Here is a 113,008-nt window from a genome sequence, read left to right on the forward strand (position 1 = left end):
CTGCGCATCGACGTCCTGGAACCGCTCCGCAGGCTCCGGCTGACCTGCGACGACGAGTTCCTCTCGTACGACCTGGAATGGGAGGCCGCGTTCCCTGCCGTCGAGGAGCCGCACCACGCCCAGTACCGGGGCGGCCGGCTCTTCCTGGAGGCCAGCCGCTTCGTCCAGGCCGGCACCTGCCACGGCGTGGTCCGCACCGGCGACGGCGAGGAGATCCGCGTGGAACGCGACCGCTGGACGGCCACCCGGGACCGCAGCTGGGGTGTGCGCCCGGTGCCCGGCGAGGCCCCGGGACGGGCCGAGGAGGAGCACCGCCCGCAAGGTTTCCACTGGCTGTGGATACCGATCCGGTTCGACGACCGCTTCGTCATGGTGATCGCCCAGGAGGACGCCGACGGCTACCGCTCCCTGGACGAGGCCCTGCAGATCACCGAGCACGGCCCGGACCGGCAACTGGGCCGGGCCCAGGTCGGCATCACCTACCGGGAGGGCACCCGCACCCCGGTCTCCGCCGTCGTCCACCTCGACGGCGGGAAGATCGAGGCCAAGGTGCTGGTCTCCAGCCCGCTCGCCGTCGGGGCCGGCTACCCGCCCGCCCGCGACTGGCAGCACGGCGAGTGGAAGGGCCGCGGATGGCTCGACCGCCGTGCGTACGACCTGACGGATCCGGCGGTCATGGCGCCGGCCGCGTACGGAGTCACCGACCACGCCGCGCGTTTCGCCTGGGACGGCCGGGTCGGCTACGGCATCTTTGAGCACGGCAGCTTCGGCCGCCACACCCCGAGCGGCTTCACCGGTCAGGAGGCCATGTGACAACGGTGCGCACCACCACCCGCGATCCCCGACTGCTGCGCAGCCGCCTCGACGAGTGGCTGGCCGCGAAGCATCCCGGCGCCCACAGCCGCGCGGTGCACGCCCCCTCCGCGAACGGCCTGTCCAGCGAGACCGTCCTGTTCGACCTGGCCGTCCCCCATCCGGAGGGCATCGCGCGCCAGCGCATCCGCCCCTGCGTGCTGCGGCTGGCCGGCGACCCCGACGCCTACACCGTCTTCCCGACGTACGACATGGCCGCGCAGTACCGCGTCATCCGGACGGTCGCCACGCGCACCCGCGTCCCCGTGCCCGAACTGCTGTGGCTGGAGCCCGACCCGGGGCCGCTCGGCGCGCCCTTCTTCGTCATGGAGCGCGTCCCGGGGCGCGTCCCGCCGGACGTCATGCCCTACACCTACGGCGGCAACTGGCTCTTCGACGCCTCCGAACAGGACCGGGCGCGGCTGGAGCGTTCGACGGTGCGCGTCCTCGCCGAACTCCACACCGTCCCCGGCGAGGGGACGCTGCGCGCGCACGTCGACGCCCAACGCGCCTACTACGAGTGGGTCGTGGACGGGCTGGCGCCCTCCCCCGTCATCGAGCGGGCCTTCGCGTGGCTGGAGAAGCACTGGCCCGCCGACCCCGGCCCGTCCGTGCTCAGCTGGGGCGACGCCAGGATCGGCAACATCGTCTACGACGCCGACTTCGCCCCCGTCGCCGTCCTCGACTGGGAGATGGCCTCCGCCGGCCCCCGGGAACTGGATCTCGCCTGGCTGGTGTACCTGCACCGCTTCTTCCAGGACCTCACCGTCTCCGCCGGCTTCCCCGGCATGCCGGACTTCCTCGACCGCGACCGCGTCGCGGCGACCTACGCGGAGCTCACCGGGCACACCCCGCGCCACCTGGACTTCCACCTCCTGTACGCCGCGCTGCGGCACGCGATCGCGATGCTGCGGATCGGTCACCGCCAGGTGCACTTCGGGGAGCGCGAGATGCCGGCCGACCCGGACGCGCTGATCCTGCACCGGGACACGCTGGAGGCGATGGTGGAGGGCCGCCACCGCTGATCCCGGGACCCGGCCCGGAACCTCACACAGAACCTCACGCTCCGTGACGGCGGGGCCGCCCGGGGCGCCCGCAGCGGCGCCCCGGGCGGCCCCGCGGCCCGTTGTCGGGCCGCCGCCACCCGGGTGGGCCTCAGGACCTGCGGCCGGACGTCATCCGTGCCACCCTGGCGGGGGAACGAGATGACGATATTCACCCGTTTGTCATGCCGTGCACTGCCGTGTCCGGGTACGGGCTGCGACCCTCGGTCGGGGAGGGGACCCGCGCCGTCGTGAGGAGTACGCATGCACCAGCACCTCGCCCGTACCGCCACGGCCGTCGCCCTGCTGGGAGCCTCCGCGTTCGTCACCATGCCGGCCCACGCCGCCCCCGCGGACCCCTCCTCCCCCACGGTCTTCGCCCACCGGGGCGCGTCCACCGAGGCCCCCGAGAACACCCTGGCGGCCGTGCGCAAGGCCAACGAGCAGCACATCAAGTGGATCGAGAACGACGTCCAGCGCACCAAGGACGGGGCCCTGGTGGTGATCCACGACGCGACGCTGAACCGCACCACCGACGTCGAGCAGGTCTTCCCGGACCGCTCCCCCTGGCGCGTCGCCGACTTCACGCTCGCCGAGATCCGCCGGCTCGACGCCGGCAGCTGGTTCGCCCCCCGCTTCCGCGGCGAACGCGTCCCCACCCTCCAGGAGTACCTGACCCTCCTCGACCGCGACCAGCAGGGCCTGCTGCTGGAGCTCAAGCAGCCCGAGCTCTACCCCGGCATCGAGAAGCAGACCGTCGACACCCTCGAGAAGGCCGGCTGGCTCGACCGGGCCCACCTCTCCGGCCGCCTGGTCATCCAGAGCTTCAGCGCCGACGCCCTGCGCCGCACCCACGCACTGCGCCCTGCCGTCGAGACCGGCTTCCTGGGCAGCCCGCCGGTCTCGCAGCTGAAGGAGTACGCGGCCTTCGCCGACCAGATCAACCCGGACGAGAAGGACGTCACCTACGCCTACGTGCAGGCGGTCCACGGCACGAAGGGCCCCGACGGGAAGCCGCTGCGCGTGAACGCGTGGACGGTCGACGACCTCACCACCGCCGTCCGCATGGCGGCCCTCGGCGCCGACGGCATCATCACCAACCGCCCGGACGTCATCCGCAACGGCGTGCAGTGACCCGGACGAGGGCGTGCGTCGCTCGTTGAACCGCTCGGCCGAACGCGACGTACCAGTCACCGTGGGTGGCACCGGGTCGCCGACGTGGAAGGAAAGGGCCGAACGATCCCCTTGGACGCGAGCCGCCCCGTCAGCAGTGCCGGCACGGCGCACGGCCGGCAGGAAGTGCCGGGCCTCGAAGGCCTGCGCGGCCTGGCCGCACTGTACGTACTCCTGTTCCACTGCTGGCTGTACACGTTCCCGGGGTATCCCGACAGTTCCGCCCCCCGGTGGCTGGACGGGCTGATGTACGGCCGTCTCGCCGTCGTCTTCTTCCTGGTGCTGTCGGGGTTCTCCCTGGCCATCTCCCCGGCGCGCGACGGCTGGCGGCTGGGCGGTGCCGCCCGTTTCCTGCGGCGCCGGGCCTGGCGCATCCTGCCCCCGTACTGGGCGGCGCTCGCGCTGAGCCTGCTCGTCGCCTTCTTCGTGGTGCCGGCCTCGCACTTCGGGCCGCCCACCGGCGCGACGGTCCTGGTGTACGGGCTGGTCGCCCAGGACGTGTTCACCGCGCCGACGCCGAACGGCACGTTCTGGTCGATCGGCGTGGAGGCGGAGCTCTACCTCCTCTTCCCGCTCCTGCTGTTCGTCCGGCGGCGGCTGGGGGCCGTGGTCCTGGTCGCGGGCGTGACGCTCCTGGTCGTCGCCCGGGGCCTGATGGCCGCGCACGCGACCCCGGTGGAGGGGGACAACTGGCTCACCCCGCATCTCGCCCCGGTGTTCGTCGCCGGCCTGGCGGGCGCGGGGATCGTCGTCGCGTCGGCCCGGGTCCGGCGCCTGCCGTGGCACTGGTTCGCCGTCCTGGCCGCCGTGCCGGTCGTGGCGCTCGCCGCCGTCAAGGGCCGGGTCTGGACAGTGGACCACTACTTCTGGGTGGATCTCGCCGTCGCGCCCGCCATGACGATGCTGATCGCCGCGGTCGCCACCGGAAGGCCCGCCTTCCTGCTCAGGCTCCTGACCGCACGCCCCGTCCGTGTCCTGGGCGACTTCTCGTACAGCCTCTACCTCGTGCACCTGCCCGTCGTCATGACCGTCATCAGGCGCGTCGCCCCCAGGTTCGTCTCCCCCGGGCTGCCCACGTTCTGGTTCACCCTCGTAGTGGCGTTGCCCGTCTCGCTGCTGGTGGCGTGGCTGTTCGCCCGGGTCTTCGAGCTGCCCTTCAAGCGGCACCGCTCCTGGAAGTCCCTGCTCGCGCCGGTCCGTTCGCGGTCCACCGGCCCGGGGCCGGCCGAGGCCGCGCCGGCAGGTCCGTGACGTCCGGCCCGCGACGTCCGGCCCGCGGGGACGGCGAAGGCCCGCGGCGTCCGAACCGGTCGGACGCCGCGGGCCTTCGCCTCACCTGTCGGTCAGTACACCGGCTTGTCGGGCTCGATCGTGTTGACCCAGCCGATGACGCCGCCGCCGACGTGGACCGCGTCGGAGAAGCCCGCGGACTTCAGGACGGCGAGGACCTCGGCGGAGCGGACGCCGGTCTTGCAGTGCAGGACGATCTTCTTGTCCTGGGGGAGGTCCTGGAGGGCGCTGCCCATGAGGAACTCGTTCTTGGGGATCAGACGCGCGCCCGGGATGGAGACGATCTCGTACTCGTTGGGCTCGCGGACGTCGATGATGTCGATGTTCTCACCGTCGTCGATCCACTCCTTGAGCTGCTTGGGAGTGATCGTCGACCCCATCGCCGCCTCCTGCGCCTCCTCGGAGACGACGCCGCAGAAGGCCTCGTAGTCGATGAGCTCGGTGACGGTCGGGTTCTCGCCGCAGACCGCGCAGTCCGGGTCCTTGCGGACCTTGACCTGGCGGTACTGCATCTCCAGGGCGTCGTAGATCATCAGGCGGCCGACGAGCGGCTCGCCGGTGCCGGTGAGGACCTTGATGGCCTCGGTGACCTGGATGGAGCCGATGGACGCGCACAGCACGCCCAGGACACCGCCCTCGGCGCAGGAGGGCACCATGCCCGGCGGCGGGGGCTCGGGGTACAGGCAGCGGTAGCAGGGGCCGTGCTCGGACCAGAAGACCGACGCCTGGCCGTCGAAGCGGTAGATGGAGCCCCAGACGTACGGCTTGTTCAGCAGCACGCACGCGTCGTTGACCAGGTAGCGGGTCGCGAAGTTGTCCGTGCCGTCGACGATCAGGTCGTACTGGCTGAAGATGTCCATCACGTTGTCGGCCTCGAGCCGCTCCTCGTGGAGGACCACGTTGACGTAGGGGTTGATGCCCTTGACGCTGTCGCGGGCGGACTCCGCCTTGGAGCGGCCGATGTCCGCCTGGCTGTGGATGATCTGGCGCTGCAGGTTGGACTCGTCGACCTCGTCGAACTCCACGATGCCGAGCGTGCCCACCCCGGCGGCGGCCAGGTACATCAGGGCGGGCGAACCGAGACCGCCGGCGCCCACACAGAGCACCTTGGCGTTCTTCAGCCGCTTCTGCCCGTCCATCCCCACGTCGGGGATGATCAGGTGGCGGGAGTACCTGCGGACCTCGTCGACGGTGAGCTCGGCGGCCGGCTCGACCAGGGGTGGCAGCGACACGGGGACTCCGTTTGTCGATCGATCACTACGGTGGTTATTCCCGTAACACTGCCACGCCCTTCTTCATTCCGAGACCGCCGTCCCGAGGGGCGAGACTGATGTGGGTCACATGCTGGGCGGCGGCTGGCGGCGGAGCATGCGCGAGGCCTCGTCCCAGTAGCCCGGCAGGCCGTCCCAGGCCGCGTGATCGGTGCGGTCGGTGAAGTAGACCGTCGCCGCGCCCTGCCAGCGGGCGATCCGCATGGCGTTCTCCAGGTGCGGGGCCGGGACGCCGTGCACCAGGTGGCAGAAGCGCTCCGGCGGGTACGCGGCCGTCCACTCCGGGGCCTCCGACCAGCGGTACTGCATCCACGGCCCGGCGAAGGTCACCAGTTGGTCGGCGGCTTCGGCGTAGCCCTCGTACGGATGGCAGCCGTGACCGAGCACCACGTGCCCGGTGCTGCCGCCCTCCACCGTCAGCAGCGCGCGCAGGGTGGTGATCACCCGGCGGCAGTCGGACAGCTCCGAACTCGTGGTCGGGGCACGGTCGAGGTAGAAGCCGTCGACCCGGTACCAGTCGAGGAAGCGGTGCGCGTCGGCGACCAGTTGGCCGAAGGGACGCGCCCCGTGCCGGGTGTCCAGGTACCCGAGCACCGGCACGGCCGCGTCGCGCAGCCGGGCGCACGCCTGCGTGTAGAGCGGGTCGATCCGGGCGCCGGGGCCCCGCGCCACGTTGAGCACCACCCAGTGCATCGGCGCCTCGGGGCGGGCCAGTTCGGCCCATTCGCCCGGGGCGACCAGCGGGTGCGCGTACGCGGGGACCCCGAAGCCCAGTCCGTCGCAGCGGTCGATCGGCCTGCGCAGGCCGCTCGGTGTCACACGCGGCATGCCGCCTCCATCCAGACGTCGGCGAGGGATTCCTCGAGGGCGATGCGCGGGCGCCAGCCGAGGCGGTCGCGGGCGGTGCGGATGTCGGCCTGCTGCCAGGCGCCGCAGCCGTCCGGGTAGTGGGGGTGGCCGGTGCCGTGCGCCATCAGGTGCGGGTCCTCGACCTCGTGGAGGGCGCCCGCGTAGCCCGCGGCGTTGGCCAGGGCCGCGGCCACCTCGCGCAGCGGTACGGCGCGGCCCGTGCCGATGTTGACCAGGCCCTGGGCGGCGGAGAGCGAGGCCGCGTGCACGGCGCGGGCCACGTCGCGCACGTCCACGAAGTCCCGCTGCACGCCGAGTCCGGTCAGCTTCAGCTCGCCGTCGCCGGTCTGCATGGCCCGGCGCATCGCCTCCGCGAGCCGCCCGATCGGCGAGGCGGTGGGCGTCCCCGGCCCGACCGGGGTGAAGACCCGCAGCACGACGGCGTCGAGCCCGGAGCCGAGCACCAGTTCCGTCGCGGCGAGCTTGCTGACCCCGTACGGACCGCCCGGCCGGGGCACGGCGTCCTCGGCCGTCGAGGAACCGGTGGGCGAGGGCCCGTACTCCGCGGCACAGCCCACCTGGACCAGCCGGGCGGAGGTGGCGCTGCGGCGCATCGCCTCGCACACGGAGGCGACCGCGATCGTGTTGTGCCGTGTGAGTTCGCGCGCCCCGCCGCGGGTGGCGCCCGCGCAGTTGACGACGACCCCGGGGTGGACGGCGTCCATGAAGCGCGCCAGCGCGCCGGGACTGCCGGACGACAGGTCGAAGCGCACGTCCGCGTCGTCGCTGCGGCCGAGGGCGGTCAACTGCACGGCGGGGTCGGCCAGCAGCCGTTCGGCCACGTGACGGCCGACGAATCCGTTGGCGCCCAGGAGGAGGACTCTCATAGCGAGCGCCTCCGCTGCGCTCGCCGTGGTCGGGGGTGCGGGTGGGTCATCGTGAATGGCTCCTTGGCTTCTTCTACGGAACTGCGGGGTGTGCCGGGCCGCCCCGGCCGCCGGCCGCTCATCGCGGCGCCGCCGCGGCCGTGTGCGCCGACGCACGCGAGAGCGTGGTCAGGGCGTGGGCCGCCAGCGCCAGGGCGGCGGCCGCGCAGGCCAGCGCGGGGACGGCGGCCGGCGGGAGGGGGAACCGGTTCAGCAGGGCCGCGGCCAGGGCCACGGCCTCGGTGGCGCAGGCGAGCCCGGTGCCGATGGCCGCCGGGTCGGGGTGGCCGTGCACCGCGAGCAGACGGGCGGTGAACAGCAGCAGGGCGAGCGCCGCGGGCCCGGCGAGCGCGGCGGGGGTGAGCGGGGCGCCCGCCACGGCCCGGGCGGCGCACAGCAGCGCGAGCACCAAGGCGAGGAAGAGCGCGAGCGTGCCCGCCAGCAGCGGCCGCACGGCACCGCCGAACTCCTCCAGGCTGCGGCTGCGCAGCAGGTGCCCGCGGGAGCGCACCGCGAAGCGGTGGGCGCACCAGGCGGCCGGCGCGAGGGAGAGCGCGAGCGCGGTCAGCTCGGCGGCGTCCGCGGCGGGCAGCACGCCCCCGGCGAAGCCGTCGACGGCGCGCGGCCCGTACAGCCCGAACCCCACCAGCCAGCAGCTCCACACCGCACCGGCCGGGCCCGTGCCGTACGGCGCCCTCAGCGGTCCGCGGCGCAGGGCGGCGAGGAGCACGAGCAGGAGCAGCGGCACGGCCACCGCGACCACGGTGACCGGCGGCAGCCAGCGCAGCGCCGCGCCGGCGGCGGCACAGACGGCGCCCGGGGCGAGGGTGAGCAGAAGGGCGGGGCGGTCCGCCGGCCGGCCCGCGGCGGGCGGGGCGGTGGCGCGGGGCACCCGGGCGTAGAGCTCCTCGGCGAGGGAGAAGACGTCGCGGTGCCGGAAGCCCGCCGCGACGCGGTCGGTTACGCCCTGCGCCTCCAGTCCGGCCACGATCTCCAGCGGGTCCACCGCCTCGGCGCACAGCTGCCGGTGACGGTGCATCAGGGCGCGGACGGGGTCGGCGGGGCCGCGTTTGCGGGGGCCGCCCCTGCGGGCGCCGGCTTCGGTCTCCTGCACGTGGCTCATGCGCGTTCCCGCCTCTCGGCTCCGGCGTACGCGGGCTCACGGGCGGCGAGCGCCCAGGCCGGTGTGGCCGTCCAGTGGCCGGGGACACGGGATTCGGCGGGCCTGCCGAAGGGGACGGGGGTGCCGTCCGGGTCGCGCAGCGGGGCCTGACGGCCGGGCGCGTGGGCGACCAGGTCGAGGTAGATCTCCCGGAACGCGGCCAGGTTCCGCTCGACGGTGAAGAGCTCCAGGGCGCGTTCGCGTGCGGCGGCGCCCAGCCGCTGCCGGCGCTCGGGGTCGCGCAGCAGGGCGACGCAGGCCTCGGCGAGCGCCTTCGGGTTGCGCGGGGGCACGACCAGGCCGGTCCCGCCGATGACCTCCCGTACGGCGCCGACGTCCGTGGAGACGGTGGCCCGGCCGCAGAACATGGCCTCGACCAGGGTGACCGGGAAGCCCTCGACGACGCTGGAGAGGACGACCACGTCCCCGGCCGCGTAGGCGTCGGGGAGCGCCGGGGCGCCCGGCGAGCCGAGCTCCTCGAAGGAGACCGGGTTCTCGCCCGCGGTGACGGCGTCGGCCGCCTCGTCGGGGAAGAGCTGCGCCGCCAGGGAGCGGCACTGCTCCAGGTACGCGGGGTCGCCCTCGCCGGCGCGGACGACGCGCAGCCGCGCTCCGGGTTCCTCCTTGCGCACCTCCCCGAAGGCGTGCAGCAGCCCGACCAGGTCCTTGCCGGGGTCGACCCGGCCGACCCACACCAGCGCCGGCTCGCCGCCCTCGGCGTCGGCCGGGGGCTCGGGTACGGGCCCGTGGTAGCCGGGGTAGACCGTACGCACGCGGTCCCGCTCGGCGCCGCAGTGCTCCTGCCAGCGGCGCGCGTGGGCGTTGCCGGGGGTGACCAGGGCGGCCCGGCGGTACGCCTCGCCCGCGAGGTGGCGGTGGAAGGCGGCGAGCAGGGCGCGTACGGGGGCGGACAGTCCCGCGGCGCGGTGCAGCAGCAGGGTCTCGCGCAGCCGCACGCCGTACTCGGTCACCAGCAGCGGCGTGCCGAAGAACCGTTTGGCCAGGAGAGCGGGCAGCAGGGCGGTGCCGCCGGTCACGGCGTGGCAGAGGTCGGCGGTGGCCAGCGCGTCGCCGAACTCGTCGTACCAGGGCGCGGCCAGCGGCCGCAGCGCGCGCTCCAACTGGTCGGCCGCGAGCAGGAGATCGCCCACTCCCGCCTCCCCGACGAGGGGTCGCGCGCCGGGCGCCCTGCAGACCTCCTCCAGCACGCGCACCGCGTGCTCGGAGCGCAGCAGCGCCGGGACGCCGCCGTCCTCGCGGGCGAGTTCGGCGAGGCCGTAGAGCGCGGAGGCGAAACGGTCCGCCACGCCATTGGCCCCGGCGTCGCCCGCCAGCACGCCGACGAGGTCGCGGTACTGCTCCAGCGCCTGCGCCCGCCGCCGGCGCGCCTTGCCCGGCACGCCCCCGGGCCCCGGCGCCGGCCCCCACAGCGGCAGCACGCGCACGTCCCGCACCTGCGGCGGCAGCGCCGGCAGCCCCGCCGTCCCGGCCCGTTCGTTCCTGCCGAGCGCGTACACCGCGAACTCGTGCCCGGGGAGCCCGCGCACGAGCCGGTCGACCCAGGCGCCCCCCTCACCCCGGGCGTACGGATAACCACCCTCCGCGAGTAATGCGATACGCACGTCTGCCCCCTCTCCGCACCGGTCCGTTCGGGCGCGATGACCGTATTCCGGCGAAGTGGGGGCACGACGGACGGTTGTCCGCCGTGCCACCGAAAGGGGTGAAGAGACGTAACTTTCCCCAGCGTTGTGCGTTGTGACCGGGTAGACGTTCACCGGGTGGTCCCCGGGCGGGCGGGGCGCGGTGCGAATCCCGCGCGGGCGCCGGCGGTGGCTGTTATCGTCACCGGTATGAAGCGCGCTGCCATCACGACGACGCCGGAGAGTGTCCCGGCGCGCTGACCCCTGTCATGAGGAAGCCCCGGGCGAGTGCCCGGGGCTTCCGCTTGCGGTCATTCGCCCGCCGTCCGCGAGGAGACCGCCGTGCACGACCACCGCAGACTCGGCCGCGAGCTCGGCCTGTTCGACACCGACCCGCTGATCGGCGCGGGACTGCCCTACTGGCTGCCGGACGGCGCCGCCGTCCGGCACGCCCTGGAGGAGTACGTCCGCGAGGCCGAACGCCGGGCGGGCTACCGCCACGTGTACTCACCCGTGCTCGGCAAACGCGAGCTGTACGAGATCTCCGGGCACTGGGCGCACTACAGCGACGACATGTTCCCGCCGATGGACCTCGGCGGCGAGCAGGTCGTGCTGCGGCCGAGCCTGTGTCCCCACCACGCGCTGATCTACCGCTCGCGCCCGCGCAGCCACCGCGAACTGCCGCTGCGCATGGCCGAGCTGGGCGGCATGTACCGCTCCGAGCTGTCCGGCGTGCTCGGCGGGCTCACCCGCGTACGGGCCATCCAGCTCAACGACGCGCACATCTTCTGCACCCTCGACCAGGTCGCCGACGAGGCCGCCGCCGCCCTGGGGATGATCGGCCGGGCGTACCGCGCCCTGGGCATCACCCCTGCCCGTCACCGGCTCTCCCTCCCCGGGCCCGGTGGCAAGTACGTCGCCGAGCCCGAGCTGTGGGAACGCTCCACCGCCCTGCTGACCGAGGTCCTGGACCGCTCGGGGCTGCCCTACGAGGCGGCGGAGGGCGAGGCCGCGTTCTACGGCCCCAAGATCGACGTCCAGGTCGCCGACGGCGCGGGCCGCGAGGCCACCTTGTCCACCGTGCAGATCGACTTCCACCAGCCCCGGCAGTTCGGGCTGCACTACATCGGCGCGGACGGCGCGAAGCACCGTCCGGTCATGGTGCACCGCAGCGTCGTCGGCAGCGTGGAGCGGGCCGTGGCGCACCTGGTCGAGCAGCACGGCGGAGCGTTCCCCCCGTGGCTCGCGCCCACCCAGGTGGTCGTCCTGCCGGTGTCGGAGGCGGAGCTGCCCGAGGCCGAGGCGCTGGTAGGACGGTGCCTCGGCCTGGGCCTGCGCGCGGACCTGCGCGCACCGGACCGCGGCACCCTCGGGGCGCGCATCCGGGAGGCCCGCCTCGTCCCCTACCAGGCCGTCATCGGCCCGAAGGAGGCCGCGGACGCGCACGTCGCCCTGCGGCTCCGCGACGGCCGCCGCCTTCCGCCGCTGCCCGCGCACGTGGTGCTGGAGCGCGTCCGTGCGGCCGTGGCCGCCCATGACGTGGAGCTGTGGCCCGGGCGCGAGGACCCCGCCTGACCCCCGCGCGGCACGGCGGGGCGGGGCGCGCCCGTCCGACCGGGCCGGGCGCGCCCCGGCGCGTCAGGCGGTGGCCGCCAGTGCGTGGCGCCGGGCGGCGCGCCGCGCGGCGGACTCCTGCGGGTCGAGCACCGGGACCGCCGCCAGCAGCCCCTTGGTGTACTCGTGCTCCGGCGCCTCGTAGACCTGCCCGGCGGGCCCGTACTCCACGACCCGGCCCGCCCGCATGACCGCGACGTTGTCGCTGACCTGGCGCACCACGGCCAGGTCGTGGGCGATGAAGACCAGTGCGAGTCCCAGCTCGCGCTGCAACTCGCCCAGCAGCCGGATGACCTGCGCCTGCGTCGTGACGTCGAGCGCCGACACCGGCTCGTCGCAGACGATCAGCCGGGGCTCGGGCGCCAGCGCCCGGGCGATGCCGACGCGCTGCCGCTGACCGCCGCTGAACTCGTGCGGATAGCGGTGGTACCAGTCGGGGTCGAGCCCAACCCGTTCCAGCAGTTCCCGCACGCGGGCGACGACCGCGGCGTCGTCGAGCACGCCGGCCGTCCGCAGCGGGTCCGCGATGGACTCGCCGATGCTGCGCCGCGGGTTGAGCGAGGACACCGGGTCCTGGAACACCATCTGCAGTCCCGGCGTGCCCGGGCCGGGACGCACACCCGGGCGCCGCAGCTCGCCGCCCGTGGGCTCCAGGAGCCCCACGAGCATCCGCCCGAGCGTGGTCTTGCCGCTGCCGCTCTCCCCGACGACGCCGAGCGTCTCGCCCGCGCGCACGGTCAGCGAGACACCGTCGACCGCCGCGACCCGGGAGCCGCGCCTGCCGAACTCCCGCCGCACGCCGACGGCTTCGAGGAGGACCTCGCCCACGGCCGCGCCGCGCGGCTTCGCCGTCTCCACCCGCGGGACCGCGGCCACCAGGTCCCGCGTGTACGGCTGCTGCGGTGCGCCCAGCACGGTGCCGACCGGCCCGCGCTCCACGGCACGGCCGTCCTTCATCACCAGGACCTCGTCGACGCTCCCGGCCACCACGCCCAGGTCGTGGGTGACCAGCAGCAGCCCCATGCCGGTCTCCTGCCGCAGTTCACCGAGCAGGTCGAGGATCTGCGCCTGCACGGTGACGTCGAGGGCCGTCGTCGGTTCGTCCGCGACGAGCAGCCGCGGCTCGCACGCGAGCGCCATGGCGATGAGCGCCCGCTGGCGCATGCCGCCGCTGAACTCGTGCGGCCGGAAGCGGGCCCGCCTCGGTGCGTCGGCGATGCCGACCCGGTCGAGCACCTCGACCGCCCGCGCGCGGGCCGCCCGCCGGGAGGCCTTGGGGTGGTGGACCCGGTACACCTCGGCGATCTGGTCGCCGATCGCGAAGTACGGGTCGAGCGAGGACAGCGGGTCCTGGAAGACCATCGCCGCGAGCCCGCCGCGCAGCCCGCGCAGTTCCTTCTCCCCCGCGGTCAGGACATCGACGCCGGCCACCCGCACCGAGCCGCCGATCCGCGCACCGCTGCCGCGGTGCAGTCCCAGCAGGGTGAAGGCGGTGGCGCTCTTGCCGCTGCCGGACTCGCCGACGACGCCGAGGGCGCCGCCCTGCTCCAGGGAGAAGGAGAGCCCGTCCACGGCCCGGACGGTGCCCGTGCCGGTGGGGAAGTCGACCGTGAGGTCCTCGACCTCGATCAGCCGTGACGTCATGCCAGCACCACCCGTCGGTCGGCCACCGCGTACAGGACGTCCGCGAGGGCGTTGGCGAGGACCACGAAGAAGCCGGTGACCAGTACCAGTCCGACCACGACCGGCAGGTCCTCGGTCTTCACCGAGTCCACCAGGCTCTTGCCGAGCCCGGGGATGCCGAAGAGCGACTCGGTGAGCACCGCGCCGCCGAACATCGTCCCCAGGTCCAGCGCGGTCAGTGCGATGACCGGCGGCAGGGCGCCGCGCAGGGCGTGCCGTCCGATGACGGAACGCTCGCGGACGCCGTAGGCGCGGAAGGTGCGCACATGGTCCTCGGCGAGCGTGTCCAGCATGGAACTGCGGGTCAGCCGGGCGTACTTGGCGCTCTCCAGGATGGCCAGGGAGAGCCAGGGCAGCACCAGGTTCCACGCCCACTGCTCGGGGTCCTCGGTCAGCGGGACGTAGGACGGGAAGGGCAGCCAGCCCAGCACCGAGACGAACAGGAGCATCAGCAGGATGCCGATGATGAAGACGGGCACGGCGTTGCCGGCGAGGGTGAGGCCGGTCAGCAGCCGTTCGGTGAGCCCGCCGTGGCGCAGCGCCGAGAGCACCCCGGTGCCGACGCCGATGACCAGCCACAGCACCATCGCGCCCAGCGAGAGCGAGGCGGTGGCCGGCAGCCGCTGGGCGAGCAGGGAGGTCACCTGCTCGCCGCTCTGGTACGAGAAGCCCAGGCACGGTGCGCCGCAGTGCTCGGTGCCGACACCGGTGCTGATGTCGGTGCCGGCGAACAGGCCGTGCAGGAAGTGGGCGTACTGCGCGTAGGCAGGGTCGTCCAGGCCCAGCTGGGTGCGGACCTGGGCGACCTGGTCGGCGGAGCACTTCGGCCCGCAGGCCAGCCGTGCCGGGTCGCCGGGCAGGACGTAGAAGAGGGCGTAGACCGCGATGCTCAGCACGAGCAGGACCAGCAGGGCCGCCAGCAGCCGGCGCAGCGCGAAACGGGTGAGGAGGATCATGACCGCGCCTCCTTGCGCCTGCGGGCCAGGGACCGCAGGCGGCTGCCGGCGCGCGGGTCCAGGGCGGTGCGCACGCCGTCGCCGAGGGCGGTGAAGGCGAGGACGGTGACGAAGATCAGGCCGGCGGGCAGCAGCACGTACGTCGGATCGGCCTGGTACCAGGTGGTCGCGGAGGAGAGCATCTGTCCCCAGGAGGGCGTGGGCGGCTTGACGCCGATGCCGAGGAAGGACAGTCCCGCCTCCGACGCGATGTTGGAGGGCACCAGCAGCGCGCTGTAGGTCACCACGGGCGCGGCCAGCGACGGCAGCAGTTCGCGGCGTGCGATCCGCCACCGGCCGGCGCCGCCGAGCCGGGCGGCGGCCACGTAGTCGAGGGACTTCAGGCTCAGGGTCTGGGCCCGGACGATGCGGGAGGTGCCGCCCCAGCCGAGCAGGCCGAGGACGAGGACCAGCAGCACCGGACGCGGGAAGCCGGCGGGGACGATCGCCAGCAGGGCGATGGAGAAGACCAGGGTGGGCAGCGCCAGCATGACGTCGGTGGTCCGGCTGAGCAGGTTGTCCAGGAAGCGGTTGCCGAGGCCGGCGGCGAGGCCGACCGCGACCCCGAGGACGACCTGCACGACGGTGGCGGCGAGGCCGATGCCGAGCGAGATCCGCGCGCCGTACACGAGCCGGGCGAACAGGTCGCGTCCGGTGCCGGGTTCGACGCCGAGCCAGTGGTCGGCGCTCACGCCGCCGAAGGAGCCGGTCGGCACGCCGCCGAGGGCGGAGTCGACGGCGGATGCGTGGTACGCGTCCGGGTCCTGCCCTTCCAGGGCGGCGAGCAGCGGGGCGGCGAGGGCCACCAGGACGAGCAGGGCGATCACGGCGACCCCGGCGAGGGCGGCGCGCTGGGCGCGCAGCCGCCGCCAGAGCTGCCGGGCGCCCGGCGCGGCCTCGGGGGTGTCCGAGGCCGCGCCGGGCGCGGCGAGCACGTCGGTCGTGGTCACTTGACCGCGACCTGCGAGACGTCGAGGACGCCGGTCCAGTCGCTGATGACGACGTTCTTGACGTCCTTGCCGTACAGGCGCTTGTAGACCGGGTGGACCAGCGGCACGGTCAGCGCCTGCTCGCCGATCTTCTTGTCGAGGGCGCCCCAGCGCACGGCGGCGGCCTTGAGGTCGGTGAGCTTGTTGATCTCGTCGATCTCCTGGTTCACGGCAGGGTCGTCGAGCTGGGCGTTGTTGAAGTTGTAGCCGTCCTTGACGATCTGCCGGCCGTCGAAGATCGGGGCCAGGAAGGGGCCGCCGGACGGCCAGTCTGCGCCCCAGCCGGCGAGGAAGAAGCCCGGCTCGGTCTTGAGGCCGTGGATCTTCTCGCTGTAGGCGCTGGACTCCAGGCCCTCCAGCTTGACGGTGATGCCGGCCTTCTTCAGGGCGTCCTGCAGCGCGGTGGCGACCTCCGGGCCCTGCTCGTCGCCGCCGCTGCTGTCGTGGGTCAGCGTGACGGTCAGGCCGTTCGGGTAACCGGCCTCCTTCAGCAGCTCCTTGGCCTTGGCGGCGTCACCGCTCTTGCCGGCCGGGAACGCGTCGTACGGGGTGTAGCCGAAGGACTCCTGCGCGGGCAGGAAGGTGGTGGCCGGCTCGGCGAGCGAGGAGCCGCCGAGGGCGTTGACGACGGTGCTGCGGTCGACCGCGTAGGAGATCGCCTGGCGCACCTTGGGGTTGTCGAACGGCTTCACCTTCGGGTTGAAGGAGACGTAGTCGGTGTAGCCGAAGTGCCCGGTGCCGACGCGGCCCGCGAGCTCCTTGTCGCCGGTGATCTTGGCGAGTTCGGCGGCGGTGAGGTTGGTGTCGGTGGTGACGGCGGCGGCGTCCTTGCCCGAGCCGGAGGACAGCCGCTGGTTGATCACGGCGGCGTCGAGGCCGGAGCGGACGTCGATGCGGTCCGGGTAGGCCTTGCGCTCCTCGTCGGTCTTCGGGTCCCAGTGGGTGTTGCGCTCCAGGACGAGGTGCTCGCCGTCGTTCTCGTTGCCGACGACCCTGTACGGGCCGGAGGAGAACGGGTGGTTCTCGTACTTGGTGCCGGTGTCCTTGGCCTTCGGCACGGGGGCGAAGGAGGTCTGGGTGGCCAGGAACGGGAAGTCGCCCTCGGGCTTGTTCAGGTGGAAGACGATGGTCTTCGCGTCCGGGGTCTCGATGGAGGCCAGGCCGCCCTTGTCCTTGTACGGGCCCTGGTACTCCTTGCCGCCGACCAGCCAGTCGCGCAGGTAGGGGGCGCCGCCGGACAGCTCGGCGGCGAAGGAGCGCTCGATGCCGTACTTGATGTCGGCGGTGGTGATCGCGCTGCCGTCCTCGTACTTCAGGCCGTCCTTGAGGTGGTACGTCCAGACGGTGGCGTCCTGGTTGGGCGTGCCGGTGTCGGTGGCCAGGTCGGGGACGACCTTCGCGCCGTCCGCGCCGTTCTCGCGGTTGCGGGTGGTCAGCGTGCGGAAGACCAGGCCGGGGACGTTGCCGCCGCCGGAGGTGTAGAGCCGCGCCGGGTCGAAGTCCTCCTGCGGGGACTGGTTGAGGACGTAGAGCGTGCCGCCCTTGGCCGGCTTGCCGTCGGCCGCCTTGGCCCCGCTGTCCTCCGGGCCGCAGGCGGCGGCGCCGCCGGTGATCGCCAGGACGACGGCTGCCGCTGCGAGGCGGCGAGGTGTGACGGACAGGTGAGACATCGAAGATCCCTTTCGCGGCTGCGAGGTGGAGAGGGCGGGGCTGGGGAAGGCCCGCAGGCAGCGGCGACGGCCTCATGATGAGGCCGTGAAGGATCGATCGAATGTCGAGCACTGCGCCCACGGGCGGGAAGGTCCGGGGCGGGAGGGAAGAACGTGCCCTTTACGCGCCCGGCACCGTGGAGCGCCGACACAGGATGTCGGCCACGCTGTGCCCGGCCACGCCGATGAGCGCCAGCTCGATGCTGGCGTCGGCGTCTGTGGCGGGGCTGTGCGGCATGCCGAAAACATTGAACGATTAATCGCCCGATGTCAAAAAGCTACCCCGGGGGTAGGGCCAGGCGTTGGGCTTGCAGGTCAGGCCCCCGTAGGAGAGGAACTTCGTCTGCTGCATCATGACCGGGGCCAGGGCACCCTGCTTGGGGCAGAGCACATGGCCGTAGCCGAGCCGGTGCCCGACCTCGTGGTTGATCAGCATCTCGCGGTAGGCGGGCATGCGGTCCGGGCCGTAGGTCTCCGACCCCTGCGCCCAGCGGTACGCGTTGATCATCGTCCGGGGAGTCGACGCCGCGTCACATGACACGTTGTCAACCGTCGTGTCCAGGCCGGACTTCGCGCACCAGGTGGCCGTGGTGCCGGGACTGGCCAGGGTGATCACGATGTCGGCCGGACCGGTTGAGACCCGCTCGAAGGTGCGGGACCCGGCGTGCGCCCAACTCCGCTTGTCGTTCAGCGTCTTGTAGACCGCGTCGGCGAAGAGCCGGCCGTCCAGCGGCAGGCCCTTCTCGACGTCCACCCGCACGCGCAGCAGATTGCCCTTGCCGGGGGCCTTCTCGTGGCCGGCCACGGTCTGGAACTTCCCCGCCAGGCTCAGGTCCTGGTCGAGCGGGTAGCGCCGGACCATCGCCTGGTCGTAGGTGAGCGGGGCGGTGACCGCGGAGGGTGAGGTCGAGGGGGTCGCCCGGCCCTGGGAGCGGGACGCGGAGTCGTCGGTGCCCCGGCTGCCGCCCGGTGCCGCGGCGGCGGACGAGTGACGCTTCTCACCTCCGGCGGCCATCTGGCCCGCGACGACGACGGCCAGCACGGTCACGACCGCCGCGGCGCCGGCGCCGCTGAGCGCGCGAGTCCTGACGCCCTTCTTGGGCCGTTCGGGTTGTCCGTCGCTCTCCCCGGCCTCCGCGGCACCCTCCACGGGTGCCCCGGGTCCCGTGGTGGCGGAGGGTGCGTCGAAGGCCGCGACGAAGTCCCGCCGTGGACCGGGGCCGCCACGGGCTCCCGTGCCGGGCGCCCGGCGCTGGCGCGGGAAGCCCGGTATTCGGGGCGCGGTGAAGAGGTCCGCGTCGAGGGGGTCGTCGTCCTCCGGGTACTCCGTGCCGAGCGCGGTGTCCGCCAGCTCCGCGGGCCGGGTCCCGCGCGGCGTGCGCGGCGGGGCCCAGGAACCGGCCCGGCCCCAGGCCGAGTGCTCGCGGTGCTCGGGGTGGGAGTGGCCCGGGACGTCGTCGTGACCGTGCCCGGCGTCCCCGGGCCGGAAGCCGTCCCGCCCGCCCGGCACGGAACCACCGGGCACCTGGCCCGGTCCGCCCGGCCGCTGCGGGGTCGTCGTCCCCGGGCCGGAACGCCGGCGGCGGCCGGTGCCCGAGTTGCCGCCGGCTATGCCCGGTACGTCGTCGCGGCGGCCGTCGCGGCCGCCCGGTGCGCTGTGCCTGCCCATGAAGTCAGTGATCCGTCCGCGCGTCCGTGGCGTCCAGCAGTTCGCGGAAGGCCCGCTCCACCGCATCGGGGTGCTCCATCATCGCGACGTGCCCGCTGTCGGGGAGCGTCAGCAGCCGCGAGTCACGGAACGTCCGGGCCGCACGGTACGCCATCCGGGGGGCCACCAGCTTGTCCTTGCCCCCGTACACCAGCAGTGTCGGCGCGAGCACCCGCTCGGCCTGCCGCCACAGGTTGTGCTGACCGCCCAGCGTGTAGGCGTCCACGATGCCGCGCGCCGAGCGGGTCAGCGCGTCCCAGAAGTACGGCAGCGCCAGCCGGCGCTCGTACTCCGTGGCGTGCTCGGCGAAGGACTCCTCGCTGACCTGCGACGGGTCGCCGTAGCAGAGCCACAGCAGCTGCCGGGTGCGCCGTTCCACGGACCAGTCGCGGGTGGCGCGGGCCACCAGCGCGGTCGCACCCGGCAGCCCCAGGAACGCGGTCGGCCAGGCGCCGTACTGGGGCGGCACCTCCGGCAGCGCGGGCGAGATCAGCGTCAGGGTGCGGACCAGGTCGGGCCGGGCCGCGGCGACCTTGGTGACGACGGCTCCCCCCAGCGAGTTGCCGAAGAGGTGCACGGGCCCGCGCCCGGAAGCCTCCAGCAGGCGCACGACGGCGCGCGCGTGCCCCCCGATCGAGTAGTTGCCGTCGTCCGGCGGCGGGGAGTGCCCGAAACCGGGCAGGTCCAGGGCCTCGCAGGACACCCGGTCCGCCAGCAGCCGCATCAGCGCCGACCAGTTGGAGGACGACCCGCCCAGGCCGTGCACGAAGAGCGCGGGCGGCAGCCCCTCGGCCTGCTCCGCCCGCGATCGTACGGTCAGCGTCCGGCCCCGCAAGGCCACGGTCCGCACCGTCTCCCCGTCCCCGGCTCTGGCTCCCGAAGGCGGTACGGGCACGGCGGCGAACGCGGCTTCGGGCGACTCCGTCGAGGACATGGGGCAATGTTACGAGGTGATCACGCGTGCGCTCGTGTGTTCGCCCTCACACGCGTCGTGGGGATTTTCCGCCCCATCCGTCACTCTGCACACCCCGTCCCTGTCTCCTACGCTCGCAGAAGGGGAAAGAGGGGGACAGTGGGTAGCAGCGGGGGACGGCAGCGCACGACCAGACGGGAGGTGCCCGTGTCCGACGACATCGAGACCTTCGACGACGACGTCATCGACGACCTGGAGGATGCCGAGACCGACATCGAGGCGCCCGAGGCGGACATCGCCGAACAGCACCTCGAACTGCTGCAGCACCGCGATGTCCCGATCACCGAACGCCCCGACGACGCCGATCCGGCGGACGTGGCCGAGCAGCGCAGGGTGGTGGAACTCGACGAGGACGACTATCGCTGAGTTCCACTTGGTGAGAATGTGCGTTCGCACAGCGCATGCCCCCGCTACCGAAAAGTACGATGGCACCCGCAGCGCAGAACGACATCACATGGGAGGCGGCGTGACAGCCATCGAGCAGACTGAGGCGCGCCCTCGCGGCACACGCCTGCCGCGCCGGGCCCGGAGAAACCAGCTGCTGGGCGCAGCCCAGGAGGTGTTCGTCGCCCAGGGCTACCACGCCGCCGCGATGGACGACATCGCGGAGCGCGCGGGCGTCAGCAAGCCCGTGCTCTACCAGCACTTCCCCGGCAAGCTCGAGCTCTACCTGGCCCTGCTGGACCAGCACTGCGAGGCCCTGCTGGACGCGGTGCGCACCGCCCTGGCCTCCACCAGCGACAACAAGCAGCGCGTGGCGGCCACCATGGACGCCTACTTCGCGTACGTGGAGGACGAGGGCGGTGCCTTCCGCCTGGTCTTCGAGTCCGACCTCACCAACGAGCCGGCTGTCCGCGAGCGCGTCGACAAGGTCGCGCTGCAGTGCGCCGAGGCGATCAGCGAGGTCATCGCCGAGGACACGGGGCTGACCACCGAGCAGTCCATGCTGCTCGCCGTCGGCCTCGGCGGCGTCTCGCAGGTCGTGGCCCGTTACTGGCTCTCCAGCGGCAGCTCCATGCCCCGCGAGACCGCGGTGCAGTTGCTGACGTCGCTGGCCTGGCGCGGCATCGCGGGCTTCCCGCTGCACGGCGCCGAGCACTGACGCCTCCGCACGGCGGCTGTTCGCTCTGGGCGTGCCCGTCGGCCGGTGCCCTGGTGCCGGGCGCGGCTAATGTGTCCTGCGTACGGCGCGATTTCCAACCGCGCACACCGCAGACCGTTCGGAGGGACAAAAGCCGTGGAGGTCAAGATCGGCGTGCAGCACGCGCCGCGCGAGATCATCATCGAGAGCGCGCAGACGGCCGAGGAGGTCGAGAAGGCCGTCGCCGAGGCGCTCACGGGCACCGCCAAGCTGCTCAGCCTCACCGACGAGCACGGAAAGCGCGTGCTCGTGCCGGCCGAACGGCTGGCCTACGTGGAGATCGGTGAGCAGGCGGCGCGCCGGGTGGGCTTCGGCGCCCAGCTCTAGGGCAGGGCAGAGCAGGTCAGAGCCTCGCCGCTCCCGCACCGGGACGACGCACGGCGGGTCACCCCCGAATGGGGTGACCCGCCGTTTCGCTGTGCGGGCCCGCGGGGTAGGACCCGTGCGACCGAAGTCTCCGGGAGGGGCCGCACGATGATGTGGGAAGCGCTCGCGTTCGCCGCCGTCGGACTGTCCGTCGCGTACGCCGCGACCCGGATGCTCCCCCGGCGCCTTCTTCCCGCGGCGACGCTGGTGCTCGCCACGGGAACGGTCGCCGCCGTCCTCGGCGGTCTCGTCACCCGCACCGTCCTCGGCTCGGACCGGTTCCTGATCAGCCTCGCCGTGTCGGTGGGGGTGGCGGCCGCCCTGCTCTCGCTGCTGGTGCGCCCGCCGCGGAGCGCCCGCCGGTCGGCGCCGCGCACGGCCTGAGCCGCACGGCCTCCGTACGGCTGCTCCCCACGGCTCCCCCACGGCTACGGCCCGGACCGCTCAGGCGGCCAGGCCCAGCGCCGCCATCCGCTTGGTGTGGGCCTCGGTGATCCGGGTGAACATCCGGCCGACCTCCGCGAGGTCGAAGCCGTCCGCGACCCCGCCGACCAGCATCGTGCTGAGCGCGTCGCGGTCCGCCACGACCCGCTGCGCCTGCGACAGCGCCTCGCCCATCAGCCGGCGCGCCCACAGCGCCAGCCGCCCGCCGACCCGCGGGTCGGCCTCGATGGCGGAGCGCACCTTCTCCACCGCGAAGGAGGCGTGGCCGGTGTCGTCCAGCACGGCCAGCACCAGCTCGCGGGTGTCGGCGTCGAGGCGGGCGGCGACCTCGCGGTAGAAGTCGGACGCGATGGAGTCGCCGACGTACGCCTTGACCAGGCCCTCCAGCCAGTCCGACGGCGCGGTCAGGCGGTGGAACTCGTCCAGTGCGGCGGCGAAGGGCTCCATCGCCGCGGTCGGGTCCGCCTCGACGGTGGTGAGCCGCGCGCGGAGCTGCTCGAAGTGGTGGAACTCGGCGGACGCCATCGCCGCGAGCTCCGCCTTGTCCTCCAGGGACGGCGCGAGCTTGGCGTCCTCCGCGAGCCGCTCGAAGGCGGCCAGCTCGCCGTACGCGAGTGCCCCGAGCAGGTCCACGACCGCCGCGCGGTACTGCGGGTCCGCGGACGCGGCGGCCCAGTCCTTGGCGGCGATGGTCGTCTCGGCGGGGGTGTCGGCGGGGGTGTCAGGCGTCTCCATGCTGCGCACAATAGCCAACCCCACCAGCGCGGCAACCATCCCGTGCGGGCCCGGCGCGCGGAAGCCTCGGCGTGACCTGTCCCACGTACCCCGAAATCCATCCGCCGCAGGTGTGTGATTCCGGGGTACAGTGATATGGACCCGCCAGGTGACCCGGCGGGTCACGCATGAATGGATGCCCGGTCGGTGGCCCGATCGGCTCCTACCGACCGCCCTCCCCACGTGGGGAGGGGCCCGTATCGCGGCGCGCGCGAGGGCAGCGGTCCCGCGCACTTCGGCCACCCAGGGCCGTACGACACCTCGCGCGGTCAGCGCAGTTCCCTGCGCTCGACCCTCCCCCGTTCACACGCTCAGCGCCGCGTCCCAAACAGAAGAGGCAGAGCATCCTGACCACCATCACGACTTTCCGTGACCTGGGGATCCTCCCCGAGACCGCCGAGGCCCTCGAGGCCGTCGGCATCACCACCCCCTTCCCGATCCAGGAGATGACGCTCCCGGTCGCCCTCGCGGGCAACGACGTCATCGGCCAGGCCAAGACGGGCACCGGCAAGACCCTGGGCTTCGGCCTCCCGATCCTGGAGCGGGTCGTCGTCCCGGTCGACGTCGAGGCCGGGCGCGCCAAGCCCGAGGACGTCGCCGACGGTCCCCAGGCCCTGGTGATCGTCCCCACCCGCGAGCTGTGCACGCAGGTCACCAACGACCTGCTCACCGCCGGCAAGGTGCGCAATGTGCGCGTGCTGGCGATCTACGGCGGCCGCGCGTACGAGCCGCAGGTCGAGGCCCTGAAGAAGGGCGTCGAGGTGGTCGTCGGCACCCCGGGGCGTCTGCTGGACCTCGCGGGCCAGAAGAAGCTCAACCTGCGCAACGTCCGCGCCCTCGTCCTCGACGAGGCCGACGAGATGCTCGACCTGGGCTTCCTCCCCGACGTCGAGAAGATCATCGAGATGCTGCCGGTCAAGCGGCAGACCATGCTCTTCTCCGCGACGATGCCCGGCGCCGTCATCGGCCTGGCGCGCCGCTACATGTCGCAGCCCACGCACATCCGCGCCACCTCGCCGGACGACGAGGGCGCCACCGTCGCCAACATCACCCAGCACGTCTTCCGCGCCCACTCGCTGGACAAGCCGGAGCTCGTCTCCCGCGTCCTGCAGGCCGAGGGCCGCGGTCTGGCGATGATCTTCTGCCGTACCAAGCGCACCGCGGCCGACCTCGCGGAGCAGCTGGAGCAGCGCGGCTTCGCCTCGGGCGCCGTCCACGGCGACCTCGGCCAGGGCGCCCGCGAGCAGGCGCTGCGCGCCTTCCGCAACGGCAAGGTCGACGTCCTGGTCTGCACCGACGTCGCCGCCCGCGGCATCGACGTCGAGGGCGTCACCCACGTGATCAACTACCAGACGCCGGAGGACGAGAAGACCTACCTCCACCGCATCGGCCGCACCGGCCGCGCGGGCGCGTCGGGCACGGCGATCACGCTGGTCGACTGGGACGACATCCCGCGCTGGCAGCTGATCAACAAGGCGCTGGACCTGCCGTTCAACGCCCCGGAGGAGACGTACTCCACCTCCACCCACCTCTACGAGCTGCTCGGCATCCCCGAGGGCACCAAGGGCGTCCTGCCGCGGGCGGAGCGCACCCGGGCCGGCCTCGACGCGGAGGAGATCGAGGACCTCGGCGAGACCGGCGGCCGCGGCCGCGGCCGTGGTGGCCGCAAGTCCGGCCCGGCCGCCTCGGCCGAGGCGGAGGAACGTCCGGCCCGCACCCGTACGCCGCGTCAGCGCCGCCGCACCCGCGGCGGACAGGCGCTCGACGGGGCGTCCGCCGAGGCGGAGGCGGTCGTCGAGACCGTCGAGGCCCCGGCCGCCGAGGCCCCGGCTCCGCGCCGCCGTCGCCGCACCCGTACGGGCTCGGGCACGTCGGGCACGCCGGGCACCGAGACCGTCGCGGCCGCCGCCCCGGTGGCCGAGGAGGTCCCGGCCCCCCGCCGTCGCCGTACGCGGTCCGGCGCCGCCACCGGTGCCGAGACTCCGGCCGCCGCCGAGGCGGCGACCCCGGAAGCGGCTCCCGCAGAGGGCGAGGGCGCAGCCAAGACCGTCCGCCGCCGTCGCCGCACACGGACGGCCAAGCCGGCCGACGAGGCCACCGGCTGACGCGACACCCGTACCCGGACGGCCGGGCGCCCCTCGTGGGGCGCCCGGCCGTCGGCGTTCGCCCGCGCGGCGCCGGAGGTCGGGGCCCGCGTCGTGTGGGGGCAACCCGGCCCGGCTAGCCTCGGCGCATGAGCCGACCGCCGTTCCTGACGCTGCCCGAGAACGCCACCGCGTACCCCCTGGAGACGGCCCGCGGCCCCTTCGCCGTGCTGGACGCCGTCCCACCGGCCGGCACGCCGCGGCGCGGCACGGCCCTGCTGGTGCCCGGGTTCACGGGCAGCAAGGAGGACTTCGTCGCGCTGCTCGAACCTCTCGCGGCCGCCGGCTACCGCACGGTCGCCGTGGACGGCCGGGGCCAGCACGAGTCCCCGGGCCCGCGGGACGAGGCGGCGTACGCACAGGCCGAACTGGCCGCCGACGTCGTCGCGCAGACCGCCGCACTGGGCACCGCTCCCGGCGAGCCGGTGCACCTGCTGGGGCACTCGATGGGCGGCCTGGTCGTCCGCGCCGCCGTCCTGGCCGAGCACGGCGACGGCGCCGCCCTGCCCTGGGCGTCGCTCACCCTCATGAGCTCCGGCCCGGCCGCCATCGAACCCGCCCAGCAGGCCCGTACGAAGCTGCTGCTCGAGGCGCTGTCCGCGATGGACATGGAGGGCGTGTGGCGCGCGATGCGCGAGCTGGACGCCGAGGACCTCGAAGGCACGGCGAACGCCGAGGGCGCGGTCGAGGAGTTCCTGCACCGCCGCTGGCTGGCGACGGCGCCCGAGCAGCTGACGGCCACGGGCCGGCAGCTGCTCGACGAGCCGGACCGGGTGGCGGAACTCGCGGCCGTACCGCTGCCGAAGCTGGTGCTCTCCGGCGCGGTGGACTACGCCTGGCCCGTCCCGTGGCTGGACGCGATGGCCGAGCGCCTCGGCGCCCGCCGCGTGGTGATCGAGGGGGCCGAGCACTCCCCCAACGCCGAGCAGCCGGCCCGCACCGCCGGCGCACTGACCGGCTTCTGGGGTTAGAGCCGCGCCTGCAGGTGCTCCCAGAACCCGTCGCGCAGCACGCGCCGCAGGTCGGCGTGGCCGCGCAGCGAGATGTTGAGCATGCCCTCGGCCTCGACGAGCAGTTCCTGGTCGTAGGCGGGCGGCAGGTACGGGTGGCCGGGCAGCAGCTCGGCCAGGGAGTCCCGGCCGCGCGTCGCCAGCCACTGCGAGGCGACCCGGGCCCCGACGAAGTGCACGTCCTCACGGGTCGGGATGGGCCCGGTGGGGATCGGCGCGTCGCCGTAGACGGGGGCCGTGCGCCGGGTGATGTACGGCTTGCAGAAGTCGAGGTCGAGGGTGCGCAGGCTGTCGACCTCCCACAGCAGGGGGTCGGCCTGGTTGCGGCCGTCGGCGGCCTCGATGCCCCACAGGTGGACACGGGCGCCGTAGCCCTGGGCGGCCTCGACCGCGGAGACCAGGTCCTCGTCGCCGCCGATCAGGACGGCGTCGCTGATGGCGCGGTGCCGGGCCAGTGACTCCAGGTCGCTGCGGATCAGCGAGTCGACGCCCTTCTGCTGGCGGCTGGCGTTGAGGTTGCCGAGCCGCACCTTGACGTCGGGGAGCTCGGCGATGCGTTCCTGCTCGGCGGTGTGGATGCGGCGGCGGGCGCCGTCGTACCAGTAGACGCGCAGCAGGCGGCTGTCGGCGAAGAGGGTGCGGGCCCGGTCGATGAAGGCCTCGATGATGCCCTCGGCGTCGAGTTCGAAGGCCCTCCGGTCCTCGGTGCCCGCGACGAGGCGACCGGCCGCGGCGTACACGTACCCGGCGTCGACGAACACGGCGTGGGTCGCCGGGGTCGTGGCGACCTCGGCGAGCACCCGCTGCAGGAGCTCGTTCGTGCGCTCGATGCCGGCGGCGATGGCGGAAAGGGCGTCGTCGTTCATAGAGATCACATTGTCCGGCGGTTCCGTCCGCACACACAACCGGAACCAGGACCGCCGGTACCGGTGGCTACCCACCGGTAGATGCGTGGGAAAAATTTTCTTTAGGACAGGGAAGGTTTTCGCGGGGGCAACTGTTGTTGATACATGAATGACCCAGGCAGGTAACGGCTGCGAAGCAGCCCCGTACTCCAATGGAGGAGTGCCCGGACGAAGGGAGAAGCCGTGAACACCATGCGCTTCGAGATCATGCGCCTCAACGACCAGGACGGTCGTGCCGTCGACTGCACGGTCGTGGACGCCGCCTCCGTCGACCAGATCGTCCAGCAGGCCGCCGCGATCGGCCAGCGCATCTACATCCGCCCGGCCCAGTAAGGCCCCGTCACCCCGGCGTGGCCGCACGGCCGGACGCCATGAACGCGAAGGGCCCCGTGCACCACGGTACGGGGCCCTCGTCGCGTCCGGATTCCGCCGACGGTCCGTCAGCCCTCGCCGCGGATGAAGCCGAAGACCCCGTTGGCGATCTGCTGCACCGCGATCGCGGAGAGCAGCATGCCGGAGAGCCGGGTGACCAGCACCACACCGCCGTCCTTGATCAGACGGATGATCACCAGCGAGTAACGCATCGTCAGCCAGAGCACCACGTGCATCGCGACGATGGCGACCCACACCGACAGCTGCTGCCCGAACCCGTGCGCGCGCTGCACCGCGAGGATCACCGTCACGATCGCGCCCGGCCCGGCGAGCAGCGGCATGCCGAGCGGCACCAGCGCGACGTTGACGTCCTTGGTCTGGGTGGGCTCGTCCGCCTTGCCGGTGAGCAGGTCGAGGGCGATGAGCAGCAGGAGCAGACCGCCGGCGATCATCAGGGCCGGCACCGAGACGTGCAGGTAGTCCAGGATCTGCTGGCCGCAGATGCCGAAGACGGTGATGACGCCCAGCGCGACGGTGGCGGCCTGCCAGGCCATGCGGCGCTGGACCTTGGCCGCGCGGCCGGAGGTGAGGGCGAGGAAGATCGGGGTGATCCCGGGCGGGTCCATGATCACGAAGAGCGTGACGAAGACCGACCCGAACAGGGTGAGGGAGAACAGATCCATGGGCCTTGCGAGGGGTTGCGGGGGTGGGTGGGGGGTTCAGGGACGGGTGAGGGGCGCCGCGCCGGTGGCCCGGCGGACGAGCTCCCGGTAGACCTCGGGGTCGGTGGTGTACTCACCGAGCCGGACGGTCTTGCGGGTGCCGTGGTAGTCGCTGGACCCGGTGGGGAGCAGTCCCAGCTCCGCGGCGAGGGCGCGCAGGTGGGCACGGGCCGGCTCGTCGTGGTCCATGTGGTCCACCTCGATGCCGTCGAGCCCGGCCGCGGCCAGGTCGTGGATGACGCCCTCGGGCACGCAGGTGCCGCGCTTGACGGCGGCGGGATGGGCGAAGACCGTCACCCCGCCCGCGTTCTTGACGAGCCGGATCGCCTCGAAGGGGTCGAGTTCGTGCTTCTCGACGTAGGCGCGCCCGCCCGGCCCTATCCACTCGGGCGTGAACGCCTCGGCGATGCTGTCCACCAGTCCCGCCTCGATCAGCGCCTGGGCGATGTGCGGCCGGCCCACGGCACCATCGCCGGCGATCTCGGCGACGCGGTCCCAGGTCATCGGCACCCCGTGCTCGCGGAGCCGGGCGACCATGGCCATGGCGCGGGGCACCCGGTCGTCGCGCACGAGCTCGCGCTCCCGGTGGAGCTCCGGTTCCTGCGGGTCGAAGAGGTAGGCGAGCATGTGCAGGCCCACCCCGTCGATGCGGCAGGAGAGTTCGGCGCCGGTGACCAGGACCGGCGCCGCTGCGCCCGCGGCGTGCAGTTCGCCCAGCGCCTTCTCGGCCTCGGCGTAGCCGCCGACCGTGTCGTGGTCGGTGAGGGCGACGACGTCCAGTCCGGCCGCGGCCGCGGCCCGGACCAGCTGAGCGGGGGTGTCCGTGCCGTCGGAGGCCGTGGAGTGGGTGTGCAGATCGATTCGCACGCAGGTCACTCCAGGCGCTCGGTGCTCGGACGGATTCAGGGGTTGTGATTACCAGGATAACTGCCCGGACAACCTGTGAATCTCAGGAGAGCAGGCGAGGGGAGAGCGCCCCGCACGGTACGAGATCGACTTCGGCGCCGGCCTCGCGCAGATCGGTCAGTATCAGCTCGTCGTACATGAGCAGGCCCGACTCCTCCGGCCACACGACCGCCCAGAGCCAGAGCCCGAACGACTCGCCCGCGAAGACCGCGCGGTCCGGTGGCGTGCCGTTCACGTGCCACAGGCCGGTCGGCCTCCCGGCCGCGATCACCTTGGCGGCCGGTGGCTTGCCGATGCACATCGCCGGACCGGGGTCCGGCCCCGGGATCCCGGCGAACCTCGCCCCGAGCCCGACCCCGAGCTCCTCCGCCACCAGCACCATCTCGCCCTGCCCGCCGAGCGGCCCCGGACCCGAGCACGCCACCGCCGTGGCCCGTCCGCCGCTGCGGTCGTCCCCCGCGGACGCGACGCCGGTGAACAGCCAGCCCACCGGCAGCGGCCAGGGCATCCACACCGGGACGCGCGACCGGCTCACGACCACGCCGAGGGCTTCCACGCTCGGTGGCACGACAGGCTGCAACGGATACACGGCGCCGTGCTCGTCGCACTGCCAGGAGTCGGCGAAGAGCCCGGGCGCTCGGACCCGGCCACCGCACTTCGGGCAACTGGGTTCGCCCCTCATAACGCCCCACGGTCCTCCGGCGGCGTGCCCGCGTCAAGGACGATCACCCGTCCGAGTTCGACGCGTGGCGTCGCCGCACGGCACACCTCACCCGCCGGTCACACCTGTCGCCCGGCGGCGGTCCCGCGGGGACCGCTGAGGGGGCGTCACCGACCGCCGGGGCTCAGTCCGTCAGCGGGACCGCCGCGCGCTGCGGGTCGCGCAGGTCGGTGCCCGCCTGCAGCCAGCGCTCCTGGAGCGCCCCGGCGCCGCGCACCCGCTTCCAGGCGGCCTCGTTCGCCGTCATCGGCAGGAGCGGGAAGAAGCGGACCGGGTCCATCGGGGCGTCGAGTTCCAGGTCCTCCACCAGACCACCGGGCTCGGCGACCAGGACGGCCGAGAACGCCGCCCCGGGCCACAGCGGTTCGCTCACGTCCAGCGAGTTCCCCGGCGCGACGACGACGCCCTCGACCTGGGGGCTGGCGGCCAGTACGGCGAGCGGCCGCAGGACCTTGTCCGTGTCGGCGCCGCGCCCGCCGCGCAGGGTCAGCACGAGCTCCGCGCGCGGGCCGCGCACCGGGTCCGCGACGACGGTGACGGGGTCGTTCATCGGTGCGCGCGACATGCCCAGGGTGACGTACCGCAGCAGCTCACCCTCGCGGAAGCGCAGCACCTCGATCCGTTCGGTGCCCAGGAAGGTGACCGCGGCGCGGGCGTCCGGCTCACCGAAGGCCATGTGCAGCCGCGCCTCAACGAGCCCCAGTACGTCGACCATGAAGTGAGCATAGAGCGCGTATGGAACGTGCAAAGCCGCGGCTTCGCGCAGGAGGCGCCTGATAAGGTGGGCCGTCGGCTACGCCGGTAGAGGCGTGCCACTTTCCCCCAGCGGGGATCGGCCGGAGGAGGTGGGGCTGCAATGGATCCTAGTCGACCGTGCAGTACCGGCAGCTCTTCCGCCCGGCAACCCTCCTGATCCCCCGCGTTCCGTACCCGGTCACCCGGGCGTGAAACCAAAGAACCACGGAACCGACGGGGATTCTCGAATTCTCCACGAGCACGAGCACGAGCGCGTGACGGCGCCGCGTGTCCGCTCGAACGGCCTGCCCGGGTCCGCCCTGCCGCCTCCGGAAGAGCTCCCTGAACTGCGCAGTGATCAACGGTGATCACCCTGCCCTGATCCGCATTTCAGCCCGGCCAGTCCGTGAAGGAGCTTGCCATGTCGATGATCCGCGACCTGCGCGCAGTCGTCCGCCCCGCCCTGCGCAAGAGCAGCACGTCATACGACTACGGCCCGGACCGCTCCCGCACCTCGTCCGCCGTGCCCAGCTCGGTCGTGGACTGCGCCGTCTACCGGGGCGGCCGCCGCGGCAGCGACCACATCTCGCCGCGCGAGGCCCTGGAGAAGGTGCGCGGCGGCAACGAGGGCTTCGTCTGGATCGGCCTGCACGAGCCGTCGGAGCGGGAGTTCGCGGAGATCGCCGAGGTGTTCGGACTGCACCCGCTGGCCGTGGAGGACGCCGTCCACGCCCACCAGCGTCCGAAGCTGGAGCGCTACGACGACACGCTCTTCATGGTCTTCAAGACCATCCGCTACGTCGAGCACGCCGAACTCACCGCCACCAGCGAGGTGGTGGAGAGCGGCGAGGTGATGGTCTTCACCGGCCGGCACTTCGTCATCACCGTCCGGCACGGCGGCCACGGCTCGCTGCGCGCCCTGCGGCACCGCCTGGAGGACGACCCCGAGCTGCTCGCCAAGGGCCCCTCCGCCGTGCTGCACGCCATCGCCGACCAGGTCGTGGACGACTACCTGGCGGTCAGCGAGGCCGTGCAGGACGACATCGACGAGGTCGAGATCGACGTCTTCTCCGCCCAGGGCAAGTCCCCGCGGGCCACCGACGCGGGGCGCATCTACCAGCTCAAGCGCGAGGTGCTGGAGTTCAAGCGGGCGGTGTCCCCGCTGCTGCGCCCGATGCAGATGCTCAGCGAGCGGCCGATGCGCGTGGTGGACCCGGAGATCCAGAAGTACTTCCGGGACGTCGCCGACCACGTCGCCCGCGTCCACGAGATGGTGGTCGGCTTCGACGACCTGCTCAACTCCATCCTGCAGGCCAACCTCGCCCAGGCGGCCGTCGCGCAGAACGAGGACATGCGCAAGATCACCTCATGGGCGGCGATCATCGCCGTCCCGACCATGATCTGCGGCGTGTACGGCATGAACTTCGAGCACATGCCGGAACTCCACTGGCGGTACGGCTACCCGATGGTGCTGGTCGCGATCGGCGGGATCTGCCTCGCCATCCACCGCATCCTGCGCCGCAACGGCTGGCTGTAGGCCCGAGCCCGCTAGGCCTTCCTGCGGTCCGCCAGGATCACCAGGGCCAGCCCGGCGAGGATCACCGCGAGCGCCGGGTAGGCCGCCACGGGCGGGGTCTGGCCCAGCCAGACCGCCGCCACCAGGGCGGCGCCCGGCGTCTCCAGCAGGATCGCCGTGGACGTGGTCGACGCCCCGAGCCCGCGCACCACGCGGTTGAGCAGGCTGTGGCCGAGCAGTTGCGCGGCCACGGTCAGGGCGACGAGCTTCGCCCAGGTGCCGCCGTCGTAACCGCCGAGCGCCGAGCCCGAGGCCAGGCAGACGGCCAGCAGGGCCACGGCCGTGGTGGAGTAGCAGACGTAGGTGTACGCGGTCGTGCTGACGGTCCGTCGCACCTCCGCGCCGAGCAGGACGTACCCCGCCGCCGCGATGCCGCCGCCCAGCGCCAGGGCGTCCCCGACCAGGGCGCGCGGTGACAGCGACAGGTCGACGCCGGTCAGCAGGACCACGCCGGCGACCGCCAGCGCGGAGCCCAGCCACACCATCCGCGGCGGCCGGTGGCCGCGCATGAACAGGATCAGGGTGGTCCACACCGGCGTCGTCGTGCCCAGCGCCGTCGAGGACGCGACCGAGGTCATGGTCAGGCTCGGCAGCCACAGCCCGAAGTGCAGCGCCAGCACCAGGCCGGACGCGATCGACAGCCAGAACGCCCGGCGGCCCATTCCCCGCAGTTCCCGCCGGTGCCGCAGCCAGGCGAACGGGCTCAGCACGCCCACGGCCATGGCGTTCCGCCAGAAGGCGATGGCCAGCGCGGGCGCGGCGGTGGCGGCGATCAGCGGCGCGGACAGGGAGACGCCGGCGATGGCGACGGCCAGGAGCGCGAAGTCCAGTGGCGGCTTCCCGTGCGGGGCTGCGCCGGAGTCGGTGTCCGCCTTCGGTACGGCGGGCGTGGTGCTGGCGGACGGCGCGGCGGACACGCGGTGGCTCCTCGGGGCACGGTGGGACGGTGGCCTCCTTAGCGTAAGGCCCGTCCGGGCCCCGAGCTCCTGTCGTCTCACCATGCGTGCGGCACCACGGCGGCGGCCCGCACGGCCCACGCCATAGGCTGGGCCCATGACGGACACCGTGACGCAGCCGCAGCTGGACCAGGCCCTGATCGAGGAGGCCGTGAAGAAGTCCGGTCTGCTGTGGGCCGACGGTCAGGCCCTGTGGCACGCCTGGGTCGACGGTGCCGTGGTGGTCGTCGGCGGCGGCCCCGGCGAGCAGCCGCTGCCCGGGCCCGGACTCACCGACGGCGGCACCGCCACGGTCACCGTCCGCAGCAAGGACAAGGGCGGCCGGCTGGTCGTCTTCCCGGTCCGGGTCACCGAGCTGCGCCCGGACGGCGAGGCGTGGACGGCCGCGGTGGAGGAGCTCAAGGGCAAGCGGCTGAACGCGCCGGACGCGGAGACGATGACCGGACGCTGGGCCCGCGAGTGCCGCGTGCTGCGCCTGGAGCCCACCGGCGACCCCCTGGAGCGCCCCGGCGCGATGACGGACGCCAGTGGCGCGGCCGCCCCGGTGCCGACGCCCGCGACCACCCGCCACCCGGTCCCGGCCGGTCTGCCGAAGCTGCTGCTGCGGCGCCGCAAGAGGGCCTGAGCCCCGGGCCTACTGCGTCACGGCCTTGCCGTAGTCCACGACGTCGTCCTCGTCCGGCGCGCGCAGCGTGAAGTCCTTGCCCCAGTCGGCCATGGTCAGCGTGCCGGCACCGCCCGCGCGTTCGTAGCGCAGCGGGTACGGCTTGCCCTCCAGGGACACGTCGATCGTGCCGCCGTCGCCGCCGTCCGCGGTGACCGCGATGGTGCGGACGCCGCCGACCGAGCGGTGGTCCCCGACGGCGAGCTCGCCGTGCAGGACGAACAGGCCCTCCAGCAGCACCTCCTTGTCGGTGAAGCCGCTGAACTGGTCGTACGTGGGGTCCCCGGCGGGCACCTTGACGTACTTGTTCTTGAGCTTGGCGCCGACCTGGTCGCCGTAGAAGCCGGCGCCCGCCTTGAGGTAGAGGTCGTCGCCCACCCGCAGCAGTTCGAAGGTGCTGCCGTCGGAGGTGACCTCGCCGAGGCCTCCGTTGCCGCGCAGCCGCATGTCGAGCGTGTAGGTACGCCCCTTGCTGATGACGGTGCCGGACAACCGCACCGTGTCGGCCGCGCCGGCGGCGGTGCGGGCGCGCTTCTCGATGGTCCCGGGCGGCAGCTTGCCGACACCGTTGGTCCCCGCGTCCGGATCGCCCGCGCACCCTGTCGCTCCGGCGAACACCAGGACCGCGCCCAGAAGGCTCACGAGGACGGCTGACCTGCGGCCGGGGATCACGTGTTCTCTTCCTCCTGCAGTTGTACGCGCCCGTCACACGAGGGCGGCGGCGAAGCGGAGCCGAAGCTACCGCAGCGTACCGCTGGCCGGGTGAACGGCTGTGAACGCCGTGCGAAGCCCCCGTGGAGCATTACCGCGCGCCCGGGGGGCGGGGGCGGCGTTAGCCTGGCGGCATGCCAGCGGGAACCTCCCGGGTCTTCGTCTCGCACCTCTCCGGGGTGCGGGTCTTCGATCCCAACGGCGACCAGGTCGGCCGGGTCCGGGACGTGGTCGTGATGCTGCGGGTCGGGGGCCGGCCGCCGCGTGTGCTGGGCCTGGTGGTGGAGGTCGTCAGCCGGCGCCGGATCTTCCTGCCGATCACGCGGGTGACGGGCGTGGAGTCCGGTCAGGTGATCACCACGGGTGTCGTCAACATGCAGCGCTTCGAACAGCGCCCGACCGAGACCCTGGTCCTCGGCGAGCTGCTTGACCAGCGGGTGACGCTGGTCGAGACCGGCGAGGACGTGACCGTGCTGGACGTGTCCATGGTGCGCCTCGCGGCGCGCCGCGACTGGGAGATCGACAAGGCCTTCGTGCGCCGCGGCAAGGGCGGCCCGCTGCGACGCAGCGGAGAGACGCTGACCGTGGTGTGGTCCGCGGTCACCGGCTTCTCGCTGGACGAGCACGCGCAGGGCGCGGAGGCGCTGCTCGCCACCTTCGACCAGCTGCGCGCGGCCGACCTGGCGAACGTCCTGCACCACCTGTCGCCCAAGCGCCGCGCCGAGGTCGCCGCGGCCCTCGACGACGACCGCCTCGCCGACGTCCTGGAGGAGCTGCCGGACGACGACCAGGTGGAGATCCTCGGCAAGCTCGAGGAGGAGCGGGCCGCCGACGTGCTGGAGGCGATGGACCCGGACGACGCCGCCGACCTGCTGGCCGAACTGCCGAAGGAGGAGCAGGAGCGGCTGCTGGGACTGATGGAGCCGCACGAGGCGGCCGACATGCGCCGGCTGATGTCGTACGAGGAGCGCACCGCCGGCGGTCTGATGACCACGGAGCCGATCGTGCTGCGCCCCGACGCCACCGTCGCCGACGCCCTGGCGCGGGTCCGCAACCCGGACCTGTCCCCCGCGCTCGCCGCCCAGGTGTACGTCTGCCGGCCGCCGGACGAGACCCCGACCGGCAAGTACCTGGGCACGGTGCACTTCCAGCGGCTGCTGCGCGACCCGCCGTTCACCCTGGTCAGCGCGCTCCTCGACAGCGACCTGCAACCACTGTCGCCGGACACCCCGCTGCCGGCGGTCACCAGCTTCCTCGCGACGTACAACATGGTGTCCGTGCCGGTCGTCGACGACAGCGGATCGCTGCTGGGCGCCGTGACCGTCGACGACGTCCTGGACCACCTGCTGCCGGAGGACTGGCGCGAGACGGAGCTGCACGAGGCGGCGCAGTGAGCGACGAGCGCCCGCGCGTCCGCCTCGACCAGCCGCGGGTACCGCGGATCAGCTTCCTGCCCTCCTACGACCCGGAGGCGTTCGGGCGGCTGTCGGAGAAGATCGCCCGCTTCCTGGGGACCGGGCGGTTCATCGTCTGGATGACGGTGGTGATCATCGCGTGGGTGGCGTGGAACGCGCTGGCGCCCCGCCACCTGCGCTGGGACCCGTACCCGTTCATCTTCCTCACCCTGATGCTGTCGCTGCAGGCCTCCTACGCCGCCCCGCTGATCCTGCTGGCGCAGAACCGGCAGGACGACCGCGACCGGGTCAACCTGGAGCAGGACCGCAAGGCGAACGACCGCAGCATCGCCGACACCGAGTACCTGACCCGCGAGGTGGCCGCGCTGCGGCTGGGCCTGGGAGAGGTCGCCACACGCGACTGGATCCGCTCCGAACTGCAGGAGCTGCTGAAGGACATCGACCAGCGGCAGCGTGCCGAGGCGGAGTGACCGCCGGGGTCGTCCCGCCGCCGTGTGAACCCGCCCACCGGGGGTCCTGCGGGCACGGTGCGGGACGTACCATCGACGCATGGCTACCGAAGCGTACGGCTCCTCCCCCTCGCCCGACGCGGTGCGCGCCGCGCTCGCGACGGTGAACGACCCCGAGATCCACAAGCCGATCACCGACCTCGGCATGGTCAAGTCGGTCGACATCGCGGACGACGGCGCGGTGCGGGTCGGCGTGTACCTGACGGTGTCGGGCTGCCCGCTGCGGGACACCATCACCAACCTGGTGACCACCGCCGTGTCGAAGGTCGCCGGGGTCACCGCGGTGACCGTCGAGCTGGACGTGATGAGCGACGAGCAGCGCCGCGAGCTGGCCACCTCGCTGCGCGGCGGGCAGGCGGAGCGGGAGATCCCGTTCGCCCAGCCCGGCTCGCTGACCCGGGTGTACGCGGTCGCCTCCGGCAAGGGCGGCGTCGGCAAGTCCTCGGTGACGGTGAACCTGGCCGCCGCGATGGCCGCCGACGGCCTCAAGGTCGGCGTGGTCGACGCCGACATCTACGGCCACAGCGTGCCGCGGATGCTGGGCGCGGACGGCCGTCCGACCCAGGTCGAGAACATGATCATGCCGCCCTCGGCCAACGGTGTGAAGGTCATCTCCATCGGCATGTTCACCCCGGGCAACGCCCCGGTCGTGTGGCGCGGCCCGATGCTCCACCGGGCGCTGCAGCAGTTCCTGGCCGACGTGTACTGGGGCGACCTGGACGTGCTGCTGCTCGACCTGCCGCCCGGCACGGGCGACATCGCGATCTCCGTCGCGCAGCTGGTCCCGAACGCCGAGATCCTCGTGGTCACCACGCCCCAGCAGGCGGCGGCCGAGGTCGCCGAGCGGGCGGGCACCATCGCCGTGCAGACCCACCAGAAGATCGTCGGCGTCATCGAGAACATGTCCGGGCTGCCCTGCCCGCACTGCGGCGAGATGGTCGACGTCTTCGGCAGCGGCGGCGGCGAGCGGGTCGCCGAGGGCCTGACCCGCACCACCGGCGCGACCGTGCCGGTGCTCGGCCAGATCCCCATCGACGTGCGGCTGCGCGAGGGCGGCGACGACGGCCGCCCGGTCGTCCTGACCGACCCGCAGTCCCCGGCCGGCTCGGCGCTGCGGGCCATCGCGGGCAAGCTGGGCGGGCGTCAGCGCGGACTGGCCGGCATGTCGCTGGGCATCACGCCGCGCAACAAGTTCTGAACCGGCGGGCCGGCCGCGACCGGCCCGCCGAAGACCTCAGGGGCGCCTCCCGGTCCGGGAGGCGCCCCTGAGCCGTTGCTCACGGCCTCACGGCCGGTACGTGGTGATGTCCTTCACCTGGGCCAGGCCGAGGCCGTAGGCGCTCATCCCGCGCCCGAAGGCACCCAGGTGCACCCCGCGCGCCGATCCGGCCATCACCCAGCCGTACTCCGACTCCCGGTAGTGGAACGGCGTGGGGACGCCGTCCACCGGCAGGCTGAGCGCCGACCAGTCGGGACCCTCGAGGTTGTCCGCGAGGTCCCAGGCGATGGCGGTCTGCTGGTCGAGCCAGTTCTGCCGCAGGTGCCGCTCCATCTGGGTGGGCCAGGTGCAGGTCAGCAGTCCGGAACCCGCCAGCCAGGCCGCCGAGGCGACCGAGGTGGCGTCCAGCACGCCGGTGCCGTCCGAGCTGCGCCGGACCGGGCGGTCGGCGACCGTGACGACCACCACGAAGCGGCGGTGGTCGGGGGTGGGCTCGACCTTGACCGACGGTTCGTCGCCGTGGCCGGTGGAGCCGTGCTCGACCGTGCCGTCGGCGCTCATGCCGACCGGGGCGAGCCAGCGGTCGCCGGTGAACGCCTCGTCCAGTCCGTACCAGGTGAAGTCGGCCTTGAGATAGCCGCCGGTCGTACGATCCGCCGGATCAGCTGTGGTCTCCATACGCGCGGCGCCTCCTCCATAAGGGCAAACAAAGGGAGAATAGCCACTCGCGCTACGTGATCGGGGCAGGCCCCTGCATCAGGTGGCGTCGGAGTCGAACGGCGGGGCCTCGCCGGGCGTCAGGCCGTCGCGCTTGCGCAGCCGGTCCGGGGTGCCCGAGGAGCCCGCGGCGGAACCCGAGCCGCCGCTGTCGCGGCCGTGCACGGCGTCGGTGACCGCCGACATCTCCTCCTTGAAGTCGAATCCGTTGCGGATCTCCTTCAGGCCCAGCTCGTCGTTGTCCAGCAGCTGCTTCCGGACGAAGTTCTTCGGGTGCAGGTCCTCGAATTCGAAGTCCTTGAACTCCGGGCCCAGCTCGCTGCGGATGTCCGCCTTCGCGCTGTCGGAGAACTCCCGCACCTTGCGGACGAACTGCATCACGTCCTTGATGACCTTGGGAAGCTTGTCCGGCCCGAACACGAGCACGGCAAGGATCACGAGCGCGACGACCTCCAGCGCGCCTATGTCTGAAAACACCGTGCAGCTCCTCGTGGTCCTCGGCCGGCGGACGGAATCCGGCGGATCTCACCGTACCTGCCCCAACCGTCCGCACGGGAGTGGGCAGGGTCAACAGTAGGTCGCGCCCCGGTAAATCCCGAATGCGCCGTGCTCAGTTCCCGCTGGCCGAGCCCAGGGTCAGCTCCATGGCGCGCTGCTTGCCGTCCCGCTTCACGGTGAGCTGCAGCGTGTCGCCGGGCCGGTGGGCGCGGATCCGCACGATCAGCTCCTCGCCGTTGTGCACCCGCTTGCCGTCGATGGCGGTGATCACGTCACCGGGTTCGATGCCCGCCTTGGCGCCGGGGCCGTTCGGGGTCACCGAGTCCCCCTCGCCCTGGCCCTCGGGGCTGACCTGGGCGCCGTCGCCGGAGTACTGCAGGTTGATGCTGACGCCGATCACCGGGTGGGTGGCCTTGCCGTCGTTGATCAGCTGCTCGGCCACCCGCTTGGCCTGGTTGACCGGGATGGCGAAGCCGAGGCCGATGCTCCCGCCCTGGCTGCTGTTGCCGAAGGGGTCGGAGCCGCTGTCCGCCGAGCGGATGGCGCTGTTGATCCCGATGACCAGGCCCTTGGCGTCCACCAGCGGACCGCCGGAGTTGCCGGGGTTGATCGGGGCGTCGGTCTGGATGGCGTCGACGTAGCTGACGTCGCTGCTGTTGGTCTCCCCGCCCGCGGTGATCGGGCGCTGGGTGGCGCTGATGATGCCGGAGGTGACGGTGCCCTCGAGACCGTACGGGGCGCCGATGGCGACGACCGGGTCGCCGACCTGGGCGGCGTCGGAGTCGCCGAGGGTCAGCGGGTGGAGCCCCTTCACCCCGCTGACCTTGATGACCGCCAGGTCGTAGCCGGTGTCCCGGCCCACGATCGTGGCGGGCTTCACCTGGCCGCCGTTGAAGGTCACCGAGATGGTGCCGCTCTTGGCGACGCTCTCCACCACGTGGTTGTTGGTGAGGATGTGGCCCTCGCCGTCCAGCACGAACCCGGTGCCGGTGCCCTCACCGGCGTCGCCCTTGACGTGGATGTAGACGACGCCGGGCAGGACCTGGGCCGCGATGCCCGCGATGCTGTCCGGGGCGCGGGTGCCGGCCTCCGCGGTGGCCTGCGGCAGGGTGACCTCCGGCGTGCCGCCGCTGTCGTGCACGTAGGCGCCCAGCGCCCCGCCGACGCCTCCGGCGATCAGGGTGACGGCGATCAGGGCGGCCGCCAGCGGGGCGCGCCGGCTCCCCGTGCGCCGGGCGGTCGGCTGCTGCCCCGTGGAGCCGCCCGGGGGCGCCCAGGGGTCGTAGCGGTGCCACTGGCCGACGGACAGCGGTGCCGGGGGTCCGGGCGGGCCGCTCGGCGGCGGGGGCGGGGGCGCGGGCTGGTGCGGCGGTGGCGCCGCGCCGGCGGGAGGTTGTACGGGCGGCGCGGGCGCCCAGGGGCCGGGTTCGCCGTACGGCGGGGTGTCGTACGGGTCCGGGGTGTGCCGGGGGGCCGCTCCGGCGGGGGGCCCTGCGGGAGCCACGGGGACCGTGTCCGGGGCGGGCCGGTCCCGCGGCTCAGGGGGAACCGGCGCGACCGTCTCCGGCCGGCTCCACCACTTCGGCCCTTCGGCCTTCCCCTCGTCCACGGTGCTCCCCTACGACGACCAGTCCTCCCTGGATTGAACCAGGAGTCGGCGCCGCCCGCAGCCGACCGCTCAGCGGGTCACGGGGAAGTGGCCGACCAGGGGGACGACCGAGTCGAACGGAACGGGCACGGCCGGCGAGGCCGTCGCGCCGCTCGACGAGGCGGGCGAAGCGGAGGGACTCGCGGTCGCCGTCGGGGCCAGGGCGGGTGCCGGGGTGACCCCCGGGACCGCGGACGCGGCCGAGCCGGTGACCGACCGGTCGTCGCCGGACAGACCCAGCGGCCGGGTGACGGTGCCGGCGGGCACCCGGCCGTCCGTGCCGACGCCGAACGGATGCATGCCGCGGGAGTCGGGGTGCAGCAGGTCGCTGGTGGCCGTGCTCCACACGTCGGCCGCCGCGCGGGCGGTCGCGCCGCTGAACGGCGTCGCGGGGGCGCCCGGGCCGCTGCGGGAGAGCGGGGTGCCGCCGGCTCCGTCGACCGCGGCGTCCAGCGGCAGCGCGCCGCCGAGCGCGATGGCCGCCATGGAGACCGCGCCCGCCGCGGCGAAGGCGAACCGGCGCCGGCCGCGGGCCGCTGCCGCGGACGAAGCGGGGCCGACGGGCGCGACCGCCGCGCCGGAGCGGCCGCTCTCGTGGATCCGGAAGCCGCGCGACGCGGACGCGGACAGGGGCAGCGAGAACTCCTCGCGCGCCTTCCCGAACAGACCGCCGCCGAGGCGCTCACCGCCGAGGCTGGCCGTCTCCATCAGTCCGCCGTCCCCGAAGGGCCCTCTTCCGCCGTCCCCGTCACCCCCGGGCAGCTCCTGGAGGCGGGCGAGCAGGCCTGCGGAGAGGGCGGGCGGCGCCGAGGCGGCGACCACGTCCTTCATCCGGCGCTGCTCGTCGGCAGCGGCCTTGCAGTCGGGGCAGGTCGCCAGGTGCGCGAGCACCCGGTCGCGGGCGTCGTCGTGCAGTTCGCCGTCGACGAAGGCGGCGAGGTGGTCGCCCAAGTGCTGGTCGGCACACGTGAGATGCCGGCTGACACCGCTGCTCACGTGCTCCCGCCCTCCAGGGCCGGCCGGCCGGTGGCCAGGACGGGCGCGCGGCCCGGACGGGCGGCCGGCGCACGGTGCTCCAGCGCCTTGCGCAGGTGCGAACGACCGCGGTGGATACGGCTGCGCACGGTGCCCAGCTTCACGCCGAGCGTCGCGGCGATCTCCTCGTAGGACAGTCCCTCGATGTCACAGAGCACGACGGCCGCGCGGAACTCCGGGGCGAGGGTGTCCAGCGCCTGCTGGATGTCCGCGTCGAAGTGGGTGTCGGCGAAGTGCTGCGCCGGGGACGGCTCGCGGCTCGGCAGCCGCTCCGCGGCGTCGTCGCCCAGGGCGTCGAAGCGGATGCGCTGACGGCGGCGGACCATGTCGAGGAAGAGGTTGGTGGTGATGCGGTGCAGCCAGCCCTCGAAGGTGCCGGGGGTGTACGTCGACAGCGAGCGGAAGACGCGGACGAAGACCTCCTGGGTGAGGTCCTCGGCGTCGTGCTGGTTGCCGGTGAGACGGTACGCCAGGCGGTAGACCCGGGCACTGTGCGTACTGACGATCTCCTCCCACGAAGGGGGGGTCCACGCCTGGTTGTCCCCGTCGGTGGCGAAGGTCGCGTTGGCGGCCACAGTCACGGACTCGTCGTTGCGCGGACGGTCGTCAGCTGTATCGGTCACGGATTTCGGCTCGCCGGCCGACCTGCGGAAGCGCGACAGCACTCCCCGGTGACCCGCCGCAGCCGCACCTCCCCTGTCGGCTCTGGTGGTGTCCAGTAGAGCCCCTACCATATCCACCTCGCCCGTTAGCTCCGGATAAGTGCCGGGCGCATCGCTCCCGGCCCTGACGTTCAGGTCCGTCGCAGGTACCAACGAGCGGTCCCATCTGCGGGTTCCCGACCGCAACGGATACAGTCGCCAGGCGGGCTGCAACCGTCAGGCGGACAGGAGAGGGCAATTACCGGCAACCGGCAGGCGAGCTGGGCGTTCGCGGACGCTTTCGTCGCCGAGGACGACGCGCTGATACGAGCCCGCGGGCGAGCTCGTGAGGCAGGCGTGCGCCCCGTCTCCCCCGGCACCGGCGCGGCACTGCGACTGCTGGCCGCCGCCACGGACGCCAAGGCGGTGGTGGAGATCGGCACCGGCACCGGGGTCTCCGGCATCCACCTGCTGCAGGGCATGCGCCCCGACGGCGTGCTGACCACCGTCGACACCGAACCGGACCGCCAGCAGCACGCCCGCACCGCCTACCGCGAGGCGGGGTTCGCGGGGAACCGCGCCCGCTTCATCCCCGGCCGGGCGCTGGACGTCCTCCCCCGGCTCGCCGACGGCGGCTACGACCTGGTGTTCTGCGACGGGGACCGGCTGGAGTACCCGGACTACCTGGGGGAATCGTTGCGCCTGCTGCGCCCCGGGGGGCTGGTCTGCTTCGAGGGGGCCTTCGCGCAGGGCCGGTCCATGGACGCCGCGCACTCCGAACCGGAGGTCATCCGGCTGCGCGAACTGATGCGGACGGTACGGGACAACGCGGCCCTCGCCCCCGTCCTGCTGCCGACCGACGACGGCCTGCTCTGCGCGGTACGGCGCGGCTGACAATTTCCCCGCCCGGAATGCACCTGTTTCCGGAGCGGCGCGCAAACGGACAAACAAGTGGGCCCCCGGCGCATGCCGCCAGGGGCCCAAGGCTTGGATTGGCCGGTTGTCAGGCGATGGCCTTCTTCAAAGCCTCGCCGAGTGCATCCGCCTCGTCCGGAGTCAGCTCGACGACAAGCCGTCCGCCGCCCTCGAGCGGAACGCGCATGATGATGCTCCGCCCCTCCTTGGTCACCTCGAGCGGGCCATCACCCGTCCGCGGCTTCATGGCCGCCATGCTCGTTCCCCTTCCTGAAACCAGCTCTTCGCACACGGTGGCCCAGGCGCCACCGGACTCGAACACATTGGTTCTCGGCCATTATCCCGCATCGGGTGACCTGATGACCAACATCGGTTCCCATCCGTTCGAGAACCCGGTCCCGCAAAACCGTCCATTTCGGTGATCGCACTCTCGGCCGCGTTTGATGGGGGTCACATGTCCGTGCCCGGCGATCTCCGGCATGCTGGCCCCGAACGTGAGCCGCGACGAAGGGGACCACATGGCCGACACCGTGCTGTACGAGGTGAGTGACGGGCTCGCCACCATCACCCTGAACCGCCCCGAGGCGATGAACTCGCTGAACGTGGAGACCAAGGTCGCCCTGCGGGACGCCCTGGAGGCGGCGGGCGCCGACCCCGCGGTGCGGGCCGTGCTGCTGACCGCGAACGGCAAGGCCTTCTGCGTCGGCCAGGACCTCAAGGAGCACGTCGCGTTCCTCCAGCAGGAGGGCGGCGGGCCTGCCATGTCCACGGTGCGCGAGCACTACAACCCGATCGTCACCGCGATCGCCACCATGCCCAAGCCCGTCGTCGCCGGGGTCAACGGGGTCGCCGCGGGCGCGGGCGCCGGCTTCGCCTTCGCCTGCGACTACCGCGTGGTCGCCGACACCGCCGCCTTCAACACCTCCTTCGTCGGCGTCGCCCTGACCGCCGACTCCGGGGCCTCCTGGACGCTGCCCCGGCTGGTGGGCCGCAGCCGCGCCGCCGACCTGCTGCTCTTCCCGCGCACGATCAGCGCGCAGGAGGCCTTCGAGCTGGGCGTCGCCAACCGCCTGGTCCCGGCGGGCGAGCTGGCCGCCGAGGCCGCCTCGGTCGCCCGCACGCTCGCCGAGGGCCCGACGGTCGCCTACGCGGCGGTGAAGGCCTCCCTGGCGTACGGCGAGGGGCACTCGCTGGTCGACACCCTGGCCAAGGAGGACGAGCTGCAGACGGCCGCCGGCGCCTCCGAGGACCACCGGATCGCCGTCGACGCGTTCCTGAAGAAGGACAAGCCCCGCTTCCTCGGCCGCTGAGCCGGGGCAGGCGGGGCGGCCGGGACGCTCAGCGGCGGGCGCAGCAGTCGGCCAGGTGGTCGTCCACCAGGCCGCAGGCCTGCATCAGCGCGTAGGCCGTGGTGGGGCCGACAAAGCGGAAGCCGCGCTTCTTGAGGTCCTTGGCCAGCGCGGTGGACTCCGCCGTGACGGCCGGCACGTCCGCGACCGTGCGGGGTGCCGGGCGTCCGGCGGCGTCCGGCGCGTACGACCAGACCAGGGCGTCCAGACCGCCCTCGTGGGCCTCGCGCAGCGCCAGGGTGGCCTGCGCGTTGCCGATGGAGGCGTCGATCTTGGCGCGGTTGCGGATGATGCCGGTGTCGGCGAGGAGCCGCTCCCGGTCGTCGTCGGTGAAGGCGGCGACCGCCTCCGGGGAGAAGCCGGCGAAGGCCTTCCGGAAGCCCTCGCGGCGGCGCAGGATCGTGATCCAGGACAGGCCCGACTGGAAGGCCTCCAGGCACAGCCGCTCGAAGAGGGCCGCCTCGCCGTGCACCGGGCGCCCCCACTCGGTGTCGTGGTATTCGACGTAGTCGTCGGTGGACAGCCCCCACGGGCAGCGGGCCAGGCCGTCCGGCCCGGTCACCACGCCGCCGTCGCTCACAGCCCGCTCCCGGGGGCGCGCGGGTCCTCGGGGGCCCGCGGGGCCTCGTCGGCGTCCTTGAGCAGCGAGTGGCCGCCGAGCCGGGTGGCGTGGGCGCCGGCCAGCGCGGCCTCGAGGTCGGCGATGTGGGCGTCGCGCTGGGCCAGTTCCGCGCCGAGGCGCTCCAGCACGTCGTCGACGTCCACCATGCGGTAACCGCGCACGGTCACCGGCAGGCGCAGCCGCTCGACGTCCGCGCGGCCCACCGGCCGCTGCGGCGGCAGCCGGTCCTCCACCCGGTCCGGCTCCACGTCACGGAGCACCCCGCCGTCGCCGAGCACCGCGAGGGCGACCGCGGCGACCACCGCGACCAACGCGATGAGCATGAACCAGAACAAGACCTCTCCCGGGGTCGGCCCGACGTGTACGCCACGATCGTGCCACGTCGCGCCGTGCGCGCGGTGTGCGGTCGGCGACTATCTTCGATCGGCGTACGACATTTCGAGGGAGGCAGGCGCGACATGCTGCGGCTGGGCACACGGGAATTCGGCGAGCACGAGCCCGTGATCATGGCGATCGTGAACCGGACGCCGGACTCGTTCTACGACCAGGGCGCCACGTTCACCGACGCACCGGCCCTCGAACGCGTCGGGCGCGCGGTCGCGGAGGGCGCCTCGATCATCGACGTCGGCGGGGTGAAGGCGGGCCCCGGCGAGGAGGTCTCGGCGCAGGAGGAGATCCGCAGGACCGCCGGTTTCGTCGCCGAGGTGCGCCGGCGCCACCCCGACGTGGTGATCAGCGTCGACACCTGGCGCCACGAGGTCGGCGAGGCGGTCTGCGAGGCCGGGGCGGACCTGCTCAACGACGCCTGGGGCGGCGTCGACCCCCGGCTCGCCGAGGTCGCCGCGAAGCACGGCGTCGGCCTGGTCTGCACCCACGCGGGCGGCGCGCTGCCGCGCACCCGGCCGCACCGGGTCGGCTACGAGGACGTGATGGCCGACATCCTGAAGGTGACGGTGGGCCTCGCGGAGCGGGCGGCCGCGCTCGGGGTGCGGCGGGACGCCATCCTCATCGACCCCGGCCACGACTTCGGGAAGAACACCCGGCACTCGCTGGAGGCGACCCGGCGGCTGCCGGAGATGACGGCCACCGGCTGGCCGGTGCTGGTCTCGCTGTCCAACAAGGACTTCGTGGGCGAGACCCTGGACCGCCCCGTCAAGGAGCGGCTGATCGGCACCCTGGCGACGACCGCCGTCTCGGCGTGGCTCGGCGCCCGGGTGTACCGGGTGCACGAGGTCGCCGAGACCCGTCAGGTGCTGGACATGGTGGCCTCGATCGCGGGACACCGGCCCCCGGCGGTCGCCCGGCGGGGGCTGGCGTAGGGCCCGCGGTTCAGTCGCCGGTCTCCTTGGTCACCAGGGCGACCGCCTCGTCGACGTCGTCCGTGACGTGGAGGAGTTCCAGGTCGACCGGGGACGCCTTGCCGCCGTCCACGACGGTGTCGCGGACCCAGTCGACCAGGCCGCGCCAGTAGGCGGAGCCGAACAGGACGATGGGGAACTGCGTGACCTTGCGGGTCTGGACCAGCGTGAGGGCCTCGAAGAGCTCGTCGAGGGTGCCGAAGCCGCCCGGCAGGACGATGAACCCGGAGGCGTACTTCACGAACATCGTCTTGCGGACGAAGAAGTAGCGGAAGTTCACGCCGATGTCGACGTAGGGGTTGAGCCCCTGCTCGAAGGGGAGCTCGATGCCCAGGCCCACCGAGACCCCGCCGGCCTCGCAGGCACCCCGGTTGGCCGCCTCCATGGCCCCGGGGCCGCCGCCGGTGATGACGGCGAAGCCCGCCTCGGCCAGGGCGCGGCCGATGCGGACGCCGGTCTCGTAGTCGGCCGAGCCCTCCGCCATACGGGCGGACCCGAAGACGCTGACCGCCCTGCCGAGTTCGGCGAGCGCACCGAAGCCCTCGACGAACTCCGACTGGATGCGCATCACGCGCCACGGGTCGCCGTGCACCCAGTCCGAGGGTCCACGGGTGTCCAGCAACCGCTGGTCGGTCGTGGACTTCTGCACCTGGCCCCGGCGCCGTACGACGGGACCGGTGTGGCGCTCGGGCCAGCCGCGCCCCGTGGGGCTGCCCTCCGCTGCGGCTGTCTCGGCGGCGGACGCCTCCTCCGCGTCACTGTCCATGTCGCGCTCCTTTCGCTGCCGTCCGGTCAGGGTACGACCGCGTCCGCCGGGCGGATCAAGAACGCGCCGCTGAATTGCTCGTTACGACAGCCAGGCGCGCAGCTTCTCCTCCGCCTCCAGGACGGCGGCGACGGCGACGTGCTCCTCGCGGGTGTGGGCGAGCCGGGGGTCGCCGGGGCCGTAGTTCACGGCCGGGACGCCCAGCGCGGAGAAGCGGGCCACGTCGGTCCAGGCCTCCTTGGGCGCGGGCTCGGTGCCGATGGCCTCGACGAAGGCGGCCGCCGCCGGGTGGGACAGGCCCGGCAGGGCGCCGGGGGCGCTGTCGGTCAGCCGCACCTCGTAGCCCTCGAAGACCTCGCGGACGTGGGCGAACGCCTCGGCCTCGGAACGGTCGGGGGCGAAGCGGAAGTTGACGATGACCGCGCAGGAGTCGGGGATCACGTTCCCGGCGTGACCGCCCTCGATCATGACGGCGTTGAGGCCCTCGCGGTAGGTGAGGCCGTCGACGACCGCCCGCCGCGGCTCGTAGGCGGCGAGCCGGGCCAGCACGGGCGCGGCCTTGTGGATGGCGTTCTCGCCCAGCCAGCTGCGCGCGGAGTGGGCGCGGCGGCCGGTGGTCTCCACCCGGAACCTCAAGGTGCCCTGGCAGCCGCCCTCGACCTTTGCGTCGGTGGGCTCCAGCAGGACGGCGAAGTCGCCGGCGAGCCACTGCGGGTGGTTCTCGGCGAGCCGCTTGAGGCCGTTGTGCTCCGCCGCGATCTCCTCGGCGTCGTAGAAGACGAAGGTCAGGTCGCGGTTGGGCTCGGTGAGGGTCGCGGCGAGCCGCAGCTGGACGGCGACCCCGGACTTCATGTCGGAGGTGCCGCAGCCCCACAGGACGCCGTCCTCGTCGAGGCGGGAGGGCACGTTCGCGGCGATCGGCACGGTGTCCAGGTGACCGGCGAGTACGACGCGCTCGGCCCGGCCGAGCCGTGTGCGGGCGACGACGGCGTCCCCGTCCCGATCCACCGTGAGGTGGGGCAGGGCGCGCAGGGCGCTCTCCACGGCGTCCGCCAGCGGCTTCTCGGCGAGGCTGACGGAGGGGATGTCGACGAGCTGCGCCGTCACGGCGGCGGCGTCCTGACTGAGATCGAGCACGGGCCGTTCCATGCCGCCGACCCTACCGGGGGCCTGACGAGGCCACCGGCACAGCGGGCTTCGGTACGGTGTGCGCGTGCCGAAGCCACCGTCGACCTCGACACCCGCCGCAAGCGCCCCCCGCAGGCGGGGGCGCGCAGCCCGTCTGATCACCGCAGGACTGGTCCTGCTGGGGGTCGCGGGCTACTCCGCGTACCACCTGGCCGGCGTCGGCGGCGGTCCGCGCCATCCGGCCTGCACGGTCACCACGGAGGCCGGCAGCCTGACCCTGGAGCCCCAGCAGGCGGCGAACGCCTCCACGATCGCCGCGGTGGCGACCTCGCGCGGGCTGCCGGAGCGGGCGGTGACGATAGCGCTGGCCACGTCCATGCAGGAGTCGGCGCTGCGCAATCTCGACCACGGGGACCGCGACTCGGTGGGCCTGTTCCAGCAGCGCCCTTCGCAGGGCTGGGGCACGGCCGCGCAGATCATGGACCCGGTCTACGCCTCCAACGAATTCTTCGACGGCCTGGTGAAGATCCACGGCTATTCCCGGCTGCCCCTCACGGTGGCCGCGCAGAAAGTACAGAAGAGCGGCTTCCCGCAGGCGTACGCCAAGCACGAGGCGGACGCCGCGCTGCTGGCCGGCGCGCTGACCGGCCGGCACGCCGGGGCGCTCACCTGCGTCACCCCCCTGGCCGCGGGGACGGTCTCCGGGGGCGACCCGGCGAAGGTGCGGGAGCGGCTGGTGCGGGAGTTCGGGGCCGACGTGGCGCCGCGCACCACCGAGACCCCCGCGGACCCGGGCGGCGAGGCCGCGCGGGACGCCAAGAACGGTGCGCGGGGCGGGGGTCCGGCGCGGCGCACGGTGGCCGTGCCGTCGGCCCCGGCGGGGAACGAGGCGCGCGGCGACGAGGGCCGCCGGGGCTGGGAGCTGGCCCAGTGGGCGGTGGCGCACGCCCATGAACTGAAGGTGGAGAAGGTGTCCTTCGGGAACCGCGAGTGGTCGGCGGAGGCCTCCGACCGGGGCTGGACGGCATCGAATTCCGACGCCGCGCACGGGGCCGGCGGCGACGTCAGGATCACCGTCGCGCAATAGTGCGGGCATTCACCCCCAGGCGGGTGATTGATACGCCAAAACCATCAGATGCGAATCCCCTCGTTCGGGGGTGCGAAAAAAGCTCCTGATCAAGGGCTGTGACGTTTCCGCGGCACTTCCGTCCCCGTCCGAATTGCTCCGCTTTACCGCCCCGGGAATCCTTTCGCATTACCAATTCTTTACTCTTGGGGGCCGCAACCTTCGGCCCCCTTCACGCGGTAGTCACGACGTCCGCCCCGCGGACATGTCACGTCGAAACCGTCGTCTCTCCGTAAAAGGAGCACCATGTCTCTCCCCCTCGCGCGTCGGATCGCCCGGGCTGCCCTGCTGGTCGGCGCGGCCGCGGCTCCTCTCATCGGTGCCGGTGCCGCGTCCGCCGCAGCGCTGCCGCAGGTCGGCGACCTGGGTGGGCTGACCAACGTGGACAAGACCCCCGAGCTCACCGGCACCGTGAACGGCGTGGCCAAGCAGTCCGGCGCCGTGAAGACCGTGCAGGAGGCGCTGCCCGCGACGACCGACACCGTCAGCGACCTGGCCAAGGACGCCCAGCCCGCCGTCAAGGGCGCGGCGACGCAGACCGCCAAGACCGTCGGCGGCACCGCCCAGGAGCTCGGGAAGACCGCAAAGGGCTCCGGGCTGCCGGGCGGCCTCCCCTCCACCGGGCAGCTGCCCCTCCAGGGGCTCCCCATCGGCGGCTGACCCCCCACAGCCGCACCGAAAGGGCCCGGGGAGCGGTGCTCCCCGGGCCCTTTGCGCCGCGTCGTGGCCGCCCGCGGCTCAGGAGGCCAGCCGGCGCACCGCCGCCGCCACCCGCTCGTCGGTGGCCGTGAAGGCGATCCGCACGTACCGCTCCCCCGCCGCGCCGTAGAAGTCGCCGGGCGCCACGAGGATGCCGTGCTTGGACAGGTCCGCGACGGTGTCCCAGCAGGACTCGTCACGCGTCGCCCACAGGTACAGGCTCGCCTCGCTGTGCTCGATGCGGAAGCCGGCCGCCTCGAAGGCCTCGCGCAGGGACGCCCGCCGCCGCGCGTAGCGCTCGCGCTGCCGGGCCACGTGGGCGTCGTCCCCGAGCGCGGCGACCGTGGCGGCCTGCACCGGCGCGGGCGTCATCATGCCGCCGTGCTTGCGGATCTGCAGCAGCTCGCCGAGCACGGCCGGGTCGCCCAGGAGGAACGCTGAGCGGTAGCCGGCCAGGTTGGAGCGCTTGGACAGCGAGTGGACGGCCACGATGCCCTCGTAGGAGCCGCCGCAGACGTCCGGGTGCAGGACCGACACCGGGTCGGCGTCCCAGCCCAGCTCCAGGTAGCACTCGTCGCTGAACACCAGCACGCCGTGCTCGCGCGCCCAGGCGACGGCACGGGTCAGCTCGTCCTTGGACAGCACGCGACCGGTGGGGTTGGAGGGGCTGTTGAGCCACAGCAGCCGCAGCCCGGCCGGGTCGGGCTCGGTCGGTTCGTCGTAGACGACCGCCTCGGCGCCCGCCAGCCGCGCGCCGACCTCGTAGGTCGGGTAGGCCAGCCGCGGGTACGCCACCTTGTCGCCCGCGCCGAGACCCAGTTGGGTCGGCAGCCAGGCGACCAGTTCCTTGGAGCCGACGACCGGCAGCACGTGCGCGTCGGTCAGGCCGGTGGCGCCCAGCCGGCGGCCGGCCCAGCCGGTGATGGCGGCGCGCAGCTCGGGCGTCCCCCACACGGTCGGGTACCCGGGGCTGTCCGCGGCCCCGGCCAGGGCCCGCTGCACGATGTGCGGGACCGGGTCGACCGGGGTGCCGACCGACAGGTCGACGATGCCGCCGGGATGGGCGGCGGCCGTGGCCTTGTACGGTTCGAGCCGGTCCCAGGGGAAGACGGGGAGTCTGGACGAGACTGGCTGCGCCACGGTGGTGCTCACTTTCCGTTCCTCGCAGGCACACGGCCTGCCACTACCTGAAACACGGCGGTCCCGTACGGCGGTGTGCCGTACGGGACCGCCCGCAACGGTCGGGTCACTCGCCCTGCGGCGGCAGGGCGGCGATGAAGGGGTGGTCGCGCTCGATCAGCCCGAGCTTGGAGGCACCACCGGGCGAGCCGAGCTCGTCGAAGAACTCGACGTTCGCCTTGTAGTAGTCCTTCCACTCCTCCGGGGTGTCGTCCTCGTAGAAGATGGCCTCCACCGGGCAGACCGGCTCACAGGCTCCGCAGTCGACGCATTCGTCCGGGTGGATGTACAAGGACCTCTGGCCCTCGTAGATGCAGTCGACGGGGCACTCCTCGATGCACGCCTTGTCCTTGACGTCGACACAAGGCTGCGCGATGACGTAGGTCACGCTGTCGTTCCTCCTCGGTAGGGCTGTCTCGCGCGGGAGCGCGGCGTCGTCGATGCCCGCCCCTAGTATCTCCGTTCTTGGGCAGCAGACGAACAGGAGGGGCGGTCATGAGCATGGATTTCACCGCCGGAGGCCGGCTCGAGGTACGCATAACCCCTTCTGACGTGGGCAAACGCGTGTCGGTCCGAAGGATCGTGGAGATCGTCGAGGGGCGGCCGGTGTTCGCCGACGCCGTCGGGATTCTCACATCGTGGAACGAAGGGGTGCTTGTTGTCACCCGTCGGGACGGGGAGACCGTCCGCATCGCGGAATCGTCCCTGGTCGCGGGCAAGATCGTGCCCGACGCACCGGCGCGCCGCGGCGCCCGTGCGCCCCGCGCGACGGCCAGGGAACTGCAGGAATCGGCCTCCCGCTGCTGGCCCGCGCAGGAGGCGGCCCGGCTGGGCGCGTGGACGCTGCGGGCGGCCGGCGGCTTCACCCGGCGCGCCAACTCCGTGCTGCCCCTGGGCGATCCGGGTGTCCCGCTGACGGAGGCCGCCGCGCGGATCGCCCGCTGGTACGGCGACCGCGGACTGCCGGCGTACGTGCAGGTCACGACCGGCAGCGAGGACTCCGACGAGACGCTGGCGCAGGCGCTGGGCGGCCTCGGCTGGACGGCGGAGGGCCACGCCCTGCTGCGCACGGCCGCCCTGGCGCCGATCGCGGACCTGCCCGGCGCCGAGGCCGTACGCCTGTCCCGCGAGGCCGACGCGGCGTGGCTCGCCCGCTACCACCGCACGGGTGACCTCGGCGACGCGGCCCTGAAGGTGCTCACCGGCGGCCCCTCGGTGTGGTTCGCCACGGTGCCGGGGGACGGCGACCCCGCCGACACCGGGCCCGCGGCGATTGGGCGCTGCGTCGTCGACGGCCGCTTCGCCTCCTTCGGCGCCGTCGAGGTGGCCCCCTCCCACCGGCGGCGCGGACTGGCCCTGGCCGTGATGGCCGCGCTCGCCCGCAAGGCCCTGGACGAGGGCGCCTCCGGCGCGTACCTGCAGGTCGAGACCGACAACGAGGGCGCGCGCGCCCTCTACGACCGGATGGGCTTCACCACCCACCACGCGTACCACTACCGGCGCGGCCCGCTGTCCGCGGAAGGGTGAGAACCCCGGTATGGACGACTCCACCAGGCAGCGCTTCGCCGAGGCCGCCCGCGAGGTGCGCCCCGACCTCGCGGACCTGTGCCTGCTCATCGGGGCCGAGGCCGACCCGTCCCTCGACGAGGCCGGGACGGACGCGGCGCAGATGGAACTCGACCGTCTCGCCGGGCTCCTGCCCTACGGCCTCACCGGCCCCGCCGAGTGGGCCGACGCCACCGCCGAACTGCTCGCCGGCCGCTGCGGGTTCGGCGGCTCCCCGGCCGACTACCAGCGGCTGGAGTCCTCGCTGCTGCACGAGGTGCTGCAACGACGGCGCGGGCTGCCGATCCTGCTGTCGGTGGTCTGGATGGAGGTCGTCCGGCGCGCCGGCGGACCGGTCCACGGCGTCGCCCTCCCCGGGCACTTCGTCGTGGGCTTCGGCGACCCCGCCGGCGTCTTCGTGCTGGCCGACCCCTTCAACGGCGGCCGGCGGCTCGGGGAGGAGGACGTGCGCCTGCTGGTGGCGGGCGCGACGGGGGCCGCGCCCTCCCCGGCGATGCTGGAACCCGCGGATCCGCTGGACATCGTGCTGCGGGTGCTCAACAACATCCGCGCGTGGGCCTCGGCACGGCCGGAGCACCTGACGACGCAACTGTGGGCGGTCGAACTGGCGCTGCTGCTGCCCCACCATCCGGCACGGCTGCGCCTCGAACACGCCCAGCTCCTGGTGCGGAAGGGGGACTTCGCGCGGGGCGCCGCGGAGATGGAGGCGTACGCGGACGTGCTCGCCGAGGCGGAGCCCTCCGCCGCGACCGCGATGCGGCGGCAGGCGCGGGCCGCCCGGGCGCTCCTCAACTGACCGGGGGGTGCCGGCACGCAGGCGGGTTGTGGCAGGCGGTCCGCCGCGAGGCGGAACGGGTGGGCACGGGCGGCGGACGGCTAGAGCCAGCCGCGTTCGAGGGCGATGCGGACCGCTTCTGCGCGGTTGCGCGCGGCGGTCTTCTGGATCGCGGTGGAGAGGTAGTTGCGGACGGTCCCCTCGGAGAGGTGGAGGCGCCGGGCGATGTCCGCGTTGAGGGAACCGTCGGCCGCCGCGCGCAGGACGTCGCGCTCGCGCGGGGTGAGGGGGTCGGCCCCCTCCGAGAGCGCGGCGGCGGCGAGCACCGGGTCGATCACCTTCTCCCCCCGCAGCACCCTGCGCACCGCCTCCGCGAGTTCCCCCGCGGGCGCGTCCTTGACCAGGAAAGCGTCGGCGCCCGCCTCCATGGCCCGGCGCAGGTACCCGGGCCGGCCGAAGGTGGTGACGATGACGACGCGGACCCCGGGCAGTTCCGCCCGCACCACGGCGGCCGCGTCGAGGCCGGTCATCGCGCCGGGCATCTCGATGTCGAGGAGGGCGACCTGCGCCCCGGCGTCGCGGGCCGCTCCGACGACGTCCTCGCCGCGCGCGACCTGCGCGACCACCTCGATGTCCTCCTCAAGCCCCAGCAGCGCGGCCAGGGCCTCGCGCACCATCGACTGGTCCTCCGCCAGCAGCACCCGGATCATGGCCGTGAGCGTAGTCGGCAGGGACGACGGCGTGGAGGGTGAAGCCGCCGTCCGCGGCGGTCTCCAGACGGCCACCGGCGAGCATCAGGCGCTCCTCCAGGCCGGTCAGCCCGTTGCCGCGCCGTGTGCCGCCGGGGCCCGGGCCGCGCCCGTCGTCGGCGACGGTGAGCCGTACCGTGCCGTCGTCCTCGGCGACGGTCACCACGCAGCGGGCGGCGCCGCTGTGCCGTACGACGTTGGTGACGGCCTCGCGCAGGGCCCAGGCCAGCGCGCCCTCGGCCTCCGAGGTGAGCGGGGCGGCCACGGTGGCGGGCAGCTCGGCGCGGACCCCGGCGGCCTGCAGGGCGCCACGGGCGCCGGCGAGCTCGGCGGCGAGGGTGGGCCTGCGGTAGCCGCTGACGGCCTCCCGGACGTCCACGAGGGCCTGCCGGCTGACCCGCTCGATGTCGGCGACCTGCGCGGCGGCGTCCTCGGGACGGCCGGGCAGCATGCGCCCGGCCAGTTCGCTCTTGAGGGTGATCAGCGACAGCGAGTGGCCGAGCAGGTCGTGCAGGTCGCGGGCGAGCCGCAGGCGTTCCTCCGTGGCGGCCAGCTGGGCCACCGCCGCCCGGGCCTCGCGCAGTTCGCGGGTGGTGCGCACCAGCTGGCGCACCCCGGTCATGGCGTAGCCGCCGAGCAGGCACGGCACGAGCAGCGAGACCACCGTGGCCTGGTTCGCCCCGGTGAGCCCGGCGACGGCCGCGAGCACCGCGGTCACCAGCGGGATCGCCCAGCGCGCCTGCCGACCGGGCAGCACCGCCCCGCAGCCGACCGCCAGGTAGACGAACAGCACGAGGAAGGCGTCGCCCAGGGTGAACGTCATCAGCAGGCCCAGCGCGCCGAGCAGCAGGAGCTGCCCGTACACCCACCGCGGCTGGTGTTCCGCGTTGGTCCGCAGGAAGACGATGCCCAGGTAGGCGGCGACGAAGGCGGTGAGCCCGAGCCAGCCGAGCACGGTCGCGGTGAGGCCGTGCCCGCCCTCGGCGAGGTCGCTGACCGGGGCGCCCAGGTAGAGCATCCACATGGCCACCCAGACCAGCTTGACCACGGCCTGGCGGCGGTTCTCCGGGGCCCGGCCGATGGCCGGGGCGTCCCGGGGCTCGGCGGCCTCCCGCTGCTGTGTCGTTCCGGCGGCCACGATCGTTCTCCTCTCAGGCCTTCGCGGTGTCCTTGCGGTACATCCAAGCGGCCGTCCCGGCGAAGACCAGCCCGTAGACCACCAGTACGGCGATGTCCCGGGCGTGCGGGGCCTGGCCGAGTTCGACGGCCTGGCCGAGCGCCGCGTACGGCCGGGCCGGCAGCAGGTTCGCGATGTCGCGCAGCCAGCCGGGGAAGGAGCTGAAGGGCATCCACAGGCCGCCGAGCAGCGCGAGCCCGAAGTAGGCGATCATCGCGATGGGGCGGGCGGTCTCCGCCGAGGCGACGTAGCCGATGGCCACGCCGAGCGCGGCGAAGACGAAGCTCCCCGCCCAGCTGGTGAGCAGCACCCCGGCCCACTGCCAGGCGGCCATCCGCACGCCCTTCACGGCGCCGCCGGCGAGCAGCACGAGCACGATCGAGGGCAGGCTGACCGTGGCGGCCGCGGCGATCTTCGCCAGGACGTAGCCGCGCCCGGGGAGGGCGGTGAGCCGCAGCTGGCGCACCCAGCCCTTGTCGCGCTCCCGGGCGATCCGCTCGGAGTTGCCCATGAGCACGGCGGTCATGGCGCCGAAGGCGCACATCGCGACCATGTAGTACGGCACCATCGCGGCCTTCTGCCCCGCCGTGAGGATCATGAAGAGCAGCACCGGGTACAGCACCGAGAAGAACATGAACCTGCGGTTGCGCAGGACGCGCAGGATCTCCAGCCGGGCCAGCGTCCTCATCGCGCCGCCACCTCCTCCGTGGACTCCTTGGACGACTCCGTGATGGCCAGGAAGGCCTGTTCCAGGCCGAGCCCGGCGACCTCCAGGTGACGGGGGTAGAGCCCGGCCGCGTAGACCGCGTGCACCGTCGCGTCGGCGTCCGTGGAGCGGATGCGCACCGTGCGCCCGGTGACCTCCACGTCCGTGACCCGCGGCAGGGCCCGCAGGGCGCGCTCGTCCGGCGGAGTGTCCAGGTCGAAGACGATACGCCGGACCCCGGCCCGCGCCTTGATCTCGGCGGCGGTGCCGTCGGCCACCAGCCGGCCGCCCTGCAGGACGAGCACCCGGTCGGCGACGGCGTCCGCCTCCTCCAGGTAGTGGGTCGCGAAGAGCACCGCACGGCCCTGCTTCACCTGGCCGCGCATGGCCTCCCAGAAGGCCTGCCGGGCGGAGACGTCCATGCCGGTGGTCGGCTCGTCGAGGACCAGCAGGTCGCTCGCGCCCGCCGTGGCCAGGGCGAAGCGCACGCGCTGCTCCTGGCCGCCGGAGAGCTTGTCGACCTTGCGGTCGGCGATGGACTCCAGCCCGGCGGCCGCCATCACCTCGGCGACGGGGTGGGCCCGCGGGTGCAGGTCGCAGGCGAGCCGTACCAGCTCGCGCACGGTGACCTCCTCCATGAGGCCGCCGCTCTGCAGCACGGCCCCGACCCGGCCATCGGTGATCGCCCGGCGCGGGGTGGTCCCGAAGACCTCGACGGTGCCGGAGTCGGGCGTGCGCAGTCCCAGCAGCAGGTCCAGGGTGGTCGACTTGCCGGCGCCGTTGGGGCCCAGCAGGGCGACGGTCTCACCCGGGTGGAGGGTCAGGCTCAGGTCGTCGACGGCCCGGACCTGACCGAAGCTCTTGCTCACGTGCGTGAACACTGTTGCGGTCATGGCAGCAGCGTCGCCGACGGCACGGTCCGGGCGGCAGTGCCGGGCGTCCTGTCCCGCGGATGACAGATGTCATGGGTGTGGCCCCGGTACGGGTACCGGGGCCACACCCTTCACGCGCGGATCGGGCGACCGGGGGTCAGGACGTGCCCTCGATGGTCACCGTCTTCTTGGCGGTGTCGGTGGTCTGCAGCGCGGGCAGCATCGCGGAGGCGACGTCCTCCGGGGTGACGGCGGTCTTGCTGCCGTCCCCACGCTCGACCAGGACACCGTCGAAGGCGCCGCCGTACAGGCCCTTGAGCACCTTGCGGTCGATGTACGGCGTCAGGTTGCCGTCCTGGTCGGGCACCATCGTGAGGATCTTCGACAGCGAGTTCTGCGGGCTGAACGGGACGGGTTCCGCGGCGCCCGCACGGACCATGACGTATCCGGACATGGCCGTCTTCCCGAAGCCGCTGACGGCCTTGTCGAGCGCCTCCTGGGTCACCTTGGGCTGGACGGTGGTGACCTTCAAGCTGACCGCGCCGGCCTTGCCGGTGGCGACCTGCGTGGCGTAGGCGGCGGTGACGGTGTCGATCGAGGCGGCCACGTCCACGCCCTCGTGGGGCTTGCCGGGGACGGCGACGGCCTTGCCCTTCACGAACTTGACCATGCCCTCGGAGCCCGAGCCGCCGAGCCCCCGGGAGAGCTTCTCCAACTGGGCGCGGAGCTTCTCGCTGTCCGTGGTCAGCACGGGTTCGGCGGCGCGCGAGCCGCCGAACAGCGAGCCGATGACGGTGACCGGGTTGTAGTCGCGGTGCGCCACGTTGCGGACGGTCGCGTCGGTGTCGAGGACGAGACCGGCGGCCGCGGGCTTCAGCGACGTGCGCTGGTCGCCGACGGTGACGGTGATCGGCGCGTTCTTCCGGGAGCCGAGCGCCTGGTCGAGGACCGCGACGGCCTGGTCCTTGGTCTTGCCGCCGATCCCGACGCCGTAGACGGTCGTACCGGCCGGGACGTCGGAGTGGTCCATCAGCAGTCCCGCGCCGTAGGCGATGCCCAGCACGCCCAGCACGCCGACGCCCGCCAGTATGAGCTTGGAGCGGCCCTTGGCCTCGGGCTGCGCCGCGCTCTGACGGCCGGCGGGCGGGGCCGGCCGGTTGGCGGACGGTCCCGCGGGGGGAACCGCCGGGATGCCGCTGACGACGGTGTCGCCGGACATCCGGTCGGCCGCGGAGGACGGGAACGGCGTGGGGAACGGCGGCCGGCCGGCGGCGGGGCCCGCCGGGGGCACCCGCATCTCCCCGGTGACCGGGCCCGCGGTGGGGCCGGCCGGTGGCTGCTGCCCCGGGAAGGGCGCGCCTGCTCCGGGACCGGCGGGCCCCGCGCCGGGGCTGCCGGGGAACGGGCGTGGTGCCGGCGCGGGGCGTCCGGGACCCGCGGGGCCCCCAGGGCCGCCGGGGCCACCAGGGCCGCCCGGCATCACGGGGCCACCGGGACCCGCGGGGCCGCCGGGGCCACCCGGCGCCACCGGACCGCCGGGACCGGCCGGGCCGACCGCGCCGTCGTTCAGGTACGGGATGCCACCGCGTCGCGGGCCGCCGGGGGCGGCGCCAGGTCCCGGGACCGGTCCGCGCTCCATGGGGCCCGGCTGGGCGGGGATGTCGCCGAGCCGCATCGGCTGGGTGACCTCGGGAGCGGAGAACACCTGCGTCGCCTCGGGACCGGGCGCCGGGCCCGGCCCCGGCCCCGGGCCGGACTCGGGCCTGGGTGCGGCCTTCCGCGGCGCGAACCAGTCGCTGGCCGGCTTCTCGCCCTTGGGCGCCGGCGCGGGCTCCGCGGCGGGTTCCGGCGCGGGCGCCGGAACGCCCTGACCGGCCGCGGTGCCGCCGCCGGCGGCCCAGCCCGTGGACAGCGGGGCCGGCTCGGCCTCGGGGGCGGACGGGGCGGACCCGGCGGGCGCCCCTCCCTCCGCGCCGCCCTCGACGGGCGTGCGGACGACGACCGGCGGGATCGGCCGGGACCCGGGGATGTTGATGCGCACCCGGGTGGTCAGCGTGGTCTCGGTCTTGGTCTCCTCCGCGGCGGGAGCCGCAGCGGGCTCCCCGGTCGCGGCCCCGTCGCGCGGGTCCTCCTGCGGATGCAGCGACGGAAACGGTCGGGTTCCGTACGGCGGGGTACCCGACGGGTACGCGGCTCCGCCCCGGCCCTGGGGGCCGGGGGACGGACGATCAGTTTCACGACTCAAAGCAGGCTCTCCCGGTTCGCTTCGCCACCCGTCACGGCCTTTCCGCGGGCGGCCCGGCGGCGCGCACCACCATACTGGGCGCCGCGTCGGAGCCGCCTGCCCGCCGGATGGAGACCGCCCTGATCAAAGGGGTTTATGTGACGTCAACCGCCAAAACGGGCGACGCTCGCTCCGTAACGGACGCAACGTGGCGCCTATGGTGCCTCAAGTGATCCACCGGCGGGAGGACGGGGTTGCACAAGCGTGGCCGACATCACGCCGGCCATCGCTCCGCCCAACAGGTAGACGTACGGACTGATTCCGTTGGCGAACAGGAAATCACCCTCCGGGCGGGCGGAGCTCAGCAGCATCACGGTGATCAGCCACACCGCCGCCGGCACCACGGCGCCCAGCCGCGTGCCGGTCAGCCGGGCGCCGCCGTGGAAGAGCGCCGCGCTCCCGGCGAGCGCGAGCAGCAACCCGCCCGGGAACCAGGCGGCCTGGACCAGCGACCCCGCGACGGCGACCAGCACGCCCAGGACCACGAGCAACGGGTAGGCGGCGCGCCTCATGCCCCGGTCCCCGCGAACAGATCGTCCTCCAGGCTCCCGGCCGGCGCGGGCACGCCCTTGACCAGACGGTAGAACTCGGCGCCGAACAAGGGCTGTCCGAGGTCGTTGGAGAGCGCGAAGAACGGGCCGTCCACCGCGATCTGGGTGACGTGGGCCTTCATCGCCGCGGCCTTCTGCCCGGCGTAGCGGGCCTCCACGTCGATGGCGGCGGTCACCAGGCCGTCGTCCACCACGCCCGGGACGTCGTCGGCGGTCGCGATGCCCTCGAAGGGGATCTGCCGGCCGGCCCCGCGCAGCCGGGCGAAGCCCTCCTCGACCACGCGGCGCGGGATGCAGTTCCAGTAGATCTTGGCGATGGAGTGCGGGCCGCCGAGGTCACGCCGGTAGGCCGGTTCCGCGGCCAGTTCTGCGGCGCGCATGGAGACCCGGTGCGCCTTGATGTGGTCGGGGTGGCCGTAGCCGCCGTCGGGGTCGTACGTGACCAGGACCTGCGGACGGACCTCGCGGATCACCTCCACGAGGTACGAGGACGCGAGATCGAGGTCCGCCTGCCAGAAGCTCTCCGGCCGGTCGTTCTGCGGCACGCCCATCATCCCGGAGTCCCGGAAGCGGCCGGGGCCGCCCAGGAAACGGTGGTCGGTGACGCCGAGCTGCGCCATGGCGTCGGCGAGTTCGCCGGTCCGGTGCGCGCCGAGGGTGTCGTCGCGATCGGGGGCCAGGTGCGCCAGCTCGGGCGGGATGACCTCGCCCTCCTCGCCGAGGGTGCACGTCACCAGCGTGACGAGCGCGCCCTCGGCGGCGTACTTGGCCATGGTGGCGCCGTTGTTGATCGACTCGTCGTCGGGATGCGCGTGGACGAGCAGCAGTCGGCGGGCGGGCGGTGCGGTCATGAGGAGAGCCTAGGGCAGGCCCCGCGGCTCACCAGGGGGAAGCCACGGGCTCAGAACTTGAAGTCGCCGATCATGCCCGCGACGTTGGTGGTGAGGTCCCGGATCGTCGGCGCGATGGAGGAACTCGCCAGGTAGAACCCGAGCAGTACGCAGACCACCGCGTGCCCCGCCTTCAAACCGGCTTTCCTGACCAGCAGGAAGACGACGATCAGCAGCAGCAGCACCGCCGAAATCGAAAGTGCCACAGCGGCACACCTCCAGGGCCTCAGAGTCCGACAGCACTTGCCAACCGGTTGTTACCCACTCTCGGCAGTGGATCATAACTTTGTGGCGCACCGCATAGCTCGTCGCACGGGAGCACGCGGGGGCGCATGGCCGGATCTCGTGGTTGGCGTGCGCCGGGCTCACCCGCGGGCGGTGGCACACTCCCCCCATGACGCAAGCGCTCTCGTTCCCGCGGCAGTACGCCCGCACGCAGCGGTTCTCGCTCGGCGCCCCGCGCGCCTTCACCGTGTCGCCGGACGGCGGCCGGATCGTCTTCCTGCGCTCCCGTTCCGGCACCGACCGCTCGCACCTGCTGTGGGTGCTGGACCCGCAGTCCGGCGCCGAGCGGGTCGCGGCGGACCCCGGGGTGCTGCTGTCGGGCGCGGCGGAGGAACTGTCGCCGCAGGAGAGGGCGCGCCGGGAGCGCAGCCGGGAAGGTTCGGCGGGAATCGTCGGCTACGCGACCGACGACGCGGTGGAGCTGGCCGCGTTCGCCTTGTCCGGAAGGCTCTTCACGGCGGAGCTGCGGGCCGGCACGGCCCGGGAGATCGCCGTGCCGGGCCCCGTGGTGGACCCGCGTCCGTCGCCGGACGGCCGCCGGGTGGCCTATGTGGCGGACGGCGCGCTGCGCGTGGTGGACGCCGACGGCGGCGAGGACCGGGCGCTGGCCGAGCCCGAGGGCCCGGACGTCGGCTACGGGCTGGCGGAGTTCATCGCCGCCGAGGAGATGTCCCGCAGCCGCGGCTACTGGTGGGCCCCGGACGGTGCCTCCGTACTGGCGGCCCGCGTGGACGCGTCCCCGGTCGGCCGCTGGTGGATCGCCGACCCCGCGAACCCCGCGCAGCCGCCCGCCGAGGTGGCCTACCCCGCCGCCGGCACCCCGAACGCCGAGGTCACGCTGGTCCTGCTGACGCTGGACGGGGCGACGACGCCGGTGGAGTGGGACCGCGAGCGCTATCCGTACCTCGCTCAGGTGCACTGGTCGGCGGCGGGCCCGCCGCTGCTGCTGGTCCAGACCCGGGACCAGCGCGAGCAGCTGTACCTGACGGTGGACACCGCCACCGGCGGCACCCGGGAGGTGCACCGCGACAGCGATGAAATCTGGCTTGATCTTTTCCCCGGGGTGCCCGCCTGGCTGTCCGGCGAGCGCCTCGTGCGGATCTCCGACGAGAACGGCTCGCGAGCGCTGTTCGTCGGTGAACAGCCTTGGACGGGACCGGAGTTGCACGTGCGTGCGGTGCTCGGGACGGACGGCGACGGCGTCCTGCTGTCCGCCTCGGCGGGGCACGGCGCCAAGGACCCGGAGACCGGCGAGATCCATGTGTACCGCGCCGACGGAGGCCCCGCCGGAGCGGTCCGGCTGAGCGGCGGCCCGGGCGTGCACTCCGCGGTGCGCGCCGGGGCCGTGACGGTGCTGTCGTCCGCGTCGCTGGAGTCGGCCGCCACGGCCGTCCGGGTGCTGCGGGACGGCGAGCCGGTGACGCAGATCGCCTCGCACGCCGAGACCCCGGTCCTCACCGCGCGCCCGGTGCTCGTCAGCGCGGGCGAGCGCGGCGTCCCGGCGGCGGTGCTGCTCCCCTCGGGGCACCGGGAGGGCGACGGACCCCTGCCGGTGCTGATGGACCCGTACGGCGGGCCGCACGGCCAGATGGTGGTGAGCGCCCAACGCGGCTACCTGCAGGCGCAGTGGCTGGCCGACCAGGGCTTCGCGGTGGTCGTCGCGGACGGCCGGGGCACCCCCGGGCACTCCCCCGCCTGGGAGAAGGCGATCGCCGGCGACTTCGCGGGCGTCACGCTCGACGACCAGGTCCACGTGCTGCACGCCCTGGCCGGCCGCTACCCCCTGGACCTGACCCGGGTGGGCATCCGCGGCTGGTCGTACGGCGGGTACCTGGCGGCGCTCGCCGTGCTGCGCCGCCCGGACGTCTTCCACGCCGCGGTGGCGGGCGCGCCGGTCACCGACTGGCGGCTGTACGACACGCACTACACCGAGCGCTACCTCGGCCACCCCGAGGAGGGGCCGGCGGTGTACGCCGCCAACTCCCTGGTCACCGACGCCGGACTGGCGGACCCGGCGGACGAGGTCCGGCCGCTGATGATCATCCACGGCCTCGCCGACGACAACGTGGTGGCCGCGCACACCCTGCGGCTGTCCTCCGCACTGCTGGCCGCGGGCCGCCCGCACGAGGTGCTCCCGCTGTCCGGGGTCACGCACATGACGCCGCAGGAGGAGGTCGCCGAGAACCTGCTCCTGCTCCAGGTCGCGTTCCTGAAGCGTTCCCTGGGCGTCGTGACAGGTTAGGGCGGGTCCTGCAGGTACGCCGCCCGCGCCTCGGAGGCCGGGCCGGGCGGCGGCGGCTGCGGGTAGGAGCCGAAGACAGGGAGGACGGCGGTCTGCTCGTACAGCGGCATGGACAGGTTGTCCGCCGCCGTGGGGACCTCCGCCTCCACGTACGGATCGCCGCCCGGCACGCCCACCGCCGCCAGGTCGCCGGGGACGAGCAGCAGCGTCACCACCAGCGCGGCGCCCACCGCGAAGGCGGCGGCGAAGTCGTCGGCGCCCGGGGCGTCGATCCTCGAGGTGCCGATCACCGGGACCGCGGTCACGGCGAGCAGCCCGGCCACACAGATGCCCAGCGGCCGGGCGAACGGGGCCCGTACGAACGCGGCGAGGCCCGCGGCCGCGGCCAGGCCGGCCGTCGCCCAGACCAGCCACTCGTAGGGCGCCCCCAGCTGGGAGTCCACCAGGTAGCCGCCTCCCACGGTGCGCCAGAAGAAGCCCGGCGGCAGCGGCACCGCCGGGTCCGACCGCCGGGAGAACTCCAGGACGCCGGTGATGAGCGCCACCACGAGCAGCAGCATCCCCGCCAGCACGCCCGCCGCGGGCCGCGGCGGGGCTGGCGCGTCCTCGCCGGTGCGCCGTACGACGACCAGCAGTACGAGGGCACCGGCGATCTGCCCGCCCGCGGTCACCAGCAGGGCTCCCTGCAGTCCGGGCGGGCTGCCGCCCGAGGAGGGGGCCAGGAGGTACGCCGTGGGAGTGCGCAGCGCCAGGGTGAGCACCGCGGCCGCCCCGAGGACCCCGACGCCGCCGGGCTTGAGGGACGCGACCGCGGCGGCCACGTAGAGCCCGAGCAGCAGCAGGTCCACCGTGGAGGTCACCAACGGCGCCCCGCCGACGGGTACCGCGAGACCCGCCCACACCCTGACGGCGCCCTCCGCCCGGAACTGGACGAGGTCCTGGCCCAGCCAGGCCGCCTCGGCGGCCGCCAGGGCGGCACAGACCGTTCCTCCGAGCCGATACGCCTGCCGCATGGCCACCTCCCCGGCCCCTCCGGCAGCACTGTCCTTTGGCCTTCCGAGGGGATACGTACCGGGCCGGTCCAGCGTTCACCGCGGACGTACGGCGGCCGGCCGGGGCGATGTGTGATCACCCCGGCCGGCCCACGGCACCCGCACGGCCGTACGCTGCTCAGCGTGGCGCGTCCGTATATCGGTGATGCGTCGATCAAGTTGCCTGCGTGTAAAAGAATTTCATCCTGAATCCTCCGCATTCGCGGATGGTTCGCGGAAGCTGTCAAGCACGCGTTCGCGACGATATCCAAAACCTTGCCCCAAGATAACGGCGATCTTGTCTCCCGATCGCTTCACCCCCTTGACTGGCCGCCAAATCCATTGCCCAATACCGGCTAGCTAGCCACGGGCGTTCACATGCGCCACCAAAACTCCTTGGTGCGGGGGCAGATGACCATGTCCAGTCCGAGCACGGCCGCGAACCGGCCGGAACCCGTTCCGGCAGAGGCGCCGGCGCCCGCCCCCGTCGAGGGCACCGGCAAGGAACCCTCCGAACTCGTCGGGCGCTCCCCGGGCCGGCTCGCCTGGATGCGCTTCCGCCGCGACCGCACCGGAATGGTCTGCGCCGGCGTCGTGCTCTTCTACCTCGTCGTGGCGCTGGCCGCGCCGCTGATCTCCAAGGTGTACGGCAAGAACCCCTACGAGCTGTACGGCCAGGACCTGGGCCTGCTCAACAGCTACGGGATCCCGCTCAAGCCCAACGGCGGCATCGACGGCGACTTCTGGTTCGGGCTCGAACCCCAGCTCGGCCGGGACGTGTTCACCCTGCTGATCTACGGGATCCGCACCTCGCTGGGCATCGCCCTCGCCGTGACCACGGTCTCCGTCGTCGTCGGCGTGCTCATCGGGCTCGTCCAGGGGTATCTCGGCGGGCGCACCGACTACCTCGTGGGCCGGTTCTCGGACCTGATGCTGTCCTTCCCGCAGCAGCTGTTCTTCATCGCCTTCACGCCGGTGATCGTGGCCCTCTTCGTCTCCCCGCGCGACGAGGAGCCGACCTACGTGCGCATCGCGGCGCTGGTCATCGTCCAGTTCGTCCTCGGCTGGATGAGCGTGGGCCGGCTGGTGCGCGCCCAGGTGCTGAGCCTGCGCGAGCGCGAGTTCATCGAGGCCGCGCGGATCAGCGGCGCCTCGTCGGCGCGGATCATCCGCAGGGAACTGCTGCCGAACATCTGGTCCACGATCCTGGTCCAGTCGACCCTGCTGCTCCCGGTGAACGTCACCGCCGAGGCGGGCCTTTCCTATCTCGGCGTCGGAATCCTGCCGCCCACCCCGGACTGGGGACTGATGTTCCAGCAGGCCGCGGCGTACTACGAATCCGACGTCACCTTCATGTTCTTCCCCGGCATCGCCATGGTGATCTTCGTGGTCGCCTTCAACCTGCTCGGGGACTCGGTCCGGGACGCACTCGATCCCAAGACCGTGCGCTAGGTGTCCAAGCCGCCGCGCCGGGCCCCTGTGGGGGGAGACCGGGCGCGTCGGTATCCGCAGTTCGGTTCACTGACAGGCAGGGATCAATGAGAATTCGCAAGGCGCGTTACGCCTCCGCGTTCCTGGCGTTGGGGGCTCTGACCCTGTCCGCCGCATGCAGCAGCGGTGGCGGCGGGGGGACGGGCACCGGCGGCGGCGAGGGCAAGCAGGCCACCGTGCAGAACTTCGGCATCGGCACGGCCGCCGACTCCAAGGGCCCCGCCCCGGAGGTCCCGGGGGCCGCGAAGGGCGGCACGGCGTACGACCTGGACCAGGCGGGCTTCGACTACCTGGACCCCGGCCAGCAGTACGTCAGTGACCAGCTGTCGGTCCAGCTGCTCTACAACCGCTCGCTGACCGGCTACAAGATCGACGCCAAGACCGGCAAGACGATCCTCGTGGGCGACCTCGCCACCGACACCGGCAAGTCCTCCGACGGCGCGAAGACCTGGACCTTCACCCTCAAGGACGGCCTGAAGTTCGAGGACGGCACCCCGGTCACCTCCAAGGACGTCAAGTACGGCATCGAGCGGCTCTTCGCCGACTACCAGACGCAGGGCCCGCAGTACATCCAGAAGTGGCTCTACGGCGCCGACTACCGCAAGGCGTACACCGGCCCGTACGAGGGCAAGGAGATCCCCTCCGACAAGATCGACACCCCCGACGACAAGACCATCGTCTTCCACTTCCTGGAAGCCCACGCCGACACGCCCTACGCGGCCGCGATGCCCAACATCTCGCCGGTGCCCAAGGCCAAGGACGACAAGCAGAAGTACAACAACCACCCGGTCGCGACCGGCCCGTACAAGATCGCCAGCTACAAGCCGGGCAAGGAGCTGGTCTTCGAGCGCAACACCAACTGGGACCCGAAGACCGACCCGATCCGCAACGCCTACCCGGACAGCTGGAACTTCCAGCTCGGCATCGCCGAACCGGGCCTGACCAACCGGCTCGCGGCCGAGGACGGCAACGACAAGTACGCGGTGAACCTGTCCGGCTCCTCCGACCCGTCGAAGATGCAGACCCTGACGACGGACGCGCAGTACAAGTCGCGGACGGTGAACCAGTACCAGCCGTACGTCGAGGTCATCAACATCAACACCAAGCGGATCACGGATCCGAAGATCCGCCAGGCGATCATGTACGCCTTCCCCATGACCCAGGTCCAGCAGGCCTTCGGCGGCGGCGCCCAGGGCGAGCTCGGCACCACCCTGATCAGCCCGACCGTGGCCGGCTGGAAGAAGTACGACCCCTTCGGCAAGCTCGACAAGCCCACCGGTGACGTCGACAAGGCCAAGGAGCTGCTGAAGGATGCCGGGGTCACCGGCAAGGTCAAGCTCTCCTACGCCTACGCCAACACCCCGCGCTGGCAGAACGTGTCGCTGACCATCGAGAAGGCCCTGGAGAAGGCCGGCTTCGACGTCCAGCGCAAGGCCATCGACCCGACCTCGTACTACACGGTCGTCGGCAAGCTCGACACCCCGTACGACATCTACCGCACCGGCTGGGGCGCGGACTGGCCCAGCGCCTCGACCGTGGTCCCGCCGACCCTGGACGGCCGCAACCTCGCCGACGGCACCAACAACTACTCGTTCCTCAACGACGAGCACGTCAACTCCGAGATCGACCGCATCCTGGCGATCACGGACATCAACAAGCAGAACGACGAGTGGCGGACCCTGTCCGAGTACGTGCTGAAGAACGACACGTCGCAGATCCCGTTCATCTTCGACAAGTACTTCAACATCCACGGCTCGGGCCTCGGCGGCGTCACCTACAACGAGGTCTACGGGACCATCAACCCGAACACGATCTTCGTCAAGCAGTAGTCCCCGCGCAGACACGCCGGTCCCGGCCTCTCCCCGGGCCGGGACCGGCGCCCCGACGGAACCGACGGAGAGCCTGACCCATGCTGCGTTTCCTGGTACGCCGTGTGCTGGGCGCGCTGGTCATCCTGCTGCTGATCAGCGCCATCACGTACTTCCTCTTCTTCTTCCTGCCCTCCGACCCGGCGCTGCTGTCCTGCGGCAAGAACTGCAGCCCGCAGAACGTGGCCCTGATCCGCAAGAACCTCGGCCTGGACCTGCCGATCTGGACCCAGTACTGGCACTTCATGGTCGGCATCTTCGCCGGCCGCGACATGCCCATCGGGTACTGCCCGGCGCCGTGCTTCGGCTACTCCTTCGCCGACCAGCAACCCGTCTGGGGCACCATCGCCGACCGCTACCCGACCACGCTGTCGCTGGCGGTCGGCGGCGCCACCGTCTTCCTGTGCGTCGGCGTCGGCCTCGGGCTGATCTCCGCCTGGCAGCAGGGCAGGGCCTTCGACCGGATCGCCAGCGGCGTCTCGCTGGTCGGCAACTCCGTGCAGATCTACTTCCTCGGACCGATCGCCATCGGCCTGTTCGCCAGCAGCTGGCACCTGCTGGACCGCGGACACGACCCGGACTGGTCGCACGACCCGTGGGGTTCGGTGCAGGGGCTGATCCTGCCCTGCATGGTGCTGTCGGTGATCTTCTGGTCCAACTACAGCCGGCAGACCCGCTCGCTGATGGTGGAGCAGATGTCCGAGGACCACATCCGGGCCGCCCGCGCCAAGGGCATGTCCTCCCGCTACGTGTTCCTGCGGTACGCGCTGCGCGGCGCCGCCGCCTCCATCATCACCATCTTCGGCATCGACCTGAGCGCGGTCCTCGGCGGCGCGATCATCACCGAGGTCACCTTCGGACTGCACGGCCTCGGCCTGCTGTCCGTGCAGGCCGTGCTCCGCAGCGACCTGCCGCTGGAGATGGCCGTGATGCTGATCGGCGCCACGATCATCGTCGCCTGCAACATCGTCGTCGACGCCGCCTACGCCCTCATCGACCCCCGGATCAGGCTTTCGTGAGCCGGGACGCTCCCCGGCACGCAGAGGAGAAGCACCGTTGAACATCCTCACCAAGACCGAGGCGGGGCCGCCCGGGCCCGGGGACCCCGCGCCGTCCGGGCCGTTCCTGTCGGTCCGTGACCTGTACGTGCAGTTCGCCACCGAGGACGGCGTGGTCAAGGCCGTCGACGGGCTCTCCTTCGACCTGGAGCGCGGCAGGACCCTGGGCATCGTCGGCGAGTCCGGCTCCGGCAAGTCGGTCACCAACCTGGCGGTCCTCGGTCTGCACAACCCCCGCAACACCACCATCCGCGGCGAGATCGTGCTGGACGGGCAGGAGCTGACGGGCGCCCCCGAACGGACCCTGGAACGGCTGCGCGGCCGGAAGATGGCGATGATCTTCCAGGACTCGCTGACCGCGCTCTCCCCGTACTACACGGTCGGCCGGCAGATCGCCGAGCCGTACATGAAGCACATGGGCGCTTCCAAGAAGGCCGCGCGGGAGCGGGCGGTCGAGATGCTCGCCCGGGTGGGGATCCCGCAGCCGCGGCTGCGGGTGGACGACTTCCCGCACCAGTTCTCCGGGGGCATGCGGCAGCGCGCGATGATCGCGATGGCGCTGGTCTGCGACCCGGCGCTGGTCATCGCGGACGAGCCGACGACGGCCCTGGACGTCACCGTGCAGGCGCAGATCCTCGACCTGCTGAAGGACCTGCAGCGGGAGACGGGCACGGCGATCGTCATCATCACCCACGACCTGGGCGTGGTGGCCAACACGGCGGACGACGTGATGGTGATGTACGCGGGGCGCTGCGTGGAGCGCGGCACCGTGCGCGAGATCCTGAAGACGCCCGAGCACCCCTACTCCTGGGGCCTGCTGGCCTCCATCCCGCGGCTGTCGGCGCCGGTGGACCTGCCCCTGTCCCCGATCCCCGGCACACCGCCCAGCCTGCTCAACCCGCCCTCAGGGTGTCCCTTCCACCCGCGGTGCACCTTCACCGAGGAGGTCGCCGGCGGGCGCTGCGCCACCGAGCGGCCCGGCATCCCCGAGGGCGAGCGGCGCGGCTCCGCCTGCCACCTGGGCCAGGACCGGAAGCGGGAGATCTTCGCCGGGCAGATCCGGCCGCGGCTGGGCGGAGGTGCGCGGTGAGCGCCCCGCAGCAGGACGACACGCCGAGGGAGACCATGAGCCCGCTGCTCGAAGTGACCGGCCTGCGCAAGTACTTCCCCGTGCGGAGCGGCTTCCTGGTCAAGCGCCACGTGGCGGACGTGCGGGCCGTGGACGGGATCGACCTCGCCGTCGCCGAGGGCGAGAGCCTGGGCCTGGTCGGCGAGTCGGGCTGCGGCAAGTCCACCACCGGGCGGCTGGTGACGCGGCTGCTGGAGCCCACCGCGGGACGCATCGCCTACCGGGGCCGGGACATCACGCACGCCTCGCGAAAGGAGCTGGCCCCGATCCGCTCCGAGATCCAGATGATCTTCCAGGACCCGTACGCCTCGCTCAACCCGCGGCAGACCGTCGGGCACATCGTGTCGGCGCCCCTGGAGATCAACGGGATCAACCCGCCGGGCGGCCGCGAGAAGCGGGTGCGCGAGCTGCTGGAGACCGTGGGCCTCAACCCCGAGCACTACAACCGCTTCCCGCACGAGTTCTCCGGGGGCCAGCGGCAGCGCATCGGGGTGGCCCGGGCACTGGCGCTGGGGCCCAAGCTCATCGTGGCGGACGAACCGGTGTCGGCGCTGGACGTGTCGATCCAGGCCCAGGTGGTCAACCTGCTGCAGCGCCTGCAGCGGGAACTGGGGATCGCCTTCCTCTTCATCGCCCACGACCTCGCGGTGGTGCGGCACTTCTCGCACCGCGTGGCCGTGATGTACCTCGGGCGGATCGTGGAGGTCGGCGACCGCCGGGACATCTACGAACGGCCCCGCCACCCGTACACCCACGCCCTGCTGTCCGCCTCGCCCGAGCCGGACCCGGACGAGCGGGAGGCGAACGAGCGGATCCGGCTCGCCGGCGACGTCCCCTCGCCCGTCTCCCCGCCGTCCGGCTGCCGCTTCCGCACGCGCTGCTGGAAGGCGCAGGACAAGTGCGCGACCGAGGAACCGCCCCTGGTACGCCTGGAGGGGAACCGGGAGGGGCACCTGAGCGCGTGCCACTTCCCCGAGGAACCGACGACCGCGGCACGCGGCGAGGACGTCGTCCTCGACCCCGCGCTCGCCGCGGCCGAGGAGACGCCCGCCGACAGGACCCTTTGACCCGGGCCGACAGACGTCTCCGTTCGGAGCCCGACCCGCGCCCACACCCCTGCACCACCGGGCGCGGGTCGTGCCTTTCCGTGGCTCGGTTCGCCTCTGGTGCGCCCCAGCCGACGCCGACGGTCGACCATGCTCGGTCCCTCGTTCCTCGGGACCTCCGCGTGCTCTCCCTTTCGGCACCGGCCGCGCCCCTTCGGCTCACTCGCCGGCCGTGCCTTTCCGTGGCTCACCCGCCGGGCGGCTCGGGCGGCACCACCGTCTTCTCCTCGGCGAAGTGGCACGCGCTGTCGTGCGCCGCCGGGGAGTCCACACCGCGGAACACCGCGGGCACCGCCAGTTCCGGCACCTCCAGCGTGCAGCGTTCCTGCGCCTTCCAGCACCGGGTGCGGAAGCGGCAGCCGGACGGCGGGTTGGCCGGCGAGGGGACGTCACCGCTGAGGATGATGCGCTCGCGGTGCTCGCGCGCCCCGGGGTCGGGCACCGGCACCGCCGACAGCAGCGCCTGGGTGTACGGGTGGGTGGGGTGCTCGTAGATCTGGGTGCCGTCGCCGGTCTCCATGATCCGCCCGAGGTACATCACCGCCACCCGGTCCGAGATGTGCCGGACGATGGACAGGTCGTGCGCGATGAAGACGTAGGAGAGGTCGAACTCGTCCTGCAGCCTCTCCATGAGGTTGACGACCTGCGCCTGCACCGAGACGTCCAGCGCCGAGACCGGCTCGTCGGCGACGATCACCTCGGGCCGCAGCGCCAGCCCGCGGGCGATGCCGATGCGCTGCCGCTGCCCGCCGGAGAACTGGTGCGGATAGCGGTTGATGTACTCCGGGTTCAGGCCGACGACGTCCAGCAGCTCCTGCACCCGGCGGCGCCGGTCACCCTTCGGGGCCACCTCGGGGTGGATCTCGTACGGCTCGCCGATGATGTCGCCGACCGTCATCCGCGGGTTGAGCGAGGTGTACGGGTCCTGGAAGACCATCTGGATGTTCCGGCGCACGGCCTTCAGGGCCCTGCCCGACAACTTGGTGATGTCCTGCCCCTTGTAGAGGATCTGCCCTCGGGTGGCCCGTTCCAGGTGCACCAGCAGCCGGGCCACGGTGGACTTGCCGCACCCGGACTCGCCGACGACGCCGAGGGTCTCGCCCCGGTACAGGTCGAGGTCGACGCCGTCGACCGCCTTCACCGCGCCGATCTGCCGTTTGAGGAGGATCCCCTGGGTGAGCGGGAAGTGCTTGTACAGCCCGCGCACCTGGAGCACGGGCTCACCGCTGGTGCTCACCGAGGCACTCCCTCCAGAAGTGGCAGGCGCTGCCCCGCCGCGCGCTGATCCGGTACAGCTCCGGCTCGTCGGTGGCGCACACCTCCTGGGCCAGGGGGCAGCGCGGATGGAAGGCGCAGCCGGTGGGGATGCGCAGCAGGTTCGGGGGCAGGCCCTTGATCGCGTAGAGCTCCCGGCCCTTCTGGTCCAGGCGCGGGATCGAGTCCAGCAGGCCCTTGGTGTACGGGTGCGCGGGCCGCTTGTAGATCTCGTGGACCGGTGCGGTCTCCACGATCCGGCCCGCGTACATCACCGCGATGTGGTCGGCGACGTCGGCGACCACGCCGAGGTCGTGGGTGATCAGGATCAGGCCCATGCCGTACTCGCGCTGCAGCTCGGCCAGGAGCTCCATGACCTGCGCCTGCACGGTGACGTCCAGCGCGGTGGTGGGCTCGTCCGCGATGATCAGCTCGGGCTCCAGGGCCAGTGCCATCGCGATCATGATGCGCTGGCGCATGCCGCCGGAGAACTGGTGCGGGTACTGCCCGACGCGTTCGCGCGCCGCGGGGATCCGCACCCGGTCCATCAGCTCCACCGCCCTGGCCCGGGCGTCCTTGCGGGACATCCCCCGGTGGACCCGGAACATCTCGCCGAGCTGCTCGCCGACGGTCAGCACGGGGTTGAGGGCGGACAGCGCGTCCTGGAAGATCATCGCCATCCTGGCGCCGCGCACCTTGCGGCGCTCCTCGGCGCCCATGGTGAGCAGGTCCTCGCCGCGGAAGAGGATCTCGCCGCGGGTGACGAACCCGGGCGGCGAGTCGAGGATGCCCATGACGGCCTGCGCGGTCACGGACTTGCCGGAGCCGGACTCGCCCAGCACGGCGAGCGTCTGACGGGGACGCACCGCGTAGGAGACCCCGTTGACGGCCCGCGCGACGCCGTCCCGGGTGCGGAACTCCACGTGCAGGTCGCGGACGTCGAGCAGGGGCGGCTCGTCCCGGGCCGCGGCGGCCATCGTTCCTCCGTCCATCAGCGCAGCTTGGGGTCGAGGGCGTCGCGCACCGCGTCACCGAGCATGATGAAGGCCAGCACCGTCACGCTCAGCGCCCCGGCCGGCCACAGCAGCATGTGCGGTGCGTTGCGGATCTGGGTGGAGGCCTGGGAGATGTCGATGCCCCAGGAGACGGTGGGCGGTTTCAGCCCGACGCCGAGGTAGGACAGGGTGGCCTCCAGGGAGATGTACGTGCCGAGCGCGATGGTCGCCACGACGATGACGGGCGCGACGGCGTTGGGCGCGATGTGCCGCAGCAGCAGACGGGTGGTGCCGGCGCCGAGGGCGCGGGCGGCCTGGACGTAGTCGTTCTGCTTGACGGTGATCACCGAGCCGCGGGCGATGCGGCCGATCTGCGGCCAGCCGAGCAGCACGATGAAGCCCACCACCGGCCAGACGGTGGTGCTGGTGACGACGGACAGGAAGACCAGGCCGCCGAGGACGATCGGGATGCCGAAGAAGATGTCGCTCACCCGGGACAGCACCGCGTCGGCCCAGCCGCCGTGGTAACCGGCGAGGCCGCCGAGCAGCGCGCCGAGCAGGGCCGCTCCGACGGTGGCGCAGACGCCCACGGTGACCGAGGCGCGCGCCCCGTGGACGACCCGGGTGTAGACGTCGCACCCCTGGGTGTCGAAGCCGAAGGGGTGGCCGGGCGCGGAGCCCTTCTGGGAGTTGTCCAGGTTGCAGCTGAGCGGGTTGCCGGGGGCGATGAGCTGTGGCCAGACGGAGATGACGACGAGGAAGAGGATCACCAGCGCGGCGATCACGAAGACCGGGTTGCGCCGCAGGTCCCGCCAGGCGTCCGACCACAGGCTGCGCGGCCGGTCCGCCCCGGGGAGGGCGGCCGGGGCGGGCGGCGCCGTTCCGGGGCCGGGCGCCCGCTCCAGGGTGCGTGCCTCGTCCTGCCCCAGGCCCATGGCGGCTCCCGTCCCGCCGGCCGGCTCCATGGCCTCGTCGGGGTGGTTGCGCGGCTCAGGCATAGCGGATCCTCGGGTCGAGGACGGCGTAGAGCAGGTCCACCAGCAGGTTCGCGAGGAGGAAGACGATGACCAGGATGGTCACGAAGCCCACCACGGTGGCCGAGTCGAGCCGCAGGATGCCCTGGTAGAGCTGGTAGCCCACGCCGTGGATGTTGAAGATGCGCTCGGTGACGATGGCCCCGCCCATCAGTGCCCCGATGTCGGTGCCGATGAAGGTGACCACCGGGATGAGGGAGTTGCGCAGCAGGTGACGGATGATCACCCGGCGGCGCGGCAGCCCCTTGGCGACGGCGGTCCTGACGTAGTCGGCGTGGACGTTCTCCACGACGGAGGTGCGGGTGAGCCGGGTGACGTAGGCCAGCGAGGTCAGGGCCAGCACGAACGCCGGCACGATCAGTTCGTCGAACCGGGCCTCGGAGGAGACCGAGGGCGCGATGAGGTTCCACTTGACGCCGAGCAGGTACTGCAGCACGTAGCCGGTGACGAAGGTCGGCACGGAGATGACGACGAGGGTGCCGAGCAGCGTCGCGGTGTCGGCGGGACGGCCGCGGCGCAGCCCGGTGAGGACGCCGAGGGTGATGCCGATGACGATCTCGAAGAGGACGGCGAGGACCGTCAGCCGCAGCGTGACCGGGAGGGCGGTGGCCAGCAGCTCGGTGACCGGCTGGCCGTTCCACGCCACCCCGAAGTCGCCGCGGAAGATCTGCCCCATGTAGTGCAGGTACTGCTGCCACAGCGGGTGGTCCAGGTACAGGTCGTGGCGGATCTGCGCGGCCGTGGCGGGGTCGCAGGCGCGGTCCCCGCACCGGGCCTGGACCGGGTCGCCGAGCGCGTACACCATGACGAAGATCAGCACGGTGGTGCCGACGAACACCGGGATCATCTGCAGCAGACGGCGGATGACGTACCGTCCCATGGGCGTCAGCTGACCTTGATCTGGTTGTAGACGGGGACGCTGAAGGGGTTGAGGGCGACGGCGGAGAGCCGTCCGGACCAGCCCGCGCTGCCGTTCTGGTACCACAGGGCGATCGCCGGGACCTGCTGCGGCAGGATCCGCTCGGCCTGCTGGAAGGTGTCGACGGCCTTGGCGGTGTCGCTCTCGGCGTTCGCCCGGTCGACGAGCTCGTCGAACCTCGGGTCGCTGAAGTGCGCGTCGTTGGACGAGGCGTCGGTGTAGTACAGCGGCTGCAGGAAGTTCTGGATCAGCGGGTAGTCCATCTGCCACCCGGCCCGGAACGGGTTCTTCATCCGCTTGTTGACGATCTGGTTGCGGAAGTCGGCGAAGGTGCCGACGGGGTCGCCGACACAGGCGTCGTCCTTGCCCAGCGCGTTGTTGATGCTGTTGCAGACCGCGTCGACCCAGTCCTTGTGGGAGCCGCTGTCGGCGTTGTACGTGATCCTCATGGTGCCTCCGGGGAGGCCGCCGCCCTCCTTGACCAGCTGCCTGGCCCGGGCGGGGTCGTAGTCGCACGTGCGGCCGCAGAGGGTGTCGTCGAAGCCGCCGTCCGCGCCGAGCACGGGCGAGGTCCAGTCCCGCGCCGGGATGCGGGTGTTCTGGAAGATCTGCCGGGTGATCTGCTTGCGGTTGATCGCCATGGAGATTCCCTGGCGGAGCTTCTCGGAGTTCTCGCCCGACCAGGCCTTGTCGTAGAGCGGGAAGGCGAGGGTCTGGATGATGCCGGCCGGGGTGTTGAGGTAGCGGCCGTCCAGGTCGCCCTTCACGTTCTTCAACTGGGAGGCGGGGACGTCGTCGACCAGGTCGAGGTTGCCGGCCTGCAGGTCGGTGTAGGCGGTGGTGTTGTCCGTGTAGACCTTGAGGTCCACGCCACCGTTGACGGCCGCGTCGCCGCCCTTGTACCCCGCCCACGTCCGCAGGTGCATGCCCTGGCCCTTGGTGTAGGACTCCACGCGGTACGGGCCGTTGCCGACGGGCTTGCGCAGCCAGGCGGCGTGGTCGGTGAAGAACGCCCGGGGCAGCGGCATGAAGGCGGCGTAGCCGAGGGTGTCGGGCCAGGTGGAGAACTTCTGGTTGAGCTTGACGGTGAAGTTCAGGTCGTCCTGCCTGGTCAGGCCGGAGAGCTTCCCGGCGGCCGGCCTGCCGGACCGAGGGTGGACCTTGTCGTAGCCCTCGACGTACCGGAAGAAGGACGCGTTGATCTGCTTGTTCGTCACCAGCGCCCCGTAGTTCCAGGCGTCGATGAACGAACCGGAGGTGACCTTCTCGCCGTTGCTGAAGGTCCAGCCGTCCTTGAGCCTGATCCTGAACGTCCGCTGGTCGGTGGTGGTGATCGAGTCGGCGATGACGTTCTCGGCGGCCGCCGTCCTCGGGTTGTACTTCTTCAGGCCGCGGAAGATCATGTCCAGCACCTTGCCGCCCTGCACCTCATTGGTGTTGGCGGGCTCCAGCGGATTCTGCGGATCGGTCCACGAGGCGCTGAACACCCCGGAGGCGCCGGTCGAGCCGCCGCCTGCACCCCCACCCCCGCAGCCGGTGGCCACCAGGGCGGCCACGGCCGTGCCGGCGGCCCACCTCGCCGCGCTCCGTCGCATCGGATGCCTCCTCGGGGAGCTCTCTACGCCATGAAGGACACGAGACTCACCATGACATCGCAAACCCGTACATATTGCACAGCGGCTCACCGGCCCGGGGGTTCCCGAGGAGGGACAGAGGGTTTTCCCTATGCGCCGGCCCGTCAATGAGGGTTATCCCGATAGTCGGGTTAAATTTCGACCAAAAAAATAAAGGATCCATCACGACGAACCGGCGCTCGTTGACGCGGCCATAATTCGGTTGCGAAAGTCCCATCAACCCTTCAAGCCCGAGTGGAATGCGCACGACCTGCGCAGACGGCCCGGGTGCAAATGTTTCGGCCGTGCTACACAACTATGTCAGACGCGGCCGGCGAAGAAAGTTCAACCTTGTTATTTGTTCGAAACGAACCGACTGAGAGTGTGAGCCGTGGGCCGTTACCTGCTGCGCCGACTGATCAACCACGTGGCGCTGGTTCTCATCGCGGCTTCCCTCACGTACTTCCTGGCGGCGATCAGCCTCAACCCGCGGGCCAACTTCGCGGGCCGCAACCCCCCGGTGGCCGCGTCCTCGGTGACGGCCACCCTGAACGACTACAACCTCAACCCCGATACCCCGGTCGTGGTCCGCTTCGCCCACTGGGCGAACGGCGTGGCCCACGGGGACCTCGGACGGACCGTCACGGGCGGTGAGGTCAACGACGAGTTCGGCCGGCGCGTCGGGGTGAGCACGCGCCTGCTGCTGATCGCCACCATCCTGGGTTCCATCGGCGGCGTCCTGGTGGGCGCCTGGGGGGCCATCAGGCAGTACCGGACATCGGACCGGGTCACCACACTGGCGTCGTTCTTCGTGCTGGCCATGCCGGTGTTCGTGATCGCGGTGACCTTCAAGCTCTGGGCGATCGACATCAACGACGCCGTGGGCCACAAGGTCATCGAGTACACCGGCGAGTACGATCCCGGCCTGACCGGGACAGGGGAGATCCTCGCCAGCCGGCTGCAGCACCTGCTGCTGCCCAGCCTGACCCTGATCGTCATCCAGGTCGCCCTCTACAGCCGCTACCAGCGCAGCACCATGCTGGACGTCCTCGGGAGCGACTTCCTGCGCACCGCCCGGGCCAAGGGCCTGTCGCGGCGGGCGGCGCTGATGAAGCACGGCCTGCGCACCGCGGTCCTCCCGGTGGTCCCGCTGCTGGTCTACAACGTCGTCCTGCTCTTCACCGGCGCGACCTTCACGGAGAAGATCTTCGGCTGGCACGGCATGGGCGAGTGGCTGGTCAACTCCATCAGCACGAACGACGTCAACGCGGTCGCCGCCGTCGGCATGTTCACGGCGTTCGTGGTCCTGATCGCCGGCCTGCTGTCCGATGTGCTCTACGCGGCGCTCGATCCCCGCGTACGGGTGCGCTGAGACCCACCGCACCCCTCCGCCGCCCCGAAACCGCGTTCCCAGGAGCCTCCACCCATGGCCGTCCAGACCCCCTCCGTACAACCTCCGGCGCAAGTGCCCGCCGCCGCGCCGGGCGACCAGCCCGCCAAGCGCCGCGCGAGCAGCCGGCTCCGGCTCACCGCCGTCCGCTTCGCGCGCAACCGCATGGCCCTGTTCGGCCTGGTCATGCTGGTCCTGCTCTTCCTGATGGCGTACGTCTCACCGCTGTTCTACAAGTGGGACTACACCGAACTCGACTTCACCGCCTTCCAGAAGCCGCCGTCGGCGAGCCACTGGTTCGGCACCGACCAGACCGGCTCCGACCTCTTCGCACTCACCGCGCGCGGTATGCAGAAGTCGCTGGTCATCGGCATCCTGACCGGTCTCATCTGCACGTTCGTCGCCGCCGCGGTCGGCGCCAGCGCGGGCTACTTCGGCGGCTGGACGGACCGTTCCCTGATGTGGGTGGTCGACCTGCTGCTGGTCATGCCCAGCTTCCTGATCATCGCGGTGCTGTCGCCCCTGTTCCAGGGCACCACCTGGCTGGTGTTCGTGGTGCTGCTGGCGGCCTTCAGCTGGATGATCACCGGCCGGGTGGTCCGCAGCATGACGCTCACCCTGAAGGACCGTGAATTCGTCAAGGCCGCCAAGTACATGGGCGTGCCCGCGCCGGTCATCATCTTCCGGCACATCCTGCCGTCGATGGCCTCGATGCTGATCATCGACGGGACGATCCAGGTCGGCGCGGCGATCATCGGCGAGACCAGCCTGTCGTACTTCGGCTTCGGCGTGCAGTCCCCCGACGTCTCGCTGGGCACGGTCATCGCCACCGGCACCCCGGCGGCCCCGTCCTTCCCGTGGCTGTTCTACTTCCCGGCCGGCTGCCTGGTGCTGATCTGCCTGTCCATCGCCTTCATCGGCGACGGCCTGCGCGACGCCCTCGACCCCAACTCCAGCGGCGCCAAGGCCCGCGCACCCCGCACCACCAAGAAGAGCACGTCCAAGGAAGGACGCACGTCGTGAGCGAGACGCCCCCCGCCCTTGAGGTCACCGACCTCCACGTCTCCTTCCCGAGCGAGGCCGGGCCGGTCAGGGCCGTGCGCGGCGTGTCCTTCTCCGTGCGTCCCGGCGAGGTCCTCGGCATCGTCGGCGAGTCCGGCTCCGGCAAGTCCGTCTCCTCCCTCGCGGTCCTCGGACTGCTCCCGGAGACCGCCGACATCAAGGGCTCGGTCAAGCTGCACGGCCGCGAGCTGCTGGAGCTGGACGACCGGGACATGACCGAGATCCGCGGCAAGGACATCGCGATGGTCTTCCAGGACCCGCTGTCCGCGCTGACCCCGGTCTACTCCGTCGGCAACCAGATCGTCGAGGCGCTGCGGATCCACCAGGACCTGGACAAGGACACCGCCCGCAAGCGCGCGATCGAGCTGCTGGACCTGGTGGGCATCCCGGACCCGGCGCGGCGCGCCGACGCCTTCCCCCACGAGTTCTCCGGCGGCATGCGCCAGCGCGCGATGATCGCCATGGCGATCGCCAACGACCCCGAGGTGATCATCGCCGACGAGCCGACGACCGCCCTGGACGTGACCATCCAGGCGCAGATCCTCGACGTCCTGAAGAAGGCCCAGGAGGTCACCGGCGCCGCCATCGTCATGATCACCCACGACCTGGGCGTGGTGGCCGGCTTCGCCGACCGGGTCCAGGTGATGTACGCGGGCCGCCCGGTGGAGACCGGGACCGTGGACGACGTCTACTACACCCCGCGCATGCCCTACACCATCGGTCTGCTCGGCTCGATCCCCCGGCTCGACGACGGCGGGCGCCACGCGCTGACCCCGATCGACGGCAACCCGCCCTCGCTGGTGGACCTGCCGACCGGCTGCCCCTTCGCGGCCCGCTGCCCCATCGCCATCGACGTGTGCCGGCGCATCGAGCCCGAGCTGACGGTGCGCGAGGGGGGCAACCACCCCACGGCCTGCCACCGCAGCAACGAGCTGGTGGCGGGCGGCTCCCTCGACCCCGCGACCATCTACCCGGTACCGCCCGTGCCGCAGGCCCCTGCCGACTCCGTGCCCCGCGCGGACCGCGCCCCGGTGCTGGAGGTCGACGGGCTGGTCAAGCACTTCCCGCTGCTCCACGGCGCGGTCATCAAGCGCAAGGTCGGCGAGGTCCGCGCGGTCGACGGCATCAGCTTCGACGTCCGCGAGGGCGAGACGCTCGGCCTGGTGGGCGAGTCGGGCTGCGGCAAGACCACGACACTGCTGGAGATCCTCGACCTGCCCTCCGGGCAGTCCGGCACGGTCACCGTCTTCGGCAAGGACATCCGGGGCCTGAAGGGCGCCGACCGCAAGGCGCTCCGCCGCGACCTCCAGGTGGTCTTCCAGGACCCGATGGCCGCGCTCGACCCGCGGATGCCGGTCGGCGACATCCTCGCCGAGCCCCTTAAGACCCACGGCTGGTCCCGGGACCGCATCGCCGCCCGGGTGCCGGAACTGCTGAACCAGGTCGGCCTCGACCCGGACCACGTGGACCGTTTCCCGGCGGAGTTCTCCGGCGGGCAGCGGCAGCGCATCAGCATCGCGCGGGCTCTGGCGCTGGAGCCCAAGCTGGTCGTCCTGGACGAGCCGGTCTCGGCCCTGGACGTGTCCATCCAGGCCGGTGTGCTCAACCTGCTGGACGAGCTCAAGGCGCGCATGAACCTGAGCTACCTCTTCGTGGCGCACGACCTGTCCGTCGTGCGGCACATCGCCGACCGGATCGCGGTGATGTACCTCGGCAGGATCGTCGAACTCGGTGCCGCCGAGGCCGTCTTCGAAGCACCCTCCCACCCGTACACCCAAGCGCTGCTCTCCGCGGTGCCGCTGCCCGATCCCCGCAAGGAGCGCGATCGCAGGCGCATCCTGCTCACCGGTGACCTTCCCAGCCCCGCGGACGTGCCGACCGGCTGCCGATTCCGCAACCGCTGCCCGAAGTTCGCCTCCCTCGACGAGTCCGACCGCGGCCGGTGCCGCGAGGAGGACCCGGCACCGACCGGACTGGCGGGCGACCACACCGCGGCCTGCCACTTTGCCGCCGCCGTCACCGTCGTGTGATTTCCCACCCCGTAAGAGGAGAGAGAGTCCGTTGAACAGAACACGTATGTCCGTCGCCGTGGTGGCGCTGGCCACGGCGAGCGCGCTGACCCTGACCGCGTGCGGCGGCGGGGACGGGAAGAGCGACGCCGCGTCCAAGAAGAACTCGGTGCCCAAGTCGAGCGTCAACAACATCAAGGCCACCGACCGCGACCAGCTCAAGCAGGGTGGCACCCTGAGGTGGCCGCTGGGCGAGATCGCCGAGAACTTCAACTACAACCAGATCGACGGCACCCTGGCCGACGGCTACGACGTCGAGCGCGCCGTGATGCCGATCATCATGATGTCGGACGCCACCGGCACGGTCACCCCGAACCCGGACTACCTGACCTCCGCCGAGGTCGCCGACACCGCCGGCAAGCAGGTCGTCACGTACAAGATCAACCCCAAGGCCAAGTGGTCCGACGGCACCCCGCTGTCCTGGAAGGACTTCGAGGCCAGCTGGAAGGCGCTGAACGGCAAGGACGCCAAGTACAAGATCTCCTCCAGCACCGGCTACGAGCTGATCAGCAGCGTCGCCAAGGGCGCCAACGACCAGGAGGCCGTGGTCACCTTCTCCAGCCCCTACGGTGACTGGAAGGGCCTGTTCAGCCCCCTCTACCCGGCCAAGGTCGTCGGCACCGCCGACGGCTTCAACACCGGCTACCTGGGCAAGTTCCCGGTCACCGCGGGCGCCTTCAAGTTCCAGGGCATCGACAAGACCACCAAGACCCTGACCGTCGTGCGCGACGACAGCTGGTGGGGCAACAAGGCCATCCTGGACAAGATCATCTACCGCGCGCTGGACTCGGACGCCACCGCCGGCGCCTTCGCCAACGGCGAGGTCGACTTCTTCAACGTCGGCCCCGACTCGGCCGCCTACAAGCAGGCCAAGGAGGTCAAGGGCGCCGACATCCGCAAGGCGGCCGGCCCCAACTACCGCCACGTCACCTTCAACGGTGCCCGCGGCGCGCTGAAGGACGTCAAGGTCCGCCAGGCCATCATGTCCGCCCTGAACCGGCAGGCCATCGCCGAGTCCGACCTGCAGGGTCTGGACTGGGACGCCAAGCCGCTGAACAACCACTTCTTCGTCACCAACCAGAAGGGCTACAAGGACAACTCCACCGGCATCGGCACCTTCGACCAGGCCAAGGCCAAGAGCCTGCTGGACGAGGCCGGCTGGAAGCAGAGCGGCGAGTTCCGCACCAAGGGCGGCAAGACCCTTGAGCTGGACTTCGTCATCCCGGCGAACGTCAGCACCTCCGCCAACGAGGGCAAGCTGATGCAGCCGATGCTCAAGGCGGTCGGCATCAAGCTGAACATCAAGTCGGTGCCGCTGCAGGAGTTCTTCGACAAGTACGTCAACACCGGCAGCTTCGACCTGACGGCCTTCTCCTGGCTCGGCACGTCCTTCCCGGTGTCGTCGACCAAGTCGATCTACGCCAAGCCCGTGGGTGACAACATCCAGCAGAACTACACCGGCGTCGGCAGCGACGAGCTGGACGCGGCCATGAACAAGGCCGCCGCCGACACCGACCCGGCCCAGGCGATCGACGACGCCAACGCCGCGGACCTGCTGATCTGGCAGCAGGCCAACCTGCTGCCGCTGTACCAGCGTCCCGACATCTACGCGGTGAAGAAGGACCTGGCCAACATCGGCGCCTACGGCTTCCAGGACCTGCGCTACGAGAACATCGGCTACCTGAAGTAAGCCGCGCCGGCTCCCGGCACCGCGTCCGCCCCGTCACCGCACCTCGGTGGCGGGGCGGACCGCTCTATATGCGTGGCCGAAGTGGGCGCCGCCATGGGACCGTTGACCGCCCCGCACGCCGCGGCCGGGTCTCCCGGCAGGACAGGATCCCCGCCATGCCCCTCGCGCGCTCCCGGCCCTTCGCCGACGTCTTCGTCCATTTCGGGGTGGCCGAGGGCGACCGTCCCGCCCGCTCGGTCCACCCGCACTCGCCGGTCTTCCGCTGCCGTGTGGCCGGTACGGAAGCGGCGCTGAAGAAGGCCGCCTCGCCGCAGACCGCGGCGGCGGCCGTCGCCGGCTGGACGCGCGCGCTGGCGGCGCGGGGCGTCCCGGTGGTCACCCCGCTCGACGGGCCGGCCGCGAACCCGGCCAGGATCGGCGAGGGGGACTGGGTGGCCTACCCCTGGGTGGAGGGCCGGCCCTACCGCGGTACGGAGGCGGACATCGAGGCGGCGGGCGACCTGCTGGGACGGCTACACGCCCACAGCGCCGACGGCCCCGCCGCGGTCCCCGCCTTCACCTGGCCGGACCACGAAGCGGCGGACCTCGAAGCCGAGCTCGACGCGCTGCGCCCCGCCCTGGCCCGCCACGCCCCGGCGGTCCGCGAGGCCGCGACGGCCCGGCTGGAGCCGTGGTCGCGGACCTTGATGACGCATCTGCTGCCCGCCCTGCGCGACGCAGGCCTGCCCCGTGTCGTCGCGTCGATGGACTTCAAGGCGAACAACCTGGTCTACGCCGAGGGCGGCCCGGTGCTGATCGACCCGGAGAACGCCGAGTACGCGCCCCGGCTGCTCGACCTCGCGCTGGCGCTGCTGCTCTTCCACACCGAGTCCCCGGGCGCCCCGCCGCGACCGTTCACGCCCGGCGAATGGGCGGTCTTCCACGACGCCTACCGCCGCCACTGCACGCTGACCGCGGCCGAGGTGGCCCTGTGGCCGGTGGCCGTGCGCTACATGCAGGTCGAGTGGGGCATCTGGACGCTCCTGGACGCCACGGAGAACGACGACTGGGCCGACCCGCACCAGGGGGCCTTCCTCACCGCTCTCGCGCTCGCCGGGCCGGACGGCCGCCCCGTACGGCCGTGAACACCCGAGGGGCGCCCGCACGGCAATCGTGCGGGCGCCCCTCGTGGGTGGTGCGGGTGGTGCTCAGTTCACCGCGTGGACGACGTCCTTCTCCTCGGCGAAGTGGCACGCCGACTCGTGCGCGGCCGGGGTGTCCTCGCCCTTGAAGCGCTGCGGGATGGCCAGCAGCGGCTCCTCGGTGGCACACCGGTCCTGTGCCTTCCAGCACCGGGTGCGGAAGCGGCAGCCGGACGGCGGGTTGGCCGGCGACGGGACGTCACCGCTGAGGATGATGCGCTCGCGGTGCTCGCGCGCCTCCGGGTCCGGCACCGGCACGGCCGAGAGCAGGGCCTGGGTGTACGGGTGGGTCGGGTGGTCGTAGATCTCGGTGTCGGTACCGATCTCGGCCATCTTGCCCAGGTACATCACGCCGACACGGTCGGAGATGTGGCGGACGATCGACAGGTCGTGCGCGATGAAGATGTAGGAGAGGTTGAACTCGTCCTGCAGCTTCTCCATCAGGTTGATGACCTGCGCCTGCACGGAGACGTCCAGCGCCGAGACCGGCTCGTCGCAGATGATGATCTCCGGGTTGAGCGCCAGGCCGCGGGCGATGCCGATGCGTTGCCGCTGGCCGCCGGAGAACTGGTGCGGGTACCGGTTGATGTACTCCGGGTTCAGGCCGACGACATCCAGCAGCTCCTGCACCTTGCGGCGCCGGTCGCCCTTCGGTGCCACCTCGGGGTGGATGTCGAAGGTCTCGCCGATGATGTCGCCGACCGTCATGCGCGGGTTCAGCGAGGTGTACGGGTCCTGGAACACCATCTGGATGTTCCGGCGCACGGCCTTCAGGGCGCGGCGGGACAGCTTGGTGATGTCCTGCCCCTTGTAGAAGACCTCGCCGGCGGTGGCCCGCTCCAGGTTCATCAGCAGCTTGGCGACGGTGGACTTGCCGCAGCCGGACTCGCCCACGATGCCCAGGGTCTCGCCCTGGTACAGGTCGAAGGAGATGCCGTCGACGGCCTTGACGGCGCCGATCTGCTTCTTGAAGAGGATGCCCTGGGTCAGCGGGAAGTGCTTGACCAGGTTGCGCACCTGGAGGATCGGCTCGCCCCGCTTGACCGGCTGGGCGATCGCGGCCTCGACCGCCGCCACCTCGTCGGAGACGGCCTCGTCGTTCTTGGTGACGTCAGCCATGGATCGTCTCCTTCCAGAAGTGGCACGCGCTGCCGCGGCCCGGCAGCTCGCTGCCGTCCTGCTCGGTCACCCGGTGCAGCGTGGGGACCTCGGTGCGGCAGATGTCCTGCGCCATCTCGCAGCGCGGGTTGAAGGCGCAGCCGGTGGGGATGCGCAGCAGGTTCGGGGGCAGGCCCTTGATCGCGTAGAGCTCCTGGCCCTTCTGGTCCAGGCGCGGGATCGACTCCAGCAGGCCCTTGGTGTACGGGTGCGCCGGGCGCTTGTAGATCTCGTGCACGGGCGCGGTCTCGACGATACGGCCCGCGTACATCACGGCGATCTTGTCCGCGACGTCGGCGACCACGCCGAGGTCGTGGGTGATGAGGATCAGGCCCATGTTGTACTCGCGCTGCAGGTCCGCGAGCAGGTCCATGACCTGCGCCTGCACGGTGACGTCGAGCGCGGTGGTCGGCTCGTCGGCGATGATCAGCTCGGGCTCGAGGGCGAGCGCCATCGCGATCATGATGCGCTGGCGCATACCGCCGGAGAACTGGTGCGGGTAGTCGTTGACCCGCTCCTTCGCCGCCGGGATGCGGACCCGGTCCATCATCTCGATGGCCTTGGCCTTCGCGTCCTTCTTGGACAGGCCCTGGTGGACCCGGAACATCTCGCCCAGCTGGTAGCCGACGGTGAGCACCGGGTTCAGCGAGGACAGCGCGTCCTGGAAGATCATCGCGATCTTGCGGCCGCGGATCTTCCGGCGCTCCTCGTTGGACATCTTGAGCATGTCCCGGCCCTGGAAGAGGATCTCGCCCTGCGGGATCTTCCCTGGCGGCATGTCGAGGATACCCATGATCGCCTGCGCGGTGACGGACTTGCCGGAGCCGGACTCACCCAGCACCGCCAGGGTCTCACCGGCCGACACCGTGTAGTTCACGCCGTTGACGGCCTTGGCGACGCCGTCCCGTGTGTGGAACTCCACGTGCAGGTCGCGCACTTCCAGCAGCGGAGCGGCGGCGTCCCCGGTACGGGGCGCGGGCACGTCCGCGTTCTTGTCGATGATGGTCACGTACGCCTCCCTCAGCGCAGCTTGGGGTCGAGGGCGTTGCGGACCGCATCGCCGAGCATGATGAACGCCAGGACCGTGATGCTCAGCATGATCGACGGGTACAGCATGATGTGCTGAGCCGTACGGATCTGCGCGGCACCACCGGAGATGTCCTGGCCCCAGGAGACCACGGACGTGGGCAGACCGAGGCCGAGGTAGGACAGGGTCGCCTCGGCCGAGATGTAGCCGCCGAGAGCGATGGTGGCGACCACGATCACCGGGGCGACGGCGTTCGGAAGGATGTGCTTCATCAGGATCCGGGTCGTGCTCGCACCCAGCGCCTGGGCCGCGTGCACGTAGTCGGCCTGCTTGATCGTGATCACCGAACCGCGCATGACGCGGGCGATCTGCGTCCAGCCGAGGAAGGCCAGGGCACCCGACACCACCCAGACGGTGCGGTCCGTGAAGGAGTTCAGGACGACCAGCGTGCCGAGCAGGAAGGGGACCGCGAAGAAGATGTCGGTGAGCCGGGACAGGATCGTGTCGACCCAGCCGCCGAAGTAGCCGGCGATCATGCCGACAAGGCCGCCCAGCACGGTGACCAGGACGGTCACGCTGATGCCGACCGTGATCGAGGCCCGGGTCCCGTAGATCACACGGGCGAAGACGCTGCGGCCCTGCCCGTCGTAACCGAGCCACCCCTCGGAGAAGACCTTCCCGTACTCGGGCTTGCCCAGGTAGTGGTTCCGCAGGTCGGCGTAGGTCGGCGAGGCACTGGTGAACAGGCCCGGGAAGACCGCGATCAGCAGGAGGAGCAGGATCAGGATGCCGGAGACCACGAAGTAGGGGTTGCGGCGCAGGTCCCGCCAGGCGTCGCCCCACAGGCTGCGCGCCTTCTCCGCCGCGGGCGCGGGCCCGGTGGCGGCAGCGGCGTCCGCGGCCGTGGCCCCCATCGGGTCCGCGTTCTCGACGGCGGTCTTGGTGACGTCAGGCATAACGGATCCTCGGGTCCAGGACCGCGTAGAGCAGGTCGACGAGCAGGCTGGTGAAGAGGAACACCAGCACGAGGACGGTGACGAGGCCGACCAGCGTGGTCCCCTCACGGCGCAGGATGGACTCGTAGATCGTGCCGCCGACACCGTGGATGTTGAACAGGCCCTCGGTGACGACCGCGCCGCCCATCAGGGCGCCGATGTCGGTGCCGAGGAAGGTGACGACGGGGATCATCGAGTTGCGCATCAGGTGCACACCGATCACGCGGCGCCGGGGCAGGCCCTTGGCGACGGCGGTCCGCATGTAGTCGGCGCGCAGGTTCTCGGCTATGGAGGTACGGGTCAGACGCGCCACGTACGCCAGCGAGAGGGCGGCCAGCACGATGGCCGGCATCAGCAGCTGGCTGTAGTTGCTGTCGTCCTGGACGTTCGGTGTCATCCATCCGAGCTGGAAGGCGAAGACCAGCTTGAAGATGAAGCCGAGGACGAAGACCGGCACCGAGATCAGCAGCAGGGTGAAGATCAGCACCATCGAGTCGGCGAGCTTGCCCGCACGCATGCCGGCCCAGACACCGAGGGCGATGCCCACGACCAGTTCGATCGCGAAGGCGAGCGAGGCGAGCCGGATCGTCACCGGGAAGGCCTCGCCGAGCACGTCCCGCACCGGCCGACCGCTGGCGATCTGGTTGCCGAAGTCGAAGTGCAGGATGATGCCCGTCATGTAATCCCAGTACTGCTTCAGGATCGGCTGGTCGAGCCCAAGGTCGTGACGGATCCGCGCCACGGTCGCCGGATCCGCGCCCTTGTCACCGAAGAGTGCCCGTACGGGGTCGCCGGGAAGGGCGTAGACCATGAGAAAGATGAGCAGAGTCGTCCCGATGAAAACCGGGATCATCTGGAGCAGTCGCCGCGCGACGTAACGCCCCATCGTGCCTCCATGTCAGTCGCTATGGCAGCAGAGATGGGCCCTTCCCCCGTCCTCCTCTTCGGGAAGACGGGAGAAGGGCCCCCCAGCCGTTGCCTGCACCCTGCGCGTCCGACGTCTCCGTCAGCCCCGCGCCGGCGTGCTCACTACGCGATGGTTACTTCTTGACCTCGACGCCGGTCAGGATCGGGTCACCGTTCTGGGCGTACTGGACGTTCGAGACGTTCTCCGAGTAGCCGGCGTTGACCTTGTAGTACCAGAGCGGGATGGCGGGCATGAGCTCGACCATCTTCTTCTCGGCGTCCTGGTAGTCCTTGACCGAGGCCTCGAGCGAGGGCGCGGTGTCGGCCTTCTTGATCAGCGCGTCCAGCTCCTTGTTGGAGAAGCCGGACTGGTTGCCCGCCGAGGTGGTGCCGTACAGGTCACGGATGAAGTTGGCGTTCACGGGGTAGTCGAGCACCCAGCCACTGCGGTAGATCGACTTGACCTCGTGGGCCTCGCGGGCATCCAGGTCGCTCTGGAAGTCGGCCTTGGAGTCGCCGGCGCACTTGATGCCGGTCGCGTTGGTGATGCTGTTGCAGACGGCCTCCACCCACTCCTTGTGGCCACCGTCGGCGTTGTACTGGATGGAGATCTTGTTGCCCGGGACGCCGCCGCCGGCCTTGATGAGCTCCTTGGCCTTCGCGGGGTCGTACTTGAAGACGTCGCCGCCCACGTTGTCCTGGTAGCCGAGAACGCCCTTGGCGACGAAGCCGGTGGCGGGCTCACGGGTGCCCTGGAGAACGGTCTTGGTGATGGTGTCGCGGTCGATCGCCATCGACAGACCCTGGATGACCTTGGGGTCGACGTTCTTCCACTGCTTGGAGTAGAAGGCCGGGACGATGGACTGGATGGCGGAGTACGCCTGGTCCACGGCGCGGTCGCCGAGGTCGTCGCGGTAGACCGGGAGGTCCTTCGGCGCGATCTGACGCAGAACGTCGACGTTGCCGGACTTCAGGTCCTCGTACGCAGCCTCGAGGCCGGTGTAGTTCTTGAAGATCACACCGCCGTTCTTCGCCTTGTCCGGGCCCTTGTAGCCGTCGAAGCGCTTGACCTCGATCTGCTTCTTGTGGTCCCACTTGACGAACTGGTACGGGCCGTTGCCGACCGGGTTCTCGCCCGCGGCCTTCGGGTCCTTGTAGAAGGACTCCGGCAGCGGCGAGAACACCTCGTAGCCGAGCTTGTACACGAAGTACGGGATCGGGGTGCTGAGCTCGATCGTGAAGGTCTTGTCGTCGACGACCTTCAGGCCGGACATGGTGTCGGCCTTCGGCTTCGCGCCCTCCTTCTCCGGGTGGACGTCGGAGAAGCCCTTGATGTCGGCGAACCACGACGCGTTGGTCTGGGCGTTGTTGATGTTGGCGGCCCAGTTCCACGCCTTGACGTAGGACTCCGCGGTCACCGGGGTGCCGTCGTGGAAGGTCCAGCCGTCCTTCAGGGTGACCGTGTAGGTCTTGTTGTCCTTGGTGTCCACCGACTGGGCGTTCACCATGACGATCTTGCCCTGGGGGTCGTAGTCCACGAGCTGTGAGAACAGCGAGCGGACGACGATGCTGCCGTTGGACTCCATGGTGTTGGCAGGCTGCAGGGGGTTCTGCGGCTCGCCGACCTCGACGGAGAACTTGCCGTTGGGGTTGACGCCGCCAGCGTCGTTCTTGCTGCCCTTGTCGCCGCCGCCGCCACCGCAAGCGGTAGCAGCCATAGCGACGATGATCGCACCTGCGACCCAAGTGGCGCTCTTGGCACCGCGCATGGGTTTGCCTCCTCAGGAGTCACTGTTCTTACGTGAAAGGGCCGGCCTCACTGACACCCCTGACAGTGATTCCGGTCACCTGTGCTCGTGAGTCGGCGCTCCCCATAAGCGCTTGGACCCATTGACCCGAGCTCAACGGCTCCAACTATCGGTCACGTTGGGCCTACGAACCACACACTTACGATCTCGTTTTGGTCACAACCGGTCCAAAACAATCCCGCAATTCGGACATTTAGATTGTAGACAGACACCGACGAAACGGACTTGTAACACAAGTACCGGTGAACGTCGTCCGGTATCCGGACGTCGCCGGACTGAAATCCGGTTGCCCTCAAAGCGCGTAGATTCCACGCGAATGTACGTGCCTGACGGGCCGACAGGGAACGAGCTGTCGCGCCCACGCCACTGGCGCAACCGCGACACATCGCCGCGCCGGGAACCGAACCGCGCGCAACGGGCGGAGCCCCGGTGAGTTCGGTCACAACCGGCCCGGAAACGGCCCTCGATGTGACCGCCCTCACGGAGAACGGCGCTCCACGCACACCGTGATCGACGTGGATGTCCCGTGATGTCGCATCCGCGCCGCACCCGTCCGGGTGCGGCCGCGAAGCGGCCCGGCGCCCCCGTGGGACGGGGACGGCCGGGCCGGTGTCCACGCAACCGCCGAGGGTGCGGTCCGCGCCGGCGGCGCGGACCGCAGGGTCCTCAGCGCTTGGCGCGGGAGGCGGTGCGGCCGCGCTCCTTCTGGTCCAGGACGACCTTGCGGATGCGGACCGTCTCCGGGGTCACCTCGACGCACTCGTCGTCGCGGCAGAACTCCAGCGACTGCTCCAGGGAGAGCTTGCGCGGCGGGACGATCGCCTCGAACGAGTCGGCCGACGAGGACCGCATGTTCGTGAGCTTCTTCTCCTTGGTGATGTTGACGTCCATGTCGTCGGCGCGGGAGTTCTCGCCGACGATCATGCCCTCGTACACCTCGGTGCCCGGGTCGGTGAAGAGCACACCGCGCTCCTGGAGGTTCGTCATCGCGAAGGCGGTGACGGCACCGGCACGGTCGGCGACCAGGGAGCCGTTGTTACGGGTCACCAGGGGGCCGAACCACGGCTCGTGGCCCTCGTGGATGGAGTGGGCGATACCCGTGCCGCGGGTGCCGGTCAGGAACTCGGTGCGGAAGCCGATCAGACCGCGGGAGGGCACGACGAACTCCATGCGGACCCAGCCGGAGCCGTGGTTGGACATGTTGTCCATCCGGCCCTTGCGGGTGCCCATGAGCTGCGTCACGGCGCCCATGTGCTCCTCGGGCACGTCGATGGTGATGCGCTCGACCGGCTCGTGGACCTTGCCGTCGACCTCGCGGGTGACCACCTGCGGCTTGCCGACGGTCAGCTCGAAGCCCTCCCGGCGCATGGTCTCGACGAGGATGGCCAGGGCCAGCTCACCACGGCCCTGCACCTCCCAGGTGTCGGGGCGCTCGGTCGGCAGCACGCGGAGGCTGACGTTACCGATCAGCTCGCGCTCCAGGCGGTCCTTGACCAGGCGGGCGGTGACCTTGCGGTCCTTGACCGCCGACTTGTCGGCGCCCTTGCCGCCGGGGCCACGGCCGACCAGCGGCGAGGTGTTCGCACCGATGGTCATGGAGATCGCCGGCTCGTCCACCGTGATCAGCGGCAGCGCGATCGGGTTCTCCGGGTCCGCCAGCGTCTCGCCGATGGTGATGTCGGCGATGCCGGCGACGGCGCAGATGTCGCCCGGGCCGGCCTTCTCGGCGGGCTTGCGGGTGAGCGCCTCGGTCATCATCAGCTCGGTGATGCGGACGTTCGCGATCGAGCCGTCACGCTTGATCCACGCGACCGTCTGGCCCTTCTTGAGCTCGCCCTGCTCGACGCGGAGCAGCGCGATACGGCCCAGGAAGTTGTCGGCGTCCAGGTTGGTGACGTGCGCCTGCAGCGGGGCGGCCTCGTCGTACACCGGGGCCGGGACGTGCTCCAGCAGCGTGGAGAAGAACGGCTCCAGGCTGTCGCTGTCGGCCGGGACGGTGCCGTTCTCCGGCTTGGTCAGCGAGGCCACGCCGTCCCGCGCGCAGGCGTAGACGATCGGGAACTCGATCTGGTCCTCGTCCGCGTCCAGGTCCAGGAACAGGTCGTACGTCTCGTTGACGACCTCGTCGATCCGGGAGTCCGGGCGGTCGGTCTTGTTGATGCAGAGGATGACCGGCAGCTTCGCGGCCAGCGCCTTGCGCAGCACGAAGCGGGTCTGCGGCAGCGGGCCCTCGGAGGCGTCCACCAGCAGCACGACCGCGTCGACCATCGACAGGCCGCGCTCGACCTCGCCGCCGAAGTCGGCGTGGCCGGGGGTGTCGATGATGTTGATCGTGATGGGTTCGCCGCCACCCTTGGGGTGGTACTTCACGGCCGTGTTCTTCGCGAGAATGGTGATGCCCTTCTCGCGCTCCAGGTCGTTGGAGTCCATCATCCGGTCGTCCAGATGCTGGTGCGCGGCGAAGGCTCCGGCCTGCTTGAGCATGGCGTCCACCAGCGTCGTCTTGCCGTGGTCGACGTGGGCGACGATGGCGACATTACGAATGTCGTTACGCGTGGGCATACTGGGGCGCTTCTCCCGGGTAGGTAGGTGGGGCGGCGTGCCCTCGTCGGCACACCTAGCCCGCCGGGCGAGTCAAGCCACGGCCTCACCCCATGGTACGGGGCCCGGGCGGCAAGGGCCGCCCGGGCATGATCGTCCCGGGTCGGTCGGGGCCGGGCCGCCTCCCCGATCCGCAGGGCGGGGGGAGGACGGCACCTCGCACGGTGGAAGCGCGGGCCCGGCCACCGTGACGGACGTCACGTGTGCGGCCCTACTTCCTGAAGCCGATGTCCTGGAAGCGCGGCGTCGCGAAGCCGAAGGCACCCGCGTTGAGGACGTCCTTGCGCAGGGCGACCAGCTCGGGGCGCTGGTAGAGGGGGATGGAACCCGCGGCCGCCCAGATCCGGGCGTCGGCGCGGGCGGCGAAGTCCCGGGCCTCGGCCGGGTCGAGCTCGCCGGCGGCCTGGTCGAAGAGCTGGTCGATGAGGTCGGTGCCGACCCGGGGGTAGTTCTGCTCGACCACCAGGGAGCCGTCCGGCGCGGGCTCGGGCTTGGCGAAGATCGGGCGGGTGTCGGTCGCCGGGAAGGCCGTGCCGGGCCAGCCGTACAGGGCGAGGTCGAAGTCGCCGGCCGCGATGTGGTCGCGGAAGAAGCTGTCGTCGGAGACCCGCTGCAGCTCGGTGCGCACGCCGATGCCGGAGAGCATCGTGGCGATGCGCTCGCCGACCGTGTTCAGGGTCGCCGAGGACTTGGGCAGGACGAAGCGCAGCGTCAGCGCCTTGCCGTTCTTGCGCAGCACCGTCTTGTCCGGTTCGACGACGCTGACCTCGACCTTGTGCGCGGGCGCCGCCTGGTTGCGTTCCGCCGCCCCGGCACCGCCGCCGCCCGCCCCGGCCCCGGGGTCCAGGGCGGTGCGCTGCCAGCCCGCGTCGGCGAGCAGGGCGCGGGCGGCCTTCGTGTCGGACGTGCCCAGGGCCGAGCTGTGGTCGGCGTACCCGGCCTGGGTGAGCAGCAGCAGGTGGTTGCCGAGCGGTTCGTCGGGCAGGCCGAGGGGCGCCAGCACCGCCTTGGCGATGGCCCGGCGGTCCACCGCGCGGGCCACGGCGTGCCGCACCTGCTCGTCGGCGAGCGGCCCGGTGGAACCGTTGAGGGCGAGCTGCGTGTAGGAGGCGGCGCGCGTCCGGTAGACGGCCACGTGCTTGCCGGTCACGTCACGGTCGACCTCGGCCACGTCCAGCGCGCCGGAGGCCAGGTCGGCGGCCCGCTGATGGGCGGGCGTGGCGGCGAGGACCAGCTGGGACAGCTTGGCGCGGTCGCCCCACCACTTGGTGTTGCGGACCAGCGTGACGGACTTCCCGCTCGCGCTGCGGACGGCGAAGGGCCCGCCGGCCACCGGCAGCTCGCGGCGCGCGCCCTCGTTGAAGGCCTTGGCGGTGCCGGTGACGGCCTTGGGGTACAGCGGGGTGAACAGCGACTGCCAGTCCGCGTACCGCTTCTCGAAGGTGACCTTCACCTCGTGCGCGTCCTTGCCGGCCTTGACCGAGGAGATCCGGTCGTACCCTGCGTTGCGCGCGGTCCAGTAGGCGTCCTCGGTGCCGCGCAGCGCCTTCCACTGCGCGGCGAAGTCGGCGGCGCCGATCGGACGGCCGTCGCTCCAGACCGCCTTGGGGTTGAGCCGGTACGACACGACCTGCTGCGGCTCGCTCCGCACCACCTTGGCCGACCGCAGCAGGTCGGTGTCCAGGTACGGGCGGCCCTTCCCGTCCAGCCGGAAGGCGGCGGGCAGCACGGCCGCGGCGACCAGGGCGGTGGCGTCGTTCGCCCCGGACTGGAACGCGTTCAGGGTGCCGGGCGCCGCGTCCACGGCCCAGCGCAGGGTGCCTCCGTCGCGCACCCCGTCCCGGGGCGCCGAGGCGAGGTCGGTCCCTGCGAGGGGGTCGTCCTTGCCGGCGGAGCACCCGGCGGAGGCGGCGACCACGGCGGCGAGTGCCACGGCGGTCGCGGAGCGGATCAAGGTGGCGCTGCGGGCCATGCGTGCGTACCTCCGCGAGGGGGCCATGATCACAGGACGGCCTATTTGCCGCTTATCGCACCTACTGAAAGCCATTCCGCGACCGCGGACGCCGTCGACACGTCGCGTGCCCCCGCCTCCCACCCGCCCGGCGCAACGCCTGCGCGGGCCCCCGGCCCCGTGCGCCGGACACCACCCCCGCACGGGTGCGCGGCCTTCGGGGGAATCACGCGCCACGGCGCGTTCGCACAGGGCGCGCGCCACCCGTAGGTGGGACAATCCCTGCAGATCTCTTCCCAAGCGCGACTGTGACGCGCGACACTCGCTTGGCGTTAGCGTCGTGCACCCGCAACGTGGCGGAGGTGAGGACAGCCATGTCCCTGCAGGACGAACTTGCATCGGTACAACGCCGGCTGGATGAACTGGGCCGGGCCGTGTCCAAGCTGGAGCAGCACGTCGGCGACAGCCTGGACATGAGGCGTGTCCGTGCCGACACCAAGCACCTCAGCGACGACCTCGCGCTGCTGCGCGACAGCGTCGGCACCACCCCGGCCGGGCAGAAGGCGCGGCAGGAGATGGTGACGATCCCGGATACGCCGTACGACCCCAGTCTCTGGTCCGGCGCGGAAGACGAAGGGCTGGGGGCGCCGGACCGCCGAGCGCCCTAGGAGTAGTCCTTGGCCACCGACACACAACCGCCCGCTCCACCGACACCACCCGCTCCACCCGCGCGCCACGGCGTCCTTTCCGCCGGGCGCGCGGCCATTCCGGCACGACACCTGCGCACCGACCGCTGGTGGCTGCAGCCGCTGCTCACCGCGCTCGGCCTGGGCGCCTTCGTCGTCTACTCGACGTGGCGGGCCTTCGCGAACGCGCACTACTACGCCGAGCCGTACGTCTCGCCGTTCTACTCGCCCTGCCTCGGCTCGAACTGCGTGGACATGCCGCTCGGCGCACGCTGGCCGCTGTTCGGCGACTGGTGGGGGCTGTCCCCCGCCCTGCTGGTGCTGATCTTCCCGCTGGGCTTCCGGCTGACCTGCTACTACTACCGCAAGGCGTACTACCGCGGCTTCTGGGCCTCGCCACCCGCCTGCGCGGTGGCCGAACCGCACGAGAAGTACACCGGTGAGACGCGGTTCCCGCTGGTCCTGCAGAACATCCACCGGTACTTCTTCTACTTCGCCATCCCGGTCGCCGGGATCCTGACCTACGACGTCGTGCTCGCCTTCCGGGACGAGCACGGGGCGTGGGGCCACATGGGCCTCGGCACCCTGGTGCTGCTGGTGAACATCGCCCTGATCTGGGCGTACACCTTCTCGTGCCACTCCTGCCGGCACATCGTGGGCGGCCGGCTGCGGCACTTCTCCCGGCATCCGGTGCGCTACCGCATGTGGACCTGGGTGGGGAAGCTCAACTCCCGCCACATGCTGCTGGCCTGGCTGTCGCTGGTGAGCGTGGCGCTCGCCGATCTCTATGTCTACCTGGTCGCCAGTGGGGCGTTCGACGATCCGAGGTTCTTCTGATGGCACAAGTCGAACGGCACGCGTACGACGTCGTCGTGGTCGGCGCGGGCGGGGCGGGGCTGCGCGCCGCCATCGAAGCGCGCGAGCAGGGCATGCGCACCGCCGTGATCTGCAAGTCGCTCTTCGGCAAGGCGCACACGGTGATGGCCGAGGGCGGCATCGCCGCGAGCATGGCCAACGTCAATCCGCACGACAACTGGCAGGTCCACTTCCGCGACACCATGCGCGGCGGGAAGTTCCTCAACCAGTGGCGGATGGCGGAGCTGCACGCCCGCGAGGCGCCGGACCGGGTGTGGGAGCTGGAGACCTGGGGCGCGCTCTTCGACCGCACGAAGGACGGGAAGATCTCCCAGCGCAACTTCGGCGGTCACGAGTACCCGCGCCTGGCGCACGTCGGCGACCGTACGGGCCTGGAGCTGATCCGCACCCTCCAGCAGAAGATCGTCTCGCTGCAGCAGGAGGACCACCGGGAGCACGGGGACTACGAGGCCCGGCTGAAGGTCTTCCAGGAGTGCACGGTCACCCGGGTGCTCAAGGACGGCGACCGCGTCTCCGGGATCTTCGGCTACGTCCGCGAATCGGGGCGCTTCTTCGTCGTCGAGGCGCCGGCCGTGGTGCTGGCGACCGGCGGCATCGGCAAGTCCTTCAAGGTGACGTCGAACTCCTGGGAGTACACCGGCGACGGGCACGCACTGGCGCTGCTGGCCGGGGCACCGCTGATCAACATGGAGTTCGTGCAGTTCCACCCGACGGGGATGGTCTGGCCGCCGTCGGTGAAGGGCATCCTCGTCACCGAGTCGGTGCGCGGCGACGGCGGGGTGCTGCGGAACTCCGAGGGCAAGCGGTTCATGTTCGACTACGTCCCGGACGTCTTCAAGGAGAAGTACGCCCAGAGCGAGGACGAGGGCGACCGCTGGTACGAGGACCCGGACAACAACCGCCGGCCCCCGGAACTGCTCCCCCGCGACGAGGTGGCCCGCGCCATCAACTCCGAGGTCAAGGCCGGCCGTGGTTCCCCGCACGGCGGGGTCTTCCTGGACGTGTCGACCCGGCTGCCGGCCGAGGTCATCCGGCGCAAACTGCCCTCGATGCACCACCAGTTCAAGGAGCTGGCGGACGTCGACATCACCACCGAGGCCATGGAGGTCGGCCCCACCTGCCACTACGTGATGGGCGGCGTGGACGTCGACCCGGACTCGGCTGCGGCGACCGGGGTGCCCGGGCTGTTCGCGGCCGGCGAGGTGGCCGGCGGCATGCACGGCTCCAACCGGCTGGGCGGCAACTCGCTCTCGGACCTGCTGGTCTTCGGGCGCCGGGCGGGCCTGCACGCGGCGCAGTACGCGGCCGGGACCGGCGGCACGCGTCCGGCCGTCGCGGAGTGGCAGGTCGACGCCGCCGCGGCGGAGGCACTGCGGCCGTTCAGCGCGGAGGCCGGGGCCGTGCCGGACGGGGTCCCGGAGAACCCGTACACGCTCCACCAGGAGCTGCAGCAGACCATGAACGACCTGGTCGGCATCATCCGCCGGCAGGGCGAGATGGAGGAGGCGCTGACCCGGCTGGACGCGCTGCGGGTACGGGCCCGGCGGGCCGGCGTCGAGGGGCACCGGCAGTTCAACCCGGGCTGGCACCTCGCCATCGACCTGCGGAACATGCTGCTGGTCAGCGAGTGCGTGGCCCGGGCGGCGCTGGAGCGCACGGAGTCCCGGGGCGGCCACACCCGCGACGACCATCCGGAGATGGACCGCCGCTGGCGCAAGCTCAACCTGGTCTGCGAACTGGCCGAGCCGGCGGACGCGTTCGGCGAGGTGTCGGTCACGCGGCGCGAGATGGACCCGATCCGGCCCGACCTGCTCGCGCTCTTCGAGAAGGACGAGTTGCTGAAGTACCTGACGGACGAGGAGCTGGACCGGTGAGCACGTACACGGCGCACTTCAGGGTCTGGCGTGGCGACGCGGACGGCGGCGGGCTGCAGGACTACCAGGTCGAGGTCCACGACGGCGAGGTGGTCCTCGACATCATCCACCGGCTGCAGGCGACCCAGGCGGGCGACCTGGCGGTGCGGTGGAACTGCAAGGCCGGAAAGTGCGGCTCGTGCAGTGCCGAGGTCAACGGCAGGCCGCGACTGATGTGCATGACCCGCATGTCGGTGTTCGGCCGGGACGAGACCATCACGGTCACGCCGATGCGGACCTTCCCCGTGGTGCGGGACCTGGTGACGGACGTGTCCTTCAACTACGAGAAGGCGCGGGAGGTACCGTCCTTCGTCCCGCCCGAGGGCGTGGCGCCGGGCGAGTACCGGATGCTCCAGGAGGACGTGGAGCGCTCGCAGGAGTTCCGCAAGTGCATCGAGTGCTTCCTGTGCCAGGACACCTGCCACGTGGTCCGTGACCACGAGGAGAACAAGAAGGCGTTCGCCGGTCCGCGCTTCCTGATGCGGGTGGCGGAGCTGGACATGCACCCGCTGGACGCGGCGGAGGAGCAGGGCCTGGACCGCAAGCGGTCCGCCCAGGACGAGCACGGGCTCGGCTACTGCAACATCACCAAGTGCTGCACCGAGGTCTGCCCCGAGCACATCAAGATCACCGACAACGCGCTCATCCCCCTCAAGGAGCGCGCGGTGGACCGCAAGTACGACCCGCTGGTCTGGCTCGGCAACAGGATCCGGCGCAGGAGCTGACCCCTGCGGGGCTCCCCCGCGGTGGAGGCGCTGCTCAGAAGAGGCTGAGCAGCGCCTCTATCGTGTCCTCGCCGGTGCTGCCCTCGCCGTCCGAGGGCAGGTCCAGCTCGAACCAGACGGTCTTGCCCCGATGGGTGCGCCGGGAACCCCAGCGGGTGCTGAGCAGGGAGACCAGCTGCAGTCCGCGGCCGCCCTCGTCGGTGGCCCGGGCGCGTCGGCGGCGCGGCTGGGCGAGCGCGTCGTCCCAGACCTCGCACACCAGGGTGCGGTCGCGCAGCAGGCGCAGCCGGATGTCGCCCTGGCCGTGCCGCAGGGCGTTGGTGACCAGTTCGCTGACGAGCAGTTCGGTGGTGTCGACCAGCGCGGCCAGGCCCCAGGCGACCAGGCAGTCGCGGGCGAGCTCGCGGGCGCGGGCCACCGAGCGGGGGTTGGGCTCCAGCGTCCAGTCCCCCACGGAGTCCTCGGGCAGGCCGTGGACGCGCGCCATGAGCAGGGCGATGTCGTCCTCGCCGTGGGCGGTGTCGAGCCGGGCGAGTATGTGGTCGCAGACGTCCTCCAGCGGGCGCTGGGGTTCGTCGAGCGCGGCACGGAAGGCGCGCAGGCCCTCGTCGAGCGGGTGGTTGCGGGACTCGACGAGACCGTCGGTGTACAGGGCCAGGAGGGCGCCGTCCGGCAGGTCGACCTCGACCTCCTCGAAGGGCTCGCCGCCGACGCCCAGCGGCATGCCGGTGGGCACCTCCAGCATCATGGCCTGCTCACCGGGTTCGACCAGGACCGGCGGCAGGTGGCCGGCGTTGGCGATGGTGACCCGCCGGGTGATGGCGTCGTAGACGGCGTAGACGCAGGTGGCGAGGTAGACCTCGGACAGGTCCGAGCCGTCGGCCTCCTTGCCGCGTCGGTTGCTGCGGCCGTCGCCGCTGCCCCCGAGGCCGCGGGCGACCTCGTCGAGGGCGGAGAGCACGTCGGCGGGCTCGATGTCCAGGAGCGCCAGGGTGCGTACGGCGGTGCGCAGCTCGCCCATGGCGACGGCGGCGCGCAGTCCGCGGCCCATGACGTCGCCCACGACGAGCGCGGTGCGGTGGCCGGGGAGCTCGATGACGTCGAACCAGTCGCCGCCGACCTCGGTCTCCATGTTGCCGGGCAGGTAGCGGCAGGCGATGTCGAGTCCGGCGGCCTCGGGGTTGCCGGGCGGGAGGAGGCTGCGCTGCAGGATGAGGGCGCGTTCGTGCTCGCGCCGGTAGAGCCGGGCGTTGTCGATGAAGACGGCGGCGCGGGCGGCGAGTTCCTCGGCGAGCATCCGGTCGCGCTCGGAGAACGGTTCGCTGCCCTTGGCGCGGGCGAACTGGACCAGGCCCAGGACGGTGTCGCGGGCGACGACGGGCACGGCGAGGGTGGACTGCACCAGGCCCCCGCCGAGTTCGCCGAGCTCCACCTCCGGGTCGCCGCCGTCGGCGCCTATGACCTGGGTCTGGGCGGTGCGCAGGGCGCCCGCCCAGGGGGAGTTGAAGGGGTAGCGGTGGACGGCGCCCACGGAGACCGGGCCGCCCGTGTGGCCGCCGTCCAGGGGGGCGACGGGCGCGTCGGAGACGGCGCTGGCGAAGGCGACCCGGCGGACCTCGCCGCTGCCGTCCGCGGTGCCGACCGGGCCCTCCTCGCCGACCAGGAGCGCCTGGTAGAGGTCGACGGAGGCCAGGTCGCAGAAGTGCGGCACGGCGACGTCGAGCAGTTCGCGGGCGGTGGTCTCCAGGTCCAGGGAACTGCCGATGCGCCGGCTGGCCTCGTTGAGCAGGGCCAGGTTGCGCCGGGTGTGCGCGGCCTCCCGCTCGGCGCGCTGGCGTCCCGTGACGTCCTGGGCGAGGCCGGCGACGCCGATGGGGCGGCCGCTGCCGCTGTGCAGCCGGTACAGCGAGATCGCCCAGCGCCTGCGGTTGTTGGCGCCGGATCCCGAGGAGACGGTGCCGACGATCGTCATGTCCAGCACCGGGTCGCCGCTGTCGAGCACCTGCTTGAGCGCGGCGGTGAGCCGGTCCGCCTCGACGCGGGAGAGGAAGTCGTGCGGGGTGCGGCCCCGGTGGTCGCCGGGGCTGCGGCCGAAGACGGTGGCGAAGCGCTGGTTGACGCGGAGCAGCTTGAGGTTGGTGTCGAAGAGGATGAAGCCCATCGGCGACTGGCCGAACACCGCCTGCGAGGAGGCGAGATCGGTCTCGATCTGACGCAGGACGCGGACGTCCACGGCGATGCAGAGCGCCCCGCGCCCGCCGGTCTCGCTCCGCGAGGGCATGACGTAGACCTCGGCCAGGCCCTCCTGGCCGGCCTTGTCGCGGTACGGCACGGTGCCGATCCACTCGCGCCCGTCGAGGATCTCCGCGATGCGCTCGTGCGCCCGGGTACGCCGGTCCTCGGGGACGAAGGCGGTGATCGGGTCCTGGCCCAGCGCCTCGGAGGCGGGTACGCCGAAGAACTCCTCGGCGCGCTCGCTCCACTGCTCGATCCGCCCGTCGGGGCCGAGGGAGAACGAGGCCACCCGGATGTAGTCGTAGAGGGAGCCGGGCGGACTGGACTGCCAGGCGCTCTGTGTCACGGCCTCAGGGTTCCGGGGCCCAACAACCCCCGACGGCTCATCGTTCACGCCCGACCCCTCCAGCTCACACATACGGACCGGCTGGTGCCGAGTATTCAGCATTACCCCCGTTCCGCACATGCACTTGTCGATCACAGCATCATCTCGAGGCGTACGAATTCCGCCGACGCCCCACTTCAACTACCCTGCTCCGGCCCGCCGAACCGTGCGTGACCGGTCATCCGCGCGGGCCGCCCGCGGCGGTCGCCGGGGCGGGGAGGGCGAGCTCGAACCAGACCGTCTTCCCCAGCGGCCCGTGCCGCGTGCCCCAGCGACGGGAGGTGCGGGCGACCAGTTGCAGCCCGCGGCCGCCCTCGTCCTCCTCGCCCGCGGCGCGCCGGCGGGGCGGGTCGGGCAGCGGGTCGGAGACCTCGACCAGCAGCGAGGTGCCGCGCACCATGCGCACGCCGATGGGTCCGCGGGCGTACCGAAGGGAGTTGGTGACGAGTTCGCTGACGAGCAGCACGGTGACGTCGGAGAGGTCGCGCAGCCCCCAGTCCCGGAGGGTCTCCCGTACCTGGCGCCGGGCACGGCGGACGGCGCTCGGCTCGGCCGCGAACGTCCAGTGGGCGGTGCTGCCCTCCGGGAGGCCGCCGAGGCGGGCCATGAGCAGGGCCACGTCGTCGGGTTCACGGCCGTGGGCGAGGGTGGCCAGCAGGTCGTCGCAGGCCTCCTCCAGCGAGCGCAGCGGACGGCGGGCGAGCACCGACCGGAGCCGGTCCATGCCGATCCCGATGTCCTCGCCGCGCGCCTCGACCAGGCCGTCGGTGTAGAGCACGAGGACAGAGGAGTCGGGCACGTCGAGCTCGACCGACTCGAAGTCCACGCCGCCGACGCCCAGCGGCACCCCGGCCGGGGAGTCCAGCAGCCGGGCCCGGCCGCCCCCGTGGGCGCCGGGCTCCACCAGGACCGGCGGCGGGTGCCCGGCGCGGGCCACGACGAGCCGCCGGGTGGAAGGGTCGTAGACGGCGTAGACGCAGGTCGCGGTCCAGCCCTCGGCGGTGCCCGCGGCCAGGTCGTCGCCGAGGTCGTCGACGCGGCGCAGCAGTTCCTCCGGCGCCATCTCCAGGGCGGCAAGGGTCCGTACGGCGGTGCGCAGCCGGCCCATCGTGGCGGCGGCGCGCAGCCCGTGGCCGATGACGTCCCCGACCACGAGGGCGACCCGGCCGCCGGCGAGCGGGATGACGTCGAACCAGTCCCCGCCCGCCGCCGCCCCGGTGCTGCCGGGGACGTAGCGGAAGGCGAGGTCGACGCCGGGCGGCTCGGGCACGCTCTGCGGCAGCAGGCTGCGCTGCAGCATCAGGGCGCCCTCGCGTTCGCGGATGTAGAGGCGGGCGTTGTCCAGAGCGGCGGCGGAGCGGTCGCACAGTTCCATGGCGAGGGCGACGTCGTCGGCGTCGAAGGGTTCGCGCCCGCCGGCGCGGCTGACGACCAGCAGCCCGAGGACGATGCCGCGGGCCCGCAGCGGGGCGACCATCAGCGAGTGGATGCCGAGGTCCAGGGCGGCCTGCACCTTGGGGTCGCCCGGGAAGGTGGCGACGGTGTCGCGCAGTTCGTCCGCGCTGCGCACCAGGGCGGGCCGCGCACTGTGCAGCACGGAGCCGAAGACGGACGCCCGGTCGACCTGGATGACCTTGCCGATGCCGATCATCCGGTCGACCAGGGGGCCCTCCTTGGCCGCCCCGATGCCGAGCTGGCGCATCTCGGTGCGCTCCCCGTACGGGGCGCCGGGCAGCTCCCCGCCGTCCGGCACGGCCGCGTGCAGGATCACCCCGCTGTAGTCGCTGAACCGCGGCACGACGGTCCTGGCCAGTTCCTCGGCGATCCGCCGTACGTCCAGCAGGTCCGCCAGGCGTGAGCCGACGTCGTTGAGCAGCGCCAGCCGGCGCCGGGCCCGCTCGATCTTCTCGGCGCTCTGCTGGCGCTCCGTCACGTCCATCACGGTGCAGCTGATGCCCAGCACCCGGCCCGCCCGGTCCTCCAGCCGGTGGTACGACACCGAGCGCCACCCCCCGGCCGGGCCCGGCACCACGACGTCGATGACCGCGCGCCCGGTGGCCAGCACGTGCCGCTGGAGGGTGGCGAGCTCGTCGGCGGCCTCGGCGGCCACGATCTCCTCGACGCGGTGCCCGAGGGTGTCCTGGGCGGGGACGCCGTTCATCCGCGCCAGGGCCTCGTTGACACGGACGTAGCGCAGCTCGGTGTCGAAGATCGCGACGCCGAGGGGCGAGGAGCCGAAGAGCGAGTCCAGTGCCGCCAGGTCGTGCTCCATGCTGCGGATCCGGCTGGTCTCGGCGATCGACACCAGGACGAAGGGCCGGCCGTCGCCGTCCACGAGGAGCGAGGCGCGCGCCTCGACCTGCACCTGGTGGCCGTCGCGGTGCCGGACGGAGAGGATGCCCTCCCAGCGGCCGGTGCGCAGCAGCTCGGCGAGGATGCGTTCGGCGGGACCGGGGCGGGGCACGGAGGCCGTCCGGCGGGCGGCGGGCGGTGTCCTCCACGGCCGGCCGTCCTCGCCGGGGCCGATCAGGGCGGAGACCCGGCGGCCCACGATGTGCTCGCCCGCCCAGCCGAGCATCTCCTCCGCGAGCGGGCTCCAGAGCAGGACGCGGCCGGAGGTGTCGAGCATGACCACGGCCAGCCGCAGTGTGTCCAGGAGCGTCCCCGAAGCGGTGGGCCCGCCCGGCGCCGGTCCCGCGGGTCCGGGCTGGAGACCGGCGTGGGCACGTCCGTGCCCGGCCGGGGACTCGGGGGGTCCCGGGTCCTCGCCCTTGCCTGTGCCGTCCTCGCTCCCGTTCACGTGTGGGGACCCCAGACCATTGCAGGGCCACCGGCTCAGGGCCGGCCGACCGTCGGCGGATCAATCCCCCCATACCCGATATTCCGCGCCGCATATCCGTCCTGGCGCGCCGTGGGGCGGTCCCGGGGGAGCCGGGTCGGTCAGCCCGGGGTCGACCCCTGGACGGCCCGGGCCGCCGCCCAGGCGGCCGCGGGACGGTCCTGGTCGAGCCAGTCGACCTCGTCGAGACGGTCGGGGGTGAGCCAGCGCAGCTCGTCGTGGTCCTCCAGCGGCCGGGGCTCCCCGGACAGGATGCGGGCCGTCCACACCTGCAGGACGTAGCCGCGGCCCAGTGGCCATTCGCCGGGGACCCGCTCCAGTGCCTCGGCCTCCACGCCCAGTTCCTCGCGCAGCTCACGGGTCAGCGCCTGCGGCGCCGTCTCCCCGGGTTCGAGCTTGCCGCCGGGCAGTTCCCACCGCCCCGCCAGCTCCGGCGGCGCACTGCGCCGCGCCGCGAGCAGCCTGCCCCGGTCGAGCACGGCCGCGCCGACCACCACCGTCACGTCGTGCGTCGTCATGGGCGGCACCCTATCCGTGGCGGCTGTCGCGGCGGCCGTCGGTGGACGGCTACGACGCGCGGCGGTCGATCCGCTCGATGAGGTACAGCTGCTTGTGGCTGCGCGCGTCCAGGGTGTCGGCGACACGTTCGGCCTCCTGCCGGGTGGCGTAGCGGCCGACCCGGTATCGGTTGCCGTTGTCGTCCTGACGTATGACGACCCAGACCAGCTCGCTCATCGGATGTCCTCCAGGTGCGCCACGTTGGCCCGGTCGTCGTCCTCGCCGCTCGGGACGCCGGCGAACCAGGCGTCGAGGATCTCCTTGAGCAGGGGCTCGCTGGTCAGACGCAGGCTCAGGGCGAGGGCGTTGGCGTCGTTCCACTTGCGGGCGCCGTCCGCGGAGTAGGCGTCGACGCACAGGGCGGCACGGACGCCGGACACCTTGTTGGCGGCGATGGCGGCCCCCGTGCCCGTCCAGCAGCACACGACGGCCTGGTCCGCGCGACCCTCCGCGAGGTCCCGGGCGGCGCTCTCCGCGCTCCACGCCCAGTCCTTGCGGTCGCCGGCGCGCAGGGCGCCGTAGGCGATCACGGTGTGGCCGCGGCGGCGCAGTTCGTCGACGACCAGCCGCGCAACGGGCTCGTCCATGTCCGAGGAAACGGCGATGCGCATATGCCGGAGCCTACGCCCGAACGTGACGCGCCGGACACGTTCGGGCAGTATTCGACTCGATCGGGCCATGTTCGATTGGGAGTTGACTCAGAAGCGGCTCTTGTCCGCGCCTCGCGCGCATCGGCGCGCGCCCCGGAGCCGCCCTGCACGCCCCGCGCACCGCCGGCGCCCCGCGCCCACGCGGCCCACCAGCGGACTTGCGGACACCGACGCGGAAGCGACGCTGCCCGCCAGGCGCCCAGGGCTCAGCCGGTGCGGCCCGCCGGCCTCGCCCGGCGCCCGGGCGGCGTCACTTCACCGGCATCCGGTACGACACCCGGTAGCGGTCGGCCGGGATGACGATGTCCGCGGTCTCGACGGCAAGCCCGGAGGCGTAGTACGTCCGGTGGATCTCGATGACCACGTGACCGGGCACCCCGCCCAGCACCGCGGTCTCCTCGGCGAGTCCTGGCCGGGCACCGACGTCCTCGGCCACGTTGTCGACCACGACGTCGAGCGCCGCCATGCGATCCACCACGCCCTGACCGGCCAACGGGCCCTCCTCCGGCAGCAGGACGGGCGAGCGGCCGGTCACCGACAGCGGCTCCCAGGAGGTGGCCATCATCATCGGCTCGCCCTCCGTCCGGTAGAGGTAGCGCGTGCGCATCACGCGGTCGCCCGGCTTGATGCCGAGCCGCTCCGCGACGCGCGCGTTCGCCGCCTCCTGGAAGCTGTTCGACTCCCAGGTGCCCTTGAAGCCCTCGTCGGCCTGCTCCTGCCGGAACGGCGTCGCCTGGCCGCTGCCCGGCCGGTAGCCGGTGCGCACGACCAGCCGCGGGTCGGGGCGTTCGCGCACGTACGTGCCCGAGCCGGACCGGCCCTCGACGAAGCCCTCGGCCATCAGCACCTTGCGGGCCTCCAGGGCGACGGTGTCCGACACCCCGTACTCCGCCCTGATGCGGGCCTGCGAGGGCAGGCGGGTGTGCGGAGGGAGGCTGCCGTCGAGGATCTTGCGGCGGAGATCCTCGGCGACGCGCAGGTACGCGGGCTGCTCACCGAAAGGCACGTGCCCCTCCCTCGGGTTGACTGTGTGCAACAGCTTGACAACTCAGGGTTGCCACCCGCAAGCCTTCCGCAAGGCTTTACCCGTGTCGCGTCACCCGGGCAGCAGATCGAAGGCCGCGAGCACCACCCGTGCGTGCTGCTCCGCCTGCTGGCGCACCGGGATCCAGCGGGCCCGGTGGGCGGTCTCGTACGCCTCGCACCAGTCCGCCACCAGCCCCTCCAGCAGTTCACGCACGGCCACCAGCGGGGTCGGCCCGTGGTCCACGGTACGGACCACCCGCAGCAGCATCGCGGCGGCGCGCAGCGGCAGTCGCTGCGCGTAGATCTCGACGCTGCTGACCCGCGCCCGGGTCATCGCGGGCAGCGGCGGCGCGGCCGCGGTGCGCAGGGCCGGGTCCCAGTCCGCGGCCAGCGCCGGGCCGACCGCGACGATCTCCCGCGCCGCGCGCAGCAACGGCCCGCCGTCCCCGGGCAGGTGCGGGCCCACCTCCCCGATGAGCCCGCCGACCAGCAGGCTCGCGCGGCGCAGCGCCTCCCCCGCCGTGCGCAGCGCGCCGTCGGCACCCGGGTGCGGCGAGGTGTCGGCGGCGCGGTCGCACGCCCACATGGGCACCTCGGCGATCGCGGTGACCCCGCCGTACCGGTGGGCGTACGTCCAGGTCGAGTTGGAGGCGTCCTCGCGCGGGCCGCCGGGCGGCGGCAGCACGTACACCCCCGGGCCGGGGCTCGGCCAGTGGAATGCGTCGGAGGAACCGGCCTCCAGGGGGATGTCGAACTCGGCGGCGGACTTGGCGATCCGCTCCGCGAGCCGTGGGATCTCCCGGGTCACCTGGATGAAGGTGCCGCCCACGTCGATGCCGTGCAGCGAGCACTGCAGCACCGGCCGCAGCTCGTCGATGACCCCGATCAGCGCGCGGGTCTCGGGCAGTGCGCCGTCCAGCGTGCCGTCGTCCGGCAGCCACTCGGGCTGCTCGGCGGCGCGCGGGCGGAAGAAGTGCCGGTAGTGGCCGAGCATGGTGAACCGGGCGTCGGGGACGGCCTCGTTGAGCCGGGCGCCGTCCGGGTCCGCGCAGAGCAGGAAGTGCCAGGCGGCGTCGGCCCCGTCCCGCAGCACGGGGTCGGCGGTGACCCGCCGGGCCAGCAGCAGCACGGTGGCACCGCCGACCATCTCGTTGGCGTGCGGGCCGGCCACGACCAGGACGTTGCGCGATCCGTGCCCGACCGAGAGCAGCAGCAGCGGCTCCCCGGCCCGGGAGAGGCCCACCGTCCGCAGCCGGCAGACGTCGGGCCGGCGGAGCGCCAGGGCCCTGGCCGCCGCGGCGACCTCGTCCACGGTCGGGTAGCGCTCGCCGACAGCGGTCTCCCCCGGAGATGTCATGCAGCCCCCCGCATCGGTCCCTACGGTCAGGTTCGGATTGTTCCAATCCGTACGGAGCCGGGGCTAGAGCGCGTCGGGCGGCTGTCGGACCCGACACGGCGAAGGGGTACGGCTGCTGACGCAGCCGTACCCCTTCTCCGCCCGGCGGGTGCCGGTGCGCGGTCAGTGCCGGCCGGCGGCCTGACGGCGACGGGTCGCGAGGACCACACCGCCACCGGCGGCCAGCAGCACGGCCGCGGCGGCCGAGATCATGCCCACGTTGCTGCTGCCGGTCTCGGCGAGGTCACCCGAGCCGCCGTTGGGGGACTCCGAGGTCGCGGCCTCGACGGACTCGGACGCCGAGGCGGACGCCGACGCCGACTCCGAGGCCGGGGCGGTGGCCGAGGGGGTCTCGGTCGCGGCGGGGGTGGTCTCCTCGCCGCCGGCCGGAGTGGTCTCGCCACCGGCGGGGGTGGTCTCGCCGCCCGAGGGGGTGGTCGGGGTCGAGGTGGCGGGGGTGGACGGGACGGTCTGCGTGGTGCAGTCCTTCGTGCCGCCGTTCCACCAGGCGATCTTCTTGTCGCCGATGACCGCGTGGTCCGGGCCCTCGGGCAGGTCGCCGTGCTCGTAGCCGTCGTTGGCGTCCAGGACGCCGTCGTACTTCTTGTTGCCGTAGTACAGGTCGATCTGCGCGAAGCAGGTGACGTCCGGCACGGCCACGTCGAGGGTGTCGGTGCCGGTGGTGATCTTCACGGTGTCCCAGTCGTGGAACACCTGCTTGCCGGAGGTCTGGAAGGTGGCGCCGTGGGTGCGGTAGGAGGCGAGGGACACGGTGCAGGACGAGGAGCCGTCCGCGACCCGGACCCTGACGTGGACCTTGCCGTCCTCGCCGGGCTTGAGGTTGACGTCGTCGACCTTGACCGACGGGTACCAGGCCGTGCCGTCGAGCGAGAACTCGCAGCGGTCGGTGGAGGTCTTGGTGCCGCCGCCCTGGCCGGGCTTGTAGCCGTGGTGGCCACCGCGGTCCCAGCCCTTGCCGCCCGGGCAGTCGCCGGCCCAGGCGGAGGTGGCACCCACGGCGGTGAGGGCGACGGCCGCGGCGCTCACGCCCAGCAGCCGTCCGACGGTGACACGTCGCGATATGGACATGCAGAACCCAATCTTGGCGTTGCGTGGCCCGGCGGGCGCGGCTGACGGCAGCTCTCCCCGTACGTGAGCAGGCCGAGGCGTCACCGGGCGAGTGGTCGAAGTGCACACGGGGCTCATCGGCCCCAGTGGCACCACGCATCGTCGTGGCTCTGTCAATGGGCTGTCAACCTGGGGCGACGCAAAGGCTCGTGGACCGAGGTCTCGATCCGGTGCACCGCGGTCATCGCGCCGAAGGCCAGCACCCGCACCAGATCGGCGTCGTAGGGGTCGGGATCGGCGATCCGCCAGGCCTCGGCGTCCGCCTCGGTGATCCGGTACGGGGCGAGCGCGGCGAGCAGCGCCAGCCGTGCGCCGGGCCGTTCGGCGGCGGGTACGGCGGCGAGCGGAGCTGCGGTCCAGTCGCCGCCGAGCGGCGGATGCGCGCCGTCCCAGGCGTCGACCGCGGCCACGACCGCCTCCCGGGCCGCGTCGCCGAGCCGCTGCCCGCCCACGGCGGCGGCCCGCCGCAGCGCGGCGAAGGCGGTGCCCACCGGGGCGTCCGCGGCCCACTCCGGCGCGGGCCCGGCCGGGCCGCGCAGCAGGGGCAGGCTGGCCCCCGGCGGCAGCGGCCGGCGGACGGTGCGGGCCAGGGCCCGGCCACCCAGGCTGCGCACCAGCCGCAGCCGCTGCAGTCCGCCGGGGAGCATGTCCTCGGTCAGCAGGGCGGACACCATCCGGTTGACGAAGTGGAAGGCGAGCGCGGTGCCGATGAACTCCGGCGCGTCCTGCGGGCCGAAGGGGTATGCCACGGCCGCGGGGGCGCCGGGGGTCGCGGTCGCCCCGCCCCAGGCGACCAGCGCGGCCTGGGCGGGGTCGTCCGGCGTGCCGCCGCGGGCGACCGTCTCGGCGAGGCGGTGGTCACCCGTGGCGTGCAGCAGGACGGTGTGCGCGTCCACGCAGAAGGGGCAGCGGTTCGCCGCCGACACCCCCAGGGCGACGAGCTCCTTGTCGGTGCGCGGCACGCGGCCGGCCAGCAGCGACTCGCGCAGCACGGCCCAGGTCGCCGCGAGCAGGTCGGGGGCGGCCGACAGCGCGACGAAGGTCGGCGCGCGGCCGATGCCGAAGTCGGCGGCGAGCTGGGCGTAGACCTCGGCGGTACGGCCCGTGGCGTCGCCGGGTGGCGCGGGAGTGGTGAGACGGAAGGGCGTGGCCATGGCCGGGCCTCCTCGCTGACGGCTCGTGGACGGCGGTGTTCTCGACGGGTCGATGGTGGCCGCCCGGGGTCCCGCCGGTCGTCCTCCGGGGGAAGGGGGATGCCACTGCTCCGGGCGCCGGGGCCGTAGGCGGGACTACTCCACCGGGAGTAGCCGCGGAGCCGTCTTCGGGGAGGACGTGCCGCCCCGCTGGGCGGCGTAGGGTGCGGGCATGGGTGGCACGCTGATCGGGCGTCAGGGGTGGGCCGGGCTGCGGGGGTGGCGGGGCGTCGCCTTCGACGCGGTGATCGGCGTCGTCCTGGCCGTCGACGTCCTGCTGCTGCCCGGGGTGCCGCGCCCCTCGAACGCCCTCGACCTGGCACTGGGCCTGGTGGGCGCGCTGGCGGTCGCCGGGAGCCGCCGCCGGCCCGCGGCGGCACTGCTGCTGTGCACCGGCTGCATGCTGGCGTACGCGCTGCGGGTGCACCCCGGCCCCTCGGCGGCGTTCCCCGTGCTGGTCGCGGTCCACATGGCGGTCAGGTCGGGCGGGAAGCGGCTGCCGGTGCAGCTGTCGGCCCTGGCGTTCCTCACCGGCTACCTCGCCTCCGGGCAGCCCGCGCCGACCTCTGCGCAGTCCACCGCGCTGCTGCTCGGCTGGTTCCTGGCCTCGGTCGCCATGGCCGTGGTGGGCCGGCACCGCCGGGCCTACCTGGAGCAGCTGGAGCGGCGGGCGCTGGACGCCGAACGCACCCGCGAGGAGGCGGCGTTGCGCCGGGCCGGCGAGGAACGGCTGCGGATCGCCCGGGAGCTGCACGACTCGCTCACCCACAGCATCTCGATCATCAAGCTGCAGGCCGGGGTCGCCGTCCACCTGGCCCGCAAGCGCGGCGAAGAGGTGCCCGCCGCGCTGCTGGCGATCCAGGAGGCGAGCGGGGAGGCGATGCGGGAGCTGCGCGCGACCCTGGAGGTGCTGCGCGGCACCGGCGGCGGCCACGGGCTGGACCGGATCGAGGACCTCGTGGAGCGCTCGCGCACGGCCGGACTGCCCACCAGCGTCACGGTCGGCGGACGGGAACGGCCGCTGGCCGACGGGGTCGACCGGGCCGCCTACCGCATCGTGCAGGAGGCGCTCACCAACGTCACCCGGCACGCCGGTCCTGAGCCCCGGGCCACCGTCCGCATCGAGTACGGCGACCGGGAGCTGGTCGTCCAGATCGACGACGACGGCACCGCGGCCCCCGGCGACGGCCCGGTGCCCGGGGTCGGGCTGACCGGGATGCGGGAGCGGGTGACCGCGCTCGGCGGGCGGCTGCACGCCGGGCCGCGGCCCGAGGGCGGCTTCTCCGTGCGGGCCGAACTCCCCCTGGACGCACTGCCGGCGGCCGACGGCAGGACGGCGCCCGGGGCGCCCGGGGCGGCCGGGGCGCCGCTGGAGGAGGTGTCGTGATCCGCGTGCTGATCGTCGACGACCAGGCGCTGATGCGGGCGGGATTCCGCGCCCTCCTCGACGCCGAGGACGGCATCGAGGTGGTGGCCGAGGCGGGCGACGGTCAGCAGGGCGTCGAACTCGCCCGGCGCCACGTGCCCGACGTGGTGCTCCTCGACGTCCAGATGCCCGTGCTCGACGGGATCGGCGCGACCCGGCTGATCGCCGCCGATCCGCGGCTGGCCGGCGTCCACGTGGTCATCCTGACCAACTACGGCCTGGACGAGTACGTCTTCGACGCGCTGCGCGCCGGCGCCAGCGGATTCCTGCTGAAGGACACCGAACCCGCCGACCTCGTCCAGGCCATCCACGTCGCCGAGCGCGGCGACGCCCTGCTCTCCCCCGCCATCACGCGCAGACTGATCGGCGAGTTCGTCGCGCGGCCGCCCGACGCCACGCACGCGGCGGGCCTGGAGGCGCTGACCAACCGGGAGCGCGAGGTGCTCGCGCTCGTCGCCCGCGGGCTCAGCAACGACGAGGTCGCCGGGCGGATGGTCATCAGCCCGCTCACCGCCAAGACCCACGTCAGCCGGGCGATGACCAAGCTGGGCGCCCGCGACCGTGCCCAACTGGTCGTCTACGCCTACGAGTCGGGGCTGATCACACCGAAGGGTTCGCCGCCGCGACCGTCGTGGCCAGCCCCAGCGCCTCCCGCGCCCTGACGGCCTCCTCGTGGCCGCTGTGCGAGTCCGCCGCCTCGTAGTGCTCGTAGTAGGCGTCCGCGTCCTTCGCCGCGGCGGCCTTGACCCAGTGCGCGCGTGACTTCCCGGCCTCCGCCACGAGCGCGGCGACCGGTTGCTCGGCACCGGCCGGCCAGTCGTGGGCGTCCAGCGCCCGGGCCTCGGCGGCGAGGGCGACCGAGACCTCGCCGGCCCAGGTGCGGTAGCCCTCGAGGTCGTCCTCGACGTACTCCTCCTCCGGCCCCTTCGCCATGGCCTCGTTGAGGACGTTGGCGGCCTTCAGATAGGCGACCTGGTGCGCGTCGAGCGTGCTCGCGTCCTGCCGCAGGGAGCCCTTGAGCACGCCCTTCTCCTTGCCGAACACGCAGGTCACCTCCCGGTCCCCGAGCTTCCAGGTCCCCCGGTCCGGGGCGTAGTAGTACACCCTGACGTCCGCCGGCACCGCCCAGCTGTCCATGGCGTAGGTGTCGGACAACCGTTGACAGCGGTCCTCCACGAGGTCCTTGAGCTCCGTGTCGCCCGGGTAGCCCTGGGGCCCGGGCAGCCGGAAGGTCCCGACCACCTCGCCGGCGTGCCCCTGTGCGCAGGACACGGTGTCCATGTCGGAGGTCGGGGCCTCCAGGTCGCCTCCGGGGGTGTCGAAGCAGTCGCCCCGGCGCAGCGAGAAGGCGCCGTCGTCCCGCGCCCCTTCCCTGACGCCCTCCTTGAAGCCCTTGACGAACGCGGCGGCCCCACCGGCGAGCACCAGGGCGCACAGCAGCGTGCCGACGGCCGACAGCACCAGGCCGGTGACGGCCATGCCCTTGCCGCGCGCGCCCGTCCGTTTGATCTGCACCAGCGCGATCGTCCCCAGCACGACGCCGACCACCGGCAGCATGCACAGCAGCCCGGTCACCAGCGCGGCGACGGCGAGCCCGTTTAGCGGCGCCCGCTGCGCCGCGGGCGGGAGCGCCGGCTGGAGGGGGTACGACGGATACGGCGGAGGCTGCACGGAACGGCTCCTCACGGGCG

The 113,008-nt window shown here is 72.4% G+C and carries 104 protein-coding genes (1 of these 104 running past the window's edge); 41 read left to right on the plus strand and 63 right to left on the minus strand.

Annotated features, from left to right (window positions below; all coding sequences use genetic code 11):
* The 4 genes from ACFYYN_RS04445 to ACFYYN_RS04460 form a co-directional block, all read left to right on the plus strand.
* On the plus strand, positions 1-813 hold the 3' portion of the coding sequence (locus ACFYYN_RS04445) for an Rv3169 family protein (RefSeq protein ID WP_500544630.1). Its footprint begins 279 nt before the window's first position; the window shows 813 of its 1,092 coding nt (coding positions 280-1,092); the start codon falls outside the window, past its left edge; it ends in the stop codon at positions 811-813.
* The gene (locus ACFYYN_RS04450) at positions 810-1,877 is read left to right on the plus strand and encodes a phosphotransferase family protein (protein ID WP_500544631.1); all 1,068 of its coding nucleotides are present in this window, start codon (positions 810-812) and stop codon (positions 1,875-1,877) included. Before ACFYYN_RS04445 ends, ACFYYN_RS04450 begins: the two co-directional genes overlap by 4 nt.
* A 282-nt stretch (positions 1,878-2,159) precedes the next feature.
* Positions 2,160-3,029 (plus strand): glycerophosphodiester phosphodiesterase, encoded by an 870-nt coding sequence (locus ACFYYN_RS04455; protein ID WP_500327953.1) that lies wholly within the window; start codon positions 2,160-2,162, stop codon positions 3,027-3,029.
* A 111-nt stretch (positions 3,030-3,140) separates the two neighbouring features.
* Positions 3,141-4,319, plus strand: coding sequence for an acyltransferase family protein (locus ACFYYN_RS04460; RefSeq protein WP_500544632.1), 1,179 nt, complete (start codon positions 3,141-3,143; stop codon positions 4,317-4,319).
* A gap of 92 nt (positions 4,320-4,411) precedes the next feature.
* Here the strand turns inward: ACFYYN_RS04460 and moeZ are convergent, their stop codons facing one another.
* From moeZ to pelF, 5 genes are all read right to left on the minus strand, one after another.
* Positions 4,412-5,590, minus strand: coding sequence for an adenylyltransferase/sulfurtransferase MoeZ (gene moeZ / locus ACFYYN_RS04465; RefSeq protein ID WP_500544633.1), 1,179 nt, complete (start codon positions 5,588-5,590; stop codon positions 4,412-4,414).
* A gap of 105 nt (positions 5,591-5,695) precedes the next feature.
* Positions 5,696-6,457, minus strand: coding sequence for a spherulation-specific family 4 protein (locus tag ACFYYN_RS04470; RefSeq protein ID WP_500327956.1), 762 nt, complete (start codon positions 6,455-6,457; stop codon positions 5,696-5,698).
* Positions 6,445-7,365: an NAD-dependent epimerase/dehydratase family protein gene (locus tag ACFYYN_RS04475; protein ID WP_500544634.1), complete on the minus strand. Its 921-nt coding sequence runs from the start codon at positions 7,363-7,365 to the stop codon at positions 6,445-6,447. Before ACFYYN_RS04475 ends, ACFYYN_RS04470 begins: the two co-directional genes overlap by 13 nt.
* 118 nt (positions 7,366-7,483) lie before the next feature.
* On the minus strand, positions 7,484-8,527 hold the full coding sequence (locus ACFYYN_RS04480; RefSeq protein WP_500327958.1) for a hypothetical protein: 1,044 nt from the start codon (positions 8,525-8,527) through the stop codon (positions 7,484-7,486).
* Positions 8,524-10,188, minus strand: coding sequence for a GT4 family glycosyltransferase PelF (gene pelF / locus ACFYYN_RS04485; RefSeq protein WP_500327960.1), 1,665 nt, complete (start codon positions 10,186-10,188; stop codon positions 8,524-8,526). Before pelF ends, ACFYYN_RS04480 begins: the two co-directional genes overlap by 4 nt.
* Positions 10,189-10,494: 306 nt before the next feature.
* Between pelF and thrS the strand changes: the two genes are divergently transcribed.
* Positions 10,495-11,781: a threonine--tRNA ligase gene (gene thrS / locus ACFYYN_RS04490; protein ID WP_500544635.1), complete on the plus strand. Its 1,287-nt coding sequence runs from the start codon at positions 10,495-10,497 to the stop codon at positions 11,779-11,781.
* Between the two features lie 63 nt (positions 11,782-11,844).
* Here thrS and ACFYYN_RS04495 read toward each other — a convergent pair whose 3' ends face one another.
* The 7 genes from ACFYYN_RS04495 to ACFYYN_RS04525 all read right to left on the minus strand — a co-directional run bounded on the left by ACFYYN_RS04495 (position 11,845) and on the right by ACFYYN_RS04525 (position 19,838).
* Positions 11,845-13,464, minus strand: coding sequence for a dipeptide ABC transporter ATP-binding protein (locus tag ACFYYN_RS04495; RefSeq protein ID WP_500544636.1), 1,620 nt, complete (start codon positions 13,462-13,464; stop codon positions 11,845-11,847).
* The gene (locus ACFYYN_RS04500) at positions 13,461-14,459 is read right to left on the minus strand and encodes an ABC transporter permease (protein WP_500327963.1); all 999 of its coding nucleotides are present in this window, start codon (positions 14,457-14,459) and stop codon (positions 13,461-13,463) included. Before ACFYYN_RS04500 ends, ACFYYN_RS04495 begins: the two co-directional genes overlap by 4 nt.
* Positions 14,456-15,448 carry an ABC transporter permease gene (locus tag ACFYYN_RS04505; protein WP_500437708.1) on the minus strand — a complete coding sequence of 331 codons (993 nt, stop codon included), beginning with the start codon at positions 15,446-15,448 and terminating at the stop codon, positions 14,456-14,458. The genes ACFYYN_RS04500 and ACFYYN_RS04505 overlap by 4 nt, the downstream gene beginning before the upstream one ends.
* Positions 15,445-17,157, minus strand: a complete 1,713-nt coding sequence (locus ACFYYN_RS04510; RefSeq protein WP_500544638.1) for an ABC transporter substrate-binding protein — start codon at positions 17,155-17,157, stop codon at positions 15,445-15,447. Before ACFYYN_RS04510 ends, ACFYYN_RS04505 begins: the two co-directional genes overlap by 4 nt.
* A 160-nt stretch (positions 17,158-17,317) precedes the next feature.
* Positions 17,318-17,434 carry an Ms4533A family Cys-rich leader peptide gene (locus ACFYYN_RS04515; protein WP_500357375.1) on the minus strand — a complete coding sequence of 39 codons (117 nt, stop codon included), beginning with the start codon at positions 17,432-17,434 and terminating at the stop codon, positions 17,318-17,320.
* Between the two features lie 18 nt (positions 17,435-17,452).
* Complete coding sequence (locus ACFYYN_RS04520; protein WP_500544639.1) at positions 17,453-18,865, minus strand: DUF3152 domain-containing protein; 1,413 nt, start codon at positions 18,863-18,865, stop codon at positions 17,453-17,455.
* Between the two features lie 4 nt (positions 18,866-18,869).
* Positions 18,870-19,838, minus strand: a complete 969-nt coding sequence (locus ACFYYN_RS04525) for an alpha/beta fold hydrolase (RefSeq protein ID WP_500544640.1) — start codon at positions 19,836-19,838, stop codon at positions 18,870-18,872.
* A gap of 186 nt (positions 19,839-20,024) precedes the next feature.
* On the opposite strand from ACFYYN_RS04525, the gene ACFYYN_RS04530 reads away from it, so the two are divergent.
* From ACFYYN_RS04530 to ACFYYN_RS04545, 4 genes are all read left to right on the plus strand, one after another.
* Entirely contained in the window at positions 20,025-20,243 is a 219-nt protein-coding gene (locus ACFYYN_RS04530; RefSeq protein WP_499513808.1) for a hypothetical protein, read from the plus strand.
* A 100-nt stretch (positions 20,244-20,343) separates the two neighbouring features.
* Positions 20,344-20,979 (plus strand): TetR/AcrR family transcriptional regulator, encoded by a 636-nt coding sequence (locus ACFYYN_RS04535; RefSeq protein WP_499513807.1) that lies wholly within the window; start codon positions 20,344-20,346, stop codon positions 20,977-20,979.
* Between the two features lie 135 nt (positions 20,980-21,114).
* Positions 21,115-21,345, plus strand: a complete 231-nt coding sequence (locus ACFYYN_RS04540) for a DUF3107 domain-containing protein (RefSeq protein ID WP_499513806.1) — start codon at positions 21,115-21,117, stop codon at positions 21,343-21,345.
* A 147-nt stretch (positions 21,346-21,492) separates the two neighbouring features.
* The gene (locus ACFYYN_RS04545) at positions 21,493-21,768 is read left to right on the plus strand and encodes a hypothetical protein (RefSeq protein WP_500327971.1); all 276 of its coding nucleotides are present in this window, start codon (positions 21,493-21,495) and stop codon (positions 21,766-21,768) included.
* A 60-nt stretch (positions 21,769-21,828) separates the two neighbouring features.
* Here ACFYYN_RS04545 and ACFYYN_RS04550 read toward each other — a convergent pair whose 3' ends face one another.
* Positions 21,829-22,563 (minus strand): ferritin-like fold-containing protein, encoded by a 735-nt coding sequence (locus ACFYYN_RS04550; RefSeq protein WP_499513804.1) that lies wholly within the window; start codon positions 22,561-22,563, stop codon positions 21,829-21,831.
* A gap of 485 nt (positions 22,564-23,048) precedes the next feature.
* Here ACFYYN_RS04550 and ACFYYN_RS04555 point away from each other — a divergent pair, with 485 nt between their 5' ends.
* Positions 23,049-24,707 carry a DEAD/DEAH box helicase gene (locus ACFYYN_RS04555; protein WP_500544641.1) on the plus strand — a complete coding sequence of 553 codons (1,659 nt, stop codon included), beginning with the start codon at positions 23,049-23,051 and terminating at the stop codon, positions 24,705-24,707.
* Between the two features lie 128 nt (positions 24,708-24,835).
* On the plus strand, positions 24,836-25,717 hold the full coding sequence (locus ACFYYN_RS04560) for an alpha/beta fold hydrolase (protein WP_500327973.1): 882 nt from the start codon (positions 24,836-24,838) through the stop codon (positions 25,715-25,717).
* On the opposite strand, the gene ACFYYN_RS04565 is transcribed toward ACFYYN_RS04560, so the two are convergent.
* On the minus strand, positions 25,714-26,622 hold the full coding sequence (locus ACFYYN_RS04565) for an NYN domain-containing protein (RefSeq protein ID WP_431960347.1): 909 nt from the start codon (positions 26,620-26,622) through the stop codon (positions 25,714-25,716). The two genes, ACFYYN_RS04560 and ACFYYN_RS04565, sit on opposite strands and share 4 nt — an antisense overlap.
* Positions 26,623-26,853: 231 nt before the next feature.
* Between ACFYYN_RS04565 and ACFYYN_RS04570 the strand changes: the two genes are divergently transcribed.
* On the plus strand, positions 26,854-26,994 hold the full coding sequence (locus tag ACFYYN_RS04570; protein ID WP_086020735.1) for a DUF8834 family protein: 141 nt from the start codon (positions 26,854-26,856) through the stop codon (positions 26,992-26,994).
* Between the two features lie 107 nt (positions 26,995-27,101).
* Here ACFYYN_RS04570 and ACFYYN_RS04575 read toward each other — a convergent pair whose 3' ends face one another.
* The 4 genes from ACFYYN_RS04575 to ACFYYN_RS04590 form a co-directional block, all read right to left on the minus strand.
* On the minus strand, positions 27,102-27,716 hold the full coding sequence (locus ACFYYN_RS04575) for a MarC family protein (RefSeq protein ID WP_499513801.1): 615 nt from the start codon (positions 27,714-27,716) through the stop codon (positions 27,102-27,104).
* A 36-nt stretch (positions 27,717-27,752) separates the two neighbouring features.
* Positions 27,753-28,622, minus strand: coding sequence for a PHP domain-containing protein (locus ACFYYN_RS04580; protein WP_500544642.1), 870 nt, complete (start codon positions 28,620-28,622; stop codon positions 27,753-27,755).
* Positions 28,623-28,704: 82 nt separating this feature from the next.
* Positions 28,705-29,343, minus strand: coding sequence for a DUF6758 family protein (locus ACFYYN_RS04585; protein ID WP_500327976.1), 639 nt, complete (start codon positions 29,341-29,343; stop codon positions 28,705-28,707).
* 163 nt (positions 29,344-29,506) lie between these two features.
* Complete coding sequence (locus ACFYYN_RS04590) at positions 29,507-30,097, minus strand: suppressor of fused domain protein (protein ID WP_500366577.1); 591 nt, start codon at positions 30,095-30,097, stop codon at positions 29,507-29,509.
* A gap of 441 nt (positions 30,098-30,538) precedes the next feature.
* Between ACFYYN_RS04590 and ACFYYN_RS04595 the strand changes: the two genes are divergently transcribed.
* Positions 30,539-31,654: a magnesium and cobalt transport protein CorA gene (locus ACFYYN_RS04595; protein WP_500544643.1), complete on the plus strand. Its 1,116-nt coding sequence runs from the start codon at positions 30,539-30,541 to the stop codon at positions 31,652-31,654.
* Positions 31,655-31,665: 11 nt separating this feature from the next.
* Here the strand turns inward: ACFYYN_RS04595 and ACFYYN_RS04600 are convergent, their stop codons facing one another.
* Positions 31,666-32,610: a DMT family transporter gene (locus ACFYYN_RS04600; RefSeq protein ID WP_500327979.1), complete on the minus strand. Its 945-nt coding sequence runs from the start codon at positions 32,608-32,610 to the stop codon at positions 31,666-31,668.
* A 136-nt stretch (positions 32,611-32,746) separates the two neighbouring features.
* Between ACFYYN_RS04600 and ACFYYN_RS04605 the strand changes: the two genes are divergently transcribed.
* On the plus strand, positions 32,747-33,274 hold the full coding sequence (locus ACFYYN_RS04605; RefSeq protein WP_500544644.1) for a hypothetical protein: 528 nt from the start codon (positions 32,747-32,749) through the stop codon (positions 33,272-33,274).
* Positions 33,275-33,283: 9 nt separating this feature from the next.
* Here the strand turns inward: ACFYYN_RS04605 and ACFYYN_RS04610 are convergent, their stop codons facing one another.
* Positions 33,284-33,985, minus strand: coding sequence for a hypothetical protein (locus ACFYYN_RS04610; RefSeq protein ID WP_500544645.1), 702 nt, complete (start codon positions 33,983-33,985; stop codon positions 33,284-33,286).
* 173 nt (positions 33,986-34,158) lie between these two features.
* Here ACFYYN_RS04610 and ACFYYN_RS04615 point away from each other — a divergent pair, with 173 nt between their 5' ends.
* From ACFYYN_RS04615 to ACFYYN_RS04625, 3 genes are all read left to right on the plus strand, one after another.
* The gene (locus ACFYYN_RS04615; RefSeq protein ID WP_500544646.1) at positions 34,159-35,418 is read left to right on the plus strand and encodes a magnesium transporter MgtE N-terminal domain-containing protein; all 1,260 of its coding nucleotides are present in this window, start codon (positions 34,159-34,161) and stop codon (positions 35,416-35,418) included.
* Positions 35,382-35,909: a DUF1003 domain-containing protein gene (locus ACFYYN_RS04620; RefSeq protein WP_500544853.1), complete on the plus strand. Its 528-nt coding sequence runs from the start codon at positions 35,382-35,384 to the stop codon at positions 35,907-35,909. The genes ACFYYN_RS04615 and ACFYYN_RS04620 overlap by 37 nt, the downstream gene beginning before the upstream one ends.
* A gap of 79 nt (positions 35,910-35,988) precedes the next feature.
* Positions 35,989-37,146, plus strand: a complete 1,158-nt coding sequence (locus ACFYYN_RS04625; protein ID WP_500544647.1) for an Mrp/NBP35 family ATP-binding protein — start codon at positions 35,989-35,991, stop codon at positions 37,144-37,146.
* A gap of 87 nt (positions 37,147-37,233) precedes the next feature.
* Here the strand turns inward: ACFYYN_RS04625 and ACFYYN_RS04630 are convergent, their stop codons facing one another.
* The 5 genes from ACFYYN_RS04630 to sigE all read right to left on the minus strand — a co-directional run bounded on the left by ACFYYN_RS04630 (position 37,234) and on the right by sigE (position 41,799).
* On the minus strand, positions 37,234-37,845 hold the full coding sequence (locus tag ACFYYN_RS04630) for a hypothetical protein (protein ID WP_499513791.1): 612 nt from the start codon (positions 37,843-37,845) through the stop codon (positions 37,234-37,236).
* A gap of 78 nt (positions 37,846-37,923) precedes the next feature.
* Positions 37,924-38,361, minus strand: coding sequence for a sec-independent translocase (locus ACFYYN_RS04635; RefSeq protein WP_500544648.1), 438 nt, complete (start codon positions 38,359-38,361; stop codon positions 37,924-37,926).
* A gap of 133 nt (positions 38,362-38,494) precedes the next feature.
* Positions 38,495-39,991 (minus strand): S1C family serine protease, encoded by a 1,497-nt coding sequence (locus ACFYYN_RS04640; RefSeq protein ID WP_500544649.1) that lies wholly within the window; start codon positions 39,989-39,991, stop codon positions 38,495-38,497.
* A 69-nt stretch (positions 39,992-40,060) separates the two neighbouring features.
* A complete protein-coding gene (locus ACFYYN_RS04645; protein WP_500544650.1) occupies positions 40,061-41,026 on the minus strand; it encodes an anti-sigma factor family protein in 966 nt (321 codons plus the stop codon).
* The gene (gene sigE / locus ACFYYN_RS04650; protein ID WP_499513787.1) at positions 41,023-41,799 is read right to left on the minus strand and encodes an RNA polymerase sigma factor SigE; all 777 of its coding nucleotides are present in this window, start codon (positions 41,797-41,799) and stop codon (positions 41,023-41,025) included. Before sigE ends, ACFYYN_RS04645 begins: the two co-directional genes overlap by 4 nt.
* A gap of 135 nt (positions 41,800-41,934) precedes the next feature.
* On the opposite strand from sigE, the gene ACFYYN_RS04655 reads away from it, so the two are divergent.
* A complete protein-coding gene (locus ACFYYN_RS04655) occupies positions 41,935-42,600 on the plus strand; it encodes an O-methyltransferase (RefSeq protein ID WP_499516934.1) in 666 nt (221 codons plus the stop codon).
* 109 nt (positions 42,601-42,709) lie between these two features.
* Here ACFYYN_RS04655 and ACFYYN_RS04660 read toward each other — a convergent pair whose 3' ends face one another.
* Positions 42,710-42,877 carry a DUF3117 domain-containing protein gene (locus ACFYYN_RS04660; protein WP_018561471.1) on the minus strand — a complete coding sequence of 56 codons (168 nt, stop codon included), beginning with the start codon at positions 42,875-42,877 and terminating at the stop codon, positions 42,710-42,712.
* 262 nt (positions 42,878-43,139) lie between these two features.
* Between ACFYYN_RS04660 and chcB the strand changes: the two genes are divergently transcribed.
* Positions 43,140-43,931, plus strand: a complete 792-nt coding sequence (gene chcB / locus ACFYYN_RS04665; RefSeq protein ID WP_500328046.1) for a 2-cyclohexenylcarbonyl CoA isomerase — start codon at positions 43,140-43,142, stop codon at positions 43,929-43,931.
* Between the two features lie 28 nt (positions 43,932-43,959).
* Here the strand turns inward: chcB and ACFYYN_RS04670 are convergent, their stop codons facing one another.
* Both ACFYYN_RS04670 and ACFYYN_RS04675 read right to left on the minus strand, forming a co-directional pair.
* Positions 43,960-44,550 (minus strand): DNA-3-methyladenine glycosylase I, encoded by a 591-nt coding sequence (locus ACFYYN_RS04670; protein WP_500544651.1) that lies wholly within the window; start codon positions 44,548-44,550, stop codon positions 43,960-43,962.
* The gene (locus ACFYYN_RS04675) at positions 44,547-44,927 is read right to left on the minus strand and encodes a cell division protein DivIVA (RefSeq protein WP_499513785.1); all 381 of its coding nucleotides are present in this window, start codon (positions 44,925-44,927) and stop codon (positions 44,547-44,549) included. The genes ACFYYN_RS04670 and ACFYYN_RS04675 overlap by 4 nt, the downstream gene beginning before the upstream one ends.
* Before the next feature lie 123 nt (positions 44,928-45,050).
* Here ACFYYN_RS04675 and folP point away from each other — a divergent pair, with 123 nt between their 5' ends.
* Positions 45,051-45,911, plus strand: coding sequence for a dihydropteroate synthase (gene folP, locus ACFYYN_RS04680; RefSeq protein WP_500544652.1), 861 nt, complete (start codon positions 45,051-45,053; stop codon positions 45,909-45,911).
* A gap of 10 nt (positions 45,912-45,921) precedes the next feature.
* Here the strand turns inward: folP and ACFYYN_RS04685 are convergent, their stop codons facing one another.
* Complete coding sequence (locus ACFYYN_RS04685) at positions 45,922-46,716, minus strand: LOG family protein (RefSeq protein ID WP_500544653.1); 795 nt, start codon at positions 46,714-46,716, stop codon at positions 45,922-45,924.
* An 81-nt stretch (positions 46,717-46,797) separates the two neighbouring features.
* Positions 46,798-47,865: a succinyl-diaminopimelate desuccinylase gene (dapE, locus tag ACFYYN_RS04690; RefSeq protein ID WP_500544654.1), complete on the minus strand. Its 1,068-nt coding sequence runs from the start codon at positions 47,863-47,865 to the stop codon at positions 46,798-46,800.
* A 64-nt stretch (positions 47,866-47,929) separates the two neighbouring features.
* Here dapE and ACFYYN_RS04695 point away from each other — a divergent pair, with 64 nt between their 5' ends.
* The gene (locus ACFYYN_RS04695; protein WP_500544655.1) at positions 47,930-48,931 is read left to right on the plus strand and encodes a VldE C-terminal domain-containing protein; all 1,002 of its coding nucleotides are present in this window, start codon (positions 47,930-47,932) and stop codon (positions 48,929-48,931) included.
* Positions 48,932-49,216: 285 nt separating this feature from the next.
* Positions 49,217-49,630 carry an ATP-binding protein gene (locus ACFYYN_RS04700; protein WP_500544656.1) on the plus strand — a complete coding sequence of 138 codons (414 nt, stop codon included), beginning with the start codon at positions 49,217-49,219 and terminating at the stop codon, positions 49,628-49,630.
* Between the two features lie 78 nt (positions 49,631-49,708).
* On the opposite strand, the gene dapC is transcribed toward ACFYYN_RS04700, so the two are convergent.
* On the minus strand, positions 49,709-50,821 hold the full coding sequence (gene dapC, locus ACFYYN_RS04705) for a succinyldiaminopimelate transaminase (protein WP_500544657.1): 1,113 nt from the start codon (positions 50,819-50,821) through the stop codon (positions 49,709-49,711).
* A 94-nt stretch (positions 50,822-50,915) separates the two neighbouring features.
* The gene (gene fdxA / locus ACFYYN_RS04710; RefSeq protein WP_018561461.1) at positions 50,916-51,236 is read right to left on the minus strand and encodes a ferredoxin; all 321 of its coding nucleotides are present in this window, start codon (positions 51,234-51,236) and stop codon (positions 50,916-50,918) included.
* A gap of 113 nt (positions 51,237-51,349) precedes the next feature.
* Here fdxA and ACFYYN_RS04715 point away from each other — a divergent pair, with 113 nt between their 5' ends.
* Positions 51,350-52,375 carry a GNAT family N-acetyltransferase gene (locus ACFYYN_RS04715; protein WP_500544854.1) on the plus strand — a complete coding sequence of 342 codons (1,026 nt, stop codon included), beginning with the start codon at positions 51,350-51,352 and terminating at the stop codon, positions 52,373-52,375.
* A 10-nt stretch (positions 52,376-52,385) separates the two neighbouring features.
* Positions 52,386-53,210: a transglutaminase family protein gene (locus tag ACFYYN_RS04720; RefSeq protein WP_500544658.1), complete on the plus strand. Its 825-nt coding sequence runs from the start codon at positions 52,386-52,388 to the stop codon at positions 53,208-53,210.
* Positions 53,211-53,290: 80 nt separating this feature from the next.
* Here the strand turns inward: ACFYYN_RS04720 and ACFYYN_RS04725 are convergent, their stop codons facing one another.
* The 8 genes from ACFYYN_RS04725 to ACFYYN_RS04760 all read right to left on the minus strand — a co-directional run bounded on the left by ACFYYN_RS04725 (position 53,291) and on the right by ACFYYN_RS04760 (position 60,624).
* Positions 53,291-53,899, minus strand: a complete 609-nt coding sequence (locus ACFYYN_RS04725; protein ID WP_500327998.1) for a response regulator — start codon at positions 53,897-53,899, stop codon at positions 53,291-53,293.
* Complete coding sequence (locus ACFYYN_RS04730; RefSeq protein ID WP_500544659.1) at positions 53,829-55,076, minus strand: sensor histidine kinase; 1,248 nt, start codon at positions 55,074-55,076, stop codon at positions 53,829-53,831. Before ACFYYN_RS04730 ends, ACFYYN_RS04725 begins: the two co-directional genes overlap by 71 nt.
* Before the next feature lie 13 nt (positions 55,077-55,089).
* On the minus strand, positions 55,090-55,803 hold the full coding sequence (locus ACFYYN_RS04735) for an ABC transporter permease (protein WP_500328000.1): 714 nt from the start codon (positions 55,801-55,803) through the stop codon (positions 55,090-55,092).
* Positions 55,800-56,714 (minus strand): ABC transporter ATP-binding protein, encoded by a 915-nt coding sequence (locus ACFYYN_RS04740; RefSeq protein WP_500544660.1) that lies wholly within the window; start codon positions 56,712-56,714, stop codon positions 55,800-55,802. Before ACFYYN_RS04740 ends, ACFYYN_RS04735 begins: the two co-directional genes overlap by 4 nt.
* Before the next feature lie 136 nt (positions 56,715-56,850).
* A complete protein-coding gene (locus ACFYYN_RS04745) occupies positions 56,851-58,938 on the minus strand; it encodes a VanW family protein (RefSeq protein ID WP_500544661.1) in 2,088 nt (695 codons plus the stop codon).
* Between the two features lie 194 nt (positions 58,939-59,132).
* Positions 59,133-59,489: a DUF6113 family protein gene (locus ACFYYN_RS04750; protein ID WP_499513773.1), complete on the minus strand. Its 357-nt coding sequence runs from the start codon at positions 59,487-59,489 to the stop codon at positions 59,133-59,135.
* Positions 59,486-60,379, minus strand: coding sequence for an N-acetyl-1-D-myo-inositol-2-amino-2-deoxy-alpha-D-glucopyranoside deacetylase (mshB, locus tag ACFYYN_RS04755; RefSeq protein ID WP_500544662.1), 894 nt, complete (start codon positions 60,377-60,379; stop codon positions 59,486-59,488). Before mshB ends, ACFYYN_RS04750 begins: the two co-directional genes overlap by 4 nt.
* A gap of 50 nt (positions 60,380-60,429) precedes the next feature.
* Positions 60,430-60,624 carry a hypothetical protein gene (locus ACFYYN_RS04760; protein ID WP_431950994.1) on the minus strand — a complete coding sequence of 65 codons (195 nt, stop codon included), beginning with the start codon at positions 60,622-60,624 and terminating at the stop codon, positions 60,430-60,432.
* Positions 60,625-60,812: 188 nt separating this feature from the next.
* Between ACFYYN_RS04760 and ACFYYN_RS04765 the strand changes: the two genes are divergently transcribed.
* On the plus strand, positions 60,813-62,945 hold the full coding sequence (locus ACFYYN_RS04765) for a S9 family peptidase (RefSeq protein ID WP_500544663.1): 2,133 nt from the start codon (positions 60,813-60,815) through the stop codon (positions 62,943-62,945).
* Here the strand turns inward: ACFYYN_RS04765 and ACFYYN_RS04770 are convergent.
* Positions 62,942-63,958 (minus strand): hypothetical protein, encoded by a 1,017-nt coding sequence (locus tag ACFYYN_RS04770; RefSeq protein WP_500544664.1) that lies wholly within the window; start codon positions 63,956-63,958, stop codon positions 62,942-62,944. The two genes, ACFYYN_RS04765 and ACFYYN_RS04770, sit on opposite strands and share 4 nt — an antisense overlap.
* A 435-nt stretch (positions 63,959-64,393) precedes the next feature.
* On the opposite strand from ACFYYN_RS04770, the gene ACFYYN_RS04775 reads away from it, so the two are divergent.
* The 5 genes from ACFYYN_RS04775 to ACFYYN_RS04795 all read left to right on the plus strand — a co-directional run bounded on the left by ACFYYN_RS04775 (position 64,394) and on the right by ACFYYN_RS04795 (position 70,589).
* On the plus strand, positions 64,394-65,428 hold the full coding sequence (locus ACFYYN_RS04775; RefSeq protein WP_500544665.1) for an ABC transporter permease: 1,035 nt from the start codon (positions 64,394-64,396) through the stop codon (positions 65,426-65,428).
* Between the two features lie 86 nt (positions 65,429-65,514).
* On the plus strand, positions 65,515-67,296 hold the full coding sequence (locus ACFYYN_RS04780; RefSeq protein WP_500544666.1) for an ABC transporter substrate-binding protein: 1,782 nt from the start codon (positions 65,515-65,517) through the stop codon (positions 67,294-67,296).
* Positions 67,297-67,376: 80 nt separating this feature from the next.
* Complete coding sequence (locus ACFYYN_RS04785) at positions 67,377-68,354, plus strand: ABC transporter permease (protein ID WP_500544667.1); 978 nt, start codon at positions 67,377-67,379, stop codon at positions 68,352-68,354.
* A 37-nt stretch (positions 68,355-68,391) separates the two neighbouring features.
* Positions 68,392-69,483, plus strand: coding sequence for an ABC transporter ATP-binding protein (locus tag ACFYYN_RS04790; protein WP_500544669.1), 1,092 nt, complete (start codon positions 68,392-68,394; stop codon positions 69,481-69,483).
* A 35-nt stretch (positions 69,484-69,518) separates the two neighbouring features.
* The gene (locus ACFYYN_RS04795; protein WP_500328048.1) at positions 69,519-70,589 is read left to right on the plus strand and encodes an ABC transporter ATP-binding protein; all 1,071 of its coding nucleotides are present in this window, start codon (positions 69,519-69,521) and stop codon (positions 70,587-70,589) included.
* A gap of 226 nt (positions 70,590-70,815) precedes the next feature.
* Here the strand turns inward: ACFYYN_RS04795 and ACFYYN_RS04800 are convergent, their stop codons facing one another.
* Genes ACFYYN_RS04800 through ACFYYN_RS04820 form a run of 5 tightly spaced genes read right to left on the minus strand, consistent with a single transcriptional unit; the run spans position 70,816 to position 76,425 of the window.
* Entirely contained in the window at positions 70,816-71,865 is a 1,050-nt protein-coding gene (locus ACFYYN_RS04800; RefSeq protein ID WP_500544670.1) for an ABC transporter ATP-binding protein, read from the minus strand.
* The gene (locus tag ACFYYN_RS04805; RefSeq protein ID WP_500544671.1) at positions 71,849-72,874 is read right to left on the minus strand and encodes an ABC transporter ATP-binding protein; all 1,026 of its coding nucleotides are present in this window, start codon (positions 72,872-72,874) and stop codon (positions 71,849-71,851) included. Before ACFYYN_RS04805 ends, ACFYYN_RS04800 begins: the two co-directional genes overlap by 17 nt.
* Complete coding sequence (locus ACFYYN_RS04810) at positions 72,874-73,875, minus strand: ABC transporter permease (RefSeq protein ID WP_500544672.1); 1,002 nt, start codon at positions 73,873-73,875, stop codon at positions 72,874-72,876. The genes ACFYYN_RS04805 and ACFYYN_RS04810 overlap by 1 nt, the downstream gene beginning before the upstream one ends.
* Positions 73,868-74,791, minus strand: a complete 924-nt coding sequence (locus tag ACFYYN_RS04815) for an ABC transporter permease (protein WP_500544673.1) — start codon at positions 74,789-74,791, stop codon at positions 73,868-73,870. The genes ACFYYN_RS04810 and ACFYYN_RS04815 overlap by 8 nt, the downstream gene beginning before the upstream one ends.
* Positions 74,792-74,796: 5 nt before the next feature.
* Positions 74,797-76,425: a peptide ABC transporter substrate-binding protein gene (locus ACFYYN_RS04820; protein ID WP_500544674.1), complete on the minus strand. Its 1,629-nt coding sequence runs from the start codon at positions 76,423-76,425 to the stop codon at positions 74,797-74,799.
* 409 nt (positions 76,426-76,834) lie between these two features.
* Here ACFYYN_RS04820 and ACFYYN_RS04825 point away from each other — a divergent pair, with 409 nt between their 5' ends.
* From ACFYYN_RS04825 to ACFYYN_RS04845, 5 genes are all read left to right on the plus strand, one after another.
* Positions 76,835-77,815: an ABC transporter permease gene (locus tag ACFYYN_RS04825; protein ID WP_499513760.1), complete on the plus strand. Its 981-nt coding sequence runs from the start codon at positions 76,835-76,837 to the stop codon at positions 77,813-77,815.
* A gap of 54 nt (positions 77,816-77,869) precedes the next feature.
* Positions 77,870-78,856 (plus strand): ABC transporter permease, encoded by a 987-nt coding sequence (locus tag ACFYYN_RS04830; RefSeq protein ID WP_499513759.1) that lies wholly within the window; start codon positions 77,870-77,872, stop codon positions 78,854-78,856.
* Complete coding sequence (locus ACFYYN_RS04835; RefSeq protein ID WP_500544675.1) at positions 78,853-80,925, plus strand: ABC transporter ATP-binding protein; 2,073 nt, start codon at positions 78,853-78,855, stop codon at positions 80,923-80,925. The genes ACFYYN_RS04830 and ACFYYN_RS04835 overlap by 4 nt, the downstream gene beginning before the upstream one ends.
* Before the next feature lie 31 nt (positions 80,926-80,956).
* On the plus strand, positions 80,957-82,654 hold the full coding sequence (locus tag ACFYYN_RS04840) for an ABC transporter family substrate-binding protein (RefSeq protein WP_500544676.1): 1,698 nt from the start codon (positions 80,957-80,959) through the stop codon (positions 82,652-82,654).
* Positions 82,655-82,809: 155 nt separating this feature from the next.
* Entirely contained in the window at positions 82,810-83,778 is a 969-nt protein-coding gene (locus ACFYYN_RS04845; RefSeq protein ID WP_500544677.1) for a phosphotransferase enzyme family protein, read from the plus strand.
* A gap of 63 nt (positions 83,779-83,841) precedes the next feature.
* On the opposite strand, the gene ACFYYN_RS04850 is transcribed toward ACFYYN_RS04845, so the two are convergent.
* The 7 genes from ACFYYN_RS04850 to ACFYYN_RS04880 all read right to left on the minus strand — a co-directional run bounded on the left by ACFYYN_RS04850 (position 83,842) and on the right by ACFYYN_RS04880 (position 94,302).
* Positions 83,842-84,954: an ABC transporter ATP-binding protein gene (locus ACFYYN_RS04850; RefSeq protein WP_499513755.1), complete on the minus strand. Its 1,113-nt coding sequence runs from the start codon at positions 84,952-84,954 to the stop codon at positions 83,842-83,844.
* Entirely contained in the window at positions 84,947-86,002 is a 1,056-nt protein-coding gene (locus ACFYYN_RS04855) for an ABC transporter ATP-binding protein (protein ID WP_500544678.1), read from the minus strand. The genes ACFYYN_RS04850 and ACFYYN_RS04855 overlap by 8 nt, the downstream gene beginning before the upstream one ends.
* 11 nt (positions 86,003-86,013) lie before the next feature.
* Positions 86,014-86,976: an ABC transporter permease gene (locus ACFYYN_RS04860; protein WP_500544679.1), complete on the minus strand. Its 963-nt coding sequence runs from the start codon at positions 86,974-86,976 to the stop codon at positions 86,014-86,016.
* The gene (locus ACFYYN_RS04865; RefSeq protein WP_400798726.1) at positions 86,969-87,901 is read right to left on the minus strand and encodes an ABC transporter permease; all 933 of its coding nucleotides are present in this window, start codon (positions 87,899-87,901) and stop codon (positions 86,969-86,971) included. The genes ACFYYN_RS04860 and ACFYYN_RS04865 overlap by 8 nt, the downstream gene beginning before the upstream one ends.
* Before the next feature lie 154 nt (positions 87,902-88,055).
* The gene (locus tag ACFYYN_RS04870; RefSeq protein WP_500544680.1) at positions 88,056-89,690 is read right to left on the minus strand and encodes a peptide ABC transporter substrate-binding protein; all 1,635 of its coding nucleotides are present in this window, start codon (positions 89,688-89,690) and stop codon (positions 88,056-88,058) included.
* A gap of 705 nt (positions 89,691-90,395) precedes the next feature.
* The gene (gene typA / locus ACFYYN_RS04875; protein WP_499513750.1) at positions 90,396-92,291 is read right to left on the minus strand and encodes a translational GTPase TypA; all 1,896 of its coding nucleotides are present in this window, start codon (positions 92,289-92,291) and stop codon (positions 90,396-90,398) included.
* A 250-nt stretch (positions 92,292-92,541) separates the two neighbouring features.
* Positions 92,542-94,302, minus strand: a complete 1,761-nt coding sequence (locus ACFYYN_RS04880; RefSeq protein ID WP_500544681.1) for an ABC transporter family substrate-binding protein — start codon at positions 94,300-94,302, stop codon at positions 92,542-92,544.
* A 353-nt stretch (positions 94,303-94,655) separates the two neighbouring features.
* On the opposite strand from ACFYYN_RS04880, the gene ACFYYN_RS04885 reads away from it, so the two are divergent.
* The 4 genes from ACFYYN_RS04885 to ACFYYN_RS04900 are packed head-to-tail and all read left to right on the plus strand — an operon-like array spanning position 94,656 to position 98,481.
* A complete protein-coding gene (locus ACFYYN_RS04885) occupies positions 94,656-94,949 on the plus strand; it encodes an Rv0250c family protein (protein ID WP_499513748.1) in 294 nt (97 codons plus the stop codon).
* A 9-nt stretch (positions 94,950-94,958) separates the two neighbouring features.
* On the plus strand, positions 94,959-95,804 hold the full coding sequence (gene sdhC, locus ACFYYN_RS04890; protein WP_500328029.1) for a succinate dehydrogenase subunit SdhC: 846 nt from the start codon (positions 94,959-94,961) through the stop codon (positions 95,802-95,804).
* Positions 95,804-97,717, plus strand: a complete 1,914-nt coding sequence (locus ACFYYN_RS04895) for a fumarate reductase/succinate dehydrogenase flavoprotein subunit (protein ID WP_500544682.1) — start codon at positions 95,804-95,806, stop codon at positions 97,715-97,717. Before sdhC ends, ACFYYN_RS04895 begins: the two co-directional genes overlap by 1 nt.
* The gene (locus ACFYYN_RS04900) at positions 97,714-98,481 is read left to right on the plus strand and encodes a succinate dehydrogenase/fumarate reductase iron-sulfur subunit (protein ID WP_500328032.1); all 768 of its coding nucleotides are present in this window, start codon (positions 97,714-97,716) and stop codon (positions 98,479-98,481) included. Before ACFYYN_RS04895 ends, ACFYYN_RS04900 begins: the two co-directional genes overlap by 4 nt.
* A gap of 34 nt (positions 98,482-98,515) precedes the next feature.
* On the opposite strand, the gene ACFYYN_RS04905 is transcribed toward ACFYYN_RS04900, so the two are convergent.
* From ACFYYN_RS04905 to ACFYYN_RS04945, 9 genes are all read right to left on the minus strand, one after another.
* Positions 98,516-101,134, minus strand: a complete 2,619-nt coding sequence (locus tag ACFYYN_RS04905; RefSeq protein ID WP_500328033.1) for a SpoIIE family protein phosphatase — start codon at positions 101,132-101,134, stop codon at positions 98,516-98,518.
* Between the two features lie 145 nt (positions 101,135-101,279).
* Positions 101,280-103,901, minus strand: a complete 2,622-nt coding sequence (locus ACFYYN_RS04910; RefSeq protein ID WP_500544683.1) for a SpoIIE family protein phosphatase — start codon at positions 103,899-103,901, stop codon at positions 101,280-101,282.
* Between the two features lie 140 nt (positions 103,902-104,041).
* The gene (locus tag ACFYYN_RS04915) at positions 104,042-104,458 is read right to left on the minus strand and encodes a (deoxy)nucleoside triphosphate pyrophosphohydrolase (RefSeq protein WP_500544684.1); all 417 of its coding nucleotides are present in this window, start codon (positions 104,456-104,458) and stop codon (positions 104,042-104,044) included.
* A gap of 49 nt (positions 104,459-104,507) precedes the next feature.
* On the minus strand, positions 104,508-104,675 hold the full coding sequence (locus ACFYYN_RS04920) for an SPOR domain-containing protein (protein WP_500544685.1): 168 nt from the start codon (positions 104,673-104,675) through the stop codon (positions 104,508-104,510).
* On the minus strand, positions 104,672-105,109 hold the full coding sequence (locus ACFYYN_RS04925) for an RpiB/LacA/LacB family sugar-phosphate isomerase (protein ID WP_500328035.1): 438 nt from the start codon (positions 105,107-105,109) through the stop codon (positions 104,672-104,674). Before ACFYYN_RS04925 ends, ACFYYN_RS04920 begins: the two co-directional genes overlap by 4 nt.
* 289 nt (positions 105,110-105,398) lie before the next feature.
* Positions 105,399-106,154, minus strand: coding sequence for a GntR family transcriptional regulator (locus tag ACFYYN_RS04930; protein WP_500544686.1), 756 nt, complete (start codon positions 106,152-106,154; stop codon positions 105,399-105,401).
* Positions 106,155-106,244: 90 nt separating this feature from the next.
* A complete protein-coding gene (locus ACFYYN_RS04935) occupies positions 106,245-107,531 on the minus strand; it encodes a M14 family zinc carboxypeptidase (RefSeq protein ID WP_500544687.1) in 1,287 nt (428 codons plus the stop codon).
* A 162-nt stretch (positions 107,532-107,693) separates the two neighbouring features.
* Positions 107,694-108,659 (minus strand): LAETG motif-containing sortase-dependent surface protein, encoded by a 966-nt coding sequence (locus tag ACFYYN_RS04940; protein ID WP_500544688.1) that lies wholly within the window; start codon positions 108,657-108,659, stop codon positions 107,694-107,696.
* Positions 108,660-108,811: 152 nt separating this feature from the next.
* Entirely contained in the window at positions 108,812-109,852 is a 1,041-nt protein-coding gene (locus ACFYYN_RS04945; protein WP_500357274.1) for a carboxymuconolactone decarboxylase family protein, read from the minus strand.
* Positions 109,853-110,063: 211 nt separating this feature from the next.
* On the opposite strand from ACFYYN_RS04945, the gene ACFYYN_RS04950 reads away from it, so the two are divergent.
* Together ACFYYN_RS04950 and ACFYYN_RS04955 are read left to right on the plus strand one after the other, a co-directional pair.
* A complete protein-coding gene (locus ACFYYN_RS04950) occupies positions 110,064-111,278 on the plus strand; it encodes a sensor histidine kinase (protein ID WP_500544689.1) in 1,215 nt (404 codons plus the stop codon).
* Positions 111,275-111,979, plus strand: coding sequence for a response regulator (locus ACFYYN_RS04955; RefSeq protein ID WP_499513735.1), 705 nt, complete (start codon positions 111,275-111,277; stop codon positions 111,977-111,979). The genes ACFYYN_RS04950 and ACFYYN_RS04955 overlap by 4 nt, the downstream gene beginning before the upstream one ends.
* On the opposite strand, the gene ACFYYN_RS04960 is transcribed toward ACFYYN_RS04955, so the two are convergent.
* The gene (locus tag ACFYYN_RS04960) at positions 111,918-112,988 is read right to left on the minus strand and encodes a DUF4190 domain-containing protein (RefSeq protein WP_500544690.1); all 1,071 of its coding nucleotides are present in this window, start codon (positions 112,986-112,988) and stop codon (positions 111,918-111,920) included. The genes ACFYYN_RS04955 and ACFYYN_RS04960 overlap by 62 nt on opposite strands.
* Between the last annotated feature and the right edge of the window lie 20 nt (positions 112,989-113,008).

Origin of the sequence: Streptomyces sp. NPDC001902 (genome assembly GCF_042891295.1) — a bacterium.
Classification (GTDB): domain Bacteria; phylum Actinomycetota; class Actinomycetes; order Streptomycetales; family Streptomycetaceae; genus Actinacidiphila.

Bases quoted from the DNA above. Each gene is read 5' to 3' on its own strand.
- ACFYYN_RS04455 (WP_500327953.1), top strand. From the start codon at position 2,160: ATGCACCAGCACCTCGCCCGTACCGCCACGGCCGTCGCCCTGCTGGGA.
- ACFYYN_RS04470 (WP_500327956.1), bottom strand. From the start codon at position 6,457: ATGCCGCGTGTGACACCGAGCGGCCTGCGCAGGCCGATCGACCGCTGC.
- ACFYYN_RS04475 (WP_500544634.1), bottom strand. From the start codon at position 7,365: ATGAGAGTCCTCCTCCTGGGCGCCAACGGATTCGTCGGCCGTCACGTG.
- ACFYYN_RS04480 (WP_500327958.1), bottom strand. From the start codon at position 8,527: ATGAGCCACGTGCAGGAGACCGAAGCCGGCGCCCGCAGGGGCGGCCCC.
- ACFYYN_RS04495 (WP_500544636.1), bottom strand. From the start codon at position 13,464: ATGACGTCACGGCTGATCGAGGTCGAGGACCTCACGGTCGACTTCCCC.
- ACFYYN_RS04500 (WP_500327963.1), bottom strand. From the start codon at position 14,459: ATGATCCTCCTCACCCGTTTCGCGCTGCGCCGGCTGCTGGCGGCCCTG.
- ACFYYN_RS04510 (WP_500544638.1), bottom strand. From the start codon at position 17,157: ATGTCTCACCTGTCCGTCACACCTCGCCGCCTCGCAGCGGCAGCCGTC.
- ACFYYN_RS04515 (WP_500357375.1), bottom strand. From the start codon at position 17,434: ATGCCGCACAGCCCCGCCACAGACGCCGACGCCAGCATCGAGCTGGCG.
- ACFYYN_RS04520 (WP_500544639.1), bottom strand. From the start codon at position 18,865: ATGGGCAGGCACAGCGCACCGGGCGGCCGCGACGGCCGCCGCGACGAC.
- ACFYYN_RS04525 (WP_500544640.1), bottom strand. From the start codon at position 19,838: ATGTCCTCGACGGAGTCGCCCGAAGCCGCGTTCGCCGCCGTGCCCGTA.
- ACFYYN_RS04545 (WP_500327971.1), top strand. From the start codon at position 21,493: ATGATGTGGGAAGCGCTCGCGTTCGCCGCCGTCGGACTGTCCGTCGCG.
- ACFYYN_RS04550 (WP_499513804.1), bottom strand. From the start codon at position 22,563: ATGGAGACGCCTGACACCCCCGCCGACACCCCCGCCGAGACGACCATC.
- ACFYYN_RS04555 (WP_500544641.1), top strand. From the start codon at position 23,049: ATGACGCTCCCGGTCGCCCTCGCGGGCAACGACGTCATCGGCCAGGCC.
- ACFYYN_RS04560 (WP_500327973.1), top strand. From the start codon at position 24,836: ATGAGCCGACCGCCGTTCCTGACGCTGCCCGAGAACGCCACCGCGTAC.
- ACFYYN_RS04565 (WP_431960347.1), bottom strand. From the start codon at position 26,622: ATGAACGACGACGCCCTTTCCGCCATCGCCGCCGGCATCGAGCGCACG.
- ACFYYN_RS04570 (WP_086020735.1), top strand. From the start codon at position 26,854: ATGCGCTTCGAGATCATGCGCCTCAACGACCAGGACGGTCGTGCCGTC.
- ACFYYN_RS04575 (WP_499513801.1), bottom strand. From the start codon at position 27,716: ATGGATCTGTTCTCCCTCACCCTGTTCGGGTCGGTCTTCGTCACGCTC.
- ACFYYN_RS04585 (WP_500327976.1), bottom strand. From the start codon at position 29,343: ATGAGGGGCGAACCCAGTTGCCCGAAGTGCGGTGGCCGGGTCCGAGCG.
- ACFYYN_RS04590 (WP_500366577.1), bottom strand. From the start codon at position 30,097: ATGGTCGACGTACTGGGGCTCGTTGAGGCGCGGCTGCACATGGCCTTC.
- ACFYYN_RS04595 (WP_500544643.1), top strand. From the start codon at position 30,539: ATGTCGATGATCCGCGACCTGCGCGCAGTCGTCCGCCCCGCCCTGCGC.
- ACFYYN_RS04605 (WP_500544644.1), top strand. From the start codon at position 32,747: ATGACGGACACCGTGACGCAGCCGCAGCTGGACCAGGCCCTGATCGAG.
- ACFYYN_RS04615 (WP_500544646.1), top strand. From the start codon at position 34,159: ATGCCAGCGGGAACCTCCCGGGTCTTCGTCTCGCACCTCTCCGGGGTG.
- ACFYYN_RS04625 (WP_500544647.1), top strand. From the start codon at position 35,989: ATGGCTACCGAAGCGTACGGCTCCTCCCCCTCGCCCGACGCGGTGCGC.
- ACFYYN_RS04630 (WP_499513791.1), bottom strand. From the start codon at position 37,845: ATGGAGACCACAGCTGATCCGGCGGATCGTACGACCGGCGGCTATCTC.
- sigE (WP_499513787.1), bottom strand. From the start codon at position 41,799: ATGGTAGGGGCTCTACTGGACACCACCAGAGCCGACAGGGGAGGTGCG.
- ACFYYN_RS04660 (WP_018561471.1), bottom strand. From the start codon at position 42,877: ATGGCGGCCATGAAGCCGCGGACGGGTGATGGCCCGCTCGAGGTGACC.
- chcB (WP_500328046.1), top strand. From the start codon at position 43,140: ATGGCCGACACCGTGCTGTACGAGGTGAGTGACGGGCTCGCCACCATC.
- folP (WP_500544652.1), top strand. From the start codon at position 45,051: ATGCTGCGGCTGGGCACACGGGAATTCGGCGAGCACGAGCCCGTGATC.
- ACFYYN_RS04685 (WP_500544653.1), bottom strand. From the start codon at position 46,716: ATGGACAGTGACGCGGAGGAGGCGTCCGCCGCCGAGACAGCCGCAGCG.
- dapE (WP_500544654.1), bottom strand. From the start codon at position 47,865: ATGGAACGGCCCGTGCTCGATCTCAGTCAGGACGCCGCCGCCGTGACG.
- ACFYYN_RS04700 (WP_500544656.1), top strand. From the start codon at position 49,217: ATGTCTCTCCCCCTCGCGCGTCGGATCGCCCGGGCTGCCCTGCTGGTC.
- ACFYYN_RS04715 (WP_500544854.1), top strand. From the start codon at position 51,350: ATGGATTTCACCGCCGGAGGCCGGCTCGAGGTACGCATAACCCCTTCT.
- ACFYYN_RS04720 (WP_500544658.1), top strand. From the start codon at position 52,386: ATGGACGACTCCACCAGGCAGCGCTTCGCCGAGGCCGCCCGCGAGGTG.
- ACFYYN_RS04725 (WP_500327998.1), bottom strand. From the start codon at position 53,899: ATGATCCGGGTGCTGCTGGCGGAGGACCAGTCGATGGTGCGCGAGGCC.
- ACFYYN_RS04735 (WP_500328000.1), bottom strand. From the start codon at position 55,803: ATGAGGACGCTGGCCCGGCTGGAGATCCTGCGCGTCCTGCGCAACCGC.
- ACFYYN_RS04740 (WP_500544660.1), bottom strand. From the start codon at position 56,714: ATGACCGCAACAGTGTTCACGCACGTGAGCAAGAGCTTCGGTCAGGTC.
- ACFYYN_RS04750 (WP_499513773.1), bottom strand. From the start codon at position 59,489: ATGAGGCGCGCCGCCTACCCGTTGCTCGTGGTCCTGGGCGTGCTGGTC.
- mshB (WP_500544662.1), bottom strand. From the start codon at position 60,379: ATGACCGCACCGCCCGCCCGCCGACTGCTGCTCGTCCACGCGCATCCC.
- ACFYYN_RS04765 (WP_500544663.1), top strand. From the start codon at position 60,813: ATGACGCAAGCGCTCTCGTTCCCGCGGCAGTACGCCCGCACGCAGCGG.
- ACFYYN_RS04770 (WP_500544664.1), bottom strand. From the start codon at position 63,958: ATGCGGCAGGCGTATCGGCTCGGAGGAACGGTCTGTGCCGCCCTGGCG.
- ACFYYN_RS04775 (WP_500544665.1), top strand. From the start codon at position 64,394: ATGTCCAGTCCGAGCACGGCCGCGAACCGGCCGGAACCCGTTCCGGCA.
- ACFYYN_RS04780 (WP_500544666.1), top strand. From the start codon at position 65,515: ATGAGAATTCGCAAGGCGCGTTACGCCTCCGCGTTCCTGGCGTTGGGG.
- ACFYYN_RS04785 (WP_500544667.1), top strand. From the start codon at position 67,377: ATGCTGCGTTTCCTGGTACGCCGTGTGCTGGGCGCGCTGGTCATCCTG.
- ACFYYN_RS04795 (WP_500328048.1), top strand. From the start codon at position 69,519: ATGAGCCCGCTGCTCGAAGTGACCGGCCTGCGCAAGTACTTCCCCGTG.
- ACFYYN_RS04805 (WP_500544671.1), bottom strand. From the start codon at position 72,874: ATGGACGGAGGAACGATGGCCGCCGCGGCCCGGGACGAGCCGCCCCTG.
- ACFYYN_RS04810 (WP_500544672.1), bottom strand. From the start codon at position 73,875: ATGCCTGAGCCGCGCAACCACCCCGACGAGGCCATGGAGCCGGCCGGC.
- ACFYYN_RS04815 (WP_500544673.1), bottom strand. From the start codon at position 74,791: ATGGGACGGTACGTCATCCGCCGTCTGCTGCAGATGATCCCGGTGTTC.
- ACFYYN_RS04820 (WP_500544674.1), bottom strand. From the start codon at position 76,425: ATGCGACGGAGCGCGGCGAGGTGGGCCGCCGGCACGGCCGTGGCCGCC.
- ACFYYN_RS04830 (WP_499513759.1), top strand. From the start codon at position 77,870: ATGGCCGTCCAGACCCCCTCCGTACAACCTCCGGCGCAAGTGCCCGCC.
- ACFYYN_RS04845 (WP_500544677.1), top strand. From the start codon at position 82,810: ATGCCCCTCGCGCGCTCCCGGCCCTTCGCCGACGTCTTCGTCCATTTC.
- ACFYYN_RS04850 (WP_499513755.1), bottom strand. From the start codon at position 84,954: ATGGCTGACGTCACCAAGAACGACGAGGCCGTCTCCGACGAGGTGGCG.
- ACFYYN_RS04860 (WP_500544679.1), bottom strand. From the start codon at position 86,976: ATGCCTGACGTCACCAAGACCGCCGTCGAGAACGCGGACCCGATGGGG.
- ACFYYN_RS04865 (WP_400798726.1), bottom strand. From the start codon at position 87,901: ATGGGGCGTTACGTCGCGCGGCGACTGCTCCAGATGATCCCGGTTTTC.
- ACFYYN_RS04870 (WP_500544680.1), bottom strand. From the start codon at position 89,690: ATGCGCGGTGCCAAGAGCGCCACTTGGGTCGCAGGTGCGATCATCGTC.
- typA (WP_499513750.1), bottom strand. From the start codon at position 92,291: ATGCCCACGCGTAACGACATTCGTAATGTCGCCATCGTCGCCCACGTC.
- ACFYYN_RS04880 (WP_500544681.1), bottom strand. From the start codon at position 94,302: ATGGCCCGCAGCGCCACCTTGATCCGCTCCGCGACCGCCGTGGCACTC.
- ACFYYN_RS04885 (WP_499513748.1), top strand. From the start codon at position 94,656: ATGTCCCTGCAGGACGAACTTGCATCGGTACAACGCCGGCTGGATGAA.
- ACFYYN_RS04895 (WP_500544682.1), top strand. From the start codon at position 95,804: ATGGCACAAGTCGAACGGCACGCGTACGACGTCGTCGTGGTCGGCGCG.
- ACFYYN_RS04905 (WP_500328033.1), bottom strand. From the start codon at position 101,134: ATGTGTGAGCTGGAGGGGTCGGGCGTGAACGATGAGCCGTCGGGGGTT.
- ACFYYN_RS04915 (WP_500544684.1), bottom strand. From the start codon at position 104,458: ATGACGACGCACGACGTGACGGTGGTGGTCGGCGCGGCCGTGCTCGAC.
- ACFYYN_RS04920 (WP_500544685.1), bottom strand. From the start codon at position 104,675: ATGAGCGAGCTGGTCTGGGTCGTCATACGTCAGGACGACAACGGCAAC.
- ACFYYN_RS04925 (WP_500328035.1), bottom strand. From the start codon at position 105,109: ATGCGCATCGCCGTTTCCTCGGACATGGACGAGCCCGTTGCGCGGCTG.
- ACFYYN_RS04935 (WP_500544687.1), bottom strand. From the start codon at position 107,531: ATGACATCTCCGGGGGAGACCGCTGTCGGCGAGCGCTACCCGACCGTG.
- ACFYYN_RS04940 (WP_500544688.1), bottom strand. From the start codon at position 108,659: ATGTCCATATCGCGACGTGTCACCGTCGGACGGCTGCTGGGCGTGAGC.
- ACFYYN_RS04945 (WP_500357274.1), bottom strand. From the start codon at position 109,852: ATGGCCACGCCCTTCCGTCTCACCACTCCCGCGCCACCCGGCGACGCC.
- ACFYYN_RS04950 (WP_500544689.1), top strand. From the start codon at position 110,064: ATGGGTGGCACGCTGATCGGGCGTCAGGGGTGGGCCGGGCTGCGGGGG.